The 98,387-nt window shown below is 33.7% G+C and carries 95 protein-coding genes, 1 tRNA gene and 1 pseudogene (1 of these 97 only partly in view); 54 read left to right on the plus strand and 43 right to left on the minus strand.

Annotated elements, in window-relative coordinates:
* Nucleotides 1–1,422, minus strand: partial view of a M23 family metallopeptidase gene (locus J2W95_RS16225; RefSeq protein WP_310008871.1) — the 5' portion only. Its footprint begins 276 nt before the window's first position; the window shows 1,422 of its 1,698 coding nt (coding positions 1–1,422); it begins with the start codon at nt 1,420–1,422; its stop codon lies off the left edge, out of view.
* Between the two features lie 179 nt (nt 1,423–1,601).
* Between J2W95_RS16225 and J2W95_RS16230 the strand changes: the two genes are divergently transcribed.
* From J2W95_RS16230 to rny, 3 genes are all read left to right on the plus strand, one after another.
* Nucleotides 1,602–1,892, plus strand: coding sequence for a hypothetical protein (locus J2W95_RS16230; RefSeq protein ID WP_310008873.1), 291 nt, complete (start codon nt 1,602–1,604; stop codon nt 1,890–1,892).
* 8 nt (nt 1,893–1,900) lie between these two features.
* Complete coding sequence (locus J2W95_RS16235; RefSeq protein WP_310008875.1) at nt 1,901–2,194, plus strand: cell division protein ZapA; 294 nt, start codon at nt 1,901–1,903, stop codon at nt 2,192–2,194.
* Nucleotides 2,195–2,401: 207 nt separating this feature from the next.
* On the plus strand, nt 2,402–3,964 hold the full coding sequence (gene rny / locus J2W95_RS16240) for a ribonuclease Y (protein ID WP_310008877.1): 1,563 nt from the start codon (nt 2,402–2,404) through the stop codon (nt 3,962–3,964).
* 228 nt (nt 3,965–4,192) lie between these two features.
* Here the strand turns inward: rny and J2W95_RS16245 are convergent, their stop codons facing one another.
* From J2W95_RS16245 to J2W95_RS16255, 3 genes are all read right to left on the minus strand, one after another.
* Nucleotides 4,193–5,695 carry a PAS domain-containing sensor histidine kinase gene (locus J2W95_RS16245; RefSeq protein WP_310008879.1) on the minus strand — a complete coding sequence of 501 codons (1,503 nt, stop codon included), beginning with the start codon at nt 5,693–5,695 and terminating at the stop codon, nt 4,193–4,195.
* Between the two features lie 85 nt (nt 5,696–5,780).
* Complete coding sequence (gene xerA / locus J2W95_RS16250; RefSeq protein ID WP_310008881.1) at nt 5,781–6,677, minus strand: site-specific tyrosine recombinase/integron integrase; 897 nt, start codon at nt 6,675–6,677, stop codon at nt 5,781–5,783.
* A gap of 77 nt (nt 6,678–6,754) precedes the next feature.
* Nucleotides 6,755–7,261, minus strand: a complete 507-nt coding sequence (locus J2W95_RS16255) for a hypothetical protein (RefSeq protein ID WP_310008883.1) — start codon at nt 7,259–7,261, stop codon at nt 6,755–6,757.
* Between the two features lie 366 nt (nt 7,262–7,627).
* Between J2W95_RS16255 and aroQ the strand changes: the two genes are divergently transcribed.
* Together aroQ and J2W95_RS16265 are read left to right on the plus strand one after the other, a co-directional pair.
* A complete protein-coding gene (gene aroQ, locus J2W95_RS16260; protein WP_310008884.1) occupies nt 7,628–8,041 on the plus strand; it encodes a type II 3-dehydroquinate dehydratase in 414 nt (137 codons plus the stop codon).
* 89 nt (nt 8,042–8,130) lie between these two features.
* Nucleotides 8,131–10,596: a DUF5686 and carboxypeptidase regulatory-like domain-containing protein gene (locus J2W95_RS16265; RefSeq protein ID WP_310008886.1), complete on the plus strand. Its 2,466-nt coding sequence runs from the start codon at nt 8,131–8,133 to the stop codon at nt 10,594–10,596.
* A 78-nt stretch (nt 10,597–10,674) separates the two neighbouring features.
* Here the strand turns inward: J2W95_RS16265 and J2W95_RS16270 are convergent, their stop codons facing one another.
* The 5 genes from J2W95_RS16270 to J2W95_RS16290 all read right to left on the minus strand — a co-directional run bounded on the left by J2W95_RS16270 (nt 10,675) and on the right by J2W95_RS16290 (nt 14,367).
* Entirely contained in the window at nt 10,675–11,541 is an 867-nt protein-coding gene (locus tag J2W95_RS16270) for a cation diffusion facilitator family transporter (protein WP_310008888.1), read from the minus strand.
* Nucleotides 11,542–11,630: 89 nt separating this feature from the next.
* Nucleotides 11,631–12,947, minus strand: coding sequence for a UDP-N-acetylglucosamine 1-carboxyvinyltransferase (gene murA / locus J2W95_RS16275; RefSeq protein WP_310008890.1), 1,317 nt, complete (start codon nt 12,945–12,947; stop codon nt 11,631–11,633).
* A gap of 100 nt (nt 12,948–13,047) precedes the next feature.
* Nucleotides 13,048–13,758, minus strand: coding sequence for a DUF4290 domain-containing protein (locus J2W95_RS16280; protein ID WP_310008892.1), 711 nt, complete (start codon nt 13,756–13,758; stop codon nt 13,048–13,050).
* Between the two features lie 2 nt (nt 13,759–13,760).
* Nucleotides 13,761–14,057 (minus strand): DUF493 family protein, encoded by a 297-nt coding sequence (locus tag J2W95_RS16285; protein ID WP_310008894.1) that lies wholly within the window; start codon nt 14,055–14,057, stop codon nt 13,761–13,763.
* A 184-nt stretch (nt 14,058–14,241) separates the two neighbouring features.
* Nucleotides 14,242–14,367, minus strand: a complete 126-nt coding sequence (locus J2W95_RS16290) for a hypothetical protein (protein ID WP_310008896.1) — start codon at nt 14,365–14,367, stop codon at nt 14,242–14,244.
* Between the two features lie 58 nt (nt 14,368–14,425).
* Between J2W95_RS16290 and J2W95_RS16295 the strand changes: the two genes are divergently transcribed.
* From J2W95_RS16295 to J2W95_RS16315, 5 genes are all read left to right on the plus strand, one after another.
* A complete protein-coding gene (locus J2W95_RS16295; RefSeq protein ID WP_310008898.1) occupies nt 14,426–14,959 on the plus strand; it encodes an AAA family ATPase in 534 nt (177 codons plus the stop codon).
* Between the two features lie 52 nt (nt 14,960–15,011).
* Nucleotides 15,012–16,907, plus strand: a complete 1,896-nt coding sequence (locus J2W95_RS16300; RefSeq protein ID WP_310008900.1) for a RecQ family ATP-dependent DNA helicase — start codon at nt 15,012–15,014, stop codon at nt 16,905–16,907.
* A complete protein-coding gene (gene fmt / locus J2W95_RS16305; RefSeq protein ID WP_310008902.1) occupies nt 16,907–17,854 on the plus strand; it encodes a methionyl-tRNA formyltransferase in 948 nt (315 codons plus the stop codon). Before J2W95_RS16300 ends, fmt begins: the two co-directional genes overlap by 1 nt.
* A gap of 182 nt (nt 17,855–18,036) precedes the next feature.
* Complete coding sequence (locus J2W95_RS16310) at nt 18,037–18,309, plus strand: HU family DNA-binding protein (RefSeq protein ID WP_035637634.1); 273 nt, start codon at nt 18,037–18,039, stop codon at nt 18,307–18,309.
* Nucleotides 18,310–18,436: 127 nt separating this feature from the next.
* Nucleotides 18,437–18,997 carry a YqgE/AlgH family protein gene (locus tag J2W95_RS16315; protein WP_310008905.1) on the plus strand — a complete coding sequence of 187 codons (561 nt, stop codon included), beginning with the start codon at nt 18,437–18,439 and terminating at the stop codon, nt 18,995–18,997.
* Here the strand turns inward: J2W95_RS16315 and J2W95_RS16320 are convergent.
* Complete coding sequence (locus tag J2W95_RS16320) at nt 18,989–19,828, minus strand: aminotransferase class IV (protein ID WP_310008907.1); 840 nt, start codon at nt 19,826–19,828, stop codon at nt 18,989–18,991. The genes J2W95_RS16315 and J2W95_RS16320 overlap by 9 nt on opposite strands.
* A gap of 64 nt (nt 19,829–19,892) precedes the next feature.
* A complete protein-coding gene (locus J2W95_RS16325; protein WP_310008909.1) occupies nt 19,893–20,285 on the minus strand; it encodes an START-like domain-containing protein in 393 nt (130 codons plus the stop codon).
* 153 nt (nt 20,286–20,438) lie between these two features.
* On the opposite strand from J2W95_RS16325, the gene J2W95_RS16330 reads away from it, so the two are divergent.
* Both J2W95_RS16330 and J2W95_RS16335 read left to right on the plus strand, forming a co-directional pair.
* Nucleotides 20,439–20,512, plus strand: a tRNA-Met gene (locus J2W95_RS16330).
* A gap of 373 nt (nt 20,513–20,885) precedes the next feature.
* Nucleotides 20,886–21,143, plus strand: coding sequence for a hypothetical protein (locus tag J2W95_RS16335; RefSeq protein WP_310008911.1), 258 nt, complete (start codon nt 20,886–20,888; stop codon nt 21,141–21,143).
* A 114-nt stretch (nt 21,144–21,257) separates the two neighbouring features.
* On the opposite strand, the gene J2W95_RS16340 is transcribed toward J2W95_RS16335, so the two are convergent.
* Both J2W95_RS16340 and J2W95_RS16345 read right to left on the minus strand, forming a co-directional pair.
* Nucleotides 21,258–23,276, minus strand: coding sequence for an OmpA family protein (locus tag J2W95_RS16340; RefSeq protein WP_310008913.1), 2,019 nt, complete (start codon nt 23,274–23,276; stop codon nt 21,258–21,260).
* Nucleotides 23,277–23,354: 78 nt separating this feature from the next.
* Complete coding sequence (locus tag J2W95_RS16345; RefSeq protein ID WP_310008914.1) at nt 23,355–25,118, minus strand: Ig-like domain-containing protein; 1,764 nt, start codon at nt 25,116–25,118, stop codon at nt 23,355–23,357.
* 196 nt (nt 25,119–25,314) lie between these two features.
* Between J2W95_RS16345 and J2W95_RS16350 the strand changes: the two genes are divergently transcribed.
* Complete coding sequence (locus J2W95_RS16350; RefSeq protein WP_310008916.1) at nt 25,315–26,007, plus strand: carboxylesterase family protein; 693 nt, start codon at nt 25,315–25,317, stop codon at nt 26,005–26,007.
* A gap of 65 nt (nt 26,008–26,072) precedes the next feature.
* On the opposite strand, the gene J2W95_RS16355 is transcribed toward J2W95_RS16350, so the two are convergent.
* The 4 genes from J2W95_RS16355 to J2W95_RS16370 are packed head-to-tail and all read right to left on the minus strand — an operon-like array spanning nt 26,073 to nt 27,956.
* On the minus strand, nt 26,073–26,399 hold the full coding sequence (locus tag J2W95_RS16355) for a hypothetical protein (protein ID WP_310008918.1): 327 nt from the start codon (nt 26,397–26,399) through the stop codon (nt 26,073–26,075).
* Between the two features lie 14 nt (nt 26,400–26,413).
* Entirely contained in the window at nt 26,414–26,707 is a 294-nt protein-coding gene (locus tag J2W95_RS16360) for a hypothetical protein (RefSeq protein ID WP_310008920.1), read from the minus strand.
* Nucleotides 26,708–26,737: 30 nt separating this feature from the next.
* Nucleotides 26,738–26,875, minus strand: a complete 138-nt coding sequence (locus J2W95_RS16365) for a hypothetical protein (protein ID WP_310008922.1) — start codon at nt 26,873–26,875, stop codon at nt 26,738–26,740.
* Complete coding sequence (locus J2W95_RS16370; RefSeq protein WP_035668549.1) at nt 26,862–27,956, minus strand: DUF3644 domain-containing protein; 1,095 nt, start codon at nt 27,954–27,956, stop codon at nt 26,862–26,864. Before J2W95_RS16370 ends, J2W95_RS16365 begins: the two co-directional genes overlap by 14 nt.
* 668 nt (nt 27,957–28,624) lie before the next feature.
* Here J2W95_RS16370 and J2W95_RS16375 point away from each other — a divergent pair.
* Nucleotides 28,625–28,984, plus strand: a complete 360-nt coding sequence (locus J2W95_RS16375; RefSeq protein ID WP_310008923.1) for a hypothetical protein — start codon at nt 28,625–28,627, stop codon at nt 28,982–28,984.
* A gap of 244 nt (nt 28,985–29,228) precedes the next feature.
* Here J2W95_RS16375 and hisS read toward each other — a convergent pair whose 3' ends face one another.
* Nucleotides 29,229–30,593: a histidine--tRNA ligase gene (gene hisS, locus J2W95_RS16380; RefSeq protein ID WP_310008925.1), complete on the minus strand. Its 1,365-nt coding sequence runs from the start codon at nt 30,591–30,593 to the stop codon at nt 29,229–29,231.
* A gap of 338 nt (nt 30,594–30,931) precedes the next feature.
* Between hisS and J2W95_RS16385 the strand changes: the two genes are divergently transcribed.
* Both J2W95_RS16385 and J2W95_RS16390 read left to right on the plus strand, forming a co-directional pair.
* Nucleotides 30,932–32,176 (plus strand): ABC transporter permease, encoded by a 1,245-nt coding sequence (locus J2W95_RS16385; RefSeq protein ID WP_310008927.1) that lies wholly within the window; start codon nt 30,932–30,934, stop codon nt 32,174–32,176.
* A gap of 123 nt (nt 32,177–32,299) precedes the next feature.
* Nucleotides 32,300–32,659: a four helix bundle protein gene (locus J2W95_RS16390; protein ID WP_310008929.1), complete on the plus strand. Its 360-nt coding sequence runs from the start codon at nt 32,300–32,302 to the stop codon at nt 32,657–32,659.
* A gap of 83 nt (nt 32,660–32,742) precedes the next feature.
* Here the strand turns inward: J2W95_RS16390 and prmC are convergent, their stop codons facing one another.
* Both prmC and J2W95_RS16400 read right to left on the minus strand, forming a co-directional pair.
* Nucleotides 32,743–33,600: a peptide chain release factor N(5)-glutamine methyltransferase gene (gene prmC / locus J2W95_RS16395; RefSeq protein WP_310008931.1), complete on the minus strand. Its 858-nt coding sequence runs from the start codon at nt 33,598–33,600 to the stop codon at nt 32,743–32,745.
* A 29-nt stretch (nt 33,601–33,629) separates the two neighbouring features.
* Nucleotides 33,630–34,121, minus strand: a complete 492-nt coding sequence (locus tag J2W95_RS16400) for a GNAT family N-acetyltransferase (RefSeq protein WP_310008933.1) — start codon at nt 34,119–34,121, stop codon at nt 33,630–33,632.
* 107 nt (nt 34,122–34,228) lie between these two features.
* Between J2W95_RS16400 and ribD the strand changes: the two genes are divergently transcribed.
* From ribD to J2W95_RS16415, 3 genes are read left to right on the plus strand one after another with little or no spacing between them, the layout of a single operon-like run.
* Nucleotides 34,229–35,272: a bifunctional diaminohydroxyphosphoribosylaminopyrimidine deaminase/5-amino-6-(5-phosphoribosylamino)uracil reductase RibD gene (gene ribD / locus J2W95_RS16405; RefSeq protein ID WP_310008936.1), complete on the plus strand. Its 1,044-nt coding sequence runs from the start codon at nt 34,229–34,231 to the stop codon at nt 35,270–35,272.
* Nucleotides 35,265–35,867: an HAD family hydrolase gene (locus tag J2W95_RS16410; RefSeq protein WP_310008938.1), complete on the plus strand. Its 603-nt coding sequence runs from the start codon at nt 35,265–35,267 to the stop codon at nt 35,865–35,867. The genes ribD and J2W95_RS16410 overlap by 8 nt, the downstream gene beginning before the upstream one ends.
* A 12-nt stretch (nt 35,868–35,879) precedes the next feature.
* Nucleotides 35,880–36,509: an IMPACT family protein gene (locus tag J2W95_RS16415; RefSeq protein WP_310008940.1), complete on the plus strand. Its 630-nt coding sequence runs from the start codon at nt 35,880–35,882 to the stop codon at nt 36,507–36,509.
* 30 nt (nt 36,510–36,539) lie between these two features.
* Here J2W95_RS16415 and J2W95_RS16420 read toward each other — a convergent pair whose 3' ends face one another.
* On the minus strand, nt 36,540–36,944 hold the full coding sequence (locus J2W95_RS16420) for an acyl-CoA thioesterase (RefSeq protein ID WP_310008943.1): 405 nt from the start codon (nt 36,942–36,944) through the stop codon (nt 36,540–36,542).
* Between the two features lie 183 nt (nt 36,945–37,127).
* On the opposite strand from J2W95_RS16420, the gene dnaA reads away from it, so the two are divergent.
* The 12 genes from dnaA to J2W95_RS16480 all read left to right on the plus strand — a co-directional run bounded on the left by dnaA (nt 37,128) and on the right by J2W95_RS16480 (nt 49,657).
* Nucleotides 37,128–38,555, plus strand: a complete 1,428-nt coding sequence (dnaA, locus tag J2W95_RS16425; RefSeq protein ID WP_116797344.1) for a chromosomal replication initiator protein DnaA — start codon at nt 37,128–37,130, stop codon at nt 38,553–38,555.
* 8 nt (nt 38,556–38,563) lie between these two features.
* Complete coding sequence (locus tag J2W95_RS16430; protein ID WP_310008946.1) at nt 38,564–39,031, plus strand: low molecular weight protein-tyrosine-phosphatase; 468 nt, start codon at nt 38,564–38,566, stop codon at nt 39,029–39,031.
* 106 nt (nt 39,032–39,137) lie between these two features.
* Complete coding sequence (locus J2W95_RS16435) at nt 39,138–39,860, plus strand: SAM-dependent methyltransferase (RefSeq protein ID WP_310008948.1); 723 nt, start codon at nt 39,138–39,140, stop codon at nt 39,858–39,860.
* A 366-nt stretch (nt 39,861–40,226) separates the two neighbouring features.
* Nucleotides 40,227–41,354: a methionine aminotransferase gene (locus J2W95_RS16440; protein WP_310008950.1), complete on the plus strand. Its 1,128-nt coding sequence runs from the start codon at nt 40,227–40,229 to the stop codon at nt 41,352–41,354.
* A gap of 214 nt (nt 41,355–41,568) precedes the next feature.
* Nucleotides 41,569–42,450: an SDR family oxidoreductase gene (locus tag J2W95_RS16445; protein WP_310008952.1), complete on the plus strand. Its 882-nt coding sequence runs from the start codon at nt 41,569–41,571 to the stop codon at nt 42,448–42,450.
* 257 nt (nt 42,451–42,707) lie between these two features.
* Nucleotides 42,708–43,475, plus strand: a complete 768-nt coding sequence (locus J2W95_RS16450; protein ID WP_077375486.1) for a ParA family protein — start codon at nt 42,708–42,710, stop codon at nt 43,473–43,475.
* A 4-nt stretch (nt 43,476–43,479) separates the two neighbouring features.
* Complete coding sequence (locus tag J2W95_RS16455; RefSeq protein ID WP_310008954.1) at nt 43,480–44,379, plus strand: ParB/RepB/Spo0J family partition protein; 900 nt, start codon at nt 43,480–43,482, stop codon at nt 44,377–44,379.
* Nucleotides 44,379–44,939, plus strand: coding sequence for a DUF5683 domain-containing protein (locus J2W95_RS16460; RefSeq protein ID WP_310008956.1), 561 nt, complete (start codon nt 44,379–44,381; stop codon nt 44,937–44,939). Before J2W95_RS16455 ends, J2W95_RS16460 begins: the two co-directional genes overlap by 1 nt.
* A gap of 47 nt (nt 44,940–44,986) precedes the next feature.
* On the plus strand, nt 44,987–45,694 hold the full coding sequence (dapB, locus tag J2W95_RS16465) for a 4-hydroxy-tetrahydrodipicolinate reductase (RefSeq protein WP_310008958.1): 708 nt from the start codon (nt 44,987–44,989) through the stop codon (nt 45,692–45,694).
* Between the two features lie 82 nt (nt 45,695–45,776).
* On the plus strand, nt 45,777–47,339 hold the full coding sequence (gene lepB, locus J2W95_RS16470) for a signal peptidase I (RefSeq protein WP_310008960.1): 1,563 nt from the start codon (nt 45,777–45,779) through the stop codon (nt 47,337–47,339).
* Between the two features lie 12 nt (nt 47,340–47,351).
* On the plus strand, nt 47,352–48,959 hold the full coding sequence (gene lepB, locus J2W95_RS16475; RefSeq protein WP_310008962.1) for a signal peptidase I: 1,608 nt from the start codon (nt 47,352–47,354) through the stop codon (nt 48,957–48,959).
* Between the two features lie 74 nt (nt 48,960–49,033).
* The gene (locus J2W95_RS16480) at nt 49,034–49,657 is read left to right on the plus strand and encodes a WbqC family protein (RefSeq protein WP_310008965.1); all 624 of its coding nucleotides are present in this window, start codon (nt 49,034–49,036) and stop codon (nt 49,655–49,657) included.
* A gap of 101 nt (nt 49,658–49,758) precedes the next feature.
* Here the strand turns inward: J2W95_RS16480 and J2W95_RS16485 are convergent, their stop codons facing one another.
* From J2W95_RS16485 to J2W95_RS16515, 7 genes are all read right to left on the minus strand, one after another.
* Nucleotides 49,759–50,805 (minus strand): endonuclease/exonuclease/phosphatase family protein, encoded by a 1,047-nt coding sequence (locus J2W95_RS16485; RefSeq protein WP_310008966.1) that lies wholly within the window; start codon nt 50,803–50,805, stop codon nt 49,759–49,761.
* A 70-nt stretch (nt 50,806–50,875) separates the two neighbouring features.
* The gene (locus J2W95_RS16490) at nt 50,876–51,736 is read right to left on the minus strand and encodes a rhomboid family intramembrane serine protease (protein ID WP_310008968.1); all 861 of its coding nucleotides are present in this window, start codon (nt 51,734–51,736) and stop codon (nt 50,876–50,878) included.
* 53 nt (nt 51,737–51,789) lie between these two features.
* A complete protein-coding gene (locus J2W95_RS16495; RefSeq protein WP_310008970.1) occupies nt 51,790–52,548 on the minus strand; it encodes a rhomboid family intramembrane serine protease in 759 nt (252 codons plus the stop codon).
* Entirely contained in the window at nt 52,545–54,437 is a 1,893-nt protein-coding gene (mutL, locus tag J2W95_RS16500; protein WP_310008972.1) for a DNA mismatch repair endonuclease MutL, read from the minus strand. The genes J2W95_RS16495 and mutL overlap by 4 nt, the downstream gene beginning before the upstream one ends.
* Nucleotides 54,438–54,590: 153 nt before the next feature.
* Nucleotides 54,591–55,319, minus strand: a complete 729-nt coding sequence (locus J2W95_RS16505; protein WP_310008974.1) for a DUF6624 domain-containing protein — start codon at nt 55,317–55,319, stop codon at nt 54,591–54,593.
* A gap of 115 nt (nt 55,320–55,434) precedes the next feature.
* The gene (gene ribH, locus J2W95_RS16510; RefSeq protein ID WP_310008976.1) at nt 55,435–56,010 is read right to left on the minus strand and encodes a 6,7-dimethyl-8-ribityllumazine synthase; all 576 of its coding nucleotides are present in this window, start codon (nt 56,008–56,010) and stop codon (nt 55,435–55,437) included.
* Nucleotides 56,011–56,080: 70 nt separating this feature from the next.
* Nucleotides 56,081–56,857 (minus strand): tetratricopeptide repeat protein, encoded by a 777-nt coding sequence (locus J2W95_RS16515; protein WP_310008978.1) that lies wholly within the window; start codon nt 56,855–56,857, stop codon nt 56,081–56,083.
* 390 nt (nt 56,858–57,247) lie between these two features.
* Between J2W95_RS16515 and recF the strand changes: the two genes are divergently transcribed.
* The 8 genes from recF to J2W95_RS16555 all read left to right on the plus strand — a co-directional run bounded on the left by recF (nt 57,248) and on the right by J2W95_RS16555 (nt 64,230).
* Nucleotides 57,248–58,327, plus strand: coding sequence for a DNA replication/repair protein RecF (gene recF, locus J2W95_RS16520; protein ID WP_310008980.1), 1,080 nt, complete (start codon nt 57,248–57,250; stop codon nt 58,325–58,327).
* 78 nt (nt 58,328–58,405) lie between these two features.
* Nucleotides 58,406–59,104 (plus strand): thioredoxin domain-containing protein, encoded by a 699-nt coding sequence (locus J2W95_RS16525; protein ID WP_310008982.1) that lies wholly within the window; start codon nt 58,406–58,408, stop codon nt 59,102–59,104.
* Nucleotides 59,105–59,111: 7 nt separating this feature from the next.
* Nucleotides 59,112–59,783, plus strand: coding sequence for a DUF2461 domain-containing protein (locus tag J2W95_RS16530; RefSeq protein ID WP_310008984.1), 672 nt, complete (start codon nt 59,112–59,114; stop codon nt 59,781–59,783).
* A 36-nt stretch (nt 59,784–59,819) separates the two neighbouring features.
* Nucleotides 59,820–60,833 (plus strand): UDP-N-acetylmuramate dehydrogenase, encoded by a 1,014-nt coding sequence (gene murB, locus J2W95_RS16535; protein ID WP_310008986.1) that lies wholly within the window; start codon nt 59,820–59,822, stop codon nt 60,831–60,833.
* Nucleotides 60,834–60,881: 48 nt separating this feature from the next.
* The gene (locus J2W95_RS16540; RefSeq protein ID WP_310008988.1) at nt 60,882–61,496 is read left to right on the plus strand and encodes an FMN-binding negative transcriptional regulator; all 615 of its coding nucleotides are present in this window, start codon (nt 60,882–60,884) and stop codon (nt 61,494–61,496) included.
* A gap of 75 nt (nt 61,497–61,571) precedes the next feature.
* Nucleotides 61,572–62,678, plus strand: a complete 1,107-nt coding sequence (locus tag J2W95_RS16545; RefSeq protein ID WP_310009055.1) for a glycosyltransferase — start codon at nt 61,572–61,574, stop codon at nt 62,676–62,678.
* Nucleotides 62,669–63,220: an RNA polymerase sigma factor gene (locus J2W95_RS16550; RefSeq protein WP_116797322.1), complete on the plus strand. Its 552-nt coding sequence runs from the start codon at nt 62,669–62,671 to the stop codon at nt 63,218–63,220. The genes J2W95_RS16545 and J2W95_RS16550 overlap by 10 nt, the downstream gene beginning before the upstream one ends.
* A 182-nt stretch (nt 63,221–63,402) precedes the next feature.
* Nucleotides 63,403–64,230, plus strand: coding sequence for an energy transducer TonB (locus tag J2W95_RS16555; RefSeq protein ID WP_310008991.1), 828 nt, complete (start codon nt 63,403–63,405; stop codon nt 64,228–64,230).
* Nucleotides 64,231–64,315: 85 nt separating this feature from the next.
* Here J2W95_RS16555 and J2W95_RS16560 read toward each other — a convergent pair whose 3' ends face one another.
* Nucleotides 64,316–65,176: a M48 family metalloprotease gene (locus J2W95_RS16560; protein WP_310008993.1), complete on the minus strand. Its 861-nt coding sequence runs from the start codon at nt 65,174–65,176 to the stop codon at nt 64,316–64,318.
* 248 nt (nt 65,177–65,424) lie between these two features.
* Here J2W95_RS16560 and lipA point away from each other — a divergent pair, with 248 nt between their 5' ends.
* From lipA to J2W95_RS16575, 3 genes are read left to right on the plus strand one after another with little or no spacing between them, the layout of a single operon-like run.
* Complete coding sequence (lipA, locus tag J2W95_RS16565; protein WP_310008996.1) at nt 65,425–66,324, plus strand: lipoyl synthase; 900 nt, start codon at nt 65,425–65,427, stop codon at nt 66,322–66,324.
* A 51-nt stretch (nt 66,325–66,375) separates the two neighbouring features.
* Entirely contained in the window at nt 66,376–67,392 is a 1,017-nt protein-coding gene (gene gap, locus J2W95_RS16570; protein ID WP_310008998.1) for a type I glyceraldehyde-3-phosphate dehydrogenase, read from the plus strand.
* Nucleotides 67,389–69,569 (plus strand): tetratricopeptide repeat-containing hybrid sensor histidine kinase/response regulator, encoded by a 2,181-nt coding sequence (locus tag J2W95_RS16575; RefSeq protein WP_310009000.1) that lies wholly within the window; start codon nt 67,389–67,391, stop codon nt 69,567–69,569. The genes gap and J2W95_RS16575 overlap by 4 nt, the downstream gene beginning before the upstream one ends.
* Here J2W95_RS16575 and J2W95_RS16580 read toward each other — a convergent pair.
* Nucleotides 69,566–70,378, minus strand: a complete 813-nt coding sequence (locus J2W95_RS16580; RefSeq protein WP_310009002.1) for a purine-nucleoside phosphorylase — start codon at nt 70,376–70,378, stop codon at nt 69,566–69,568. The genes J2W95_RS16575 and J2W95_RS16580 overlap by 4 nt on opposite strands.
* On the minus strand, nt 70,350–71,375 hold the full coding sequence (gene lpxK, locus J2W95_RS16585; protein WP_310009004.1) for a tetraacyldisaccharide 4'-kinase: 1,026 nt from the start codon (nt 71,373–71,375) through the stop codon (nt 70,350–70,352). Before lpxK ends, J2W95_RS16580 begins: the two co-directional genes overlap by 29 nt.
* A gap of 140 nt (nt 71,376–71,515) precedes the next feature.
* On the opposite strand from lpxK, the gene J2W95_RS16590 reads away from it, so the two are divergent.
* The 4 genes from J2W95_RS16590 to rluF all read left to right on the plus strand — a co-directional run bounded on the left by J2W95_RS16590 (nt 71,516) and on the right by rluF (nt 75,227).
* Nucleotides 71,516–72,613 (plus strand): Nif3-like dinuclear metal center hexameric protein, encoded by a 1,098-nt coding sequence (locus J2W95_RS16590; RefSeq protein ID WP_310009006.1) that lies wholly within the window; start codon nt 71,516–71,518, stop codon nt 72,611–72,613.
* A gap of 3 nt (nt 72,614–72,616) precedes the next feature.
* Nucleotides 72,617–73,396 (plus strand): zinc ribbon domain-containing protein, encoded by a 780-nt coding sequence (locus J2W95_RS16595; protein ID WP_310009008.1) that lies wholly within the window; start codon nt 72,617–72,619, stop codon nt 73,394–73,396.
* Between the two features lie 47 nt (nt 73,397–73,443).
* Nucleotides 73,444–74,295, plus strand: a complete 852-nt coding sequence (locus J2W95_RS16600) for an alpha/beta fold hydrolase (protein ID WP_310009010.1) — start codon at nt 73,444–73,446, stop codon at nt 74,293–74,295.
* Nucleotides 74,296–74,414: 119 nt separating this feature from the next.
* Entirely contained in the window at nt 74,415–75,227 is an 813-nt protein-coding gene (rluF, locus tag J2W95_RS16605) for a 23S rRNA pseudouridine(2604) synthase RluF (protein WP_310009012.1), read from the plus strand.
* A gap of 47 nt (nt 75,228–75,274) precedes the next feature.
* Here rluF and J2W95_RS16610 read toward each other — a convergent pair.
* From J2W95_RS16610 to J2W95_RS16630, 5 genes and pseudogenes are all read right to left on the minus strand, one after another.
* A pseudogene (locus J2W95_RS16610) lies at nt 75,275–76,201 on the minus strand (magnesium transporter CorA family protein).
* A gap of 226 nt (nt 76,202–76,427) precedes the next feature.
* Nucleotides 76,428–77,309 (minus strand): bifunctional 5,10-methylenetetrahydrofolate dehydrogenase/5,10-methenyltetrahydrofolate cyclohydrolase, encoded by an 882-nt coding sequence (locus tag J2W95_RS16615; RefSeq protein ID WP_310009014.1) that lies wholly within the window; start codon nt 77,307–77,309, stop codon nt 76,428–76,430.
* A 132-nt stretch (nt 77,310–77,441) separates the two neighbouring features.
* A complete protein-coding gene (ffh, locus tag J2W95_RS16620) occupies nt 77,442–78,794 on the minus strand; it encodes a signal recognition particle protein (RefSeq protein ID WP_310009016.1) in 1,353 nt (450 codons plus the stop codon).
* 176 nt (nt 78,795–78,970) lie between these two features.
* Entirely contained in the window at nt 78,971–80,380 is a 1,410-nt protein-coding gene (locus tag J2W95_RS16625; protein WP_310009018.1) for an HmuY family protein, read from the minus strand.
* A gap of 12 nt (nt 80,381–80,392) precedes the next feature.
* On the minus strand, nt 80,393–82,540 hold the full coding sequence (locus J2W95_RS16630) for a TonB-dependent receptor plug domain-containing protein (RefSeq protein ID WP_310009020.1): 2,148 nt from the start codon (nt 82,538–82,540) through the stop codon (nt 80,393–80,395).
* A 116-nt stretch (nt 82,541–82,656) separates the two neighbouring features.
* Between J2W95_RS16630 and J2W95_RS16635 the strand changes: the two genes are divergently transcribed.
* A complete protein-coding gene (locus J2W95_RS16635) occupies nt 82,657–83,568 on the plus strand; it encodes a DUF6607 family protein (RefSeq protein WP_310009022.1) in 912 nt (303 codons plus the stop codon).
* A gap of 16 nt (nt 83,569–83,584) precedes the next feature.
* Complete coding sequence (locus J2W95_RS16640; protein WP_310009024.1) at nt 83,585–83,929, plus strand: DUF6686 family protein; 345 nt, start codon at nt 83,585–83,587, stop codon at nt 83,927–83,929.
* Nucleotides 83,930–84,010: 81 nt separating this feature from the next.
* On the opposite strand, the gene argS is transcribed toward J2W95_RS16640, so the two are convergent.
* The 5 genes from argS to J2W95_RS16665 all read right to left on the minus strand — a co-directional run bounded on the left by argS (nt 84,011) and on the right by J2W95_RS16665 (nt 89,648).
* Complete coding sequence (gene argS, locus J2W95_RS16645; protein WP_310009025.1) at nt 84,011–85,789, minus strand: arginine--tRNA ligase; 1,779 nt, start codon at nt 85,787–85,789, stop codon at nt 84,011–84,013.
* A gap of 333 nt (nt 85,790–86,122) precedes the next feature.
* Nucleotides 86,123–87,130, minus strand: coding sequence for a 3-oxoacyl-ACP synthase III family protein (locus tag J2W95_RS16650; protein ID WP_310009027.1), 1,008 nt, complete (start codon nt 87,128–87,130; stop codon nt 86,123–86,125).
* A 136-nt stretch (nt 87,131–87,266) separates the two neighbouring features.
* Entirely contained in the window at nt 87,267–88,211 is a 945-nt protein-coding gene (locus J2W95_RS16655) for an ABC transporter ATP-binding protein (RefSeq protein WP_310009029.1), read from the minus strand.
* A gap of 220 nt (nt 88,212–88,431) precedes the next feature.
* The gene (locus J2W95_RS16660) at nt 88,432–89,121 is read right to left on the minus strand and encodes a YiaD family glycine zipper/OmpA-like lipoprotein (RefSeq protein ID WP_310009031.1); all 690 of its coding nucleotides are present in this window, start codon (nt 89,119–89,121) and stop codon (nt 88,432–88,434) included.
* 17 nt (nt 89,122–89,138) lie between these two features.
* On the minus strand, nt 89,139–89,648 hold the full coding sequence (locus J2W95_RS16665) for a lipocalin family protein (RefSeq protein ID WP_310009033.1): 510 nt from the start codon (nt 89,646–89,648) through the stop codon (nt 89,139–89,141).
* Nucleotides 89,649–90,251: 603 nt separating this feature from the next.
* On the opposite strand from J2W95_RS16665, the gene J2W95_RS16670 reads away from it, so the two are divergent.
* A complete protein-coding gene (locus J2W95_RS16670; RefSeq protein ID WP_310009035.1) occupies nt 90,252–90,710 on the plus strand; it encodes an SRPBCC domain-containing protein in 459 nt (152 codons plus the stop codon).
* 83 nt (nt 90,711–90,793) lie between these two features.
* Nucleotides 90,794–91,180, plus strand: a complete 387-nt coding sequence (locus J2W95_RS16675; RefSeq protein WP_310009037.1) for a VOC family protein — start codon at nt 90,794–90,796, stop codon at nt 91,178–91,180.
* Nucleotides 91,181–91,236: 56 nt separating this feature from the next.
* On the opposite strand, the gene J2W95_RS16680 is transcribed toward J2W95_RS16675, so the two are convergent.
* The gene (locus J2W95_RS16680; RefSeq protein WP_310009039.1) at nt 91,237–91,419 is read right to left on the minus strand and encodes a type II toxin-antitoxin system antitoxin; all 183 of its coding nucleotides are present in this window, start codon (nt 91,417–91,419) and stop codon (nt 91,237–91,239) included.
* 3 nt (nt 91,420–91,422) lie between these two features.
* On the minus strand, nt 91,423–92,277 hold the full coding sequence (locus J2W95_RS16685; protein WP_310009041.1) for an SPFH domain-containing protein: 855 nt from the start codon (nt 92,275–92,277) through the stop codon (nt 91,423–91,425).
* A gap of 350 nt (nt 92,278–92,627) precedes the next feature.
* Between J2W95_RS16685 and htpG the strand changes: the two genes are divergently transcribed.
* The 4 genes from htpG (at nt 92,628) to J2W95_RS16705 (ending at nt 98,148) form a co-directional block, all read left to right on the plus strand.
* Nucleotides 92,628–94,511: a molecular chaperone HtpG gene (gene htpG, locus J2W95_RS16690; RefSeq protein WP_310009043.1), complete on the plus strand. Its 1,884-nt coding sequence runs from the start codon at nt 92,628–92,630 to the stop codon at nt 94,509–94,511.
* A 315-nt stretch (nt 94,512–94,826) separates the two neighbouring features.
* Nucleotides 94,827–96,017: a pYEATS domain-containing protein gene (locus J2W95_RS16695; RefSeq protein WP_310009046.1), complete on the plus strand. Its 1,191-nt coding sequence runs from the start codon at nt 94,827–94,829 to the stop codon at nt 96,015–96,017.
* Between the two features lie 138 nt (nt 96,018–96,155).
* Complete coding sequence (locus J2W95_RS16700; RefSeq protein ID WP_310009048.1) at nt 96,156–96,962, plus strand: hypothetical protein; 807 nt, start codon at nt 96,156–96,158, stop codon at nt 96,960–96,962.
* A 247-nt stretch (nt 96,963–97,209) separates the two neighbouring features.
* On the plus strand, nt 97,210–98,148 hold the full coding sequence (locus J2W95_RS16705; RefSeq protein WP_310009051.1) for an MASE1 domain-containing protein: 939 nt from the start codon (nt 97,210–97,212) through the stop codon (nt 98,146–98,148).
* Nucleotides 98,149–98,387 lie beyond the last annotated feature (239 nt).

Below are 98,387 nucleotides of genomic sequence, written 5' to 3' on the forward strand. Positions count from 1 at the left end.
AATTACGGGTGGAATGGTATCTAACACTAATTTATACTGCCCTAGAGTTTTTACTCTAATCTCATAAACATTATTTTTTCGACGAGTTGTATTGTAACTAACCCTTCCGCCATCAATTCGTCCAATAAATACTTTGTCTTTTTGATCTTCTAGATAACTCTCGTTTTCCATAGTAATAGTGAAATTTGTGTGTGCCGGAACGGTATCATCATGAACAGTCAAAACATTATTCTTTACATCAAAATTCAAATTAAAGTCATCGTAAAATGTTCCTGCTGGAAAGAAAACAGAACATTTATTTTTTTCAAAAAAACAATCCTTTGATGCTTTTACAACATAATTTGCGACAGAAGGTTCTTTTTCTATTATAGTTGATAACATATCATATTCTACTGGAATCGAAATAGTGGTTTTATTTCCATAAAAATCAGAAACCATCAAACTACAAACAGAAGTCAAATTGGGAAGCACAGTAATAATACCATTTGTTTCATCAGTTTTTATGATGCTCAAATTATAAGGCGGATTCATAAATAACTTTTGAATTCTTTGTCCGGATTTTTTATAAACCGAGTAATCAATGAATGCATTTATATATCGCATTTCATCAAAAGAATAGGTATTAAATTGATAACCAAAAATAGATTTTCCGTTACAAGACAAATTCACGTCAAAAATTCCATTTTTATTAAAAGACACATCATCATAATCATCAGAAATAATACCAAAACCAATTTTCCCATTAGCAATAACTTTATCAGCCATATAAATTCCATCCTTTTGCAAGGATAAATTAATTGGAATAGGTCTTTGCGAATGATTAACCGTCGTTTTAGAATCTAAAGGATAAGCATACAAATTGGAAACTATTGGTTTTTTGGCATCATTCAACAAAGCATCAAATCCAAAAAACATAGGGTTAATAATTTTCTCTGTTTTGGTATCTCGAAATTCAAAATGCAAATGTGGTCCTTCAGAAGCTCCTGTATTTCCAGAAACAGCAATTAACTGCCCTTGTTTAATAGGCATTTCATTGGGTTTAAAATACATTTCAATTTCAAAAGACTTTTCTTTATAATGCGTTTTCTTTATAAAACTCTCAATAGAATCAGTTGCTTTTTGCAAATGTCCATAGACCGAAGTAAATCCATTTGGATGATCAATATAAATTGTTTTTCCGTTTCCAAAAGTAGAAATCTTAATTCTTGAAACATAACCATCGGCAACTGCATACACGTTTAATCCTTCTTTCTGAAGGGTTTTCATATCAAAACCCGCATGAAAGTGATTTGGCCTCAGCTCACCAAAATTTCCAGATAATTGTAGCGGAATATCAAGTGGAGGGCAAAAGTAATTTTTAGGATAATCTGTTTGAGCAAAAAGTGTAGTTGTGAATACTAACAAAAAAAAAGAAAATTTCATGGAATAGATTTTTGCTAAGTTAAAAAAAGCAACTAAAACCCACAAGATAAAACAAAACCAAAACCCAACAAACTGATTTATAAATAATTGATTATTTTAATGTAAAAAAATCGATAAAATATTGCAATAATAAAAAGGAATACTAACTTTGTAAGATTAAGTAATGAATAGGAATTATAATGAGTGTGATTGCAGAAATAATTGATACTCTTGAAAATAAGATTGGAAAACTTTTTTTGAAAATAAAAAGTTTGGAGAAAAACAATCAAGAATTATATATAGAGTTAAAGAACGCTGCAGTGTTAATACAAAATCAATCCAAAGAGATTGAAGCCTTAAAAACACAATTAGAAACACTCAAAATAGCCAATGCATTATTAGGCAGTGACGATAACAAAAGAGATACAAAGCTTAAAATAAATTCAATAATTCGTGAAATTGATTACTGTATAGCCCAGCTATCAGATTAGTAAAAAATATGGACGAAAAGCTTAAAATTAAAATATCAATTGCAGAAAGAGTTTATCCATTGACGGTAGATTTCTCTCAGGAAGAAGGACTTAGAAGTGCTTCTAAAAAAATTGATGCGATGATTAAGCAGTTTGAAGAAAATTATGCTGTACGAGATAAACAAGACGTATTGGCCATGTGTGCTTTACAATTTGCTTCTCAAGCAGAACAAAAACAGATTGATAATGCTATAAATGGAGAAGAAACCATTGAAAGATTAAACAAAATCAATTTGCTTTTGGACGAATATCTCGAAAATTAAACGTTCTTTACAAAGACTAAGATACTGCCTACATTAGTTCATATTGGTAAACTCAACACTAACAATTTAGAATGAGCAAATCATCACTACTATAGTATGCCACGCTTCGGCGAGGAAACTTGAACAGTGAGTTAGCTCAAAACTTGTCTTTTCGAGTTTATACAACTTCTAATGTAGGCTTTTTTTATATATAAATTTTTAACAAACATGGACATTATAACAATAATTATTTCAGGAATTACAGGTATTGCACTAGGATTTGGTATCGCCAAAATCATCGAAAAAAGCAATATTTCTAATTTGATTAAAAGTGCAAAAAAAGAAGCAGCCTCAATACTAAAAGATGCTAATCTTGAAGCCGAAAACATTAAAAAAGATAAAATTCTTCAAGCAAAAGAAAAATTTATTGAATTGAAATCGGAGCATGAACAAGTAATTCTAGCCAGAGACAAAAAAGTAGCTGAAGTAGAAAAAAGAGTACGTGACAAAGAATCTCAGATTTCAAATGAATTATCTAAAGCTAAAAAAGTAAACGATGATTTTGAAGCAAAAACTGCAGAATACGAGTCTAAAATTGAAAATTTAGAGAAAAAACAAGTAGAAGTTGATAGACTACACAAAAGTCAATTACAACAACTAGAAGTTATTTCTGGACTATCTGCCGATGAAGCCAAAGAACAACTTATAGAAGGTCTTAAAGGTGAAGCGAAGAGCAAAGCAATGTCTCATATTCAAGATACTATTGAAGAAGCTAAATTAACTGCACAACAGGAAGCCAAAAAAATCATCATCAACACTATCCAAAGAGTTGGTACCGAAGAAGCTGTAGAAAACTGCGTATCTGTTTTCAACATCGAATCAGATGATGTAAAGGGAAGAATCATTGGACGTGAAGGTAGAAACATTAGAGCTCTTGAAGCTGCAACAGGAGTTGAGATTATCGTTGATGATACTCCAGAAGCGATTATTCTTTCTTGTTTTGACCCTGTTCGTAGAGAAATTGCCCGTTTGGCATTACACAAATTAGTTACAGACGGACGTATTCACCCAGCACGTATTGAAGAAGTAGTTGCTAAAACAACTAAACAAATTGACGATGAAATCATTGAAGTTGGTAAACGTACCGTGATTGATTTAGGAATCCACGGATTACACCCTGAATTAATAAAAGTAGTTGGTAGAATGAAATATCGTTCTTCTTACGGACAAAACTTATTGCAACACTCCCGTGAAGTTTCTAAACTTTGTGGAATTATGGCAGCTGAATTAGGATTGAATGTTAAGCTTGCCAAAAGAGCAGGTTTACTTCACGATATTGGTAAAGTGCCTGATGCAGAAAGTGATTTACCTCACGCATTATTAGGAATGCAATGGGCTGAAAAATATGGTGAAAAAGAAGAAGTTTGTAACGCAATTGGAGCTCACCACGACGAAATAGAAATGAAATCATTACTTTCTCCAATTATTCAGGTTTGTGATGCTATTTCGGGAGCTAGGCCAGGTGCAAGAAGACAAGTTTTGGATTCTTACATACAACGTTTAAAAGATCTTGAAGAAGTAGCTTACGGATTCAGTGGTGTAAAAAATGCTTATGCAATCCAAGCCGGTAGAGAACTTCGTGTAATTGTAGAAAGCGAAAAAGTATCTGATGAAAATGCAGCTAATTTATCGTTTGAAATTTCTCAAAAAATACAAACTGAAATGACTTACCCTGGTCAAGTGAAAGTTACCGTAATTAGAGAAACTAGAGCTGTGAATATCGCAAAATAAGAAACTCAAATTCTAAAATCATTAAATTCCAAATTCCAATTATTATTAAATTGGGATTTGGAATTTTTTTTGGACTTAAAGTTTTAGTTTGTATTTCCAAAAAATCACTATCTCGGCTCTTTAGCCCTGATGGAAGTGGAAATCCCACGCTTTTGGGCGTGGATTGTAGCAGACAGCAGGAACCCATATTTCCTGATAAAGCCTATACTTTCGCTCCTTATTATTTCACTATCCTTTCTTGAAATAAATTTTGAAGGTTGTTCCAAAGTTAAGAGTACTTTCAACTTCTATTTTTCCTCCCATATTTTCAATTTGGTTTTTGGTAAGATATAAACCAACTCCCCTCGCATCATTGTTTCTGTGGAATGTTTTATACAATCCAAAAATAGCATCTTTATGCTTTTCGAGATCAATTCCCAATCCGTTGTCTTTTACGTTTAATACAACAAAATCGTCATTGACCTCAGTTGTAAAAATGATTTTAGGCTCTTTGTTAGGGTCCGAATATTTAATGGCATTCGTTACCAAGTTTAACATTATACTTTCCAGATAAGAAGGCACGCAAAAAACTTCTACTGCGCTAGGAACATAATTCAAAACCTGAATGCCTTTTAGTTTAATTGATTCATTCAAAACATCCATAACTTTATCAATGAAGTTATTGATCTTTAAGGATTGCATATTGCTTTCCTTTTCGGTGTAAATACTAACCAAATCGTTTAAATTTTCGATTGTAGAGAACAATTCATCCGAAACGATCTGAATATTACTAAAAGTATCTTCGTTCGACAGAAGCCCTTCCTGATGTAAATCCAGCAATGATTTTATATTCCCGCTGTGTGTTCTTAAATTATGAGAAACGATATGGGCAAAATTCAGCAACTTATTGTTTTGCGTATTTACAATTTCGAGCATTTTGGCCAGCTCGATTTCTTTTTCTTTTTGTACAGAAATATCGGTATGAGTACCCACGATTCGCAACGGCTTACCATCATCGCCTCTTTCTATGACTTTGCCTCTATCGAGAATCCATTTGTACTTACCGTTGCAGAGAACCCGATGACAGGTTTCATAAAAAGGGATTTTATTTTCAAAATGCAAATTTATGTTTCCATAATATTCATTCCTATCATCTGGATGAACCCTTTCATCCCATTCTTCTGGGGCAGCAACTAAATCTGATTCAGTCAGTTCCAAAATTTTCATAGACTCAGAGGAATAATACACCTTGTTCGTTATCAAATCCCAGTCCCAAACTCCCCTATCTGATGCTTGTACAGCAAAATGATACCTCTCGTCGGCAACTTTTAATCGAATTTCTTGTTCTTTTACTATCGTTATATCTGAAATCAGTCCGTAAAAAACTACCTCATCATTATCGCTTTTCTTGGGTGTTGCATCAATACGAATCCATTTATAACCGCTTTCAGGCATTAATAGTCTAAAATCAATTTCCCATTTTTCATTGCTTGAAATAGCCTTTTCATAAGAATCCAAAAAGACTTTCAGATCCGGCTCATAAATTTTATAATTAGATAATTTATAAGAATCTTCTAAAAACTCGTTTATGGAAAATTCATTTAAAAATTCAATGGGTTTGCTCAAAAAATCAACAGCAATATGTTTTTGAGAATTAATTCGTATTTGAAAAATTATATTGGGAAGTTGTTTAATTAAACTTTCGTATAATTTATTTAAATCTTCTGGAGTTTTATTGGCTGTAAAAATCATAATTTAAGACACTTCATTGGTGCAATAACAAAAATATCAAATCTTAGGTATATATTGTTATAAAACACTACATTTATTACAGAAATTACTTTCTTGGATGGTAGGTATTCATCACTTCTGTTAAAAATTTTCTATCTAAATGGACATAAATCTCTGTGGTAGTTATCGATTCATGGCCAAGCATCAATTGAATAGAACGCAAATCGGCACCATTTTCCAATAAATGGGTCGCAAAAGAATGTCTGAAAGTATGGGGACTGATTTTTTTATTCAAATTAATTTTTACAGCCAAATCCTTGATAATCGTAAAAATCATCGCGCGAGTCAATTGTCGTCCTCTTCGGTTCAGAAACAAAGTATCTTCAAAACCTTTTTGAATCCCTAAATGAACGCGAACTTCATTTCTATAAATTCCAATATATTTTTGGGTCAAATCACCAACTGGAACAAAACGTTGTTTATTCCCTTTTCCAGTAATTTTGATAAATCCTTCTTCAAAAAACAAATCGGATATTTTTAAGGCAACCAATTCAGAAACACGAAGTCCACAACCGTATAAAGTTTCTAGCAAAGCCCGATTACGCTCCCCTTCATTTGAACTCAAATCAATTGCCGAGATAAGCGTATCAATTTCCTCGACTGCTAAGGTATCAGGAAGTTTACGTCCAGTTTTGGGAGATTCGATCAACTCCAAAGGGTTGTCATTTCTAAAATCTTCAAATATTAAATACGAAAAAAAGCTTTTTAAACCCGAAATAATCCTAGCTTGAGATCTGGGATTTACTTCTTTGGAAACAGCATAAATGAATTGCTGAACTGTTTCCTCATTAATGGCTATAGGAGAAACAGTAATTGAATTTTGATTTAAAAACAAACACAACCTCTCAATATCAAAAGAATAATTATCAATAGTATTTTTTGACAAACCTCTTTCAATCTTAAGATAGGACTGATAACTCTTTAGATACGATTCCCAATTCATTTGAACAAAGTAAGGGCTTTTTTGGGTAAAAAAAAACCTCCCGAGTTGGGAGGCTTATTTTTGATTTCTAACAAATATTAGAAGTGTAATGCAAATCCAATATTTAATTGGAAAACATCTTCATAAAAATCATTATTTAACGAAATATTGTAACGTAGACCTGGCTCAATAGAAACATTTTTCGCAACAAACCAAGCATATCCTGCTTGTAATCCCAAATAAGAAGGATTTTCGTTAAAATCCTCTATACTTGCTCCCGTAAAAGAAGCCTCAAGAGGAAATTTATTCATCAAATAATATTTTGCCCCTACTTTATAGGAAAAAACATTGTAACCTCCATTATCTCCATAGCCTAAACCTGCCTTAACAGCTAAATTATCTGCAACAAAGTAACCACCCTCTGCTCCTAAGTTCCAAGCAGTATCACCATCAGAAGAAGCTAATTGAAAACTTGTGTTACCAACTGTAGTAGCACCAAAATTTGTATTAGCCTCAATTAACCATTTTCCTTTTTTAGTTTGTTCTTGTGCATTTGTAAATCCAAATGCTAAAACAGCAACTGCTGATAAAATAATCTTTTTCATTTTCTTAATAAATTAATTAGTTATTTAGTGGTATAAAACCATTCCCTTTAACGTTAAACAAGGGAATTTTAGTATAAAAAAACTATTAAAACACATTAAAAAAATCATCAGAACTTACACATATTTAATTATCAGCTAATTAAAACCAACTCAAATACTTCTCATTATTAGTGAATAAAAAAAGCTGGTATTAAAATCCAAATATACAATTGACTGCTTGATTCGTGTTTTAAAAATAATATCACATACTTTTACAAAAACCGTTCTAATTATATAAAATGGTTTTTTTATTTTTACAGGAATTGTAAACTTTTTGGTGAAATGTAAAATTGCTCCAAACCAACTTTAATAAAACGCAAACCATTTATGAAAATCAGCATTATCAACGGACCCAATTTGAATCTTTTAGGAAAAAGAGAACCTGAAGTTTATGGTACTCAAACATTCGAAGATTATTTTGAGCTTTTAAAAAATAAGTTTCCACAAATAGAATTGACTTATTACCAAAGCAATATAGAAGGTGAATTAATTAGTAAAATACAGGAACTAGGTTTTACTTATGATGGAATTATTCTTAATGCTGGTGCTTACACACATACTTCCATAGGAATTGGAGATGCTATCAAAGCGGTAACCACTCCAGTGATCGAGGTTCATATTTCAAACACTTATGCACGTGAAAGTTTCAGACACCAATCCTATATTTCAGGAAATGCTAAAGGTGTCATTTTAGGTTTCGGTTTAAAAAGCTATGATTTGGCAATTCAGTCATTTTTATAATATATTTTTAACAAAATTTTATAAAAATTCATACATTTTTACATGTAACATGCCTTACAAAAAAGCGTCCAACATCAAAACTACAATTTATGAAAAACGCTTTTTTGTTTCTTTTTTTAGTTACAGGTCTTTATAATTTTGCCCAAATTAAAGGCAAAATCACCGACGACAAAGGAAACCCACTTCCATCTGTTACCATATATGAAGACAACACTTATAATGGAACTACTTCCAACGAGCAAGGTTTTTATGAATTAAACACTAAAAAGCTCGACAAACACACAATTGTTTTCCAATTTTTAGGATTCAAAACTCAAAAACAAACATTAGATATCACCTCATTTCCTTATAATTTGGATATAAAACTAATAGAGGAAAGTTTTACTTTAAATGAAGTTGTCATTAATCCTAAAGACAATCCTGCCAATCAAATTATAAAGAATGCCATTGCCAATAAAAAAGCAAACATTGAAAAAACAGCTAAATATAAAGCCGATTTTTATTCTCGAGGTATTTTCCGAATCAAAGATGCCCCCAAAAAAATTCTCGGACAAAAATTAGACATGTTTGATGAAGTTCTGGACTCCACACGAAGTGGTATACTCTATTTATCAGAAACCGTTTCGAAGATTTCTTTTCAGAAACCTGACAAAATGAAGGAGACTATTATTGCCTCCAAAGTAAGTGGTAATGACAGTGGATTTAGTTTCAACAATGCAGCATCAGCCAATTTCGATTTTTATGATAATTATTTACAATTTGATGTAAATGTAGTTTCCCCAATTGCAGACAATGCTCTCAACTACTATAAATACAAACTGGAAGGCTCATTTTACAATGAAAATAACCAACAAATTAATAAAATAAAAGTCACTCCAAAAAGAGAATCTGAACCTGTGATGGAAGGTTACATTTATATCCTAGATGACAGTTGGGCAATATATGCAGTTGATGTTAACATTAAAGGGGAACAAATGCAAAATCCAGCATTGAACTTATTGACTTTAAAACAAAACTTCAGTTACAATTCTGACACCAAAATTTGGGTAAAAAACACTCAAACCATCGATTTCGTATTCGGAATGCTAGGTATTAATGTTTCGGGGAAATTTACTTATGTCTTTTCTAATTTTGAATTTGAACCAACATTCAACAAAAAAACGTTTACAAAAGAAGTATTGACATTTGAAGAAAATGCCAACAAAAAAGAAGATGATTATTGGAACACTATTCGTCCAATTCCTTTAACCATGGAAGAAAGCACCGATTACACCAAGAAAGACATTCTGCAAACTAAAAAGAAATCACAGGTATATCTCGATTCTATAGACAAAAAGAATAATAAATTTCATTTTTTAGATCCTATTACTGGCTATAACTATAAAAATTCATTTCAAAAATGGTCAGCCAATTATGAAGGAATACTAACAGGAATCAATTTCAACACAGTACAAGGCTGGAAAGTCAGCACTGGATTGTCTTATACAAAAAATGATCGTGAAAAAGGAAAATACACTCGATTTGGAGTTGATTTTGATTATGGCTTCTCCGAAGACAAATTTAGATCAACAGGAAGCTTTGTCCATAAATTCAACAATACGAACAAAAGTGAAATTCAAATTTCAGGAGGAAGCCGTGTTGCCCAATTCAATGAAGAAAAGCCTATAAAAGAACTATTAAACTCCGTTACCACTTTGTTTTTTAAAGAAAATCTGATGAAGATTTATGAAAATAATTACATCTCATTTTTATACCAACGGGAAATCACCAATGGAATTTTCATGAAGGCTAAAGTCGATTATTTGGAAAACAAACCATTGTCAAACACTACTGACCAAACCTTTTTTCAAAAAGAAAAAGACTATACCTCAAATAATCCCTGGGCTCCAAAAGATTATACAACTCCTGCATTTGAAAAATACAATTTGGTAAAAGCCAATCTGGAAGCCAAAATTAATTTTGATCAAAATTACATTACTCGCCCTGACGGAAAGTTTAATATATCAGAAGGCAAATACCCTATTCTGACATTGGGTTATGAAAAAGGATTCGCCGGTAGCGAAAAAAACTATGAATTCGATCATCTAAAAGCGAAGATTGAGTACAATGCAACTCTTGGAAACAAAGGAATTTTATCCTTGAATGCCAAAGGAGGCAAATTCTTTAACGCTGATCAAATCTCATTTGTAGATTACAAACATTTTAACGGTAATCAAACCTATATCGGATTCTCCGAAAGTTATTTGAATGTATTCAATTTGATGCCCTATTATAGCAATAGCACCAATGACAGTTATTTTGAACTGCACACCGAACACAATGACAAAGGTTATGTGATGAATAAAATTCCGTTGTTGAACCTACTAAAATCAAACCTAGTATTAGGCTATCATTTATTGGCCATACCAAATAGAAATCCTTATGCCGAATACAGTGTAGGTTTGGACAATCTCGGTTTTGGAAAATTCAAAATGTTCCGATTGGATTATGTTCGTTCCTATCAAAATGGATTTCAAAAAGACGGTGTAATTGTTGGAATTAAATTTTTGAATTAAATCAAAGTTTAACCACAAACAGCAATAAAAAAACCAATACTTTTTGAATAGTATTGGTTTTACTGTTTATAATTATTCCTAATCGGGTTCAATGTGAATCAAGACATTACCTAATTCCGGTATCTTCTCAGTAAGTGTATCTTTCAACAAATGAGATAAATCATGTCCTTCTTTTACAGTAATTGAACCTTTTACTCTAGCATGAAGATCAACATGATATTTCATTCCTGCTTTTCTGATAAAACATTTTTCGGTATCAATGATTCCATCCACTTGATGAGAAACTTCTCTGATTTCTTCAACCAAATCGTCGTACAAATGTTCGTCCATGATTTCGCCAAGTGCCGGCCTAAAAATTAGGTAACTATTATACAAAATGAAAGCTGATGCAAACAAGGCAGCCCAATCATCGGCCGCTTCATATCCTTTCCCTAAAAACAATGCTGTCGAAATCCCAATAAATGCAGCAACCGACGTTAACGCATCGCTTCTGTGATGCCAAGCATCCGCTTTAAGAGAAGAACTATTGGTTTCTTTACTTCTTTTCATCACCAATCGAAACGAATATTCTTTCCAAAGAATAATAGCGCCAAGTATATAAAGTGTCCATGACTTTGGCAATTCGTGAGGAGTTTGAATATTAATAATACTCTCATACCCTATTATTGTAGCCGAGGTAATCAAAAAACCTACTACCAAAAAAGTAATCAATGGTTCTGCTCTACCGTGTCCGTATGGATGATTGTCATCAGCGGGCCTACTGGAATATTTTATACCAAAAAGAACCAAAAGAGAAGCAAAAATATCAGTTGTAGATTCTATAGCGTCTGCAACTAAGGCATACGAGTTCCCAAAAAAGCCAGCCACCCCTTTTATAAGGGCCAAAGAAGTATTCCCAATTATACTAAAATAGGTCGCCTTTATTGCTTTCTCCTCATTAGACATATTTCACTTTTTTATGCTAAAAATCGCTTAAAGAAATTATTTTCAGGAGAAAATTAAATTTATTTAAGCGATTTTAAAATTGTTATTTCTTATTGTTTTTCTCGAACTATTTTTGCTCCTATTGCTCTTAAACGCTCGTCTATTCGCTCATATCCTCTATCGATTTGCTCAATATTTTGGATTGTGCTGGTTCCTTTGGCAGAAAGTGCTGCAATCAACAATGAGATTCCTGCACGAATATCAGGAGAAGACATTGTTGTCGCTTTTAGAGTAGATTTAAAATCATGCCCAATAACCACAGCTCTATGCGGATCACACAACATAATTTTCGCTCCCATATCAATCAATTTATCGACAAAGAACAAGCGACTTTCAAACATTTTTTGGTGAATCAAAACATCACCTTTGGCTTGTGTAGCTACTACCAATATAATACTCAATAAATCGGGTGTGAATCCTGGCCAAGGTGCATCGGCGATAGTAAGAATTGAACCATCGATATCAGTTTTTACTTCGTATCCATCTTTATGTTCTGGGATAAAAATATCATCTCCTCTTTTCTCCAATGTAATTCCTAATTTTCTGAACACACTTGGAATCACTCCTAGATTCTCCCAGCTTACATCTTTGATTGTAATTTCACTTCTTGTCATAGCCGCAAGACCAATCCAAGAACCAATTTCAATCATATCCGGTAAAATTCTATGAACACAACCTCCAAGTTTTTCAACTCCTTCAATAGTTAATAAATTAGATCCAACTCCAGTAATATTAGCTCCCATAGAGTTCAACATTTTGCAAAGTTGTTGCAAATAAGGTTCACAAGCAGCATTGTAAACTGTTGTTTTTCCTTTAGCCAAAACAGCAGCCATAACAATATTGGCAGTTCCTGTTACAGACGCTTCATCCAATAACATATCTGCACCAACAAGTCCCTCTGGAGCTTCTACACCATAAAAATGGTCTTCTCTGTTGTATCTAAATTTAGCCCCTAAATTGATGAATCCTTCAAAATGGGTATCCAATCTTCTACGTCCAATTTTGTCACCACCTGGTTTCGGGATATATCCTTTTCCAAAACGTGCCAAAAGCGGTCCAACAATCATAATAGAACCACGAAGAGAACCACCTTCTTTCTTGAAAGCTTCAGTTTCTAGATATTCAACATTCACCTCATCTGATTGGAAAGTATAAGAACCATGTCCTAGTTTCTCTATTTTAACTCCCAAATTCCCCAAAAGTTTTATCAATTTGTTGATATCGATAATATCTGGGATATTGTTGATTGTTATTTTTTCTGGCGTTAAAAGCACAGCACACAAAATTTGTAATGCTTCATTTTTCGCTCCTTGCGGTATTACTTCCCCTTTTAGACGAACTCCTCCTTCTATTTTGAAAACTTCCATGTATTTATTTTTAGATTCTAAGATTCTAAGAAACTGAGATTCTAAGTTTTTTTTAAGCTTTTCAGCTTAATTTCTTAGTTTCTTAGCAACTTTGTTTAATTTACTTTTTTTGGAACGGTTTTGGTTTCCCCGTTTTATTATTATTCTTATTGCTTTGAATTTTTGGTTGTCCAGCAGGGCCAATTTTATTAGAAATCCTTTTATTCGTTCTAAGTAAATCGGTGGTGTTTAATAATTCTTCTGAACTTTGCAGTAAATTCAGCTTCCCATCTGACAATTCATAAAGATGTTCGAAAATTACATCATCTTTTACGGTATCTTTATTCCAGCTCAAATAGGATTTTTTCATGTGATTGGCAATTACTTTTACCAATGCACTTTTCATTTCTCCTTCTTCCCATTTATTGGCTACATCAATCATGTATTTGATGTTATTCCCATAATATCTGTATTTTGGGTAGTTCTGAGGGTATTTTAAAACATCGGGTTTGAGTTGCAATACTTCTCTTGACGGAATTGGATAAGGTGAATCGGCTACTAACTTAAAATCAGACATGATAAAAAGCTGATCCCAAAGTTTGTGCTGAAAATCGGGCACGTCTCTCAAGTGAGGATTCAAACTTCCCATTACCTGAATGATATATTTTGCCGTTTTGTTGCGTTCAACTTCATCTTCAATAACAGTTGCCTGCTCGATCAATTTTTGCAAATGACGACCATATTCCGGAATGATTAAATGTTCTCTTTCGGAATTGTATTCCAAATTGAAAACAACATCGTTCGCGTTTTCTTTTTTATATTTTTCGATCATAATTATAAGGAAACTATACCTTCTATTGTGGATAATTCTTGGTACTTATCTATTATTTCTTGCGAATCTTTGACAGTGACATCTACCGAAACACTGGTAAATTTTCCAGTTTTGGATTTTGTTGTTCTGATTACAGCTCCCATGCAGTTGAAAGCATTCTCCACTTTTTGGATATTTTCCTCGGTAGTGGGAACTATAAATTTAAACAAATATTCTGCTGGCCAAGAATTACTGTTGTCCAACTCAATCTTTAGCCTTTCATAGAACTCTGCAGCTTTATTTTCTTTATCGTTGTCCATTCTTAAATTAAAAATAAAGGCAAATATACGGTTTAGATTTTAGATTTTAGATTTTAGATTTAGGAATTATAAGTATGGGTTTAAAGATTTATGGGACAATAAGTGCTAAACTAACATTTTTCTTTTATTTCTAAGAGGAATTTCAATCGAAGTTATGCTTCCAAAAATTCACTATATCTCCCCTTTAGCCCTGATGGAAGCGGCATCCCATCCCGTTTTTTCTACGGGATGGAATACAGCGGACAGCAGGAACCATTTTTCCTAAAAAAGCTCCATCTTTCGCTCCTTTATATTGAACTGTAATTAGCAATCAATAAACTTTTTAATTTCCAATAAGTTTGAGTATTTTTGCCGCTTAATTAGAGAAAGTGCAGAAAGAAATTATTGTTATCATTGGCGGCCCTGGTACTGGGAAAAGTTCTATTATTAAAAGTCTGGAAACGAAAGGTTATTGTTGTTATCCAGAAATTTCTCGTGAAGTTACACTTGAAGCCCAAAAAAGAGGTATTGAACAATTGTTTCTGGAAGACCCTTTATTGTTTAGCCAAATGTTGCTTGACGGCAGAATAAAACAATTTAATAATGCCCAAAATGAACCACACAAATGGGTATTTATTGACCGCGGAATTCCGGATGTCGTGGCTTACCTAGACTATATTGGTGATGATTTTCCTGAGCATTTTGATAGTGCTTGTCGTGAAAATGTATATACCAAAATATTTATGCTTCCGCCTTGGGAGGAGATTTATGAAAGCGACAGTGAGCGCTATGAAAACTTTGAGCAAGCAAAAACCATCTACAAACACCTTACAAAAACCTACACAGATTATGGCTACAATCTAATTGAAGTGCCAAAAGATAGTGTAGATAACAGAATTCTTTTTATATTAGATAAAATTTAGCAATTTATTGAAAATCAAGATTGTAAATAATTAAAAATCTAAACTAGAAATAATGCCAGAAGCATTAGCAATTCTTCAAAAATATTGGCAGCATAATACATTTAGATCACTACAAAAAGAAATTATTGATTCCGTTTTAAGTGGTCAGGATACTTTTGCTTTGATGCCAACTGGAGGCGGGAAATCAATTTGTTTCCAAGTGCCAGCCCTGATGGAAGAAGGAATCTGTTTGGTTATTTCTCCATTGGTTGCTTTGATGAAGGACCAAGTTACCAATTTGCAAAACCGAGGAATTAAAGCCATTGCTTTGACCGGAGGTATTCGATCTGAGGAAATGATTGACTTGCTGGACAATTGCCAATTTGGGAATTATAAATTTCTGTATGTTTCTCCGGAGCGCTTGCAATCGGATTGGATTTTGGAACGTATAAAAAATCTTCCCATAAACTTAATAACTATTGACGAAGCACATTGTGTTTCACAATGGGGACATGATTTTCGTCCAGCCTATTTGAAGATTTCGGCATTGAAAACTTATTTCCCAAAAGTTCCATTTTTGGCTTTGACGGCTACAGCCACTCCAAGAGTAAAAGAGGATATTATTACCGAACTGGGGATGCACAATCCTAAGCAGTTTGAGAAATCTTTTGCCAGAAAGAATATAGCCTATATGGTTTTTGAAGTGGAAGACAAGCATTTTCGAATTCAGCAAATTCTTAAAAAAAACCCTCAGCCTTCTATTATATATGTTCGAAACAGAAAATCGTGTTTGGACATTTCGGCTCAATTGCAAACGTTAGGATTTAAAAGCACTTATTATCACGGTGGACTTACCTCTAGAGAAAAAGACAAAAACATGCAGCTTTGGATGGAAGAAAAAGCGCAGGTTATCGTTGCCACAAATGCCTTTGGAATGGGAATTGACAAACCTAATGTTAAAACCGTTATCCATATTCAGTTACCGGAAAACATTGAAAATTACTATCAGGAAGCGGGTCGTGCCGGAAGAAACGGCGAAAAAGCATATGCTGTTTTATTAACTAGTCCAACAGATATCATTCAAACCGAAAATCAATTTATAAACGTTTTGCCAGACAAAGCTTTTTTGAACACTATGTTTGTCAAACTCTGCAATTACTTTCAGATTGCCTACGGAGAAGGAATTAACGAGGAATTCACTTTTAATTTACATCATTTTTGTTTGAAATATGGGTTTCCAGCATTAAAAACATTCAATGCAATGCGTTTTTTAGACGGTCAAGGTGTTTTGACTTTGTCTCAAGAATTTTCAGAAAAAATCACATTGCAATTTTTAATTCCATCCAAAGAAGTTATACGCTATACGAGTTTGAATCCTAATGATGAAGAAATTATTCTAACTATTCTAAGGACTTACCCTGGTGTCTATGAGATGCAGACTGCTTTCAATTTGCCAATGATTGCCAAAAAATCCAATCATTCTGAAGCCGAAATACTAGCAGTATTACACAAACTAAAAGACAAAGAAATTATAGAATACCATTCTAAAAACAATGATGCAACTTTAATATTCAATGAAATTCGGGAAGATGAAAGAACAATTAATAAAGTCTCTAAATATTTAATAAGACAAAACGAACTCAAAAAAGAACAACTGCAATCGGTTTTGAATTATGTAAAGGAAAAGAATGTTTGCAAAAGTAAAATGATTTTAGAATATTTTGGAGAAAAAGCGAAAGACAATTGCGGCATTTGTTCTTATTGCATAACGCTTTCCAAACCAAAGAAAGACTACAATGCACTTTCCAAAAAAATCATGACTTTATTGCAAATTGAAGATTTAAATTCAAGAGAAATCCAAGAGAAAACAAAAAATACCGCCGACGATATTATCTTTGTACTGCAAGAATTATTGGAAGATGATCTTTTAATAATTCAAAAAAACAATAAATACACTTTAAAAGCCTAATGGAAAAATTAAGAATTATATTTATGGGAACTCCAGAATTTGCCGTTGGCATTCTAGACACCATAATCAAAAACAACTATGAAGTAGTAGGTGTAATCACCGCAGCGGACAAACCTGCCGGTCGAGGTCAAAAACTGAAATATTCGGCAGTAAAGGAATATGCATTAGAAAAAAAATTAAACCTATTGCAGCCTACAAATCTAAAAGACGATGGCTTTCTTGAAGAATTAAAATCACTGAACGCTAATCTACAAATCGTAGTTGCTTTTCGAATGTTGCCAAAAGTAGTATGGGAGATGCCATCCTTGGGGACATTCAATCTGCACGCTTCCTTACTTCCCAATTATAGAGGAGCCGCACCAATTAACTGGGCAATTATCAATGGAGAAACCAAAACTGGCGTGACTACTTTTTTTATCGATGATAAAATAGATACTGGAGCGATGATTTTAAGCTCTGAAACAGCAATCGATGACACCGAAAATGCAGGACAATTACACGATAGATTAATGCTTTTAGGATGCGATACCGTAATAGAGACTTTGAAAGTGATTGAAAGTGGAAACGCTACAACCACGATTCAGAATGATTCATCAGATATCAAAACAGCATACAAGCTAAATAAAGAAAATTGCAAAATTGATTGGTCAAAATCAATCACAGAAATTTACAATTTGATTCGAGGTTTAAGTCCTTACCCTGCTGCTTGGTGTTTTTTTGGCGACAAAGGCGAAGAGTGGAATGTAAAAATCTACGAAACCAAAGCTATTATTGAAGAACATACATATCCTATTGGAAACATAATATGTACCAAAAAAGAAATGAAAATAGCAGTAAATAAAGGTTATATTCAAATAATGTCTCTTCAATTTCCAGGAAAAAAGAAAATGACTACTGCAGAATTATTAAATGGTATTACTTTTTCAGAAAGTACAAAAGCCTATTAATACCAATGACAGCAGGAGTTAAGTGCTGTTTTTCTCGGAATTTTAGCCTACTTTATGAACAAAGATTGTAAGTTATTAACAAAATACACTAAAAATGTATAAAACACTTGCAAAGACCGTATTTCCTGTTAATTTTGTTCTAATTAACAATTATTTTAACCAACAATTAACATCAAATTATTATGAACAAATCAGAATTAATCGACGCTATCGCTGCTGATGCAGGAATTACTAAAGCTGCTGCAAAATTGGCATTAGAATCATTTTTAGGAAATGTAGGTGGAACTTTGAAAAAAGGTGGTAAAGTATCTTTAGTAGGATTCGGATCTTGGTCAGTATCTTCAAGAGCTGCAAGAGACGGAAGAAATCCTCAAACTGGAAAAACTATTAAAATCGCTGCAAAAAATGTTGTAAAATTCAAAGCTGGAGCTGATTTAGAAGGAGCAGTAAACTAATCATAGTTTATCTTATATAATTAAACCTTCCGATTGGAAGGTTTTTTTTTGCTTTTTAACGATTAAAATCGAAAAAGTTTGGTTAGTGAATTTAATTTTTCTTAAATTTAATTAAAAATATAGCCTTATGATTTCAGAAAAATTAAAAAAAGGATATTTACTTATTGCTGAACCATCAATAATTGGAGACTTGTCATTTAATCGATCAGTAATCCTCTTGGCAGATCATAACGAAGATGGCTCAGTAGGCTTTATTATGAACAAACCTTTGAAATATTCCATCAATGATTTGATTCCCGAAATAAATGCCAATTTTAAGATTTTCAATGGCGGTCCAGTAGAACAGGACAACCTTTATTTCATACACAATATTCCTGACCTTATACCCAATAGTATAGAAATATCCAATGGGATTTATTGGGGTGGTGATTTTGAATCAACAAAAGATCTAATCAATAAAGGCAAGATAAAAAAAGAGAACATCCGTTTCTTTTTGGGTTATACTGGATGGGAAGAGCAACAACTTGAAAAAGAAATGGAAACCAATTCCTGGATTATTACCAAAAACAATTATGAGAATAAAATAATTGGGAAACCAACTACTCATTTCTGGAAAGAGCAAATCATAGAGTTGGGAGGCGAATACCTTATTTGGTCAAACGCTCCCGAAAATCCATATTTAAACTAAGTTTAAAGATTCATTTAATTTTGCAACTAACGTTTTAGAAATTTCAATAGAGAATTCTTTTTTTCTGTATTTTGTAATTGGTTGCACACCTTTAATAACATTCGTTACAAACAATTCATCCGCTTTTTGAAGATCAAAAGGCGAAATAATTTCCTCTGCCACTTCAATACCGCTTATTTTTTTAGCCAACCCCAAAATTTGTTTTCTCATTACTCCATTTAAGCAACCTTCCGAAACCGGAGGAGTGACTAACCTATTATCCTTTAACATAAAAATATTGCCCTGTAAAGCCTCAACAACATTTTTAGTATCGTTTAATAGAATACAATTATCCAATCCGTTTTCGTTAGCATAAATACTTCCAGTTACATTTATCAAACGGTTTGTCGTTTTAATTGAGGACAATAATTGTTTTGTGATATAAAAATCCTTGAACAAATCGACTTCATACTCGCCTTCACGAAGAAAATATGCGGTATTTTCAAGCGGAATAGCTTGTATCAAAAAGGAAACGGTATTGTTTTGCGGTAAATAATATCCTCCGTCATTTCTATAAACCGTAATTCTAGCTCTAGAAGATGATTCAACATTATTATTTTTGACCAAAGTAATAATTTGCTCTTCTAGGTATTCCATCGTAAAATCCATTGGGATTTCCATTCGAACCACACGCATGGAAGACATCAACCTGAAGTAATGATCTTCTAAAAACAGGATTTTTCCATTTACAATTTTCACAGTTTCAAAAACCGCATCACCATATAAAAACCCTCTATTTTGAACTAAAATATTTGCATCCTCGGATACTATTGCACCATTAAAATTTATCATACTATATATAAAAAAAAGTCACGCCAAAAGGCGTGACAAATATAAGTTATAATATACAATTCTGCTACACCGAACCTATAACATGTTTTAGGTCTGAAATCTGGTTTTCCCATAACTGAGTTGCTTCTTCAACCTCATCTTTCCTAGCAAAGTCAACAACCATTAAAGAAACATCTTTGGTAAGCTCATCCACTAAAATATTCAATTCAAAAAAATATTCGGTATCCTTATTATTGTCGTCAACCCATTTGAATTTCACTTTCTCACCCGATTTTTTGGATGCCAATCTTGCTTTCTCTTGGGAGTCATTCCAGATAAAAGTAAAAAACTCACCACGAGAATTTACATTATCAGCAAACCATTCAGACAAGCCCGAAGGTGTCGAAATATATTGGTACAACAATTGGGGAGAGGAATTTATGGGGAATTCGATTTCGTAACGCACTTTTAAATCCATGAATATCACTTATTTTTTTTCGAATATATAGATTATTACTCCAATAAAAAAACGTTTTCAAAAAAAAATATTTTTTGTTGCTTTTCGCTTGCAAACTCTAATTATTGTTTTATATTTGCACCCGCATTCAGGGATAGGATATATCCCAAATATGGCGAGGTAGCTCAGTCGGTTAGAGCGCAGGATTCATAACCCTGAGGTCACGGGTTCAACTCCCGTCTTCGCTACAAGAAACAAACCCTTAAACATCAATTGTTTAAGGGTTTTTTATTGGATTTCACCTCATCGTAACTATCAAACTCACCCCTAAGAGCGATGAAAAGGAGTGAGAAATTTTATAAATCGAGATAGGAGCTTTAATCGGAAAAGATATAAATGAAATCAAGTTTTTCGTCTATATTGTTAGTTTCCAAAGCAGACAGAGTTGTTCGGACTAAAAAACATTCTTTTAGAACACCTTTCTTTGAATACAGAGAAAGAATTTAATGTACTTATACAATTGTTTACATCAAATCAAAATAGTATTTTCGGCAAACAATATATTAGAAAAACGGAACTTGATAAGAAAATATCAAATACCTAAAAGAGCAATGGAATCATATGGATATAGTCAAATTTAAAATCACACCAAAAACGATAAAAGTAGAAGTTCGCAATTCTAACAATTATGTTTTCACTTTTAATACAGCTTTAGAAATTGAGAAAGAAGATCGAGAGGTTTTATTAAGACTGTACAATGCTTTAGACCTTCTTTTTAAGAAAGAAAATGCCAGCGAAGTAAAAAACTACATTTCACCCAACCAAACTAACATACTTGACCAAATCAATGAAGTTGGTGGTTTAGAACCGGAGAAATAAAAAATTTAGTGATTAAAATTGTTTTTAATACATATTTAAACAAAAAAAAGACAGGACTTAAATTTCCTGTCTTTTTACACTCTAAAAGAGTATTCACGGGTATATTGCTTTTTTTTATTTAGCAGCAGGAATAATGTCAATTATTACCGTACGGTTGTAAAAACGTTCTTCAGGAAGTTTGTTTTCAAAAGGAGATGCACTCTCATCTTCACCATAACCATGCACTTTGAATGTAACATCTTTTCGTCCAGATTGTGATAATGTTTTTTCGATAATGCTTTTCACTTCATTGGCTCTATCCAAAGACAAATTTGAATTATAAGACTCTTCACCAATAATATCGGTGTGACCATGAATGATAACTACTCCGTTCTTAGGTATTTTAGGCGTAACCACCTCTGTCAAATATTTTTCATACATAGCAATTGCTTTTGATTTATTAAATTCAAAAATTATGCTGTATCTAAGTCCTTCTTCTGTTTTAGACGGAGTCCAAAGCACCATGTGAGTAGTGGTTACTTTTTCTTCAATTTTGCCGCTTTTGGTTTTCCCAATCATTTTTACTTTGTAATCACCCTCAGAACGAGTTCCCATAATACTTTTACCAGGAATACTTACTTTCTCTTTAGTATAAGGACCAAAAGTTTTCATTTGTCCGTCTGGATCAGTAGTTTCCAAAGACCATGAAGAATACGCTTGTCCTGCGCCAGTTGCATCAATAGTTATATAACTATCTATAGGTGCTTCCTGAACAGTGACAAATTCTAATGGTTTTAATGGAGCATCTGGACCAACTTGAAATTCCATCAATAATTCAGGTGAATTACTTTCGATCGAAACTCTGCGATCTCCCTCGCGAAGTAATTCCAATTCTTTTGTCCCTCCAGGTTGCTCAGATGGAATGTTAGGTTTTAGCTGGCCTTTAGTAGTTATTCTTGACGATTTTATTTCGAATACATTTACCAAATACGTTTTGATAGATTCGGCCATAACAACACCATCTTCTGATCCTTTTTCTGAAGAACCAACAAGTGTAATAGTAGTTGAAGGATATTTTACCATTCGATTCCCAAGAATATTGATTACATTATAATAAACCGTCATTTGTCGTGCAGAACGACCTGATGGATTTACAGTTGCCGTAACTCCTATCTGATCTTCATTGAAATCTTTTGCATTCTCTTTTTGCAATAATTTGTAACGACTTGGTATTTTATTTGATTCCAAATCATAAAAAACATAATTCCTCAATGGAAATACCTCTCTTACGTTACGTTCTCCCGGAATGTTCTTAGGCGCATATACCGAAAACTGAACTTGAGATTCTACCGCTTCAGGAGCTTCTGCTTTACTTCCTTGTCCAAATTTAAGTGCCATACCTACCCTAAGAGTACTTAAACTCCAAGTTTCTGTAGAACGTGGATGTTGCCCAAAATAAGGTTGAAAATTCACAAACGGAGACAAAAGAAATTGTGTTTTATGTTTTTGTGATGATAACGGAATATCAAACCCTGCTCCAACTTGCATAGAAATAAGCGTTTCGTCAACATTGTCAAAATCACCTCTTACCTCAGGCGTAGCCTCTTGATTGGGATAAGCAGGATTAATTCCTAACTGATATTTAAATGATTTATCCACATTGAAAGCCAAACGTGGCCCTCCGTATATATAAAAATTAGATTTAAAAGGCGCAATACGAATACTCGGTTCTACAGTGATATAACTTAATTCTGTAGATAAATCTGCTGGGCAATTACAAGGACTCATTTTCTGATCAAACGATCCTTTTCTACTGTCATAACCTGCCTGAAACATAAATCCCAATATTGTATTTGGTTTATAATATTCAATAACTGGTGCCAAATAAAGTCCTGCTCCTTCTCCATTATGAAAAGTTACCGGAGGAGTTAAACTCGAATTAAGCTGATGTGTCGAGCCACGGTAAAAACTATAGTTGGTGGCTGCTGCAACACCAAAATACCAAGAAGGTTTTGTATAATTAACCTCTTGCGCATGAAGCTTTGTTTGAGCACTCAAGCACAACAATGTCAATAAGAAAAGAGTGTTTAAGAGAAGATTCTCTGAAATCCACGTTGTAAATAATTCCGTTTTAAAACTAATTTTAGTTTTCATTTTATGTCTGTTTATATGTTATTTTTTGTTGAGAAAGATCCCGTCCGAAAACGGGATTATAAAGTTTAGCAATGTTATTTATGGTACATTAATAGTTGTATTTACCATGGTAACAGATGCAACTAACGATATTGCTCTTCCGTTGAGTACTGTTTGACTTGCATTCCCGGCAGTAGAAAAAGTAACACCAGAGTTCGCAATAATGGTTCCAACCATCGTTCCGCCACCTGCACCATTAATAGTTGCATTACTACCCACATACCAAAACACATTTTTGGCTAGTGCACCGTTTTTCATTATTATGCTTTTGGCTCCTGTAGGACCTGCAATTCCAACAGTAAGTGATGATGCAGTTTGAAAAATCCAAGTCGCATTCGGATCTCCTTTTGCGTCAAGCGTAAGATCTCCATTACTGATTTTGAAAGTACCGCTGGCTGATTTATAAACTCCCGGAGCTAATGTCAACCCTCCCAATTCACCTGCATTAGGATCTGAACCGCCTGGTTTTGATGCAGGAGAGATACTTAAATATGCTGCATTTGCATCAAGTAATCCTTGTTGTGCTGTTGCAAATGATGTGGCTGTTCCCGGAGCTGGAGGTGCAGTAAATATGTCACCTGTAACATTTCCAACATTTAGAGGAGTCTCTGTATAAATTACAAGTCCATCATGAAATCCTGTAATAAGGGTTGAAGCTGCGGTCGACCCAATGCTTCCATTGTTTATTACTGTGTTCAATCCTTGGTTTGTTACCCCGGCGTTTCCACCAAAAGCTCCAAACATAGCTGCTGTTCCAAGATTTATGATTATTGCCGCAGGAGGTGTTGCTATAGTAGTAAAACTCCAAACATAGTCACTAGCCAATGACGTTCCGGCTACACTTTTTGCACCATTTGTAATTGTTGCGGTGTAAACCGTTCCTAATACTAATGAATTTGTTGGTTTAAACGAAGCTGTTGTACCAGAATAAATAACTGTCCCCGGAATTGTAGTTGTTCCTTGTTTCAAAGTAAATGTGGTTGCATTGATTGTAGCCACATCCATTGGAATACTAAAATCAGCGGTCACCGTTTGATTTAAAGCAACATTAATTGCATTATTAACAGGATCTGTAATAGTTACTGTTGGCACAATATCTGTTGTAAAATTCCAGATATAATCTGCTGCCATTGCGGTATCCTGTGAGTTTTTTGCACCCGTAGTTATCGTTACTGTATAGATTTTATTAGGCAATAAAGGACTTGTCGGAACAAAAGATACCGTCGATCCTGCATAGGTAATAACTCCAGTTACAACATTAACGCCTTGATTTACTTTGAAAGTAGTGCTATTTAATGTTGATGAATTCATCGCCATATTAAAAGTTGCCGAAATTGTTTTATTCAACGGCACGGCTATGGCATCATTAATAGGGTCTGCAGTAATGACTACTGGTCTTAAAATTGTACCTGTCGAGAATACCCATACATACTCAACTTGCAAAAAATTACCCATCAAGTCTTTGACTTTTGTGGTAATCTTAGCCGTGTAAGTAGTGTTTTCTAATAGTGGAACTGTTGGTGCAAAGGTTGCGGTTTTATCTGCATAAGTAATCGTTCCTGTCAAAGGGGCAACTCCAACAACTGTAAATGAGGTTGAAGTAATCGAACTTGGATCCATTTCCTCGTTGAATGTAGCAGTAATGACTTGTCCCAATGGAACATCTAATGCGTTGCTCAAAGGAGTTGTGGACGCCACTATGGGACATACCCCAACGACTTCTTCAAAATCATCTTTTTCGCAGCCAGAAATAAATGCAACACATAGTATCGCAAAGGTGAATAGTAAAATTTTATTTTTCATTTTATGTTATTTTAAGAATTATGTTATTTCTTGAGGCAAAGGTGGTTCTACAGTACTCCAAAAACATTATACAATTGACACCAAAACTTGTAATATTCACTCTATTTTGCTTTTTTATTTTTAACCGTAAAAAGTTGCCTCCTTAAATTATAAAAGGTATTTTGCGGCCCCAATTCAAAACATTACCCCCAAACTAATGCGATTTTATATTTTATTTTACCTACTTATGCTTTGTGCCATTCCTACTGCACAAGCGCAACTAAAAGCCATCACAGACCAAACCGAATACCCTTTCTGGATTAATTTACCCAGTCAGGACGTATTGGACAAAAAAGCGCCTATCATTTTATTTTTACATGGAAAAAGCCTCTCTGGAACCAATTTGGATCGAGTAAAACGCTACGGTATAATTCGTGCCATCGAAAAAGGAAAAGAAATTCCAGCCATCGTTATTGCACCACAAGTAGCTCACGGTGCTTGGGATCCGGACAAGCTCTTAAAGCTTTTGGAATATGTGCAAAACAATTACAATACCGATTTATCGAGGGTCTATGTCTGCGGAATGAGCTTAGGCGGATACGGTACTTTTGATTTTGCGGGCAAATATCCCGATAAAATTACTGCAGCAGTTGCCATTTGTGGAGGCGGGAACACAAAAGACGCCTGCAACCTAGCAACAGTTCCTTTGTGGGTTATTCACGGAAACAAAGATTATATAGTTCCATTATCGGAATCCAGAAAAATGGTCAAAGCCATCCAGACTTGTAATCCCAATGCCAACCTCACCTTTACCGTTGTTAAAGGTGGAAATCACGGCAGTGTGGAGCATTATTTTAGAGAAGACAAAATCTACAACTGGATGTTGAGCCAGGCTAAATTTATTCCATAAAAAAAGGCAACCATATTAGATTGCCTTATTAAATATGCCTTAACTCAAAAAAGCCATTAACTGTCTTATTTTGTTTCCTCTTTAAGTTTTGAATGTATTTTTTCAATTTTCTTTATGTCACTTTTCCAAAGAACAAGACTAGATATTCCAATCTTTAGTAAACGTTCTTTTTCTACAGCTCTTGAGAGAGACCATTTTATCCAATATCTAGAAGCAAACTCCCAAAAAATCCATCCAATAGAGCAACTAATTATTACAAGTTCTGTGAAATTAAACTTTGTAAGTTCTGATAGAAAATAAATTGAAGAAAAAATAACAATTAACACAGGTACGTTGACAATCAAAAGTCCTGATACTACAAGTTTTAAATTACTTAGCTGCGTGTTTTTCATTTAAGTTTCTTTTTTTACATATCCAGTCCAAAATATATTCCGCTAACTATTGTCACTAGCAAACCAGAGTATAAATAACTTTTGGCTTTTAATTTTTCTGTTAAAGTTTTGTATTTAAAAACTCCAAAAAGCAATGGCAATAAAGGTAGAATTATGAACGCCACATTTTCAGTCAATATAGCTTTATCAGAACTTGCTCCAGCACCCGAACCAAAATAAAGAAAGAAAAATAAAATAAGCCCAAAACCTCCAACAACCACAAAAAGTGATTCAAGAATAATTAACAGAAAAAATAAGCGTAAGTTCATAATACTATATTATTTTTTTAAGCATAACAGCTAACAGTTTGGAACTAAATTAAATCCATTATTCGGATTTGCCAAATCATCCCAAATACAAAACCAACTTCCTATTAAGCCTATTGCCCAAATCCGTTGTAGTGTTGTTATGGGATTGCCTTTTCTATTCGATTTCATAATTACTTATTTCAAGCTTGATTTTATTGTCAAAATTTGTTTTCCAAATTTCTCGAGTTAACATACCACTAGTTATATTGCTTAATATGAAATTACTCCATTCTTCTTGAAATAAATAATCATTATGAGCTTCATCATAATGACAATATTTAGTGTTAGTTTCAAATGGGTCAATGTTATTACCATCTTCTTTTGTTGGTTTAATTGAAAATATATAGAGCAAACATTTATGATCGTAATGATTAAAATTATTTTGGTAATTTTCATTTACAAAAGTTACTATTGCTCCTGGTTTTAATTTAGCAGGATTTATAACTTCTGTTTTCTGAACTTTATCTTTTATCAATGCAGTTATTTTTTCATAACTAATCCTATCATCTTCTGAAATTGAATTCCAATTAACAAATTCAATTGCCAAATCATTTCTATTTGTGTTAGCAATTTTTGGCAATTGGATTAATTTTACACTAAATTCCTGAGTGTTAAATACGCTTTCTTTAATGTTTAATCTATATTTCTCAATAAAATCTTTAATTTCTCTAACTTCGGTTGATAATAATTGTTTATTTGCTTCGACTTGTTTTGCTGTTCTCAACCTTGAAAACTGTAGTGAATAAGCTAAACTTTCATTTATTGCATATTCAGAACCAAATAGTTTTATTAATTCATTCTCATAATTGTACAAAAGAGATTGACATTCTCCAAAAATCATCAGTCCAATTTCGTCTTTGGATATTGTTCTGTGTTCAATTTTATTTCGAAGTTTTATGAAGAATTCAAGATTAGATTTTACTCCTTCTGAAAGCGCTCCATATTTCTGTATACAGGTTTTTAATTCCCAAGCCTTTTTTTCTCCATCAATTATTTTAAACCTTCCGTTAGTTTCTTTGTAAAAAAAAGTCTCTCCAATTGTATGATTAAAATGTGCTTGTAAAAGCCTTGTCCACGACATAATCATATGAGTGATAAAACTTTCTACTCTGAATGGCGCTCTTGGCTTATTATAAATTTCTACTGATAATAAAGCACAATCAATTGAACTTTCTAAAAGTGTTTTCGTTTTACCTTTTCTTAATTGCATATAATATGGTTAGTTGTTTTCTTCAAGGTATAGCATAACTAATATACAGCCGCAACAATATAGCGCATATACCCCCAAAACCGGGTAGCTTGGTGAAAATTCATTTCGTTTGTTGCTGCAAGGACCAAACTTACAAGACCATTTTTAATATGCTATACGGTTTCCCGTAATTAGCGCTAAAAATAAAATGGCAGCAAAAAATTTGGCTTACTACATTTCCGTCACACTAGCTGTGCTTTCACTTTTATTAAGCCTGCTTAGCATAAAGCTTCGCGGACTTGTCATAAAGATAGGTGGTCTTAGCATTAAACTACCGTGACTTGTCACAAAGCTAGGTTTACTTGTCATAAAGGCACGTTATCGTAGTATAAACCTACGTTGTCTTAGCATAAACCTACGCTTACTTAGGTTAAACCTACGTTGGCTTAGCATAAACCTACGCTCACTTAGGTTAAACCTACGTTGGCTTAGCATAAACCTATGCTTACTTAGGTTAAACCTACGTTGACTTAGCATAAACCTACGCTCCCTTAGGTTAAAGCTACGATCACGTGCTTTCTGTTAATCCAAAGCAGGCTTTTAGAACGGTGGTGTTTGTAAAAAATAAGGAAAATTCTAACAATTTATAATTTAATTGCTATTTTTGAAATGAATACAAACATTTATTTATGAAAGCATTGGTAAAAAAATATCAAACTCAGGGTTCAGTTTCATATCCGCATATTGGTAAGTTTTTAAGACAGTATTTTGCCAAGCACGGCGTGAACAGGGCTGCAGTAGCCCGAGAATTGGGTGTTGCCGATAGTACGGCTACCGGATATATGGTACAGGAGTCGCTTCAATTTGGTATTCTCTGGAAAATATCATTGGCTATAAACCGTAATCTCCTTGCCGATCTGGCTTCGCGATTACCAATTCCTTTTGCAACTCCCAGAGAAATTGCTTTGGAAACAGAATTGAAAGCGGTGCAGGAAGAACTAAATGCGTTAAAGCTGGAGAATAAAATATACAAAGACCTGCTGAAATAAAGTTCGCAGAGAGCAGAAGGCAGAAGGCAGAAGGCAGAAGGCAGAAAGTAGAAAGCAGAGAACAGAGAGAATTCTTCAGATTGAGTAAAAAACTTTGTGAAACTTTGCGACTTTTTCGCGTTTCTCTGTGAAATAAAGTTCAATACCAATTCTGGTCTCAACTCTTTAAAATACATCAACAAAAAAAGCGATTGCGAATAGCATTACCTATTCAACAATCGCTTTTTTCAGTATTTAATTTTCTTTATTTTAAAATCACTTTCAGCTCTTCTAAGCTTACTTTTTTCTGTTCTCCAGAAACTAAATCTTTTAAACTATATTGATTGTCATTCATTTCTTCCTCGCCCACGATTACCGCATAAGGAATGAATCGTTTGTCGGCGTGTTGGAATTGTTTGGCGACCTTGGCATTATCAGGATACAATTCTACTTTTATTCCTGAAGTACGCAATTCTTTGATGGCTTTCATCGAATAAAAAGCTTCTTTCTCACCGTAATTGATAAACAATGCTCTTGAAGTAGAAGTTACCGCTTCTGGGAACAATCCTAACTCTTCGACCACCAAATAGATTCGGTCAAGTCCAAAAGAAATCCCTACTCCACTCATATTTTTCAAACCAAAGATACCGGTCAAATCATCATAACGACCACCACCACCGATGGAACCCATAGCAACGGTTTTTGGAGCAGCTACTTCAAAAATAGCTCCTGTATAATAATTCAGTCCTCTTGCCAATGTTACATCCAAATCCAAACTTGCCGTTGACAATCCTAAATTGATCACATTGTCACAAATGAAACGCAGTTCTTCAACACCTTTCATTCCCTCGGCTGATGCAGAAAGTAAAACAGAAAGCTTTTCGATTTTCTCAGAGATGGTTCCCGTGAAATTGAATAACGGCTGTACTTTGGCAATCGCTTCTTCAGCAATTCCTTTTTCGATCATTTCTTTCTTCACGCCGTCCTCGCCTATTTTGTCCAATTTGTCCAAGGCTACCGTAAAGTCAATCAATTTATCCGATGCACCAATTACTTCAGCAATACCGGAAAGTATTTTTCTGTTATTGATTTTAATGGTAACGCCTTCAAGACCCAAAGCAGTAAAAACAGAATCGTACAATTGTACCAACTCTACTTCTTGCCACAAAGATTTAGATCCTACAACATCGGCATCACATTGAAAAAATTCTCTGAAACGCCCTTTCTGAGGACGATCGGCACGCCAAACAGGTTGTATTTGGTATCTTTTGAACGGAAATTCGATTTCGTTTTGGTGTTGCACTACATAACGTGCAAATGGAACAGTTAAGTCATAACGCAAGGCTTTCTCAGAAATACTTGATGTTAATCGTGTGCTGTCTTTGGCTTCTAGGTGAGTCTCATTGGCTTTTGCCAAAAAATCTCCTGAGTTTAATATCTTAAAAATTAATCGGTCGCCTTCTTCCCCGTATTTCCCCATTAAGGTTTCGGAGTTTTCGAATGAAGGAGTTTCTATGGGTTGGAATCCAAATTTTTCGAAATTGCTTTTTATGATTTGGATAATGTATTGTCTTTTTGCCACCTCAGCAGGTGAAAAATCTCTGGTTCCTTTTGGAATACTCGGTTTCATCAATTATGAATTTTAAATTACGAATTACGGATTTTAAACTTCAAAAAAAGCGATTTACTCAAAACCATAATTCGTAACTCGTAATTCGTAATTTAAAATTCCTAATTCTCACTGCAAATATCTTACTTTTAAAATAATTCCTTTTGAAAAATTTGTGATTTAATTTTAAAGCTTCTTTAATGACGGAATGCCCTAGCCCAGATGGAAACGGCATCCTGTTGTCCCGGGGTTCGGGACAACAGATATAGTGGACAGCTGGAAATAGCTCCTAAAAAACATTTAGAGGAATTTCTCAAATGGAATTTGTAACAAAAATTGTATTTTCGTGTCAAACGACTATGATGCTAAAATTATTCAAAGAAAATATCCGAATCGCTTTTGGTTCCATCCGAACTCAATTGTTGCGAACCATTTTGACGGTAATGATTATTGCCATTGGTATAACTGCCTTAGTTGGAATCCTGACTGTTGTTGCGGCGCTGGAGAATACTCTGTCCTCCGATTTTGCTTCAATGGGAGCCAATACTTTCAACATTAATCAATACGAAAGCAACTCCAGAAGACGCGGTGGCGGGGAACGCGAAATCATAAATCCTATTATTTCCTATCCTGAGGCCGTGGCTTTCAAGAATAAATACAATTACCCATTGACCGAAACGTCGCTGTCTTTTACCGCGACATCGACTGCCGAAGTAAAATACGAAGCCTTGAAAACGGATCCCGAAATAAGTGTTTTGGGTGTTGATGAACATTTTTTGACCAACTCGGGACTTGAAACCGATATGGGGAGAAATTTTACCAATTTTGACGTTTCCAACAACACTTATACTTGCGTAGTAGGTTCTGATTTTAAAAAAGGAATTCTAAAAGACGTGAACCCGATTGGCAAAACCCTTTCCATAAGAGGTGCGAAATTTAAAGTGATTGGTATGCTAAAAGAAAAAGGCTCCACCTTTGGGAACAGCCAGGATTTAAGGGTTTTGATTCCAATACAAGTTGCCCGTTCCCTGTTTACAGCTCCCAATATCAACTATACGTTGAGTGTTATGGTTGGCAAAAAAGAATTATTGGACCAAGCTATTGACAACGCGAACAGTACTATGCGTAGAGTCCGAAAATTAAGCCCTATAAAAGACAATAATTTCGGCATAGTGCGAAGCGATGATTTGATTAACCGAATCCTGAGCATCACCCAATATCTTGGGCTTGCATCGTGGCTCATCGGGATTATTACCATACTTGGGTCGTCTATCGCCTTGATGAATATCATGATTGTTTCGGTAACCGAACGTACCCGCGAAATCGGTGTCCGAAAAGCGTTGGGTGCCAAAAAAACAACTATTGCCTTTCAGTTTTTCATAGAAACATTGCTGATTGGACAAATAGGCGGTTTGGTTGGAATTATTTTTGGAATCTTAATCGGTTTTGGGCTTTCGACAGCGATGGACTTTGTTTTTGTGATTCCTTGGGGAGCAATGATGGCGGCGTTTATCGTAAGCTTTATCGTGGCGCTCGTTTCTGGTTTGTATCCTGCAGTTAAATCGGCAAACTTGGATCCTATTGAGGCGTTGCGTTATGAATAAGAATTCAGATAGCAGGTTTCAGAAGGCAGAATTAAGATTGCAGAACGCAGAAAATAGATGTCAGGTTTTAGATTATAAAAATTAGATTGCAGAATTGCTAAATAACTAACCTCAAATAACAATATGAGATTTCAAGATTTATTGGCTTATAAAAAATCATTTGAATTAGGAATGTCAATTTTCAATATTTCAAAAGGTTTTCCGACCGAAGAGAAATACTCATTAACAGATCAAATTAGACGTTCTTCGAGAAGTGTTTCGGTAAATATTGCTGAGGCTACGAGAAAAAGAAGATATGTGAATCATTTTATTTCTAAACTCACAGATAGTGATGCCGAAAATTCAGAAACCCAATCTTGGCTGGAATATTCTCTTGCTTGTGAATATATAAACCAAGAAACTTTTGACGGCTTGACTTCAAACAGTCTTGAAGTTGGAAAACTATTGAATTATATGATGACTAATCCTGATAAGTTTAATTGATTTAAAATCTGTTTCCGACCTTCTCAGCTATCTAAAATCTGTAATCTGCCAACTAAATTCTGCGTTCTGCTATCTGAAACCTGTTATCTGAAATCTGCCTTCGTCATTCTGTCGTTTTCGTAAATATCTTTACGTAATTCTATATTTTTGAAATTCATTAATTTAAGTAAATCAACCATTTCCTGACCCAAATATTGATTGATTTCAAAATAAAGCTGTCCTGAATCCGAAAGGTTTTTTTGAGCCAATTCGGCTATTTTTCTATAAAAAATTAAGGCATCGTTATCTTCCACAAAAAGAGCCAAATGAGGTTCATTGTCCAAAACATTTTTCTTAATTTCTTCTTTTTCCAAATTCCGAACATATGGCGGATTCGAAACAATAATATCAAACTCTTGTCCTAAATCTAGCGTTTCAAGAATGTTTTGGGAAATAAAAGTAACTTCCACTTCATTCAGCTTGGCATTTTTCTTGGCAGTTTCCAAAGCTTTCTCAGAAACATCAATTGCAAAAACTTCCGCATTCGGGAGATTCTTAGCTAGCGAAACTGCGATACATCCGCTTCCTGTCCCAATGTCGAGAATTTTTAGACCCTTAGACCTTCCATTTTTTAGAACATTGGAAACAATCCAATCTACTAATTCCTCCGTCTCCGGCCTCGGAATCAAAACATTGGCATTGACTTCAAAATCCAATCCATAAAAACTCGTTTTCCCTAACAAATATTGAATCGGAATTTCTAATTTCAATTGTTCCAAAATCGAATTCCAAACCCAAATTTCTTCCTCCGAAATTTCCAAATCCGGATGCAAAGCCAAATCAATTCTTTTCAGTTGCTGCTTTTCTTCCAATATCAAATAGAAAAAACTCTCCGCCTCTCCTTCCCCATACATAGAAGTAAGCGCTTGAATAAATTGAGTTCTGTATTCTTTTATTTTCATCTTTATTTTTTTCAGTTCCCTTTCGGTGGCTAGAGTGCCAAATCTTTAAGCATCCAAACCGGACAACTTGTATGACCTGTACTTCCCATTGGAGAACAAATATTTTCGAAACCTACTTTTTTATACAACTTTTGGGCATCCAACATAAAAGGCATTGTTTCCAGATAACATTTTTCGAAACCAAATTCACGAGCGCTTTGTAAACATTGCTCCATCATTTGACTTCCAATTCCCTTTCCACGGGTTTCTGGCAGGAAATACATTTTTTGTAATTCACAATAAATGGCTGCTTCATTTGCCAGTGGCGCCACTCCTGCACAACCAACGATTCGTCCATCACTTTCTACTACATAATAAACGGATCTTGGCTTATTGTATTCTTCAAACATCAAATCAAGATACGGATCTTCATAAGCCGTTCCTACTTTCGGGATATTCAATTCATCAAAAACATCTCTTATTAATTGAGCAACCGATTGATTGTCTTCTTTTTGTATTTTTCTAATAATCCAATTGTCCATAAAATGTTCTAATTATTAATTCTGCACACAAAAATAGAGATTGTAAATGGGAAAACATCCTAAGTTTGAAAACTAAATCCTAATTCCAAAATTAGTATTTTTGCAAAGTGAAGATACATGAAAAATACATGAGCCGTTGTATAGCCCTAGCCCAAAACGGACTAGGAACAACCTATCCCAACCCCATGGTTGGAAGCGTCATTGTTTATGAAGGCAAAATCATAGGCGAAGGCTGGCACAAAAAATCAGGCGAACCCCACGCCGAGGTCAATGCAGTAAATTCTGTACAGGATAAATCGTTGCTAAAAAAAGCCACTATCTATGTGAGTTTGGAGCCGTGTAGCCATTTTGGCAAAACGCCTCCTTGCTGTGATTTGATTATAAAAAACAAGATTCCAAATGTCGTTATTGGTACAGTAGATCCTAATATTATGGTCGCCGGAAACGGAATCAAAAAATTAATTGAAGCGGGTGTTCATGTCACTATTGGAATCCTGGAAGAAGAATGCAACGAACTCAACAAACGCTTTTTCACTTTTCATCAAAAGAAAAGGCCTTATATTCTACTAAAATGGGCTCAAAGTCAAGATGGTTTTATTGCTCCTCTTGAAAAATTGGAGAAAAAACCAGTTTGGATTACCAATACTTATTCCAGACAATTGGTTCACAAATGGAGAACCGAGGAACAAGCAATTCTGGTTGGGACACAAACCGTTATTGATGACAACCCCAAACTAAATGCGAGAGATTGGCACGGAAACAATCCTGTCCGAATAATATTAGACCAAAATAATCGCATTCCGAAAGAGAATGCTGTTTTTGATGATCAAATTAAAACAATTGTCTTTAACAATTCCGTAAACTCTATTTTCAAAGAAAACACTATCTTTGAAGTAATTGATTTTAAGCAAAATATAGCCAAGCAAATTGTTGATTCGCTTTACAAACACAACATTCAATCTGTTATAATAGAAGGTGGGCTCCAAACCTTACAAACCTTTATAGAAGCTAATCTTTGGGACGAAGCTAGAGTTTTTACAGGAAAAATAAATTTAGAAAAAGGAATCAAAGCTCCTTCTATATCGAAAACAAATTCCGAAAAACACGTAATTGACACCGATGAATTTTTAATAATCAGAAACCATGATTGATGCTATTATTTTTGATTTTGGAGATGTGTTTATCAATTTAGATAAACAAGCGACTATGGATGGTTTGAAAAATCTCGGCATTTCCCAATGGAACGAAGATTTAGACCAATTAAATATGCAATATGAAGTTGGATCTATTTCGGGAGAAGATTTCCTGAACGGAATTCAAAAACACACCAACAATGCTTCAATCGAAGACATTCGCGAAGCTTGGAATTCTATATTAGCAGACTTTCCGTTGTATCGATTGGAATTTCTTCAAATGCTTTCCAGTAAGTATCGTTTATTCTTATTAAGCAATACCGATGCCATTCACATTGACACTTTTGAACAAAAATCAGGAACTTCATTCTACAGTTCTTTTTACCAATGTTTTGAAAAAATATATTTTTCATTTGAAATTGGAATGAGAAAACCCAATCCAGAAGTTTACAACTTCGTATTGGATCAAAACGGATTGCAAGCCAAACATACTTTGTTCATTGACGACAAAAAAGAAAATACTGATGCCGCATTAGCACTTGGCCTTCCTGTTTGGAATTTACAAGTGGGTGAAGAAGATGTAGTTGATTTGTTTGAAAAAAAAATAATTTAGAAGAATCCCCTTTTGGAAATTAAAGACACCTACAATACCATTGCATTTCCCTCTGAAGAATCTTTATTCAAGGAAAAAAGCAGCAAATTCTTCGGTTATGCTTATCCGATTGAGTCAGAGGAGGAAGTGAAGCCCATTATAGAAATCTTAAAAAAACAACATCCACACGCCGTACATTATTGCTATGCCTATCAAATAGGAACCGAAAATATTCAATACAGAGCCAATGATGATGGCGAACCAAGCAATACTGCGGGAGCTCCTATTTATGGTCAAATACAATCATTCGGACTTACTAATATACTTGTTGTTGTGGTTCGAATTTATGGTGGAATAAAATTAGGAGTCGGCGGATTAATTTCGGCTTACAAAACTTCGGCACAAATCACATTAGAATCTTGTGAAATTATCGAAAGAACAATTGACGTTCCTTTTCAAATTTCATTTGATTATAAAAACATGAATAAAGTGATGCGAGTGATCAAAGAAAAAAAATTGGATATTACTTCTCAAGAAATGGAAATAAATGAGGAAACAAATTTACCAATTGGAAAAATTATAGTAAAAACCAGAAAAAAAAATGCCGAAATGGTATTCGACACTTTTAATTCTTTGTTTGAAATTGACATAAAAAAACTATAAATTCTCATTTAAAAGAACTCATTTTGACTATTATTCAAAAGTTTTTAATAGTTCCAAAATGTAATCTGGCGGAGCCGTTGGTCTACCCGTTTTTAACGAGACAAAAACCAACATAAATTGGGCAGTTGTTAATAACTCCTTAGCTTCATTGTATATTGCACAATCGAATTCTATCTTCACGGACGTCTGACTTTTGAAAACCGTATGCACAGTCAACAACTCATCATAAACAGCCGATTTTTTATAATTAATATTCATATTCACAATTGGCAGCCCAATACCACTTTCTTCCATAACTTTATATGAAATCCCTTTGTTTCTAAGCCATTCGACTCTTCCTATCTCAAAATAGGGTATGTAATTTCCGTGATAAACAACCCCCATTTGGTCTGTTTCTGAATAACGAACACGAACTTGAATTTGATGATCTTTCATTAATTATGAATTAAAATTTTAAATTTAAAACACCTCCTTACAACATTTTTTTTTAAAAATTATAAGCTAAATATTTTTTTTTACAGATAATTGTTCACATATTTGTTATCCCGATAAAAGAATATATTTCACATTCTTTTTGTAAGATAATAAGTACCCAAATAAAAAAATTTAACTAGATATATGAACAAGACTGCACAATCAGTATGGGAAAACTGTTTGTCCTTCATAAAGGACAACATTCAGGATCAAGCTTATAAAACTTGGTTCGAACCAATTAAATCAGTTGAACTTACCGATAATGCATTATATATTCAAGTACCAAGTAAATTTTTCTACGAATGGTTAGAAGAGCACTATGTGAAATTATTAAAAGTGGCTCTTACCAAAGAACTTGGAAAAAACGCAAAGTTACTCTATAAAATCAAAATGGAAAACACTTATGGTAACAAACAACCGTTCACGGAACAGTTACCAAGTGCTAATAGAGCTCCAATGAAAGCCCAAGAAGTGGATGCTCCATTTAAAAACCTAAATCCAGAATTAAAAAACCCATTTGTTATTCCTGGTATTCGAAATTTAAAAATCGAATCTCAACTGAATCCAAATTATAGTTTTGACAACTTCTTAGAAGGAGATTCTAACAGATTAGCCCGTTCTGCAGGTATGGCTGTTGCCAATAAACCTGGCGGAACTTCTTTCAACCCATTATTGATTTTTGGTGGTGTTGGATTAGGAAAAACACACTTAGCCCACGCTATCGGTGTTGAAATCAAAGACAAATATCCTGAAAAAACGGTTTTATATATTTCAGCTGAAATTTTCACCCAACAATATATTGATTCGGTAAAGAAAAATAACAGAAACGATTTTATTCATTTCTATCAATTAATTGATGTATTAATCATTGATGATGTTCAATTCCTTTCTGGAAAATCAGGAACACAAGATGTATTTTTTCACATTTTTAATTATTTGCACCAAAACGGAAAACAGGTTATCTTGACTTCAGACAAGGCTCCTGTTGACATGCAAGATATTGAGCAACGTTTATTGTCCCGTTTCAAATGGGGATTATCTGCCGAGTTACACCAACCGGATTATGAAACCAGAATTTCAATCCTAAAAAACATCCTATATCGTGACGGTGTTGAAATGCCTGACGATATTATAGAATATGTGGCACGTAACATTAAATCAAATGTTCGTGAACTAGAAGGTGCTATCATTTCATTGATTGCACAATCTTCTTTCAACAAAAAAGAAGTAACCATCGAACTGGCTAAAAGTGTCGTGGAAAAATTTGTAAAAAATGTAAAGAGAGAAATCTCTATCGATTACATTCAAAAAATTGTTTCCGATTATTTCCAATTGGATTTAGAAACACTACAATCCAAAACAAGAAAAAGGCACGTTGTGCAAGCTAGACAACTGGCAATGTTTTTTGCCAAAAAGTTCACCAAAGCTTCATTGGCCAATATCGGTTCCCAAATAGGTGACCGTGATCACGCCACTGTATTGCACGCTTGTAAAACAGTAGACAATTTAGTAGCTACCGACAAACAATTCAAAAAGTATGTCGAGGATATTAATTCAAAATTAACGCTATAAAAAGCATTATGCCTGTCAAAATTTTAATGGTTTGTTTGGGTAATATCTGCCGTTCTCCATTGGCAGAAGGCATTTTAGCCTCCAAACTTCCTACTGACAAATTTCTTGTAGATTCTGCAGGAACTGGTTCTTGGCATATTGGTCGTGCTCCTGATAATCGTTCTATATCTACAGCTAAAAAAAACAGTTTAGACATTGCTAATCAAAAAGGGAGACAATTTCAAAGATCCGATTTTGATGCGTTCGATTACATTTTTGTAATGGACAACAGCAATTATAACGACGTGATTCATCTCGCCCAAAGCGAAACCCAAAAAGAAAAAGTCCAACTCATTTTGGACGCTATCTTTCCTAATGAAAATGTCGATGTCCCAGACCCATATTACGGCGTTGCAAATGGTTTTGATATGGTTTATCAAATGCTTGATGAAGCTTGTGAAGTAATTGCTCAAAGGCTGATTGCCAAACATTCCTAAGAAAACTAAATAAGTTTTTTATCTTTGTTTAAAATGGTGACTTTTTTTTCCATTGTCATTCGCAGAAGGCAAAAAATATCTTATTTCAAAAATTGAAAACAACCAAATGAAATCAACAACTCTTCTTGGAAAACTATATTTAATCCCAACCACTATGGGGGAATGCGACCCTATGGATGTATTGCCTCAAACCATAAAAAGATGCGTAGATCTAATCGATTACTATGTGGTTGAGAATGACAAAACAGCTCGAAAGTCAATTAAACTGACCAATCCAGAGAAAAAACAATCAGAACTAAAACTTTTCATACTCAATAAACATACTGAAACTAAAGAACATCAGGAGTTTATCAAACCGCTTTTGGAAGGTAAAGACATGGGACTTATGAGCGAAGCAGGATGTCCAGGTGTAGCCGATCCAGGCGCTGTAATAGTAAAATTGGCCCACGAAAAAGGAATTCAAGTTGTTCCGCTTGTTGGTCCATCCTCCATATTATTAGCTATGATGGCCTCAGGAATGAACGGACAAAGTTTTACATTTCACGGTTATTTACCCATTGAAAAAGATGAAAAAAAAGCTAGTTTTAAGAGCTTAGAACGTATATCTTTTGAAAAAAATCAATCTCAGATTTTCATCGAAACACCGTACCGCAATAATAAATTATTGGAAGATTTAATCCAAACATTGCATCCTGAAACACATTTATGCATAGCTACCGATATCACCTTACCTACGGAATACATCAAAACAAAGAAAATTTCGGAATGGAAAAAAGAAACCATCGATTTGCACAAACGCCCCACCATTTTCATCATTCATAAAATGTAAAAAAAATTAATACCTTTTTCTTATATTTGTTTTGCTATAAAATCTAAAAATAATAAAATGAATATTACAAAAAGAGATTTAAAAATGATTGGCTTAGGCTTTCTTACATTTTTCATCATTGAAGGTGTTTATAACTGGAAATACTGTTTGAAAAGCTTCAAAGACGGATGGAATTCAGTACGTTAAAAAACCAAACACAATAAGACAATCAAAATCCTGTAAAATATTTTTTTACAGGATTTTTTTTAAACTATATTTTTGGGCATGCTAATGTCATTAATTTCGCCCTAACATCGTTCGACTAAAAAAGAAAAAAATTGGCTTAAAAAAACTACTTTTATACTCTTAAATAAATTCATTTATTACATGAGTAAACTACCAAATGTAACGACCAGCATCTTTACGGTAATGTCCAAAATGGCCGCAGAACACAATGCAATCAATCTTTCGCAAGGGTTTCCAAACTTCCCTGTTGACGAAAGATTAACTGAAATTGTTTCTCGACTTGCACTTGAAGACGTTCACCAATACACACCTATGTCGGGTTATCCTCCATTATTGGCAAAAATTGCAACATTGGTAAAATCTTCATACAATCGTACCATTATCCCAGAAACCGAAATACTCGTTACTGCCGGTGCAACCCAAGCCATTTTCACCACATTACTCGCTTTGCTAAAACCAAATGAAGATGTAATTATTCTCGACCCAAGCTATGATTGTTACGAAGCTCCAATATTATTAAGCCAAGCAAAACCAATACGGGTATCACTCAACGATGATTACACACCAAACTGGAATACTATTGCCGATGCTTTTTCGGAAAAAACCAAAATGATTATCATCAATAATCCGCACAATCCTACGGGGAAAATTCTAAATGAATCCGATTTAGAGAATCTGGAAGCACTTTTAGAAAAACATCCTGATGTACTATTACTTTCCGATGAAGTATACGAATACATCACCTTTGAACAAAAACACATTTCTACTCATACACGAACAAAACTACTAGACCGTTGTATTACGGTTTCTTCATTTGGAAAATCATTTCATGTCACTGGCTGGAAAATAGGTTACCTTGTAGCCCCTGAGTATTTGATGAAAGAAATCAAAAAAGTGCATCAGTTTTTAGTTTTTAGTGTCAATAGCATTTGCCAAATAGCAATTTCAAAATATTTGGATTTAGTCGATGTAAATGAAATTAGTTCATTCTATCAGAAAAAACGTGACTACTTCAGGTCATTATTAAAAAACAGTCGTTTCCAATTGATGCCCTGCGAAGGAACTTATTTTCAAGTAGTTTCGTATGCTAATATTTCCAACGAAAATGATGTTGATTTTTGCAAACGATTAATTACAGAGTTTGGTGTCGCTGCAATTCCCATATCAACTTTCTATGCCGATGGAAAAGATTTAAAATTAATTCGTTTTTGCTTCGCCAAAGACAATCAAACTTTGGAAGAAGCCGCAAAAAGATTGTGTGAAATTTAATTTTTTAGCGACTAAAATTCTAAGTTTTTCAAGAAGCTTTAAGTCTTTTAACAAGATAATTATATTTGTCTATTTAAATCTTAGCTTCTTAGCTTCTTAGAGTCTTAGCATCTACAGATTCCCTGAATAGTTTTAAAAAATTAAATATTACAATTTATTATGCATGCATACTATTTTATTTTACTACATTTACAATCCAAAAAATAAATAAATTATGAGTTATACCGATAAAATGTTGAGAGACGATGCTTTAAAAGGCAAAGTAATAGTAGTTACAGGTGGCGGAAGTGGCTTAGGAAAAGCGATGACCAAATATTTCTTAGAATTAGGGGCTCAAGTAGCCATTACTTCTAGAGATTTAGAAAAACTAAAAAATACTGCCAAAGAGCTAGAAACAGAAACAGGTGGTACTTGTTTACCATTACAATGTGATGTTCGTCATTATGAAGAAGTTGAAAATATGCTTCAAGCAGTACTGAAAGCTTTTGGCAAAGTTGATGTATTATTGAATAATGCCGCGGGAAATTTTATCTCACCAACTGAACGTTTATCAGCAAACGCATTTGACACTGTAATCGACATTGTTTTAAAAGGAACCAAAAACTGTACACTTGCCTTTGGAAAACATTGGATAGACACCAAACAAACTTCATCAACAGTATTAAATATTGTCACTACTTATGCTTGGACAGGTTCGGCATATGTTGTTCCAAGTGCTACTGCAAAAGCAGGAGTTCTGGCTATGACAAGAAGTCTTGCTGTAGAATGGGCAAAATATGGTATTCGCACTAACGCAATTGCTCCCGGACCATTCCCTACAAAAGGAGCTTGGGACCGATTATTACCTGGAGACCTTGCAGAGAAATTTGATATGGCCAAAAAAGTGCCATTAAAAAGAGTTGGTGACCATCAAGAATTGGCCAATTTAGCAGCTTATTTAGTTTCTGACTTTTCTGCCTATGTAAATGGCGAAGTAGTTGTTATTGATGGAGGCGAATGGTTGAAAGGCGCTGGACAATTCAATCTATTGGAAGCAATTCCTGAAGAACTTTGGGATCAATTAGAAATGATGATTAAAGCAAAGAAACGAAGTTAGCAGTTTTCAATATTCAGTGATTAACATCAATAAAGATTGAAAATAATCAAGAATAAAGTCTAAATAATAAATTCAAAAAAAGAGAACTAATTGTACAGTTCTCTTTTTTCAGATATATTAGTCATCAAAAAAGGAAAGAATATACAGTATTGTTAAGATAAATCGGGGACTATGAAAACTATTTGTTTTTGTTAACAAAATAGATTTTCAAAACCCATAAATAATTGTATTTTTACCGTTCAAAATTTAGAAAATAAATGGGCAAAATCATAGCGATTGCGAATCAGAAAGGTGGAGTTGGAAAGACAACAACTTCAATTAACCTAGCTGCTTCTTTGGGTGTTTTAGAAAAAAAAGTATTACTAATAGATGCTGATCCTCAGGCAAATGCCACTTCAGGTTTAGGAATTGATGTTGAAACAGTTGAAATTGGAACTTATCAAATTCTAGAACATAGTCACACTCCTTCGGAGGCCATCATAAAATGTTCATCCCCAAATGTTGATGTAATTCCTGCACATATAGATCTTGTTGCGATTGAAATCGAACTGGTTGACAAAGAAAACAGAGAATATATGCTTAAAAAAGCATTGGAAAGTGTAAAAGATCAATACGATTATATCTTAATTGACTGTGCGCCATCTCTAGGGCTTTTAACATTAAATGCTTTAACTGCTGCGGATTCTGTGGTAATTCCAATTCAATGTGAGTATTTTGCATTAGAAGGTTTGGGTAAATTATTGAATACCATAAAAAGTATCCAAAAAATCCACAATCCTGATTTAGACATTGAAGGTTTGTTATTAACAATGTTTGATTCCAGATTGCGTTTATCTAACCAAGTAGTGGAAGAAGTTCAAAAACATTTCAACGATATGGTTTTTGAAACTGTGATACAAAGAAATGTAAAATTGAGCGAGGCACCTAGTTTTGGAGAGAGCATTATCAACTATGATGCAACCAGCAAAGGAGCAGTAAATTATATTCATTTAGCTCAAGAAATTATAAAGAAAAACAGTAAATAGTTGTATGTCAAAAGCAATAAAAAAACAAGCCTTAGGTAGAGGTTTATCTGCGTTATTAAAAGATCCTGAAAACGATATTCAATCGGTAGAAGATAAAAATGCAGATAAAGTAGTAGGAAATATTATAGAGCTTGAAATTGATGCTATAGAAATAAATCCATTTCAGCCCCGAAGTAATTTCAACGAAGAATCATTGCGTGAATTAGCTACTTCTATCAAGGAGTTAGGCGTGATTCAACCTATTACTGTTCGTAAATTAGACTTTAATAAATACCAATTAATTTCTGGGGAACGTCGTTTACGTGCTTCCACATTAATTGGACTTACAACTGTCCCAGCATACATTCGTATTGCAAACGATAATGAGTCACTTGTAATGGCCTTGGTGGAAAACATCCAGCGTCATGACTTAGACCCAATAGAGATTGCGCTTTCTTACCAACGTTTGATTGATGAAATTCAATTAACTCAAGAACAAATGAGTGAAAGAGTTGGTAAAAAACGTTCTACTATTGCCAATTATTTAAGACTTTTAAAATTAGACCCGATCATTCAAACTGGAATTCGTGATGGTTTTATAAGTATGGGCCACGGTCGTGCTATCATAAACATTGAAGATCATGATGTTCAGACAGATATTTATCAAAAAATAGTAAGTCAAAACCTTTCGGTTAGAGAGACTGAAACTTTGGTAAAAAATTACCACGAAAGTTTAAAACCAAAACCTGCTATTTCAGCAAAAGCATCTTCTTTTGAAATTAATGATGAAGATGTGAGTACTTTCAACAAGTATTTCGGAACAAAAATTGATGTAAAAGTTGCCGGAAATGGAAAAGGAAAAATCACAATTCCTTTTCATTCTGAAGAAGACTTCAACAGAATTATAAAATTAATAGAAGGGTAGTGAATAAAATCATTTCCATAGGGCTATTGCTTTTTCTTATAGGAAACGCTTCGGTTTTTGCACAAGCAAAAACCGAAGCCGTTTTAAAGCCAAATGACACTTTAAAATCTGTTGACATAGATCCCTTGACACCAGCAAAAGCAGCTTTTTATTCGGCTATATTGCCAGGTTTGGGTCAAGCATACAACAAGAGATATTGGAAAATTCCAATAGTATATGGCGCTATGGGAACCAGTTTGTACTTATACGTTGACAACAAGAAAAAATATAACGAATATAGAGATGCCTACAAAAGTCGTTTAGCAGGCAATCCTGATCCTGATTACGACTATCTCTCTGACAAACAACTAATTTCAGCTCAAGAGTTTTACCAAAGAAATGCTTCTCTTTCAGGACTTTTTGTGATTGGATTTTATGTACTAAACATTATAGACGCCAATGTTGACGCTGCTTTAATACAATTTAACGTAAATCAGAATTTATCTTTTCAGCCAGAAATAACTCCAGATCCTGTAACATTAAAATCAAATTTAGGACTAACACTTAATTATCGTTTTTAGATTCGAACAGTCTTCGTTTCTTTTAAAAAAATCAAAAATATATACAAATGAAAATTGCGCTTTTAGGATACGGAAAAATGGGGCATGTAATCGAAAGGATTGCTTTAGAAAGAGGACATGAAATTGTTTTGAGAAAAGACGAATTCAACACCTATGACGGACTTTCCTCTGCCGATGTTGCTATCGATTTCAGTGTGCCATCTGCTGCAGTAAATAACATTTCCAGTTGTTTCCATACCAATGTTCCTGTAGTTTCTGGAACAACTGGTTGGTTGGAACATTATGATGAAATGATTGCTCTTTGCAAAGAAAAAAATGGAGGATTTATCTCTAGTTCCAATTTTAGTCTTGGTGTAAATTTATTTTTTGAATTCAACGAATATTTAGCCAAAATCATGTCTCAATTTGATCATTACAAAGTAGATATGGAAGAAATTCATCATGATCAAAAACTAGATGCACCTAGCGGAACTGCTATTTCTCTAGCCAAAGGTGTTATTGAGAATAGTAATTATACTAATTGGACATTAGACACCCCAAAAGAAAACGAAATTCATATCGAAGCCGTAAGAGTAGGAACGGTTCCAGGAACTCATACTGTAACTTACAACTCTGAGGTAGATTCCATCGAAATAAAACACACAGCTCACAATCGAGAAGGTTTTGCGCTTGGAGCCGTAATAGCTGCTGAATGGCTTGCCGGAAAGCACGGCGTTTATACTATGAAAGATGTGTTGAATTTAAATTCTAAATAAAAAGAATTAAATCCCAAACAATAAAACCCCAAAATTCTAATAGAAATTTGATCTAAAAATCTAAAGTTTAAAATCTAAAATTATGACACTATATCTCTGGTTTATATTTTTCTTGGCCGTTCAGGTTATTCATTTCTTAGGAACTTGGAAAATATATGAAAGTGCAGGAAGAAAACGTTGGGAAGCTGCAATTCCAGTTTACAATGCAATTGTTTTAATGAAAATAATTGGACGACCAACTTGGTGGACTCTTTTACTTTTTATCCCAATCATTAACCTGATTATGTTTCCTGTTATTTGGGTGGAGACTATTCGTAGTTTTGGGAAAAAATCTTTTTTAGACACTGTACTTGTTATTGGAACTTTAGGATTTTACATTTTTTATCTTAATTACACACAGACTTTAGTTTACGAAGCAGATAGAAATTTAGATCCAGAACATAAAGCTGCCGATACTATTAGTTCATTACTTTTTGCTATAATTGTCGCTACAATTGTTCATACTTATTTTATTCAGCCTTATACCATCCCGACTTCTTCATTAGAGAAATCATTGTTGGTTGGTGACTTTTTGTTTGTAAGTAAAATGAATTATGGAGCGAGAGTTCCAATGACAACAGTGGCAATGCCAATGGTACATGATACTATTCCATTAACCAAAAGAAAATCGTATTTAACTTGGCCTCAATTGCCGTATTTGAGACTTCCGGGCTTTCAAACCATCAATCGTACCGATATTGTAGTTTTCAACTGGCCTGCAGATACTGTATATAAATTCAGAGATCGATCTGGGCTAAGAGCTGACAAACCAATTGACAAGAAATCAAATTATGTAAAACGTTGTGTAGGTGTTCCTGGCGATAGTTTATCCATAAAAGACGGATTGGTTTACATCAACGGAAAAGAATTAATTTTGGGTGATCGTGCAAAACCTCAATTTTCTTACAACGTAGTTTTGGATGGCAAAACACCTATTGACTTTGAATATCTTTTCAAAGACATGGACATCACTGATGGTGCTGGTTTCCTAAACCAACAAACAAGAGACACTTTATTCATCAGTGCCTTAACTGCTGTCAACGCAGAGAGATTCAAAAATACTCCAGGAATTACATCTGTTAACAGAATTATTTCCAAAAATGTTGAAGAAGGTATTTTTCCACACATCAACAAATGGAACCGCGACAACTTTGGTCCAATCTATATTCCGCAAAAAGGAAAAACTGTTGCTTTAAACTTAGAAACTTTACCTTTCTACAAAACTATTATAAGCGATTACGAGAAAAAAGATCTGAAAGTGAATGGTAATGAAATTAGAATTGACGGCAAAGTAGCCACAACCTATACTTTTGACCAAAACTATTATTGGATGATGGGAGACAACCGTCATAACTCTGAAGACAGTCGTTATTGGGGCTACGTTCCTGAAAATCATATCGTAGGAAAACCAATTTTTATTTGGATGAGTATCGATGGTATTAATGGCCCAAAGAGCAATTGGAAAATTCGTTGGGACAGAGTATTCACAACTGTTAGCGGTGAAGGACAACCACAATCGTACTTTAAATACTTCCTGATTGCCCTTGCTGCCTTTTTTGTTGGCGAATATTTTTGGAAAAAAAGAAAAGCAAAAAAAGAACTTTAAAATAAGGCAAGTATGTCAGCATATCAATGGTTTCTTTTTTTTCTGTTCATACAAATAGTCCATTTTTTAGGAACATGGAAACTATATGAAATAGCAGGAAGAAAACGCTGGGAGGCTATAATTCCGGTTTACAATGCAATCATTTTGATGAAAATCATTAGCAGACCTACTTGGTGGACTTTACTCCTATTTATTCCAATCATCAATCTTATCATGTTTCCCGTTATTTGGGTTGAAACAATAAGAAGCTTTGGAAAGAATTCAAGGTTAGACACCTTTTTAGTTATTGCTACTCTAGGATTCTACATTTATTACATCAGTTATACTCAAAAATTAAATTATAAAGCAGAACGAAATTTAAACCTAGAGAATAAAACTGCAGATACAGTTAGCTCTTTACTTTTTGCAATTATTGTTGCTACCTTGGTTCACACCTATTTCATACAACCATTTACAATTCCGTCTTCTTCATTAGAAAAAACATTATACATTGGTGATTTTTTATTTGTCAGTAAAATAAATTTTGGTGCAAGAGCTCCTATGACCACAATTGCGATGCCTATGGTGCATGATTCAATCCCACTTTTAGGAGTCAAGTCATACCTATTTAATGATGATATTACCAAAAAAGAAACTTCAATTTTGAACAAGTTTCAATTACCCTATTTTAGATTTCCTGCAATTGAAACGATTAAACGCAATGACATTGTCGTGTTTAATCAGCCCGCAGATACTTTATTGGATATGGATAATTTTAAACCTGCAAGAAATTATTACAAACCAATTGACAAAAAAACAAATTTAGTAAAACGCTGTGTTGCTGTACCTGGAGATTCTTTGGAGATTCGTCAAGGGGATGTTTACATCAATGGAAAACCAAGCAAATTACCCGAAAGTGCAAAACTCCAATATAACTTTTTTGTAAATACTCAAGGGACAAGTATGGATCAAAACTCTCTAACAAACATGTATGGAGCTAGAGATGGCTTGAAGGATGGGAATGGAAATTTTGCATTGACCAATAATGGAGAATATGTATTGACTTTGACTGATAACGAAGCAAACAGAATAGCAAACAATCCTGTAGTTAAAAGTGTCAAAAAGTATTTACTCCCAAAAGGAGAAGATGGAGATGTTTTTCCACACATTCATTCGTTAGGATGGAACATAGACAATTTTGGACCTATTTATATTCCAAAAAAAGGAGCTACAGTTAGATTAGATAAAAAAACACTTCCATTTTACAAACGTATCATACAGGAATATGAAGAAAACACATTACTGATTAATGGTGATACAATTATAATAAACGGAAAACCAGTTAACAGCTATACTTTTAAACAAGATTATTATTGGATGATGGGAGATAATCGCCAAAACTCTTTGGACGCAAGATTTTGGGGATATGTTCCTTTTGATCATGTTGTTGGCAAACCAGTATTCATTTGGCTTAGCTGGGATAGAGATGGGAAAGGAATACAAAAAATAAGATGGAATCGTGTTTTCTCTTTCGTAAATGATGAGGAGCCTAAATCTTATTTAATTCATTTCTTAATTGGTCTGGCCGCCTTTTTCGTTGGTGAGTATTTTTGGAAAAAAAGAAAAGAAAAAAAAGTTTAGAAGTATATATTATTTAGTAGCCTTAGTTGACATTACTAAACCTTCTAAACTCCTAATCTCAAAACTTAAAAACAATGAATATCCTAATACATCCCTCCTATTTTCCGTCCGTAAGCCATTTTGTTGCCATGGCTCAATCGGGTAATATTACGTTTGAAATGGAGGATAATTTTCAAAAACAAACCAATCGCAACAGAACTTACATTTATAGCCCAAACGGGATTCAGTTGTTAAACATCCCTATAAAGCATTCTAATTTAGCACATCAGAAGACAAAAGATATTAAAATAGAATCAGAGTTTGATTGGCAAAAACAGCATTTCAAATCGCTTGAAGCCGCCTACAGAAGTTCTCCTTTCTTTGAATTTTTCGAAGATGATTTACTTCCTATTTTTCAAAAGAAACATACTTTTTTGATGGATCTCAATTTTGAAGCATTAGAAATAACAGCCAAGTGTCTGCGAATGAAATTTGAATTTGACATCACAACTGAATATTTCCACGAAATAGACAATTCTCAGACGAGTGATTTCCGCTATTTAGTAAACGGAAAAAAAGACAATTCCGTTTTTGAAAACTATACCCAAGTTTTTGATGACAAATTCGGATTTTTAAACAATCTAAGTGTTCTTGATTTATTATTTAATGAAGGGAAATTTGCAATGGATTATTTAAAGAATCAAGTGCTTATTCGATAACATAATGTTTTTAAAATTTTAAACCATTAAGGAATTAAGATTCATTTAGAATGATCTTAATTCCTTAATGGTTTTTTGCTTTTTATTAAGTAACACAAAATCTATTTCATAGATAATTTTGCCATAATCGGATAATGATCTGAGTTTTGAAATTCAGGAAAGCTCACAAATTGTTTGACTTCCATTGTTTCATCAGTAAAAATATAATCTATTCGGGCTGGATAATACTTAAACTTATACGTAGCTCCAAAACCCACTCCAGCTTCTTCAAAACTATCTTTAAGTTTCCCTTTTATATTTCGATACACATACGAAAAAGCGCTATTATTCATATCTCCGCAGATAATGATAGGGTATTTACAATCCTTTTCATGTTCTTTAAAAATAGCGGCTTGCTCCTGTTGTTGTTTAAAAGCCTTGCTGATTCGGATAAAAAGGAATTTGGATTTTTGTTGGTCAATCACGTCAATATTTTCAGAAATTTCATTGACATCAGGCGAAATTTTTATGGACTGCAAATGCATATTATACACTCGTATGATATCTTTTCCCTTTTTAATATCGGCATAAACAACATTATTATTTGATTTTGGAAATACAATATTTCCATGTTCAATGATTGGAAATTTAGAAAATATTGCCTGGCCTGTTTTTATTTGTTTCCCCTCCATCAAAACAAATTTATAGGGATATACTTTTAGATCAATATTAGCAGAATTTGAAAACTCTTGGATGCATAATATATCCGGATTTTCTGTATTGATAAATTCTAAAATCACGTCTGGAATATCGTCACGATCCAACCATTTAAAAACATTGAACAATCTTACGTTATAACTCATAACTGTAAAATCTTTATCACTTTCCTCAAATTCTTTGGCTGTGAACTTATAAAACTTATTAAAAAAAGTAATTCCGACCAAAAGGACAAGGCCGGATAAAATCATGCGCTTTTTAAACTGAATCGCCCAATACAAAAAGAACAATCCATTCGCCAAAAAAAACAAAGGCATGAATAAAGTAAAAACCGATAAAAGTGGAAAGATTTTTGGTGCCAAAAAAGGGAGTAAATAGGCTATGAATGTTAGCACAATAAGCACTAAATTCAAAAAAAACATTCCTTTATTAAACCATGAAAGGTTCTTCATTTTTAATGCGTTTTAAACTTTAAGATCAAAAAGTTCACGATTTACACTTCATTAATTAGATAAAAATAGGTTATTTTCCGGCTTGAAACAAGAATTCTTTTTCTTCTTGACTCAAACTTTCATAACCAGACTGACTAATTTTGTCCAAAATCTCGTCTATTTGCTGTTGTTTTTTATCCTTTACGACTATTTTTGAAATCGGTTTTTCGACCGGTTTTCTATAATTTTTATGTACTTTTTTGAAAGGTGTTGAAGGCTTTCTAAGCAAATTGGTAAAGAAATCCAAAACAACACTCACTATCTTACTCAAATCAGTTCCACTTTGAAGCAATTTAACATAGGCAAACCCAAAAAAAGCACCTGCCAAATGAGAAATATGTCCGCCCGAATTGTCTAATCGAAATTGCATTACATCCAAAATAATAATTACCGCCGTAATATGCCATAATTTCACATTTCCAACGAGTAACAGTCGTACATTCATCAAAGGACTATAAGTTGTTACCGCTACCAAAACAGCCATTATTGCTGCCGATGCTCCAATTATGGCTCCACTGTAATGCATTAGATTAAAGCCTAAAGCAAAAATCAACCCCGAAAAAATGGCACTTAAAATATACAGTCCCAAATACTGTTTGGAGGAGAAAAAAGTCAAAAACAAGTAACTTGAAAAGTTCAGCACCATCATATTAAAAAGCAAATGGAAAAATCCATCATGAAAAAAAGCATAGGACAAAAAGGTCCATGGTTTCAACACAAAAACCATTGGTTCTGATGACAACGCAATCCAATTGGGGAAGTCAAAAGCCCCAATCTTAAATTGATAGAAAAAAACTAAGGAAACCAAAAAACAACCTATATTCCAATAGATCATTTTTAAGGCAATGCCTCCTAATTTATATTGCATTTTCAAATCGTCTAAGATGTTCATATTTGATATAATCAGTTATGGGTAATCATTTTTGTATTTTAAATATTAAAATATTAATTCCAACGATGGTTATTGAATTGGTTTTTCTTCCAATACCACATCATCAAATAACCAACCAATGCACCTCCAAGGTGGGCAAAATGAGCAATTCCGCTCGACCCTCCAAATAAAGATCCTCCAGAAACACCCAAATATAAATCAATTAACAACAATCCTGGAACAAAATATTTTGCTTTGATTGGAATTGGAATAAACATCAAAGCCAATTCAGCATTAGGAAACATAAAAGCAAAAGCAACCAATAAGCCATAAATGGCACCAGAAGCCCCTACAACATTCCCTAAATAGGCACCCATAAATGCCTGAAAATCGGAAGGAGTCAATAATTCTTGCCATTTGGTATCGAATTTCCCTTCACTTAATATTTTTAGAATTTCAACTTTTTGATAACCATTCTCAACTAAGAGATTAATTCCATTTTCGAAAAAATAATAATTCACAACAGTGTGCAATAAAGCAGCTCCTAAACCACAGGAAATATAAAAGAACACAAACTTTCTACCTCCCCAAAAATGTTCTAACGCCGAACCAAAAGAATACAAAGCAAACATATTGAAAGCAATATGCATGATATTAGGCAATGGCGCATGCATAAACATGTGTGTGAAAATTTGCCAAAAACGAAAATCGGGACTCTCGAAAAAATACATCGAAAGCAATTTGTAGGCAGGCTCGCCTACAATCATAGATCCAATATAAAACAGCACATTTATAATTAACAACTGTTTTACTGTAGGTGTAATATTCATCATAATGCAAATTTTTTATCTAAGTCTTCCACACGCATGGTGATGAAAGTCGGTTTTTGAAATGGGGAAACATTAGGGTCCTTGCAGGCGAAAAGTCCATTTACTAAATTCTCTTGCTCTTTTTCAGTCAAGTATGCACCAGTTTTTACAGCCAAACTTTTTGCCATTGATTTAGCGATAGTATCATTTTGGCTGAAACTATTCTCCGGAATTCCGTTATGTAAGTCACTCAATAACTGATCTAAAACAGCTGCAACTTCACTCTCGGTAATATTTACAGGAATACCCGAAATCACGATATGGTCGGTATTCGATTCTTCAAAAACAAAGCCCGTGTTGATTAATGATTGTTGCAATTCTGCTATAAGTTCCATTTCGGTCGCTGAATAAAACAAGTTGATAGGAAACAACAATTGCTGACTTGATGCATGGTGAACTGTCATATTCACTAGAAATTGCTCGTACAAAACACGCTGATGAGCTCTACTTTGATCCACAATCACCATTCCCGACTTGATAGGCGACACTATATATTTTTTATTAATTTGATAACTCTTATGAACCGTTTGTTCTACTTCATCATCATCAAACAAAGAAGAAGTTACCTCTTCATTTTCAAAAGTAAATCCATTGTTCTCAAAAGTATAATCATTGTTACTGGAAGCAAATGCATCTCCACCAGAAATGACTTCAGTATCGTGTTTAACACCTACATACAAACTTTCCCAGCTGGCTGTTGGTTCCACTTTCTTATATGTTGAAAAAAGCTTATTGGGTTTATCCTCTGCAAAAGGATTAAAATTCGTGTCTATCTGAATAGTTGGCACTTCTGCATCTAAATTTTTATAATGATAAGGTGTATCCAAATTGGCATCACGCTCAAAATCCAAAACAGGAGATACATTAAACTGCCCTAAACTGTGTTTTATCGAAGCTCTTAGAATTGCATACATTGCACTTTCATTATCAAACTTGATTTCAGTTTTTGTCGGATGTATGTTGATATCTATAGTATTTGGCGGTACCGTTAAATACAAGTAATAGCTAGGTTGCGAACCATCTTTCAAAATCCCTTCATAAGCAGCCATAACAGCATGATGCAAATAAGGACTTTTTATAAAACGGTCATTGACAAAGAAAAACTGCTCTCCCCTATTTTTTTTTGCAAATTCAGGTTTACTCACAAAACCCTGAATATTCATCATCTCTGTATCTTCAACAACAGGAACTAATTTTTCATTGGTCTTTCCACCAAAAAAATTAACAATTCGCTGTCTTAAACTTGATGGAGGTAAATTATACATATCGCTACCATTATGGTAAAACGTAAAATGAATTTTGGGATGTGCCAAAGCCACGCGCTGAAATTCATCAATGATATGGCGATATTCCACAGTATCTGATTTCAGAAAATTACGTCTGGCAGGAATATTAAAAAATAAGTTTTTGACAGCAAATGAAGTTCCTTTTGGCAAAACCGCCACATCTTGGGACATAAATTTACTCCCTTCAATAACGATGTGAGTTCCTAATTCTTCCTGTTCCAATTTGGTTTTCATTTCCATGTGGGCAATCGCCGCAATAGAGGCTAAAGCTTCCCCTCGAAATCCTTTGGTATGCAACGAAAATAAATCTTCGGCTTGACGAATCTTAGAAGTCGCATGACGCTCAAAGCACATACGTGCATCGGTAACATTCATTCCAGAACCATTATCAATCACTTGTACCAATGATTTACCGGCATCTTTAATAATCAACTTAATGTCTGTTGCTTTTGCGTCCACCGCATTTTCCAATAGTTCTTTTACTACTGAAGCAGGTCTTTGCACCACTTCTCCAGCGGCAATTTGGTTGGCAACATGATCAGGAAGCAATTGAATTATACTCGACATTAAATAACTTATTTTAATTTATGGGGACTATTTTTTAAAAACCAAAGGAGGACAAATTTAAGGAATTTCTATTGGGTTTTACCTCTTTGACAGTCATAAAAAAAATCAAATTTACAAGGATGGCTAACCCTTTTAAAACCAATAGCAATACTATTATTCTTTTATTCTTAATTGCTTTATTTCCTCAAGGGTATATCGTTTATAGACTATTCCCATTCTTTTTGCATTCTCTTCTACAGTAGAAGTAAAACCAGCTTCCTTCCTCAGTTCGTTTACGGATTCTGCGTTTTGGATTGGCCAAATATAATGCCAAAATTCTTTCTCTCCCGATGTTGGATTCAAAATATACATACCGGCTCCTTGAGTTCCATAAAGCTGCTCCTTTCCTTCTTGTGTAAGTAACCTATCATGCATCATTGCCACCTTTGTAAAAGGTATTTCATTACTAGCACCTGCTTCCTGAATCATCGGAAAATAATTGGCAATTTTATTAGTATGCTGAATTACATACCAAGCCGCTTCATTTGTAGGTTCTCCAACCAATGTTTTACCTGGGTAACCATATTTTGCAATGATTTCTTCAATTCGGATAAGATTAATGGAATCACGAGTATTCAGTATCATATACACCTTACCATTCGCTAAATCGTCTTTTGAATAACCTGTTTCATTAAGTATTTCTAATTTTCTGCTATCGGTCGTTTCAGAATCAATGTATTCCCTAAGAATTTGGTCGGATTTATAAATTCCATCCAATTCCTTTTTCAAGCCCTCATCAATAGTGCCTTGCGCCTGACAAAATCCAAATACAAACAACAAAAGAACAAATGAATATCTATTTACAATCGAAACTACCATTTTCTGAATTAAAACGTTTAGCATCAAATATAACAATTAAGAAGATTCCGTAAAATTCTGTCAATCACAAAAAAAGCATAAAAAAAACCTATACTATTCAGTGAACAGTATAGGTTTTTAAAATTTTAAACTATTTTTTTTATTCTTCTATTTGCAAAGGCAAATTTTCAATTCTCAAAGCTCCAGGTGACAATAAATGTTGATCGTCAATCGCACGATGAGTCAATGAAGCTTGTTGACGAATATAAGCCATTTTTATGGCCGCTATAGCCGCTTCAGTACCTTTATTACCGTGAATACCACCACTTCTATCAATAGATTGTTGCATAGTATCATCTGTCAATACACAGAAAATAACCGGAATATCCGTTTGAACATTCAAATCTTTAATTCCTTGAGTTACTCCTTCACACACAAAATCAAAATGTTTTGTTTGCCCTTGAATTACGCAACCAATGGCAATTACAGCATCTACATTTTGAGTTTGCAACATTTTTTTAGAACCATATATCAACTCAAAACTTCCGGGAACATTCCAACGGATAATGTGATGAGAAGGAACTTCATTTTCCAATAAAGCAGTAAGCGCTCCATTATAAAGTCCTTCTGTGATGTTATCATTCCATTCAGAAACAACAATCCCAAAGCGAAAGTCTTTCGCGTTTGGGACTGTGTTTTTATCGTAATCCGATAAATTTTTATTTACGGTAGCCATCTTTATTTAAGATTTTAGATTGCAGATTTAGATTGCATAGAAACTGCTATCTGCCAACTGCCTTCTTGATTTATTGTGCTAAACCTATCAAACCATCCACTGTAGCAGCTTCAGGAGCGTTTTCATAATTTTCTTTAATATCTGTAAAATATTTCAAAGCATCCGCTTTATTTCCTAAAGCCAAAGCAACTTTACCTGCTTTCATCAAGAAACGTGGAGTCGTGAAATCATTTTTGCTAGCTTCAACCGCTTTAACGTAGTTATCCAAAGCTTCTTTTGGTTGATTTTTTTGAGAGTAAGCATCTCCGATAGCTCCTTTTGCCAAAGCGCTCAACATTAAATCATTTGAACTGAATTTACCTAAATAATCAATTGCTTCATCATATTTACCTGTATTCAAGTAAGCGATTCCAGCATAATAGTTAGCTAAATTTCCAGCAGCTGTACCAGAATATTCATCAGCAATTTTTACAAATCCAAATTTACCTTCAGATCCATTCAATGCCAATTTGTACAATGAATCACTTGCAACACCGTTAGTAGCTTTTTCAAAGTTAGATTGAGCAACAAACATTTCGTTAGCAGCATCATCTTCTTTAGGATTAGCGATAAATTTTTGATAAGCAAAATATCCAACAGTTACCAATGTAATAGCACCAACAACCCCAATAATAATTTTTTGATTTTTAGCAACCCAGTCTTCTGTTTTAGAAGCTGTTTCGTCTAATTTCGAAAAAACCTCAGCCGTAGCACTGTCTTTTTCGTCAATCATTACATTTTCAACTGCATCGTCTTTAACTTCCTTTTCTTTTGGTGTTTTATATCCTCTTTTACTGTAAGTAGCCATTTAAAATTTAATTTAGTGAACGGCAAAAATAAAATTTTTATTCTAATGCACGTAAAAAAAATCGATTTTATATTAAATTTTAGAAAAAAATATCTTCATCGCAATTTACCCCCTAAAAATCATACTCATTATCCGAATAATCAGGGCGTGCCACCAGCTAGAAAAAAGGGCTATTTACTTTGTTGTCAAGGCCCTTTTTCCTAGCTGCTGTCGGGCTATCCGCGCTACTTCGGTAGCTAGCTTCTATCCCTCACGCGAACGAACGAACGTAGTAAAAAAGCGAAAACACAAATTCCCATCCTTTATATCGATATTTTTCAATAATTTGCACCCTCTTTGAAACAGTCCAAAAAAAGGCCTCAAAGTCAACAATTACAGCAAGACCTTCAGATGTATTTAAAAAAAATATCGTTATTCAATTACAAAAACTTTTCCGAAGCCAATTTCGAATTTGACAGCAAAATCAATTGTTTTGTTGGCAAAAACGGCATCGGAAAAACCAATGTACTGGACGCTATCTATCATTTGTCGTATGGAAAAAGTTATTTCAATCCTTTGGCAGTTCAAAACATCAAACACGGCGAAGAGTTTTTTGTAATCGATGCCGAATTTGAAAAAAACGAAAGAACCGAGCAAATCGTCTGCAGTCTCAAAAAAGGCCAAAAAAAAATTCTCAAACGCAACGGAAAAGCCTACGATAAATTCTCAGACCACATCGGATTCATTCCGTTGGTCATTATTTCGCCAGCCGACAGGGATTTGATCGTGGAAGGAAGCGAAACTCGAAGAAAGTTTATGGACAGCGTGATTTCCCAATTGGATCCGCACTATTTACAACAACTCATCCAATATCAAAAAGTAATGAGTCAGCGCAATGCTTTATTAAAGTATTTTGCTCTAAACCATACGTATGATAATGATACCTTATCTATATATAATGAACAGCTAACCGAATTTGGCCAATCCATTTTCGAAAAAAGAAAAGCTTTCATTGCCGAGTTCGTCCCTATTTTCAACTTTCATCATCACAACATAACAGGTTCACAGGAATCCGTTCAGTTGATTTACGAAAGTCATTTATTCGAAAATGATTTATTGACACTCTTACAACAAAGCATCAACAAAGACCGCATCCTGCAATACACGAGTATGGGGATTCATAAAGACGATCTCTCTTTTGAAATCGACAATTACCCTATCAAGAAATTTGGTTCACAGGGACAGCAAAAATCATTTTTGATAGCATTGAAACTCGCGCAATTTGAATTCCTAAAAAAACAAAGTGGCGTAAAACCCATTCTGCTTTTTGACGACATCTTCGATAAATTAGACGAAAATCGTGTATCCAAAATCATCGAAATGGTCAACAACGACACCTTTGGACAGCTCTTTATATCAGACACACATCCTGAACGCACGGAAACAATCGTAAAATCGACACTACAGAGTTATACTATTTTCAATCTGTAACTTTTATTTAAGATTACTTAAAGATTCAAAAAAGTAAAAATTGCTTAATTTTACACAAATTATAATACTTACACCCCGATGAAAATTAGTCACCTATATTTATTTGTTATTTGCTTTATTGTATTTTCTTGCAACGGGCAAACATCACCAGCCATAAAAACCATTGATGTTGCTTCGTATTCAGAGAAAATAAAAGCAACTCCAAATGCCCAAATCCTAGATGTCCGCACACCAGAGGAATATGCAACAGGACATATCGAAAACTCAGACAATGTGAATTGGCTAAGTGATAGTTTTGTTTTAAGAACAGATAAGTACGACAAAACAAAACCCGTTTTTGTATATTGCAAAATAGGAGGAAGAAGCGCCAAAGCCGCAGACAAATTAGCCGAATTGGGTTTTACAACCATCTATAATCTTGACGGTGGAATGCTTAAATGGGAAGCTGCGGGATTGGCAAAACCAGACACTAAAATCATTGGTATTTGCAGTCAAGAATACGCCGAATTATTAAAATCTGATAAGAAAGTATTGGTAAGCTTTTACGCTCCTTGGTGTGCTCCCTGCAAAAAAATGGAGCCTTATATCTTAAAAATGCAAAAAGAAATGGGCGACAAAGTTGTCATCATCAGATTGAATGCCGACGAAAATAAAACCATTATGCAGGAATTGAAAATAAGTGAACTTCCTACCTTATTATTGTACGAAAACAAAGCAGTAAAATGGCAACAATCTGGATTCACAAGCGAAGAAGATTTAAAAAAACAATTACTATAATCGGACTATGCTCTCAAAAGACACTTTACAATTTCTCGAAGATTTAAAAGCCAACAACAATCGTGATTGGTTTCATGAAAACAAAAAACGCTACGAAACCGTAAAGAAAGACTACCATCAATTGGTCGGTGCTTTTCTTGATGCATTGAAACCACTTGATCCTTCATTGGAAATGCTTGAAGTTAAAAACTGTGTTTTCAGAATCAATCGTGACATTCGATTTTCCAAAGATAAATCTCCTTACAAGACTAATTTAGGAATATGGATTTCTGGAGGTTCCAAACATACCGAAGCTCCAGGTTATTACATTCATATAGAAAACGGAAAATGTTTTGTCGGAGGCGGAATATATTGTCCACAACCGGATCAGCTTCAAAAAATCAGAAAAGAAATTCACTTTTTCTATGATGATTTGGTCGAAATTATAAATGATAAAAAATTTCAATCCATATATAAGAGTTTAAACAGAGACGAAAATTCAACTTTAAAAAACCCGCCAAAAGGCTACGACAAAGAAGATCCATCCGTTGAATACTTGAAACTGAAAAGCTTTACTGCCACTCAGCCTTTCGATACCAAATTGGTGACCCAAAAAGATTTCGTTTCCATAATGGCTGAAAAAATGCTAACACTGAAACCTTTCAATAATTTCATAGACAGAGCCTTATTTTCAGAATAAATCTAAAGCCAAACACACTTAATATCATATTTCTTTATGGAGATTTTAAATAATTTTTCTTTAAAAAACTACAATACTTTTGGCATCGAAGCCAAAGCAGAACAATTTGTTGCCGTTCACAGTGTCTCTGAATTGAAAAGCATTTTGGAACAAAACAAAAACCAAAAGAAATTTGTTCTTAGCGGAGGAAGTAATATGCTTTTGACAAAAAACATCGAAGCTCTAGTAATCCATATTGATTTAAAAGGCAAAAAAATACTGAAAGAAGATATCGATTATGTTTGGCTCGAAAGTCAAGCGGGCGAAAACTGGCATGAATTTGTACTTTGGGCTATAGAACAAAACTTTGGAGGTCTCGAAAATATGTCCCTAATACCAGGTAATGTCGGCACAACTCCAGTACAAAACATTGGAGCTTACGGCACTGAAATAAAAGATACGTTTGTTTCCTGCGACGCAATAAATATCGAAAATCAGGAAATGAGAACTTTTACCAAAGAAGAATGTAATTTCGGATACCGAGAAAGTATTTTCAAAAACGAGGTAAAAGACCAATACATTATAACTTCTGTTGTTTTCAAACTAACAAAACAAAACCACAAAATAAACACTTCGTACGGTGACATCACCGCCGAATTAGCCAAAAACAACATTACAACTCCTGGTTTAAAAGACGTGAGTAATGCTGTGATTGCGATTAGAAAAAGTAAATTGCCGGACCCAGCTGAATTAGGAAACAGTGGTAGTTTTTTCAAAAATCCAATACTTTTAAAATCTGATTTTGAGAAAATCCATCAAAAATTTCCAGAGATGAGATTCTTTGATATTTCTGAAACCGAAGTTAAAGTTCCTGCAGGCTGGCTAATAGAACAAACCGGTTTGAAAGGAAAACGTTTTGGAGATGCCGGAGTCCATAAAAATCAAGCATTAGTTTTAGTGAATTACGGTGGCGCAACAGGACAGGAAATTTTGAATGTTTCCAAAACTGTGCAAGAAACTGTTTTCAATACATTTGGTATACACATTGAAGCTGAAGTGAATATAATATAGATTGCAGATTTTAGAATTCAGATTACAGTAATCCTAAATAGCAAAAAAATGCACATTCCAGATATATACAAAAACGAAGATAAAGAAGCAATCAGAACCTTTCTAAAAGCAAATGCTTTTGGTATTCTAATCAATCAAACCAATGGAAAATTATGGGCAACCCACATTCCATTAGAGTTAGAAATCAACAAAGATGGCGAAGAAGTTTTGATGGGACATATCTCAAAAGAAAATCCACAATGGACCACTTTTGAATCAAACGACCAAGTTTTGGCAGTATTCACAGGGCCTCACGCTTATATATCCTCGTCCTGGTATGACCACGAGAATGTACCTACTTGGAATTATATGGCAGTTCATGTTTATGGGAAAATAAAAATCATTGAAGGAGATGCTGTAATTGATTCCTTAACCAAACTGGTGGACAAATATGAGCAAAATTCCAAATGCCCGGTTCGAGTGGCAGATTTATCAAAGAAAACAATGATGCAGACCCGAGGAATAGTAGCTTTTGAAATTAAAATAGAAGAAATTCAAGCGCAAACTAAAATGTCACAAAACCGAGATGATAAAAATCATTCGAACATTATTTCTGAATTAGAAAAAACAGAAAACCCTCAATCTATGGCTGTCGCAAAAGAAATGGCCAAATATAGAAAGTAATTACTGATTTTATATTGATAATTCACAATTGCTAATTACATTTGCAATCGTTTTTAAAAGCCAAAAAATACAATGATGCTAACCTTTACTCTATATTTTTTTATTGCAATTGTTGTTATTCAACTTTTTTATTATCTCGTTGTTTTTGGGAAGTTTTCTTTTACCAGAGCGCAGGAAATTGAAGCCAAAAATATTCCAATTTCTGTAATTGTTTGTGCCAAAAACGAAGAAGAAAACGTTATTAAATACATTCCTATATTGGCAGAACAAAATTATCCAGACTTTGAAATTGTCTTAATCGATGATGCTTCCAGAGATAATACATTAGACATTTTTGAAGAATTTGAAAAAACGTATCCGAACGTGAAGTTAGTTAAAGTAAAAAACAACGAAGCTTTTTGGGGTAACAAAAAATATGCTTTAACACTAGGAATCAAAGCAGCAAAAAAAGAATACCTGTTATTTACTGATGCCGATTGTTATCCTACTTCCAAAGATTGGATAACAGCTATGAGCTCTCAGTTTACCAAACAAAGAACCATTGTTTTGGGCTATGGAGGTTATGAAAAAATAGCCAATTCCTTTTTGAATAAAATAATCAGATACGAAACTTTACTTACCGCCATCCAATATTTTTCGTGGGCAAAAATAGGCAAACCTTATATGGGTGTAGGCCGTAATTTAGCATACAAAAAAGAAGAGTTTTTCAATGTAAATGGTTTTATCGATCATATTCAAGTTCGCTCTGGAGATGACGATTTATTTATTAATCAGGCATCAGATTCAGACAATACAACTATTGCTTATTCTCCAGAAAGCTTTACGTATTCAGCTCCAAAAACTACTTTTAAAGATTGGTTTACTCAAAAAAGAAGACATGTTGCCACTGCAAAATATTACAAAACCTTTGACAAAATACAACTAGGACTTTTCTTTAGTTCCCAACTGTTGTTTCTGTTATTACCAATCGCATTGTTAGCTTTTCAGTTTCAATGGATATTGGTATTGAGCCTTATTGGCTCTCGATATTTGATTACTTGGATAGTTACCGGATTTGCAGCTGGGAAATTAAAAGAAAAAGATGTGATGTATTGGTATCCTATTATCGAAATTATACTTATATTCACTCAAATTAATATCTTTATAACCAATATCTTCTCAAAACCTGCGAATTGGAAATAAGCAAACAAATAGAAAAAGCAAAAAAAGGAAATCAAGTTGCCTTTACTTTTCTGTTGGATTATTATTGGAATGAGGTATATGGTTTCATGCTAAAACGCACTGAAAACGAGACCACTGCCGAAGACATCACTATCGAAACTTTCTCCAAGGCTTTTGACAAAATAGCCACATACAATTCGGAATTTCAGTTCAATACTTGGTTGATTTCTATTGCTAAGAATGTACATATCGATTTAATCCGTAAAAAAAAATCGAGTCTTTTTATCGAAATTACAGACGAGCAAGATCAAACCGCCTATAATGTTGCCGATACCACCCCATCAGCAGAAGATGTATTAATTACCGAACAGAATCTTTCACAACTATTGCAATTCATCAAAGAATTGAAACCCCATTACCAAGAAGTGATTCAGTTACGTTATTTCCAGGAAATGAGTTACCAAGAAATCGCCAATAAAATAGATGAGCCCTTGAGTAATGTAAAGATCAAATTACTTCGTGCCAAAAAATTACTCTCTGAAATTATACAGAATAGAAGATAATTTTTTGTTACGACAATTCATTTATTTGTTTAATCGATGTTTATTTACAGTTAAACGATTAAACAATGAAACCAGAAAAATACTTAACATTTCGTACACTAAAATTCCTGTTATTTGCGTTAGAAGTTTAAACCAATATAGCTTATGATTTAATTATTACCTAACCATTAAATCCATGAATTATGTCTAAACTAAACATCTTCGAAACTAGCTGGATTAACCTTGTATTTGAAAACAGAAACAAAGAGTACGGCGCGTATCATTTACGCCAAGAAAACACCAAAACATCCTTTTTTGCGCTCTTTATGGGAGTATCACTTTTGACTGCTGCCATTAGTATACCAATGGTTTATAATTATCTAAATCCAGAACATCGGATTCCTTCATTAGCACCAGACTTACCTGCTGTTGTAGTTGTAGATATTGATCCTTATGTTCTGCCTGAAACAAAAGTTGAAGAAGTGGTTATCCCTGAAATCAAAAGACCAATTACACAAGGCAGCAATACTGACTTACAACTTATAAATCCACAAATCGTTCATGCTGATGCAGCAACCCCGAAAGATATTGCCTCCAACATCGAACTAAAAACCAATCCTAGTGACAGCACACCTGGAGTAGGTGGTTCTGGAGTAGGAACAACTCCTTCAACTGGCACAGCGGTAGCAAGTAGCCCTGGCATTACCGACTCTACCATTCTTACAAGCAATATGGTTGATAAAATGCCTGAATTTCCAGGTGGAATCAAAAAGTTCTATACTTATGTTGGAAATAATTTTGATAGTTCGGATTTGGAAACTGAGAATGCAATTCGTGTAAGCGTTTCTTTTGTTATTGAAAAGGACGGAAGCATGACAGATATAAAAGTCTTAAAGGACCCAGGTTATGGTTTAGGAGCGGAAGCTATTCGTGTTTTGAAATCCTTAAAAACCAAATGGTCTCCGGGTATGTATGAAGGCAAAGCAGTTCGAACATCTTATAATTTACCTATCACTATTCAACCAAATTAGATTGAATTCTAATATTATAAAAAAGAGAAAGCTGAACTTTAAAAGTTCAGCTTTCTCTTTTTTATATAGACACTAATATGAAAATTTATTTTTTCTTTTTAGTCGTAGTCTTCTTTTTGGTCGTTGTTGCTTTCTTCACAGGAGTTGTCACAGCAGGTTTTTTTACATAAAGTTTATACAAACCATCTTTCTCTGCTCTTGCTTTGGCTTCATCCGCTCTTAAACTAGAATCAGGATGAGAACTCATCATTTGATCAATAAAAGAACTTTGAGCACCTTCACTCATTTTAGCCAATATTCTAAAAGCAGATTCCTCAGCATTTACATCATATCCATTTTTTTTCATAAAATCATAGGCAAACAAATCAGCTTCTGATTCCTGTTTACGACTGTATTTACTATCAATCATTGCACTACCAATTTTAGCCAATTGACTATCGGTAACAGCTGCTACTTTAGTAGATTGCGAAGCTGCAGCATCTATCAAAGCTTCTTTTTGATACACCGCTTTCATAGCATCTCTGGAATCATGATTATTCACGTGCCCAATTTCATGGCCAATTACAGCTATTAATTCGTTATCGTCCATTACATCCATCAAACCCGAATAAACACGTACACTACCATCAGCCGTTGCAAAAGCATTGACATCTTTTGTCAGATACACTTTGTAATTTAGAGTATAGAACTCCCCTTTTGTGTATTTTCCAAAAACTTTGGCCAAACGAATGGCATAAGGATCTGTTGGGCCTGCCACTTTATTTTCAGCATCCATTTTATCAACCGCAGGTTTAGACAAAGCAGCAGCGTCGGCATCAGTAAAAGTGAATCCTGTAATTCCTTTTTGAACAGCACTCAATGCTCTTTCCCCAAAATTAATTTGTGCTTGAGCTGTTGATAATCCAAACAATATTGAAAAAGTTCCTAATAATAATTTTTTATTCATTTTCTATTTTTTATTAATTTAAAAAGGCAAATATACTATAACTGAAAAAAACAACCGAAGTCGATTTACTTTTAACATTTAAAATTCAATATCAACAAATCATGAATTAATTTGGTTACAAAAAACTTGTTTTAATGTGAAAATCTAAAAACTGACTTGAAAACCAAACCAGTTTTATCAAAATTCATAAATATAGGATTCAAATTCTAAAACTACATTCCTTATCTTTGTATCCTGAAAATTGAAATATGGAAACTGTTTTAGACAATACATTACCAGTTGGAACCCGAGGTGGAGCCGAATCGAGCGTAGCTAAGCCTAAATGGCTAAAGGTAAAACTTCCGATAGGACAAAAATACACTGAACTTCGTGGTTTGGTAGACAAATATAGCCTCAATACGATTTGTACTTCCGGAAGCTGCCCAAATATGGGAGAATGCTGGGGAGAAGGAACTGCAACATTTATGATTTTAGGAAATGTTTGTACGCGTTCTTGTGGTTTTTGTGGTGTAAAAACCGGAAGACCAGAAACTGTAGATTGGGATGAACCAGAGAAAGTTGCCCGTTCTATAAAAATTATGAACATCAAACATGCTGTAATTACTAGTGTTGACAGAGATGATTTGAAAGATGGTGGTTCAATCATATGGATTGAGACTGTAAAAGCCATTCGCAGAATGAATCCAAACACTACCCTAGAAACTCTAATTCCTGATTTTCAAGGCATTGAAAGAAACATAGATCGTATCGTAGAAGCCAATCCTGAAGTGGTTTCGCATAATGTTGAAACCGTTCGAAGACTGACTCGTGAAGTTCGCATACAAGCTAAATACGACCGAAGTTTGGAAGTTTTGAGATACCTAAAAGAAAAAGGAATCAACAGAACCAAGTCTGGAATTATGCTAGGTCTTGGCGAACAAGAAGAAGAAGTTTTTCAAACTATGCGTGATTTACGCGCAGCCAATGTAGACATTGTTACAATTGGTCAATATTTACAACCCAGCAAAAAACACCTTCCCGTAAAAGAATTCATAACTCCAGAACAATTTGAGAGATATGAAAAATTTGGTTTGGAACTAGGCTTCCGTCATGTAGAAAGCGGTCCATTGGTTCGATCTTCTTACAAGGCACAAAAACATATTTTATAAATAGTTTAATCGGTTAATCATTTAACCGATCAAACCATTAAACATATACACTTGAAAACAAGAATCGCGATTAATGGTTTTGGAAGGATTGGGCGAAATTTATTTCGCTTGCTTTTAAATCATCCGACAATAGAAGTAGTTGCCATAAATGACATTGCCGATAAAAAAACAATGGCCCATTTAATTAAATATGACAGCATTCACGGTGTTTTACCCGTCGCAGTAAGTCATGATGAAAAAGGAATTGTGGTTGATGGAAAACACTATTTATTTTTCCATGAAAAAAGCATTCCAAATCTAGACTGGAAAAGCATTGACATTGATTTCGTTGTAGAGTCTACCGGTAAATACAAAACTTTTGAAGAGATAAACGCCCATGTTTTGGCAGGTGCCAAAAGAGTAATTCTTTCAGCTCCATCAGAAGTGGATAATATAAAAACTGTGGTCTTAGGTGTTAATGAATCCATTCTTGACGGTACAGAAACTATTATATCCAATGCCAGTTGCACTACCAATAATGCGGCTCCAATGATAAAAGTAATTGAAGAACTTTGCGGAATTGAACAAGCCTACATTACTACTATACACTCCTTCACTACAGACCAAAGTTTACATGATCAACCTCATAAAGATTTACGCAGGGCAAGAGGAGCAAGTCAATCCATTGTACCAACTACAACTGGCGCAGCAAAAGCATTGACTAAAATTTTCACATCTCTGGATGGTAAAATGGGTGGCTGCGGTATTCGAGTACCTGTACCTGATGGCTCTTTGACAGATATTACTTTTAACGTAAAACATACCGTTACCATAGAAGAAATTAACAACGCTTTTAAGTTGGCCTCAAAAACCAATTTGAAAGGGATTCTAGAGTACACAGATGACCCAATTGTATCTGTAGATGTAATTGGTAATAAAAATTCATGTATATTTGATTCACAACTTACATCTGTAATCGACAAAATGGTAAAAGTAGTAGGTTGGTATGATAATGAAATTGGGTATTCCTCCAGAATCATTGATTTGATTTTATTGTTAAATAATAATAAAAATTCCCATCAAACATGAAGCACTTTTTATTATTTACTGTTTTTTTTCATTCACTGCTCTATTCTCAAATAGAGAATAAAGTAGACAGCGTTACTTATTACTCCAAAATAGCGAACGAGAATATTAAAAACAATAATTATAAAGAGGCTTTATCATACACTCAAAAATCAATCGATTATTGCAAAAGAAATAACAACATTAAAGCACAAGCTGCTCAAACATACAACTTAGGAAAAATATATTTTGACCTAAACCTTCACAATGATGCAATCGAATTATTAAGTAAAAGCATTGTATTATTTAACAAAATTTCTAAACAACCCAACGAAAAAGTAGCCAACGCCTATTACTACATAAGCTTGTCCTGCGTAGAAAGAAAAAACTACATCCTTGCTGAAAGCTCTATCCTTAAAACTGAAGAAATTCAAAAAAAATTAAAAATAAAGGATAAAGCAGATCTAATCAGACTTCAAAAAGGAGTACTCTCAAAAATAAGGGGCGACGCAGATTTAGCTTCAATTCTTTTCAACGCCATCATTGCAAAACCTGACAGCCCGGATTTAACAAATTCAAAAACAGAAGCCCTTTATCAAATGGGTATCATTGAAGCCAACAACAAAAGATACAACTTGGCTTTGAATTACTTCAACAAAGCTTTAGAATTAAATAAAGAAACTAAAAACCTAAATCAAAAGTCCGATATTTTATTAGCCTTAAGTTTGGTTTATGACAAATTACTAGACAAATCTACAGCCTATACTTATTTGAAAAAACATTTGAACCTAAAAGAAAGTATTATACTTGCAAATGAGGAAAAACTTGGTACAAATGACTATGAAATTTTCAAGGAATCCCAACAAAAAAAGGAAGAGTTATTAATCGAAAAAGAAAATAGAGAAAAAGCAAAAGCGGATAAATTTTCTAAGCTCATCAGTATTTTGGCAATTGCAATTATTTCAATTTTATCTCTTTTGAGTTTATCTCTTTACAAAAACAATATCATTCGTAATCAAACCAATACATTATTGAAAGAAAAAAATAATGAATTAATTGTAGCCAAAAACAAAGCCGAAGAGGCCTCTAGAGCAAGATCTGAATTTCTATCTACAGTAAGTCACGAACTTCGAACTCCGTTAAATGCCATCAACGGGATTACACATTTACTATTGGAAGAACATCCGAAAAAATCACAGATGCATTATTTGTCTTCATTAAAATTTTCAGGCAATTACTTGACTACCTTCATCAATGACATCTTAGAAATAAATAAAATTGAATCCAATAAATTAGAAATAGAATACATCAATTTTAGTCTCAAACAATTATTGGGAGATATCCAAAACTCTCTCAAAGAAATTGCCACCATAAACAACAATAAATTCATTCTCAATATAGATTCTGACATACCCGAAAATTTAATAGGCGACCCCACAAAACTGTCTCAAATTTTCATGAATTTAATCAATAACGCATTGAAATTCACCAACAACGGAACGATCAGTGTTCTTGCCCAATTAAAAAATTATCAAGATGAAAATGCCGCTATCTTTTTTCAAATTACTGACACAGGAATCGGAATTCCAGAAGATAAATTAAAAACAGTCTTCGAAAGTTTTTCACAAGGATCAGTAGAAATCAATAGAAAATTTGGAGGTACTGGATTAGGATTAACCATTGTAAAAAAACTAGTTCGCATCTTGGGAGGTAGAATAAAACTGAGAAGTATTGTTGGAGAAGGCTCAACTTTCTCCTTTGAATTAAACTTCAAAGTAGACAGCAAACCTTTAACAAACAAACTTATAATTAAAAATTACGATTCAGAAATCTTTAAAAACAAAAAAATATTGGTAGTTGAGGATAACAAAATCAACCAAATGATTACCAAAAAAATGTTGACAAATAAAGCAATGAAATGTACCATTTTAGATAATGGTGAAGAGGCTATACAAATGCTAAAAAATAACGCATTCGACATGGTATTAATGGATGTTCATTTGTTAGGAATCAACGGCACAATCGCAACACAACAAATTAGGGAATTTGACACAAAAACTCCTATACTTGCCCTTACAGCCATTTCATTAAATGAAAACAGAGAAATGTTACTTTCTTTTGGCATGACAGATGTAATCACAAAACCATTTGTAGCCGAAGATTTTTATTCTATCATGGCCCAAAATATAAGCGCGTCTTAATCCCTTGTAATCAATTCCCTGATGAGGGTACGCAAATGAGGTTCGGCACCTTTGGCCGCTTCTAAAACCTCATCATGTGAAATAGACAGTATGCTTTCCTCATCGCCCATATCAGTTATAACAGAAACACCAAAAGTCTCCAATTCCATATGGCGAGCCACAATTACCTCCGGAACCGTTGACATCCCTACGCAATCTGCACCCAAAATCTTAACCATTCTATATTCCGCTAAGGTTTCGAATGTTGGCCCTTGCAGTCCTAGATAAATTCCATCATGAACTTCTATGCTTAATTCTTGTGCAATTGATTTTGCCTTAGCAATCATTTTTAATGAATACGGCTGGCTCATATTCACAAACCTTGGCCCAAAACGTTCATCATTTTTACCACGCAAAGGATGTTCAGGCATAAAATTAATATGATCTTTAATAATCACAATAGAACCCACTTTATAATTTGGATTTACTCCTCCCGAAGCATTCGAAACTATTAACTTTTCAACTCCTAAATACTTCATTACCCGAACTGGGAAAGTCACTTCTTTCATCGAATACCCTTCGTAAAAATGAAAACGCCCTTGCATGGCAACCACTTTTTTTGTTCCAATAGTTCCAAAAACTAATGCCCCTTTATGACCTTGGACAGTCGAAACTGGGAAATTTGGGATCTCCTCATACGGCAATGTATGATCAATGGTAATATCATCTGTAAATCCACCTAATCCAGATCCTAAAATCACGCCAAATTCAGGAATGAAATTAATTTTATCTTTAATATAACTAACGGTTTCTTGTACTTTGTCCCACATAATTCAAAATATTTTTATCAAAATTGTCACTATCTGAAAGAAACAAACTTTTTATAGGTAAAAAATAAAGCTGTTCACTTAAAATACTTCCTTTCAAACGCACATAATCTTTTTCGGTTGTTATAATAATCTTGCCACCAGCTTTTTTCTTAATTTCCTGTAATTCGCTTTCGCTAAAATGATGATGATCTGGAAAAGTCAAACAGTTGTCATATTCATTTTTTAAATAAGCAAAAAACGATTCAGGCTTTGCTATTCCGGCCAAAAGTATTTTATCCATCCCTTTTAATTCAGTAACTTTTATCGTTTTTTCGTCAGAATAAACAACATCATCATAATCAATAAAGGTAAAGAACAAACTTTGATTTGAAGAGAGATTCAGTTGCTTTTTTATACTATTTTGATCATCAAAAGAAAGGTTTGAAGGACATTTTGTAACAATAACAATATTGGCTCTTTGCGCTCCGCTTCTACTCTCTCTCAAGTTTCCTGTAGGCAATATAAAATCATTGCAATATAAATCACCATAAGAAGTTAGCATAATATAACAACCCGCTTTTACTTTTCGATGCTGAAAAGCGTCATCCAACAAAATAATTTCTGGCGAATTTGAACTAGCTAACAATTGCTCGATTCCATTCTTTCGATTGGCATCAACCGCAACCTGAATATTCTTAAACTTTTGATAAAATTGAAATGGTTCATCTCCCAATTCTAAGGCATTCGAAGCTGAATTAGCCAAAACAAAGCCTTCAGATTGTCTTTTATAACCTCTACTTAAGGTCGCCACTTTATATTTATCCGAAAGCAACCGAATTAAATATTCTATTTGAGGTGTTTTTCCAGTTCCACCCACACTCAGATTTCCCACAGCAATAATGGGTAAATCAAAAGAATAAGATTTTAAAACCCCTATATCGAAAAAAAAATTCCGAATACTGGTAATAAAGCCATACAAAATAGAAATTGGGAACAATATTTTTCGCAGTAAATTCATTTTACGAAAGTATAATATTTTATCTTTGAACGGAAATTATTAAAAACAAACTAATAATAACTTTACAGATTAATTTCAAATAAATTACGTTATTAATTTATAAAACACAGATTAGTAAATACCCCGAAAAGATTAAAAAAATGAGTACAATAAAAGAAATTCTTTCTGTTCTTGAAGAAATGGCTCCATTGGCTTATGCCGAAGATTTTGACAATGTAGGCTTAATAATAGGAGACGAAGATACTGAAGCAACTGGCGTCTTAGTTTGTCATGATGCTTTAGAAAATGTGATTGATGAAGCCGTTGCTAAAAAATGCAATTTAATTGTTTGTTTTCACCCTATCTTATTCAATGGAATAAAGAAAATAACAGGGAAAAATTATGTAGAACGTGCTATCCTCAAAGCCATAAAGAATGACATTTCCATTTATGCAGTCCATACCGCACTTGATAATCACCCAGAAGGTGTAAATAAAATATTTTGTGATACTTTAGAACTGATAAATACTCAGATTCTAATCCCAAAACAAAATCACATCCGAAAGTTAGTTACCTATACCATTAGAGATAATGCCGAAAAAGTTCGAAATGCTTTATTTGAAGCTGGAGCGGGAAGCATTGGTAATTACGATAAATGCAGTTTCAACTCCGAGGGAACTTTTACCTATCAAGGTAACGAAAAAAGTGAGCCAACCATCGGAGAAAGAGGTGTGATGTCCAGAGGAACCGAGGTAAAAATCGAAGTTGTTTATGCAAAACATCTAGAAGCCAAAATCATAAAAGCTTTAAAGGAAAATCATATTTACGAAGAAGTAGCAACTGAAATCTACAATATGAAAAACACCTTTAAACATATTGGTCTAGGTATGATTGGCGAACTAGAAGAACCAATGGATGAAAAGGATTTTCTACAGTATGCCAAAGAAAAAATGGGAGCCAATGGAATTCGCCATTCTGCCTTTACAGGAAAAAAAATAAAAAAAGTAGCAGTCTTAGGCGGATCTGGAAGTTTTGCGATAAAAAATGCCATTCAAGCCGGTGCTGATGTTTTTTTGACGTCCGATTTGAAATATCATCAATATTACGAAGCCGAAAATCAACTTTTATTAGCCGATATTGGACATTTTGAAAGTGAACGCTATACAAAAGAGTATATTGTTGATTATCTTAGAAAAAAAATCCTTAATTTTGCAATCATTTTATCGGAAGAAAATACAAATCCAGTTAAGTACTTATAGAATATGGCGAATACGAAAGAATTAAGTGTTGAGGACAAGTTAAGAGCAATTTACGATTTACAACTAATTGACTCTAGAATTGACGAAATCAGAAACGTTAGAGGAGAACTTCCTTTAGAAGTTGAGGATTTAGAAGATGAAGTTGCAGGTTTAAGCACTCGTTCAGAGAAATTGAAAGGGGAATTAGAAGTTATCGAAAACCTTATCAAAGAAAAAAAGAATGCAATTGACGAACACAAAGAAGCTGTCAAAAAATACACTAAACAACAAGAAAGCGTTCGTAATAACCGCGAATTCAACTCTTTGACTAAAGAAATCGAATTTCAAGAATTAGAAATTCAATTAGCTGAAAAGCAAATCAAAGAAATGAAAGCTTCTATCGAGCATAAAAAAGAAGTGATTTCTTCTTCAAAAGAGAGATTGGAATCTAAATCATCTCACTTGAAACATAAAAAATCAGAATTGGATGCTATCATGGCTGAAACTCAAAAAGAAGAAATCTTCTTAACTGAGAAATCTGCAGAATATGAAGCATTAATTGAAGATCGTTTATTGGTAGCCTACAAAAGAATCAGAAGCAGTGTTCGTAACGGACTAGCAGTTGTTTCTATCGAAAGAGGTGCATCAGCAGGATCATTCTTTACAATTCCACCACAAACACAAGTAGAAATTGCTTCTAGAAAGAAAATCTTAATCGATGAGCACTCTGGAAGAATCTTAGTCGACAGTGTTTTGGCTGAAGAAGAAAGAGAGAAAATGGAACAATTGTTTTCTAAATTCTAAAAAAATCTAAGCCTCGAAATTCGAGGCTTTTTTTATACCCCCATATTTTGAGCCTAAAAAAAAGCATCCGATTTCTAACTGTCAAATCCGTTGGTCTTTACATCAACCTACTCAGTTTGATTCAACCCAAAAAGGCATTACAACTATCCTATGCCCTTTTTACAAATCCCAGAATTGGAAAAATACCCAATGACCAGCTTCCAGAAATTCTGCAAAACACAATCAAAGAAACGTTCCAGCACAACGAACACCAGTTTCAAACCTATACATGGGAAGGAAATAATACAAAAATCCTTTTAGTTCACGGTTGGGAAAGCAATTCGGCTCGCTGGGAAAAAACCCTGCCCTATCTACAAAAATCAGGAAGTACCATCATAGCAATTGATGCACCCGCTCACGGACAAAGTAGCGGCAAGGAATTCAACGTACCACGCTATGCCGAGTTCATCAACAAAGCTGTCGAAAAATACAACCCAAGCATCATCATTGGTCACTCCATAGGTGGTGCAGCCTGTGTCTATCATCAATATTTACACCCTGAAACCAGCATTGAAAAAATGGTGATTCTAGGTGCTCCTTCCGATTTGAAGACATTAATCGACAACTATATCCAAATGTTGAGCCTCAATCGTAAAATGTTCACACTTTTGGAAAAACGCTATTTGGAAAATTTCAATTTCAAACTAGAGGATTTCTCCGGTGGCGCATTTGCAAAACACATCAAGATAGAAGGAATCATTGCCCACGATACCACCGATACTGTAGTCGCATTTGAAGAAGGCCAAAAAATTGCAAGCGGTTGGAAAAAAGGACGTTTCATTACAACCAAAGATTTAGGACATTCAATGCACGACGATAAGTTGTACCAAGAAATATATCGCTTTTTATTTGAAAAATAGTTTTTTAGATCATTAGATTAATAAGCCATAAGAGTATGAGTTTTTAAATCAAAGTCTCAAATTAAATAATTATCTGAAAGGAGAAATCGAACAATCTAAAAAAAGACTATTTTTGCAGTATGGAAGAAAATCTAAAACGCCTCAATAAATTCATAGGAGAAACGGGCTATTGCTCCCGTCGCGAAGCAGATAAATTTATAGAAGAAGGTCGAGTAACCATCAATGGAGTGGTGCCAGAGCTGGGAACCAAAGTTTCACCGGATGACGAAGTACGCATAGACGGAAAACTAATCCGTGAGAAAAACGAAAAACCCGTTTATCTGGCATTTTATAAACCGGTAGGAATAGAATGTACCACCAATCTGGAAGTTCGCAACAACATTGTAGATTACATCAATTACCCAAAACGTATTTTTCCAATCGGTCGATTGGATAAAGCTAGTGAAGGCTTAATTTTCATGACCAACGATGGAGATATAGTCAACAAAATATTACGTGCCAGAAACAATCACGAAAAAGAATATACTGTAACAGTAAATAAACCCATAACCGATCGTTTTATAGAAAGAATGGGAAATGGAGTGCCAATTTTGGACACCGTTACCCGTAAATGTAAAGTAGAACAGATCAGTAAATACATTTTCAAAATCATTTTGACGCAAGGATTGAATCGTCAAATCCGTAGAATGTGTGAGTATTTAGGTTATGAAGTTACCGCCTTAAAACGCATCCGAATTATAAATATTTCACTGGACGTTCCAGTAGGTCGTTACCGTGATTTAACCGATGCAGAGATAAAGGAACTAAATGAATTAATAGAACCTTCCAGTAAAACAGAGGAAGCCAGCTTACCAAAAGCAGAGCCTCAAAAAAGAAGAACCGAATTCATCAAAAGAGATGACCCTCGATTTAAGAAAAGAGGAGATTATTAAATACTAAAAAAGCCGTTTCAATTAAATGAAACGGCTTTTTCTTTATATCAAAACCAACGTTTTCTTTTGAATAAAAACACCCCAAAAGTAGAAAGTAAAACGGAGACAAATATAATGATTGCCATACCGTAATTATTCCCTTCAAGGTTATTCGGCACATTCATCCCATACAAACTAGCGATTACAGTGGGAATCATTAAAATGATGGAAATGGAAGTCATTTGCTTCATAATCATATTCATATTATTGGAAATCACAGAAGCATAAGCATCCATCATTCCTGATAGGATATTACTATAAATATTTGTCATTTCCTGTGCTTGACGCAATTCAATTTCTACATCTTCAAGCAAATCAGGATCATAAGATTCATACTGTGCCTTTAAATTCTTGATTCTGTGAAGCAATATATCATTACCTTTCAAAGAAGTTACAAAAAACACCAGTCATTTTTCTATTTGAAGCAATGCCTGTAATTCTTCATTTTTGATGGATTGTTCCAGATTTTCCTCAGCCAATTTTATCTTTTGATTAACTTGCTTCAAATATTTCAAATACCAAACACTCGATGACAAGAGCAATTTCAAGACCAAATCAAAATAATCTTTGATGTCTTTATTTTTACGTTGAGTGTAGATTACAAAATCAGAAAGCATTTCTGTTTTATAAAAACTAATGGTGACGCAAATTTCTCCTTTAAAAACAACTCCAACCGGAATCGTATTAAAAGGCAATTTCACATTATTTGTACTTACTGGAATTCTAATAATTATCAAAGTCCAACCGTTCTCAACTTCTATACGCGGTCTTTCGTCAATATCCTCAATATCATTGTAGAATTCTTCAGGAACTTGTAATTCTTCTAAAAGGTATTTTTTTTCTTCTGAAGTTGGACATTCAATATTAATCCAGCAGTTTGGAGTCCACTCTTTAGATTCGATTAATCCGTTATTGTTTTTGTAAAAAGCTTTCATTTCAAAATTCTATAGGTTAAGTTATAGCATCTTGAATGTTTTTCAAGTGCTTTATTCTTTCAATCTTTCCGAATAATAATCGTCCATGGGGTTGTTTATTTTAAGTTTTGCAAAAGTATTCTTTATATTTTTAAAAAATTAATAAGTCTCTATTAATTATTTAATTCTTAAGACAAAAAAACCTCAAACTTTCGTTTGAGGCTAATTATTATGGCTGAAATATTTTTTATTTTCTGCTTCTGATTTCTCTTGCCAAAAGCGTATTTTTCAACAACATGGCAATAGTCATTGGCCCTACTCCTCCTGGAACAGGTGTTATAAAAGATGATTTCTTGCTTACTCCATCAAAATCAACATCACCTGTGATTACATATCCTTTCGGGTGAGAAGCATCTGCCACTCTTGTGATACCCACATCGATTACTACAACTCCATCTTTCACCATATCGGCTTTTAGGTAGTTTGGAACACCAAGAGCTGTGATGATGATATCAGCACTTTTAGTATACTCTTCAATATTTTTAGTTCTACTGTGAGTAAGTGTTACTGTAGAATCGCCTGGATAACCTTTACGACTCATCAAGATACTCATTGGTCTTCCCACAATATGACTACGCCCAATAACTACGGTATGTTTACCTGCAGTTTCTACTTTATATCTCTCTAACAATTCCATTATTCCAAATGGAGTTGCTGGTAAAAATGTTTCCATATCCAAAGCCATTTTTCCAAAATTAGCAGGATGAAAACCATCCACATCTTTTTCAGGATCAATAGCCATCAATATTTTTTGCTCGTCGATATGTTTTGGCAATGGCAATTGAACAATATAACCATCCAAATTATCATCTTCATTTAATTCCTTAATCTTTGCAAGCAATGTCTCTTCAGTAATATCGGCAGGTAAGCTAACTAATGTAGATTCGAAGCCAATCTGTTCACAAGAACGCACTTTACTTCCCACATAAGTTAAACTTGCTCCATCAGTTCCAACAATTACGGCAGCCAAATGAGGTACTTTTTCCCCATTATCTTTCATTGTTTTTACTTTTGCGGCAATTTCATTTTTAATATCCTGCGATGTTTTTTTTCCGTCGAGTAGTTGCATTTTCTTTTAAGTTAAATGTTTTAAGTTAGAAATGTGAGAAGTTTAAATCTCTCTTTTATGAATATAGTTATAAAATTTAAGGTCTAAAATTCCAAGCGACTTGAAACTTTAAACCTTAAAAAAAAAAATTATTTATCTCGGCATTCCGCCTGGCATTCCTTTCATGCCTCCCATCATTTTCATCAGGTTTTTTCCGCCTGGACCTTGCATCATCTTCATCATCTTGCTCATTTGCTCAAACTGCTTCATCAATTGATTTACTTGCTCGATTTTTGTCCCAGAACCTTTGGCAATTCTAGCCTTCCTTTTTACATCAATTAATGCTGGTTTGCTTCTTTCAATTGGAGTCATTGAATGGATAATCGCCTCAATATGTTTGAAAGCATCATCTTCAATTTCGATATCTTTCATTGCTTTGGAAGCACCCGGTATCATTCCTACCAAGTCCTTCATGTTACCCATTTTTTTCACTTGCTGAATTTGAGACAAGAAATCATCAAAACCAAATTCGTTTTTAGCAATTTTCTTTTGGATTTTTCTAGCTTCGTCTTCGTCATATTGCTCTTGCGCTCTTTCCACCAACGACACGACATCTCCCATACCAAGGATACGCTCAGCCATACGATTTGGATAGAAAACATCAATTGCATCCATTTTCTCACCAGTACCTACAAACTTAATTGGTTTGTTTACTACCGATTTAATAGAAATCGCAGCTCCACCACGAGTGTCACCATCTAATTTGGTTAAAACAACCCCATCAAAATTCAAAATATCGTTGAATGCTTTTGCTGTATTCACTGCATCCTGACCTGTCATGGCATCCACAACAAATAAAGTTTCTTGTGGTTGAATGGCTTTATGCACTTTTGCAATTTCGTCCATCATTTCTTTATCGACAGCCAAACGACCGGCAGTATCGACAATCACCACATTGAATCCATTTGCTTTTGCATGTTTAATTGCATTTTGTGCAATTTCAACTGGATTTTTATTTTCTGGTTCAGAGTATACTTCAACAGCAATAGAATCTCCTACAACATACAATTGCTGAATAGCTGCCGGACGATAAATATCACAGGCAACCAAAAGCACTTTTTTATTCTTTTTTGTTTGAAGATAATTAGCCAATTTACCAGAAAAAGTAGTTTTCCCAGATCCTTGTAATCCTGACATTAATATAACAGATGGTGTACCTGAAAGATTAACTCCTGCAACATCTCCACCCATCAATTCAGTAAGCTCATCTTTGACTAACTTTACTAATAATTGTCCTGGCTGTAATGTTGTTAATACATCCTGACCAATCGCTTTTTCTTTTACTTTGGTAGTAAAATCTTTGGCAATTTTAAAATTGACATCGGCATCAAGTAAAGCACGACGTACTTCTTTCAAAGTTTCGGCTACGTTTACTTCTGTGATTTTTCCGTGTCCTTTTAATATATGAAAGGCTTTGTCTAGTTTATCGCTTAAATTATCGAACATAATTGTATTTCTCTTTAATTAAGGCGCAAATTTAATGATTTGATATTGAAGTTTAAATAGTATTAGAAATAAAAAAGCAATTGTTTTAAAATAAAATTCAAAACAATAAAAAGAGGCCAGATAAATCCAGCCTCCTTTTTCCAAAAACAATAAAAACTAACTAAAATAGACTATATTTATTTTAAGATGGCGTATTGAAATTTAGGAAATCCTCTTTCCCCAGTTTCACTTGCTCCACCTGTGAATTTCAATTTATAAACATTTCCTGCTGGATCTCTAACAACAAAGAAACGATCTGTTTTTAAAACAAACTGAGATACTGGTGTGCCATTTACAGTAACACTAGTACTTCTCCAGTTTGAACCAATGTTTCTTTGATCTGTAGTAAACTTAGCAGCATCTACATTTGCCAAAGTAAAATTGTCATAAGTAACCGCATCAGTTACAAGAACCTGATATGTCAATGCACCTCCTTTTAGATTATTCAAAACATAGTCTGGATAGAAATATGGTGTAGGTGTTGCTCCAGGAATAATGTTTGTAAAAGTTGTAAATGAGATATCCCATTGTGTTTTTTGGGGTTCAACACTAACTGTTTTTTTGTCTAACAAACTAAAAAAAGTAAAGTTGTAAGCAGCATTTTTAGAAATTGTAACTTCACTGTGAGTCGTTGCATCAATATCAGCATATTGAAACTTATAATCATTTCCGCTTTTCAATACTCTAATTTTTTTCCAACCTCTAGAAGTTCCGGAAGCAGCACCTTCTTTTCCTAAAGCTGGAGCTGTCGTAGCAGGATTACTTCCCATATTGATTAAATAAACTTTATTTTCAGAATCAGTAGCAGAAACCTCTGCAATTACTGTTTTTAAAATATTCCCTGAAGCATCATCGATTTGAGAGGCAGATCCTTGACCTTGATTAATAAGCATAGTATCATCAGCGGCTTGAACCTCATCAATATTAGTGCTTGTTAATTGTTTAGCAGACATTTTTACAGAGCTATTTAGCACTATTCTAAAATCAGAACCACTATAAAAACCTAAATCCCAAGAAGTTCTTACTGCTTTTGTCATAGCCCCGCTGCTTAAATCAATATAAACCTGATTTGGTTGATTAGCACCTCCTACTTCGGCAGCCAAAGCAGTCCCTAATGAAGGAGTTTCGTTAAAACTAACTTGAATCGAATTGTTCGCCCCTATTGTAGTATTAGCAGTAGCACTAGTAATCGTGAAAACAACTTTTTTCACTTCGCCTTCAATAGCATCTTTTAGTTTAGTAAAAGTAAAAGTTACTGAGCTAGCATTTTTTTCAAAAGGAACTGTAACAGTTTTTGATGTAGCTGCTGGCGAAGTACTAAAATCAGTACCGTAAACAACACCCGTTTCTACAAACGAGATTGTTAATGAACCCGCTTCGGCAGCTGGTTTATCAAATTTCACTTCAATAGGAGTAGTAGCTTCACTCAAATTTATGGAAGTTGTAGCAAGAGCAACTGAACTAATTACTGGTGCATCGTCGTCATTATTACATGCTGTAAAAGCAAGTAAAACAAAAGAAAGAATTAAAATAAAGTTTTTTTTCATGGCAATTATATATTAATTAAAATTAAGGTTATACGTGAGTTTAAGAAAATAAGAGCGTCCATATCCTAATAACAAATCTGAACCACCAGAAGTATGAGCTCCACCAGTTCCTCCATTTTGAATAAGCTGTACACTTTGAATATCAAACAGGTTTCTAGCTCCAGCGGTCACTTCCAGTTGATTTTTAAAAAATGTTTTTCTAACCGAAGTATCCATCCAACTATATGGTTTTACTTCATTCAAAAAGAATTTGGCATCACCATTCTCATCAGTTCCCGCGACAAACTGCTGCTGTTGTCCGTTGTATTTATAATAAAGAGCGAATAAAGTATTCCACTTTGGAATGTTATATGAAATACTGGAATTTAGCTGTAAAGAGTACAAGAATTTATCATCTGATGTGATATTCAAAGCCGCTAAATCCAATTTTTGTGAAATTCCAACCAAGGCCGCTCCTACTTTTACATTCCAATTTTTATAAGTATATTGTTCAGTGGTCGAAACATTCCACATTTTATATTTATTGATATTGACATACTTATAGTTTAATGTGGGAGTCGTTTGAGTTAACACCATATCGATTCGATCATCGACATCCAAAAACGTAAGGGCAATATTGTTCGCAATTTGACCACCTGAATTTAAAAGACAATCCCTTTTAAAACTCAGTTCATATGAAGTACTGTTTTCTGGAACTAATTCCGGATTACCCTGCATATTATGATTTGAATCTACAAAATAGGTGTACAATTCATCAAAATTAGGGGTACGAAATGATGTTCCTATCGAAGCTCTGGTTTCTAATCCTTTCTTGAAAATATAGCGTAATCCTAAAGAACTTGCATATTGATTATCAAAAGCGGATTGAAATGAATACCGAATTCCTGGGCGCACAGAAAATTTATCAGACAGATTAATTTCGGCAACAGTAAAAATATCGTAGTTGTCTAATTCTTTTTCAACATTTTTAAGCTGTTGAAGGTTATCAAAAAAAAGCCCAGCTATAGCATCATAAAATCCTTTCTCATTTGTGATCTCATAACCCAATTGAAAATCTACTTTTTTGGTATTAAAAAAATTGCTCAAAGTTCCTGTAGAATACAAAACCTCTTTTGATTGATAGGTAGCTCTAGTATTATCAAACTCTTCTTGAGTCTCCAACTGGTAATTAAACTTCTCTAAATCACGTTCTTGTTTTTGATGTGAAAGCGAAACATTATAATTTAATTTAGAAAATAGTTTCCCATTAGAATTTAAATGATGGTAAAAACGATTCGTAAAATAACGCTTGTCTTTAGCATAATAGGTTTCTGGAAAAGGATAATTATCTTGTGGATTTAATATTGGATTATAATAATTAACCTCTTCCCCGTAATAATCAAACTTGTAAAAAATATTAAAATTATTTTTTTTATAACCCAACAAACCATTTCCAACAAACTGTTCCTTTGGCAACCAGCTGTACCCTCTCAACCCATCGTTGACGCTATAGTCTTTTCCCTTTTTATCATCAAAAAAACCTGCAAAATTATTGTGATTTGCGCCTACATTGCCATACCAATTTTCATTAAAATTATGAGCAATCTTAAGCGCTTGGATATGTCTTCCTTTATCAAAAAGAGCGTATTCATCTCCAACTGTTTCCTCTTGAACGGTAGCACTTATTTCCCATTTTTTAGTAGCTGCTTTTTTAGTGATAATATTTAAGATTCCGCTTACTGCATTGGCTCCGTGTGTTACTCCCATTGAGCCTTCAATAATTTCGATTCGTTCTACATCATCAAGATTTACTTGTGTCAAATCAACATTAGTTCCCATTCCCGTATCACTAACCAAAGGAATATTATCTACCAAAATTTTAAAATATTGGGCATCCAATCCAAACATTGAAACAGTAGATCGACCATCGCTTCCGCTATTTTGAACGGTGATATTTAAGTACTGATTTAATACATCCGAAAGATTATTCGCTGCTAGTTGCTTAATATCTTCTTTTGAAATAACACGAACATTAAAGACCGACTTCTTTATTGATTGTGGCCCCAGTTGCCCAGTAACAACTACTTCAGCAAGTTTATTTGCTACAATACTATCCTTTTCTTGTGCAAATGAGATGTGACAAAAAACGAATGTTACAATAAGAGTAATTTTACTTTTCATTTATTTTATTTAGAAGCATTCTTAATAATTTTTGACAAATATATGCCTTATTTTTATTTGTTCTAAATAAAAATACTATTTTTGTCAAAAATTATTATTCATTAAAAACTAACCCTATGAAAATCAAAGCAATTCTTTTTTCAATTGCATTATTAACAAGTCTAACTGGTAAAAGCCAAGATTTAAAGAAGCAACAAGACATCAATTCAATCAAATCAATGTGTGGTTGCTATGAGGTAAAATTCAACTTCATTGAAACTTTTAAATATTCAAAAGACAGCATCAATTACAAACCATCGGCAACTAAACACGATAGCGGACTGGAATGGGTGGAATTGGTGGAAAACCAACCCAACAAAATTGTATTGCAACATTTATTGATTGTTGGAAAGGAAGAAAATGACATTGTTAAGCACTGGAGACAAGATTGGCTGTATGAAAACACCGATTTGTATTCTTTTTACAAAGACCAAACTTGGAAATTCAACAAACTACCAACTAAAAATGTAAAAGGACAATGGACTCAAAAAGTATTTCAAGTAGATGACAGTCCAAGATATGAGGGTTCTTCAAGTTGGGTTCATGTCGATGGAAAAGACTATTGGATGAACACAACTGATGCTCCTTTACCAAGAAGAGAACACACTAAAAGAAACGATTACAACGTTCTTAAAAGAAGAAACATTCAGGAAATAACTCCGTTTGGATGGATACACGAGCAGGATAATGACAAAATCATTAGAGATGCTAATGGAAAAGATGTTTTATTGGCACAAGAAAAAGGAATGGACATTTATACCAAAGTCGATGACAACAAATGTAAATTGGCTCAAAATTGGTGGGCTACTAACAGCGAACTTTGGATAAAAGTTAGAAGCAAATGGGAAAAAGTTTACGCTAGTAACAAAGATTTATCATTAGAGAAAAAAGTAAACAAAAAATCACTTTTCTCAGTTTTATTCGATTTAAAACCAACCGCAACCCAAGCAGAAGTTGATGCTATAATTGATTCTTTTGTGATCAAATAATTAAAATTTTAGAATTATGTGCAATCTAAAAGTATTAAATCGAACCTCAAATGGGATTCTGTTGTATTGCCAACATAGAGATATGTATCAATTGCTGTATAACAATTTGACCTTTGATTTGAGTGGCATCGAAATGACCAGTTTTGCCAATTATTTGGACCAAATTGACATTGATTATTGGGAAAGGGAATACAAAAATTCAATTTATGAAAAGAAGATTCCAATCCCGACTTTACAATCTAACTTCATTATTCTACTAAACAGAAAAGAAGTGGACGAATTACGCTTTTTGGTGGATTGTGTCAGTGAAGATAGAATTCTAAAACCAATTGAAATCAATTATCAGATTATTTCAAATTAATAAAATAAACATAGAAATAGCACATAAAAAAAATCCGTCTCGTTCAAAAACGAGACGGATTTCTAATTTTATATCCAATAATTACATTCTCTCTGGAACATTTATACCTAGTAAACTAAAGGAATCAGCAATAACATCTGCCACTTTTTTGGACAACTGCACTCTGAATATCTTTTTATCCAAATCAGTTTCTCCAAGAATTGAAACGGCTTGGTAAAAAGAGTTGTATTCACGAACCAAGTCATATGTGTAATTAGCAATCAAAGCAGGACTATGATTGTTCGCCGCATTCTGAATCACTTCTGGAAATAATTCAAGTTGTTTTACCAATTCTTTTTCCTTTTCGTGAAGCTCTTCAATTCCTGCATTGGCAACAAAATCAAAATCGGCTTTGCGAATAATTGATTGGATTCTGGCATAAGTATATTGAATGAAAGGTCCTGTGTTTCCTGCAAAATCAACAGATTCTTCTGGATTAAACAAGATTCGTTTTTTTGGATCGACTTTCAAAATATAATATTTAAGAGCTCCAAGACCTATTGTATTGTATAATTTTGATTTTTCTTCAACCGAGTAAGAATCTAATTTACCTAAATCTTCGGCAATTTTTTGCGCTGTATCGGTCATCTCCTGCATCAAATCATCCGCATCAACTACAGTTCCTTCACGGCTTTTCATTTTCCCAGAAGGTAAATCTACCATTCCGTACGATAAATGAAATAGACTAGAAGCCCAATCAAAACCTAATTTTTTCAGAATCAAGAACAATACTTTAAAGTGGTAATCTTGCTCATTTCCTACCGTGTAAACCATTCCGCCAACATCTGGCATGTCTTTCACACGTTGAATCGCAGTTCCAATATCTTGAGTCATGTAAACTGCTGTTCCGTCAGAACGCAATACAATCTTACGATCTAAACCTTCATCAGTCAAATCAATCCAAACAGAACCATCTGGATCTTTTTCGAAAATCCCTTTTTCTAAACCAATTTGAACTACATCTTTCCCTAACAAATAGGTATTGCTTTCGTAGTAAAAGCTATCAAAATTAACTCCTAGATTTTTATAAGTAGTAGCAAAACCATCATAAACCCATTGGTTCATGCTTTTCCAAAGTTCGATAACTTCTGGTTTTCCATTTTCCCAATCCAAAAGCATTTGCTGTGCTTCCAAAATGATTGGAGCAGATTTCTTAGCTTCCTCCTCGGTTTTTCCAGCCTCCATCAATTCGGTAATTTCTACTTTGTAAGCTTTATCAAAAGCCACATAATAGTTACCAACCAATTTATCGCCTTTCAATCCCGTAGATTCTGGAGTTTCTCCATTTCCAAATTTTTGCCAAGCCAACATTGACTTACAAATATGGATTCCTCTATCGTTGATGATTTGTGTCTTATATACTTTTTTACCCGAAGCCTTAATAATTTCAGCTACAGAATATCCCAATAAATTATTACGAACGTGTCCTAAGTGCAACGGTTTGTTGGTGTTTGGAGAAGAATACTCTACCATCACCGCCTTGTCATTTACCGAAGGAGTTACAAATCCGAACTTATCCTCACTTCTAATTCCGTTGAAGAAATTCAAATAATATTGATCTGCAATCACAATATTTAAAAATCCAGATACCACATTAAAACGCGCTACTTCTGAAACATTTTCTACAAGATAATTTCCAATTTTATTTCCTAATTCAACAGGATTGCTTTTTACCAATTTTAATAATGGAAAAATAACCATCGTAATATCGCCTTCAAACTCTTTTCTTGTGGTTTGAAACTCTACTTTATCAATGCTTACTTCAAACAAAGTTTGAATTGCTTTCTCTATAGATGGGGTAAGAATATTGGATAATGACATGTATACTTGATTTTTTTAAGTGTGCAAATATAAGGCTTATTCACCAAATATCGAAAGTGAAGAATAACATATTCTCATAGCAGCGAAATCGTACAAATACTTACTAAATGTTATTTTATAATTATCCCTAGCATTTTATAAAATCTGTGGTTTGATTTTTTTTTATGTAACAAAAAAACAAATCTCTCGTCTTATTGGAAACTTGTATAAACATTAAGTTCCTTTTTACTTTCATTACAAAAATCAACTTTTTGGTTGTTAACGAAGAAACCCCGAAGTATGCCACTTCGGGGTTTCTTTTTATAAAATAAAATCTTTTTGAATTTCAGTATATTACCATTTTATAATTGCGCTTGCCCAAGTAAATCCACTTCCGAAAGCAGCTAAAACCACTGTGTCACCAGATTTTATTTTTCCTTGTTCCCAAGCTTCTGTCAAAGCAATCGGAATAGACGCTGCAGTTGTGTTTCCATACTTTTGAATATTACTAAAGACCTGATCATCGTTCAAACCAAATTTCTTTTGTATGTATTGTGAAATTCTCAAATTGGCCTGATGCGGAATCAACATATCAATATCCGAAACCTGCAAATTATTTGCTTCCAAACCTTCATTGATTACTTCGGCAAAACGAACTACTGCATTTTTAAATACAAATTGTCCATTCATATAAGGGAAATAACTTTCGTCATCCGGATTGTTGTCAGCAAGAATATCGGTTACCCAACGTCCTCCCATTCCTGGAGCTGTCACAACCAACTCTTCTGCATGAATTCCTTCGGAATGCAAGTGAGTTGATAAAATTCCTTTAGACAAATCTTCTTCTCTACTTAAAACTGCTGCTCCTGCCCCATCTCCAAAAATTACAGAAACCCCTCTTCCACGAGTTGTCATATCCAATCCTGTCGATTGAACTTCGGAACCTATCACAAGGATATTTTTATACATTCCCGTTTTGATATATTGATCGGCTACAGAAATAGCATAAACAAATCCAGAACATTGATTACGTACATCTAATGCTCCAACGGTTCTCAATCCTAAATCACGTTGCACCAAAACCCCTGGCCCTGGAAAATAATAATCGGGACTTAATGTTGCAAAAACAACAAAATCAATATCTTCTGCAGCAACACCTGAACGCTCCATTGCAATTTTGGCAGCTTTTACTCCCATCGAAGTCGTGGTATCTTCTCCTCTAATGATATGTCTTCTTTCTTGAATCCCTGTTCTTTCTTGAATCCATTCATCATTAGTATCAATGATTTTAGACAAATCATCATTAGTCACTACATTATCTGGGACATAATATCCCAATCCCGTTATTTTTGAATGGTACATATTTTAGTATTTTATTAAAATCAAGGTTGCAAATTTAAATATCTTTTAAAAAACAAGATCACAATATAGTGTTTTTTTAAACATTCTTAGTTTTGCTATACTATTTTAAATCTAATAGTAATTTTGAATCTTACTATTAGATGATTTTCAAGGTAACTTCCTGATTAAATTCTAATGCAGTTTCATGTTCAAAGAAAATAGCTTTCCTATCGAAAGCAGCTTTTATCAAATATCGGCTCCCTTTAAAAAAAGATTGTTTTACTACTGCTTGCATAGAACCGTTTGCATCAACTTTTAACTGATGTGGATACAATAAAATAATCTCATCTTCTCCTTCTATCGGCATTAATTGAGACAATTTCAGTTCATTTACTTCACCAAAAAGAGAGGCTACATATTTATTCAACGGGTAATTATAAACATCAGCCGATGGTCCTTTTTCCATAATCCTTCCTTGATGCAAAACTATTGTTTCGTCAGAGAAAGAAAGAGCATCAACACTATCATGTGTCGCTATAAAACAAGTAATTCCTTTTTTCTTTAGATAAGCAAAAAGGTTTCTGCGCAAAGCATTTTTTCTAAAATTATCAATATGGCTAAAAGGTTCATCCAATAACAACACTTCTGGTTCCAAGGCCAAAACTCTAGCCAAGGCAACACGTTGCTGTTGTCCTCCACTCAATAATTTAGCTTTTACATTCGCAAACTCGGTCATTTCAACCATTTCCAGTAATTCTTGAATACGCAGTTTTTTTAAGGGTAAAAAACCATTCGAAAGAAACTTACCTACATTTTCGGCAACCGTTTCATAGGGCATCAAATCAAAATCTTGAGCCAAATATTTCATGAATGGCATCCCTGGAATCAAATTGTATTTAGGTCCTCGAATCTCCGTTTCATTATAAAAAATGTGCCCTTCATTTAGGTCATACATACCATAAATAAGTTTTAAAAGGGTACTTTTTCCACAACCGCTTTCTCCAAGAATAGCAATATTCTGTCCTTTGGCGACTGTGAAATCTACATTTTGAATAATGATTTTTTCGGTATATCCGAATGAAATATTTTGAACTTGAAGCATTCTATAACATTAAAATTTGAGAGAACAAATATAGTTTCTTTAGCAAAGAAAATATACTATATACTCTTAGAATTTACTGTTAAATAAAACAGTCTTTTTTACCATTAAGAAATTAAGGTTTATTAAGAGTCAATCCTCAATGACAGGTTTATGAAAAGTTGGGTGCAAAAAAAAACTGCTTTATAATAAAGCAGTTTTTTTTAAACATTTTGAGACAACACTATTGTTTCGTTTTAGCCTCTTCTATCATTTTTGCATTTGCAGTAATCGCAAATTCCACACGACGGTTTTGTGTTCTACCCTCTGGAGTGTCATTAGGAGCAATTGGATCTGCAATTCCATATCCAGAAGTTTTGAAACGGCTAGCCACTAATCCTTTTGATATTAAATATACTTTTACCGATTCAGCTCTTTTTTGAGAAAGCGTTAAATTATATTCTGCTTTTCCTGTATTGTCAGTATAGCCAAAAATTTCAATATTAGTATCTGCATAAGAATTGAATACAGGAACTAATTTATCCAAATTAGCTTTAGCCTGAGGTGTCAAAGTTGATTTGTTTACATCAAAACGAACAGCGTTTTCATTCAAAACCAAATGAATTCCTTCTCCTACACGTTCAACATCAGCTCCTGGCAAAGCTTGATCAATCTCTCTTGCTTGTTTGTCCATGCTGTTTCCGATCAAAGCTCCAGTTCCACCACCAACAGCAGCTCCAATAGCAGCTCCCAATGCAGCGTTTCCACCTTTTCCAATATTATTTCCTAGTACAGCTCCAATAATTCCTCCTGCAACAGCACCTATTCCCGCTCCTTTTTGTGTGTTATTGGCATTTTTCACAGATTCACATCCGGTAAAAAGAAAACTCAATACTAATAAACTACTTAATCCTAAAATTGCTATTTTTTTCATCTTTTTTATATTATAAATTAGTTAACTTTTTGAAATTGGTAAACAACATCAGTAGGTTTGTTACCTACACTTATTTTGTCAACTAATTCAAATGAAGTTTCTGTTTGGTTTCTAACTCCTAGAACGAAACCTGTTTTTACATTTTTAGATTTCAATCCTTCATCTAATATTTTTAAAACAAATTGTCCTTCTTTATTAACATACCAAGTAATCTGAGAAGTAAAACCAGTACAATTTGGACTGTTCAAAGTCATATTACCTTTATTATTGTTTGAAATAAAATGCCAAGTACTTCCTATAAAACATTTTGAGTCAGCAAGATTAAAGGAATTTACTTTAATATATTCAGAGCCTGGATAACTCACGCTTACAATTTGCCAATCACCTTTTATACCAACTTGAGAAGTCTTATCTAATTTTGTCATTGGAGCATTAGAAACTGGCTCCGGTGTAGCAGGCGCAGTTGATGCCGATTTACATGCAAAAACCAAAATGGTTATAGTGCATATTAAAAAAATTTTCTTCATTATTTTCAATTTAAAGTTACGAATAGACAAAGGTAAGTATCAATTTCATTCAAAATTATTTTTTTATTTATATAATTTACTTACGCCAATCAATAAAATAGTAATAATTATATAAAACTTCAGACTCAATTTCAACTAAAATCTAACAACACACTTCAGATAACCAACCGATTAGAACTATCTTTTATTTAAAAAAAGTAAATATAAAAACCCAGCTCAGCAAAGTGTCAATACTTTTCATTTTTTTTTAAAGTTTTTGAAAGCTGTGAACATCATAAAAGTCTCCCGGCTTTTCCCGTAAATACTTTTAGAATTATATACTATTCAAGAGTTTCAAAAAACTTCAAAGCTATTATTATTCAGTTTTCCTACTTTTATAAAGGAAAAAATTTCTGCTTACAAAAAAAACTATATCTGAAAAAGTGTTGAATTTCTAAGATATTCATGAAAAAAGTCGGGAGACTTTAATTAAATTTACTATTATAAAGGTCAATAAAAAAATGCGTAAAGTCTTGAGACTTTGCGGAGCGGGTATCTAAAACGACAGCTAGTATGACGGATAATAACAATTTGAAAGATTAATCTAAGTAAATATTTAACATTATGAAAAAGTTACAATTCAAAGTAAGTATCAATGCACCTGTAACCAAGATATATGATTATATGCTTGGCATTAACAGTAAGTCAACTTATGAACAATGGACTTCTTTGTTTAACCCTACCTCCACCTATGAAGGAAGCTGGGACAAGGGAAGTAAAATTCTATTTCTTGGGGTAGATGAGAAAGGAGAAAAAGGAGGTATGGTTTCCAAGATAGCTATAAACATTCCTAACCAATTTGTTTCTATTCAACATTATGGTCTTTTAAAAGGCGATAAGGAAATTACAGAAGGACCAGAAGTAGAAAAATGGGCAAACGGATTTGAAAACTATACCTTCGAGGAAAGTAAAGGGACTACAACCGTTACTGTTGACTTAGATACAACAGAAGATTTTTTGGATTATATGAACGAGACCTACCCAAAAGCACTCGACAAGCTGAAAGAACTTTGTGAAAAATAGTAATTTCACGAATAACTTAGCACAACAAAAAAATCGACATCAATATCATTGATGACTTATAACCAATAATATTGCAAAGCATTATGACAACAGACAACACAACGCATTTTGCCCCCGAACTGCACATTCCCAATGGCACGTTCAATGTTGATTTTTACATAAAATTCGGAGCTACGGAACATTTTCGTTTTCTGAACGATGACGGAAGCATTCATGTTGTAGAATTGGAAATTAACGGTGCTATTTTTCACCTGCATGAAACAATGCGTGATGCTCTTGAACCTATAAGTGCAAAGGGAGTAACAGCGGTTATCGGTTTGTTTGTTCCTAATTTAGATGAAGTAATGCAAAAAGCTGTTCAAGCGGGAGCAATAGAAATCAGTCCTGCCCAAGACTACGATTACGGTTACAGACAAGGAATGTTCAAAGATCCTTTTGGACATCATTGGCAAATACAGAAAAAAATCTAAATGAACATAACGTTTTATTTTTAGCCAATCGTAGATTTACAATTGTTTTCTTTCAATCAATCTTCCTCTTTATTTTTTGGGGTACTTTTCGCCTTTAGCCTTTTCGCATCCTTTAAACTTTTACTAAGCATCCACTCTATCTGACCATTGACACTACGAAATTCATCAGCAGCCCATTTTTCAATTGCTTTCATTGTTTCTGAATCAATTCGTAATGCAAATGACTTTTTTTCAGACATCTTTTATTGATTTAAAGTACCGGTATTAATTACAGGCTTAGTTTCACTATCTCCACAAAGGACAACCATTAAATTACTCACCATTGTTGCTTTCCTATCTTCATCAAATTCAATAATTTCTTTATCGGCTAATAGTTTTAAAGCACTTTCAACCATGCCAACAGCACCTTCGACAATTTTATGTCGTGCAGCAACTACAGCTGAAGCTTGTTGTCTTCGCAACATTGAATGAGCAATTTCGGGAGCATAGGCTAAATATCCAATTCTTGACTCTATCACTTCTATTCCAGCAATTTCCAATCGTTGAGTAACTTCGTGTTCAAGCGCTATGTTTACATCGTCAAAATTAGTGCTTAATGTTACTGTTGCTCTCTCATCTTCAAAATGATCATAAGGAAAAGAACCTGCAAGTTTTCTAACCGCCGAATCCGTTTGGATTCTAATGAATTCCTCGTAATTATCGACTTCAAATACAGACTTGAACGTATCGTTAACTTTCCAAACTAATATAACACTAATTAAAATAGGGTTCCCCATCTTATCATTAACCTTAATTTTTTCGCTTTCAAAGTTTCTTGCGCGCAAAGACAAACTTGTTCTAGTATAAAGTGGGTTTACCCAAAACAAACCGCTCTGCTTGACACTTCCTTTATAATCTCCAAACATTAAAAGAACTTTTGAACTATTTGGTCCTATTACGATAAAACCCTTTGTTAAAAATACAAATACTATAAGTGAAGCCACTATTAAAATAATATTGTTTGAGATAAAGCCATAAAGCGTCACTGCCATCGATATTAATAGCACAGCAACAACTAAATAACCATTAAAAGGTATTAAAACTTTTTCTGTTTTCATAATAAGTAATATTTAAATGATATCATATTGATATCACAAATATAATTAATAGTTCATTACAAAAATCAATCTTATACTATTATTTAATGATTAAAAATTTATAGTTTGAAAAATATCTGAATACGTGTAATAAAATTGCGTAAGCCAATCGATAAAACAAACATTTTTCAAATTTGGATAAAACAAGGGAATAAAACGTCTCAAATCTTCAAAAAAATTACAATTATCTTTAAACCCTACAAACATTTTCAATATATTTTAGTTACGACAATTTGTCACTCCCATAACAATTGGTATTCTATTTGAAAGTTATTTAAACCGATTGTAAAACCATTAAATAATATAAAAATATGACAACAGGTAAAATTAATGTTTCGGTTGAAAACATCTTTCCCTTAATCAAGAAGTTCCTATACAGTGACCACGAAATTTTCTTACGTGAATTGATTTCAAACGGAACCGATGCTACTTTAAAACTAAAGCACCTTACTAGTATTGGTGAAGCCAAGGTTGAATATGGTTCTCCGATTATTGAAATTAAAATTGACAAAGAAGGCAAAAAACTCCACATCATTGACCAGGGATTGGGAATGACTGCCGATGAAGTAGAAAAATACATCAACCAAGTTGCTTTTTCCGGAGCTGAAGAGTTCTTGGACAAATACAAAGATTCTGCCAAAGATTCAGGAATTATTGGTCATTTTGGTCTTGGTTTTTACTCTGCTTTTATGGTTGCAGAAAAAGTAGAAATCATCACTAAATCATACAAAGACGAACCAGCGGCTCACTGGACATGTGACGGAAGTCCAGAGTTCACATTGGAACCAGCTGACAAAACGACTAGAGGAACTGAAATCATTTTGCATATCGCAGAAGATTCTCTTGAATTCTTGGAAGAATTTAAAATCTCTGGCTTATTGAGCAAATACAATAAGTTTATGCCTATCCCAATTAAATTTGGAACAAAACCTCAAACGCTTCCAAAACCGGAAGATGCTCCTGAGGATTATGTTGCTGAAACAGTTGAAATTGACAACATCGTTAACAATCCAAATCCAGCTTGGACAAAACAACCAACAGATTTATCGGATGCTGATTACAAAGATTTCTACCGTGAAATGTACCCGATGCAATTTGAGGAGCCATTATTCCACATTCATTTGAATGTAGATTATCCTTTTAATTTAACTGGTATTTTATATTTCCCAAAATTGGGTTCTGACTTGCAAATTCAGAAAGACAAAATTCAATTGTACCAAAACCAAGTGTACGTAACGGATAATGTAGAAGGAATTGTACCCGAATTCTTGATGATGCTTCGTGGTGTTGTTGACTCTCCAGATATTCCTTTGAATGTTTCTCGTTCAGGATTACAGGCTGATGGTGCAGTTAAGAAAATATCAAACTATATCACTCGTAAAGTTGCCGATAAATTGAAATCTTTATTCAATGAAAATAGAGAAGATTTTGAGCAAAAATGGAATGACATCAAAATCATTCTGGAATACGGAATGCTTTCTGAGGATAAATTCTATGAAAAAGCAGGAGCGTTTGTATTGTACCCAACAGTAGATGATAAATACTTCACTTTAGAGGAATTAAAAGAAAACCTAAAAGAAAAACAAACTGACAAAGACGGTAAACTTGTTGTTTTATATGCAGGAAATAAAGAAGCGCAACACTCTTATATCGAAATTGCAAAAGACAAAGGATATGAGGTATTGCTTTTGGACTCTCCAATTATCTCGCATTTAATTCAAAAAATTGAAGGAGACAACAGCGGATTACATTTTGTTCGTGTCGATTCTGACCATATTGATAACTTAATCAAGAAAGAAGAAAACGCTATTTCTAAATTATCTGAAGAAGAAAAAGAGAGCCTAAAAGCTTCATTGGAAACTTATATTCCAAAAGCATACACAGTACAATTGGAAGCGTTAGACAGCAATGCAGCTCCATTTATCATTACGCAACCTGAATTTATGCGTAGAATGAAGGAAATGAGTCAATCTGGTGGTGGTGGAATGTTCGGAATGAATAATATGCCAGAAATGTATAATTTGGTTGTAAACACCAATTCTGATTTGGCTACAAGCATTTTGAATAACAAAGACAAATCGGCACAAGAAAGTTTGGTAAAACAAGCTTTGGATTTGGCCAAGTTATCTCAAAACCTGTTGAAAGGCGAAGAATTGACTGCTTTCGTGAAGAGAAGTTTTGATTTGATCAAATAATTTTATTTTCCTTTTCAAAAAAGAAAATCCAAACCTGCAAGCTCAAACTTGCAGGTTTTTTTATACCCAAAAGTCATTGTTTTTAAGTATCTGTTTTTAAAAATCACTAAGCTAATTTCCTCAAAATAAGCTTTTACACTTCTTTCTTGTTATTTTTTTACTTAACTTTAAGAATTAAAAGAAATGAACGAATTGTTTATTTCTTCAAAAACATCCTTCCTTTCGGGAAATGAGTTCATTTCTTTATTAAAAAATTATGCTTCACAAACCAATTTAAAACTGATTTGATTTAGAACCTAATTAAAATCTACACTTATGGCAAATAACGAAACCAAAAGTTTAAATGAAACGGAATTAGAGAAAGAAAAAAATACAGGAAAAGAAGCTGAAACTTCAGTTTTACTCACATTATATATGGGACTTTTTTTAGGAATGATCCCTGTTGTTGGTTTTCCCATCACGATTCAAGAAATGGGAGGGAAAATTCTTTTTATAGGTTTAACACTTGGAATTACCGCTTTTATAAGTTCTTTTTTTCTGGGCACTTTATTTGGTATGCCAAAACGAAACAATAAAAAGGAAAAAAATAATTCACTCAATAATAGTTTACTCGATATCTCAGATTGGTTAACAAAAATAATTGTGGGACTTGTATTAGTCAATCTAAAAGAAATCCCTGATTATATCATTTCCTTTGGAGAATATATAAGGATAGCTTCGAAATATGACAGCCAATTATTGAATATCTACACAATTGGAATCCTCTTCTATTTCGGATTTTTAGGTTTATTTATCGGATACAATTATATGCGATTGGTCTTATCCAACAAATACAAATTTGCCGACGATATTTTGATTCGAAGAGAACTTGAAATTACAAAGCAAAAAGTGTTTGATGCAAAAGAAGAGAACCAACAAAAAGACAATAAGATTATGCAATTCCAAAGTTTGGTTCAAGAAAAAGAACAATTGACCAAAGCGTTAATTGAAAAGTTAAACGCGCCTACAATGTCTAATTCCAACATTAAAACTGTTGTTAAAAAATTAATCGATTCTGGCGAAGCCAAAAAAGGGAACGAAAATATAGAATTTCATATAGATAAAATGATGGATGAAGCCAAAATGAAACTACATAAAGGTCTTATCACACACAACAATGATCCACAAAAAGGGCAATGGAAATCAAATTCCGTAAATAATGAACGAGAGTTGAAAGCGACTGTCATTGAAGAAACCAAAGGATTGTACAAAATAAATCTGCATGTAGTTTCAACCAATCCAAAAAATAATCCATTAGAAAACGGCCATCTAGTATTATTTGCTTTACATAACACGTTTGGCGATCCGCCTTTCAAGCTCGTAAAAGTTGATAAACAATCAGCAGAATTAAATTTTTATGCTTACGGTTCTTTTACAGTAGGGGCATTTGTAGATGACGGCGCTACTGAACTAGAACTTGATCTAGCTGAATTACCTAATATTTCCAGCCATTTCAAAAACCATTAATTGGTAGCTTTTACTACAGAAAAACAAAATATCGACTTTATTTTAATATTTAACAGTCTCATCGATTGATACTTCACTTAAAATAATAAATTTGCTAACCCCAAATAAATAAACCTAACCTAAAAAAAAATGAATCTTATGAAGAACCGCTTACTATTATTAACAGCGTTTACCCTTACTTGTTTTCAATTTATTTCATGCACAAAAGAAGATTCTTTGAGCGCTACTGATAATAGCTCAGTAGTTGCTTCAGCTTCTATTGACGCTGTAAATGAATTGGATGTTCAAACAGGAACTCAAGTATCATTCGACAAATTGACTGCTAAAAAAACAGGGAAATCACTAACCAGTTCATGTGCAACTGTAACTATGGACCCGGTAGCAACAACTTTTCCTAAAACATTCTACGTAGATTTTGGAACTGGTTGCTTAACAAACGGAATTACTAGAAAAGGAAAATTAAAAATCACTTTTTCTAACTATATTACTGAGACGGGTAGCACCATGACAGTTGAAAGAATAGACTATTCTGTAAATGGTAATAAAGTAGAAGGAAAAATTGTTTACAAAAATACAACTACATCAGTACCTCAATGGACTAGAACTGTTACCGATGGAATTTTTACAAATATTAAAGGAGACGTATACCTAAACTCAGGTTCTTACACAATAAAACAAACTTTTGGTTTTGAAACTCTGACTCTGACTGATAATACATACGAAATGATTGAAGGAACTCATACTGTTACTAAACAGAATGGCACCAAAATCACTTTAACTGTTTTAGAACCTTTAGCTAAAAAATACTCTTGTGATTATGTATCCAAAGGAAAACTAAAAGTAGAAAGTACACTCTTGAACGGAACAATTGATTATGGCAGTGGAGATTGTGACAATCAAGGAACTTATACACAAAACGGAATTGAATTTCCAATTACAATGTAATTTCAATTTCATTTAAACTATATTATAGAGGCTGTATAAAACAGTCTCTATTTTTTTATTTTAAAATAAACACTATCAAATAAAATTCGATTTACTATTAATGTAAATTAAAAATCAAAAAATTTGGATAAATAAGTTACAAAAATTGATTTTTAAGTAAGTAATGAAAATACAATTAAAAATTAAATACTAAATTTGTTTTTTATTAGTTTTCTGAATTTCAAAAGAATACAAAAACCCATTCATTATGTATAAACTAGTGGCAAGCGATTATTACACACCTTTTTATTTAAAACCTGCTTTAATTAAAATTATTTTGGTAGCATTTGTTTTCAATGTACTTGCCTTTTTAAGCTTTAGAATAACCGTCTCCCCAGACAATCTCTCTCCAATTTTTCCCGATGTCGGATTTGCACTTGCTGCTGTATTAATTATAGGACGCAAAGCTATTTCAGGAGTTTGGATCGGATCATTTGTCGCAAATATGTTTTCATTTTGGGATGTTTGCAAAATGCTGGACAAATCATTACTCGAAACCATACTCGCTTCAGCATCTGTAGCCACTGGAGTAGCAATTGGAGTAATTATTAGTGCATACTTAATTAATTTGGTCAACAAAGGTGGGTATCCATTAAAAAATGGAGCTTCAGTTATAACCTTTTTAGCAATTAGTGTTTTATATTGTGGTATCTGCTCTTTGCTATGCGTTTCAGCTATTTCGTATTGGGGATTAAGTACTCCAAACCACTTTGTTTCCAATTGGACAACTCTATGGAAAGGTGATCTAATCGGCACTATTCTTATAACACCTTTTCTGATATCTTGGTTCTATCGTCATCACATAAAAATAATTTCAACATCCCTTTTAGAAGCTATTTCATTAGGATTAGCGACAGTTTTAGTTTGTGTCCTAATTGCTTATGATCATCCAAATGATCAATATCTATTCATTCTAATATTATTATGGGCCACTTTTCGCTTCAGAATTAGAGGAGTATCTATCTTAGCCTCCATGTTTGCTCTTTTATCGTCAATATACGGATACCTAGGTTATGGCTCATTTGTTGTAGTCAATTCCGAAGATTCACTGATTAATATTAATCCCTTTTTTGGATTAACAACAGTCATTGCCCTAATATTGTCAGGATACTATTCTGATTACTTACACAGAAAATTAGAAGCATAGAAATATAACGATGATAAACTTATATTTAATTGAACTAAACTCTAATTAAAATCTTCAACCCCATTATGGCATGTCCCTTCGGGTCGGGCTATCCATTGTATCTTTTACTTTCCCGAAAAAGGAAAACAAAAGGATGCCATTCCAATCCCTCATGCAAGGACGTTTTCATAACAGCATTTCTTCTGTTATTGATTTTAGTCTAGTTTACATAAACAAAAAAAAACAGCCCCAAAGAGGAG

This window comes from Flavobacterium granuli (assembly GCF_031456055.1).
GTDB lineage: Bacteria > Bacteroidota > Bacteroidia > Flavobacteriales > Flavobacteriaceae > Flavobacterium > Flavobacterium granuli_A.

Bases quoted from the DNA above. Each gene is read 5' to 3' on its own strand.
- J2W95_RS16700 (WP_310009048.1), top strand. From the start codon at position 96,156: ATGAAGAACCGCTTACTATTATTAACAGCGTTTACCCTTACTTGTTTT.
- prmC (WP_310008931.1), bottom strand. From the start codon at position 33,600: ATGAAAATAAAAGAATACAGAACTCAATTTATTCAAGCGCTTACTTCT.
- J2W95_RS16390 (WP_310008929.1), top strand. From the start codon at position 32,300: ATGAGATTTCAAGATTTATTGGCTTATAAAAAATCATTTGAATTAGGA.
- J2W95_RS16430 (WP_310008946.1), top strand. From the start codon at position 38,564: ATGCCTGTCAAAATTTTAATGGTTTGTTTGGGTAATATCTGCCGTTCT.
- J2W95_RS16280 (WP_310008892.1), bottom strand. From the start codon at position 13,758: ATGATCGAAAAATATAAAAAAGAAAACGCGAACGATGTTGTTTTCAAT.
- J2W95_RS16435 (WP_310008948.1), top strand. From the start codon at position 39,138: ATGAAATCAACAACTCTTCTTGGAAAACTATATTTAATCCCAACCACT.
- J2W95_RS16440 (WP_310008950.1), top strand. From the start codon at position 40,227: ATGAGTAAACTACCAAATGTAACGACCAGCATCTTTACGGTAATGTCC.
- J2W95_RS16420 (WP_310008943.1), bottom strand. From the start codon at position 36,944: ATGAAAGATCATCAAATTCAAGTTCGTGTTCGTTATTCAGAAACAGAC.
- J2W95_RS16675 (WP_310009037.1), top strand. From the start codon at position 90,794: ATGACAACAGACAACACAACGCATTTTGCCCCCGAACTGCACATTCCC.
- aroQ (WP_310008884.1), top strand. From the start codon at position 7,628: ATGAAAATCAGCATTATCAACGGACCCAATTTGAATCTTTTAGGAAAA.
- fmt (WP_310008902.1), top strand. From the start codon at position 16,907: ATGGAAAAATTAAGAATTATATTTATGGGAACTCCAGAATTTGCCGTT.
- J2W95_RS16505 (WP_310008974.1), bottom strand. From the start codon at position 55,319: ATGCTAAACGTTTTAATTCAGAAAATGGTAGTTTCGATTGTAAATAGA.
- J2W95_RS16575 (WP_310009000.1), top strand. From the start codon at position 67,389: ATGAAGCACTTTTTATTATTTACTGTTTTTTTTCATTCACTGCTCTAT.
- J2W95_RS16310 (WP_035637634.1), top strand. From the start codon at position 18,037: ATGAACAAATCAGAATTAATCGACGCTATCGCTGCTGATGCAGGAATT.
- J2W95_RS16590 (WP_310009006.1), top strand. From the start codon at position 71,516: ATGAGTACAATAAAAGAAATTCTTTCTGTTCTTGAAGAAATGGCTCCA.
- J2W95_RS16545 (WP_310009055.1), top strand. From the start codon at position 61,572: ATGCTAACCTTTACTCTATATTTTTTTATTGCAATTGTTGTTATTCAA.
- J2W95_RS16355 (WP_310008918.1), bottom strand. From the start codon at position 26,399: ATGAAAAACACGCAGCTAAGTAATTTAAAACTTGTAGTATCAGGACTT.
- J2W95_RS16455 (WP_310008954.1), top strand. From the start codon at position 43,480: ATGTCAAAAGCAATAAAAAAACAAGCCTTAGGTAGAGGTTTATCTGCG.
- J2W95_RS16370 (WP_035668549.1), bottom strand. From the start codon at position 27,956: ATGCAATTAAGAAAAGGTAAAACGAAAACACTTTTAGAAAGTTCAATT.
- dapB (WP_310008958.1), top strand. From the start codon at position 44,987: ATGAAAATTGCGCTTTTAGGATACGGAAAAATGGGGCATGTAATCGAA.
- murB (WP_310008986.1), top strand. From the start codon at position 59,820: ATGGAGATTTTAAATAATTTTTCTTTAAAAAACTACAATACTTTTGGC.
- J2W95_RS16265 (WP_310008886.1), top strand. From the start codon at position 8,131: ATGAAAAACGCTTTTTTGTTTCTTTTTTTAGTTACAGGTCTTTATAAT.
- dnaA (WP_116797344.1), top strand. From the start codon at position 37,128: ATGAACAAGACTGCACAATCAGTATGGGAAAACTGTTTGTCCTTCATA.
- J2W95_RS16480 (WP_310008965.1), top strand. From the start codon at position 49,034: ATGAATATCCTAATACATCCCTCCTATTTTCCGTCCGTAAGCCATTTT.
- J2W95_RS16335 (WP_310008911.1), top strand. From the start codon at position 20,886: ATGGATATAGTCAAATTTAAAATCACACCAAAAACGATAAAAGTAGAA.
- J2W95_RS16350 (WP_310008916.1), top strand. From the start codon at position 25,315: ATGCGATTTTATATTTTATTTTACCTACTTATGCTTTGTGCCATTCCT.
- mutL (WP_310008972.1), bottom strand. From the start codon at position 54,437: ATGTCGAGTATAATTCAATTGCTTCCTGATCATGTTGCCAACCAAATT.
- J2W95_RS16345 (WP_310008914.1), bottom strand. From the start codon at position 25,118: ATGAAAAATAAAATTTTACTATTCACCTTTGCGATACTATGTGTTGCA.
- J2W95_RS16640 (WP_310009024.1), top strand. From the start codon at position 83,585: ATGTGCAATCTAAAAGTATTAAATCGAACCTCAAATGGGATTCTGTTG.
- J2W95_RS16555 (WP_310008991.1), top strand. From the start codon at position 63,403: ATGTCTAAACTAAACATCTTCGAAACTAGCTGGATTAACCTTGTATTT.
- J2W95_RS16615 (WP_310009014.1), bottom strand. From the start codon at position 77,309: ATGCAACTACTCGACGGAAAAAAAACATCGCAGGATATTAAAAATGAA.
- argS (WP_310009025.1), bottom strand. From the start codon at position 85,789: ATGTCATTATCCAATATTCTTACCCCATCTATAGAGAAAGCAATTCAA.
- J2W95_RS16445 (WP_310008952.1), top strand. From the start codon at position 41,569: ATGAGTTATACCGATAAAATGTTGAGAGACGATGCTTTAAAAGGCAAA.
- J2W95_RS16410 (WP_310008938.1), top strand. From the start codon at position 35,265: ATGATTGATGCTATTATTTTTGATTTTGGAGATGTGTTTATCAATTTA.
- J2W95_RS16315 (WP_310008905.1), top strand. From the start codon at position 18,437: ATGATTTCAGAAAAATTAAAAAAAGGATATTTACTTATTGCTGAACCA.
- J2W95_RS16670 (WP_310009035.1), top strand. From the start codon at position 90,252: ATGAAAAAGTTACAATTCAAAGTAAGTATCAATGCACCTGTAACCAAG.
- hisS (WP_310008925.1), bottom strand. From the start codon at position 30,593: ATGAAACCGAGTATTCCAAAAGGAACCAGAGATTTTTCACCTGCTGAG.
- ffh (WP_310009016.1), bottom strand. From the start codon at position 78,794: ATGTTCGATAATTTAAGCGATAAACTAGACAAAGCCTTTCATATATTA.
- xerA (WP_310008881.1), bottom strand. From the start codon at position 6,677: ATGAATTGGGAATCGTATCTAAAGAGTTATCAGTCCTATCTTAAGATT.
- J2W95_RS16230 (WP_310008873.1), top strand. From the start codon at position 1,602: ATGAGTGTGATTGCAGAAATAATTGATACTCTTGAAAATAAGATTGGA.
- J2W95_RS16595 (WP_310009008.1), top strand. From the start codon at position 72,617: ATGGCGAATACGAAAGAATTAAGTGTTGAGGACAAGTTAAGAGCAATT.
- J2W95_RS16530 (WP_310008984.1), top strand. From the start codon at position 59,112: ATGCTCTCAAAAGACACTTTACAATTTCTCGAAGATTTAAAAGCCAAC.
- J2W95_RS16385 (WP_310008927.1), top strand. From the start codon at position 30,932: ATGATGCTAAAATTATTCAAAGAAAATATCCGAATCGCTTTTGGTTCC.
- lepB (WP_310008960.1), top strand. From the start codon at position 45,777: ATGACACTATATCTCTGGTTTATATTTTTCTTGGCCGTTCAGGTTATT.
- J2W95_RS16705 (WP_310009051.1), top strand. From the start codon at position 97,210: ATGTATAAACTAGTGGCAAGCGATTATTACACACCTTTTTATTTAAAA.
- J2W95_RS16485 (WP_310008966.1), bottom strand. From the start codon at position 50,805: ATGAAGAACCTTTCATGGTTTAATAAAGGAATGTTTTTTTTGAATTTA.
- J2W95_RS16695 (WP_310009046.1), top strand. From the start codon at position 94,827: ATGGCAAATAACGAAACCAAAAGTTTAAATGAAACGGAATTAGAGAAA.
- J2W95_RS16680 (WP_310009039.1), bottom strand. From the start codon at position 91,419: ATGTCTGAAAAAAAGTCATTTGCATTACGAATTGATTCAGAAACAATG.
- J2W95_RS16655 (WP_310009029.1), bottom strand. From the start codon at position 88,211: ATGCTTCAAGTTCAAAATATTTCATTCGGATATACCGAAAAAATCATT.
- J2W95_RS16665 (WP_310009033.1), bottom strand. From the start codon at position 89,648: ATGAAGAAAATTTTTTTAATATGCACTATAACCATTTTGGTTTTTGCA.
- J2W95_RS16285 (WP_310008894.1), bottom strand. From the start codon at position 14,057: ATGGACAACGATAAAGAAAATAAAGCTGCAGAGTTCTATGAAAGGCTA.
- J2W95_RS16650 (WP_310009027.1), bottom strand. From the start codon at position 87,130: ATGTACCATTCAAAAATAACGGGATTGGGATATTATGTCCCAGATAAT.
- J2W95_RS16515 (WP_310008978.1), bottom strand. From the start codon at position 56,857: ATGGCTACTTACAGTAAAAGAGGATATAAAACACCAAAAGAAAAGGAA.
- J2W95_RS16320 (WP_310008907.1), bottom strand. From the start codon at position 19,828: ATGATAAATTTTAATGGTGCAATAGTATCCGAGGATGCAAATATTTTA.
- J2W95_RS16495 (WP_310008970.1), bottom strand. From the start codon at position 52,548: ATGATGAATATTACACCTACAGTAAAACAGTTGTTAATTATAAATGTG.
- J2W95_RS16340 (WP_310008913.1), bottom strand. From the start codon at position 23,276: ATGAAAACTAAAATTAGTTTTAAAACGGAATTATTTACAACGTGGATT.
- J2W95_RS16560 (WP_310008993.1), bottom strand. From the start codon at position 65,176: ATGAATAAAAAATTATTATTAGGAACTTTTTCAATATTGTTTGGATTA.
- murA (WP_310008890.1), bottom strand. From the start codon at position 12,947: ATGGAAGTTTTCAAAATAGAAGGAGGAGTTCGTCTAAAAGGGGAAGTA.
- J2W95_RS16450 (WP_077375486.1), top strand. From the start codon at position 42,708: ATGGGCAAAATCATAGCGATTGCGAATCAGAAAGGTGGAGTTGGAAAG.
- J2W95_RS16525 (WP_310008982.1), top strand. From the start codon at position 58,406: ATGAAAATTAGTCACCTATATTTATTTGTTATTTGCTTTATTGTATTT.
- J2W95_RS16625 (WP_310009018.1), bottom strand. From the start codon at position 80,380: ATGAAAAAAAACTTTATTTTAATTCTTTCTTTTGTTTTACTTGCTTTT.
- J2W95_RS16365 (WP_310008922.1), bottom strand. From the start codon at position 26,875: ATGAAATCGAATAGAAAAGGCAATCCCATAACAACACTACAACGGATT.
- J2W95_RS16235 (WP_310008875.1), top strand. From the start codon at position 1,901: ATGGACGAAAAGCTTAAAATTAAAATATCAATTGCAGAAAGAGTTTAT.
- lepB (WP_310008962.1), top strand. From the start codon at position 47,352: ATGTCAGCATATCAATGGTTTCTTTTTTTTCTGTTCATACAAATAGTC.
- J2W95_RS16245 (WP_310008879.1), bottom strand. From the start codon at position 5,695: ATGATTTTTACAGCCAATAAAACTCCAGAAGATTTAAATAAATTATAC.
- J2W95_RS16360 (WP_310008920.1), bottom strand. From the start codon at position 26,707: ATGAACTTACGCTTATTTTTTCTGTTAATTATTCTTGAATCACTTTTT.
- recF (WP_310008980.1), top strand. From the start codon at position 57,248: ATGTATTTAAAAAAAATATCGTTATTCAATTACAAAAACTTTTCCGAA.
- J2W95_RS16270 (WP_310008888.1), bottom strand. From the start codon at position 11,541: ATGTCTAATGAGGAGAAAGCAATAAAGGCGACCTATTTTAGTATAATT.
- J2W95_RS16580 (WP_310009002.1), bottom strand. From the start codon at position 70,378: ATGTGGGACAAAGTACAAGAAACCGTTAGTTATATTAAAGATAAAATT.
- J2W95_RS16635 (WP_310009022.1), top strand. From the start codon at position 82,657: ATGAAAATCAAAGCAATTCTTTTTTCAATTGCATTATTAACAAGTCTA.
- ribH (WP_310008976.1), bottom strand. From the start codon at position 56,010: ATGGCTACCGTAAATAAAAATTTATCGGATTACGATAAAAACACAGTC.
- J2W95_RS16400 (WP_310008933.1), bottom strand. From the start codon at position 34,121: ATGGACAATTGGATTATTAGAAAAATACAAAAAGAAGACAATCAATCG.
- lipA (WP_310008996.1), top strand. From the start codon at position 65,425: ATGGAAACTGTTTTAGACAATACATTACCAGTTGGAACCCGAGGTGGA.
- J2W95_RS16660 (WP_310009031.1), bottom strand. From the start codon at position 89,121: ATGAAAAAAATAGCAATTTTAGGATTAAGTAGTTTATTAGTATTGAGT.
- J2W95_RS16540 (WP_310008988.1), top strand. From the start codon at position 60,882: ATGCACATTCCAGATATATACAAAAACGAAGATAAAGAAGCAATCAGA.
- J2W95_RS16375 (WP_310008923.1), top strand. From the start codon at position 28,625: ATGAAAGCATTGGTAAAAAAATATCAAACTCAGGGTTCAGTTTCATAT.
- J2W95_RS16325 (WP_310008909.1), bottom strand. From the start codon at position 20,285: ATGGATTTAAAAGTGCGTTACGAAATCGAATTCCCCATAAATTCCTCT.
- J2W95_RS16490 (WP_310008968.1), bottom strand. From the start codon at position 51,736: ATGAACATCTTAGACGATTTGAAAATGCAATATAAATTAGGAGGCATT.
- htpG (WP_310009043.1), top strand. From the start codon at position 92,628: ATGACAACAGGTAAAATTAATGTTTCGGTTGAAAACATCTTTCCCTTA.
- J2W95_RS16630 (WP_310009020.1), bottom strand. From the start codon at position 82,540: ATGAAAAGTAAAATTACTCTTATTGTAACATTCGTTTTTTGTCACATC.
- J2W95_RS16300 (WP_310008900.1), top strand. From the start codon at position 15,012: ATGCCAGAAGCATTAGCAATTCTTCAAAAATATTGGCAGCATAATACA.
- rluF (WP_310009012.1), top strand. From the start codon at position 74,415: ATGGAAGAAAATCTAAAACGCCTCAATAAATTCATAGGAGAAACGGGC.
- J2W95_RS16255 (WP_310008883.1), bottom strand. From the start codon at position 7,261: ATGAAAAAGATTATTTTATCAGCAGTTGCTGTTTTAGCATTTGGATTT.
- lpxK (WP_310009004.1), bottom strand. From the start codon at position 71,375: ATGAATTTACTGCGAAAAATATTGTTCCCAATTTCTATTTTGTATGGC.
- J2W95_RS16685 (WP_310009041.1), bottom strand. From the start codon at position 92,277: ATGAAAACAGAAAAAGTTTTAATACCTTTTAATGGTTATTTAGTTGTT.
- rny (WP_310008877.1), top strand. From the start codon at position 2,402: ATGGACATTATAACAATAATTATTTCAGGAATTACAGGTATTGCACTA.